This is a genomic window from Streptomyces altiplanensis (assembly GCF_053591575.1).
In genome coordinates this window covers 1-112,598 of sequence record NZ_JBSFUB010000016.1, presented here as the reverse complement: position 1 = coordinate 112,598, position 112,598 = coordinate 1, and the positions used below count along the sequence as shown (strand labels likewise).

The 112,598-nt window shown below is 70.7% G+C and carries 76 protein-coding genes and 4 pseudogenes; 46 read left to right on the top strand and 34 right to left on the bottom strand.

The features are described 5' to 3' along the window. Positions 1–338 precede the first annotated feature (338 nt). The 4 genes and pseudogenes from ACWD0Y_RS11035 to ACWD0Y_RS11020 all read left to right on the top strand — a co-directional run. Positions 339–1,232, top strand: a complete 894-nt coding sequence (locus ACWD0Y_RS11035; RefSeq protein ID WP_450260071.1) for a serine/threonine protein kinase — start codon at positions 339–341, stop codon at positions 1,230–1,232. A 3-nt stretch (positions 1,233–1,235) separates the two neighbouring features. Further along, the gene (locus tag ACWD0Y_RS11030) at positions 1,236–3,476 is read left to right on the top strand and encodes a protein kinase domain-containing protein (protein ID WP_450260070.1); all 2,241 of its coding nucleotides are present in this window, start codon (positions 1,236–1,238) and stop codon (positions 3,474–3,476) included. Positions 3,477–3,596: 120 nt separating this feature from the next. After that, a complete protein-coding gene (locus tag ACWD0Y_RS11025; RefSeq protein ID WP_450260069.1) occupies positions 3,597–5,696 on the top strand; it encodes a protein kinase domain-containing protein in 2,100 nt (699 codons plus the stop codon). A gap of 171 nt (positions 5,697–5,867) precedes the next feature. Beyond that, positions 5,868–5,972 (top strand): annotated as a pseudogene (locus ACWD0Y_RS11020) (IS481 family transposase); the annotation flags it as partial. A gap of 111 nt (positions 5,973–6,083) precedes the next feature. Here the strand turns inward: ACWD0Y_RS11020 and drmC are convergent. Genes drmC through drmA form a run of 3 tightly spaced genes read right to left on the bottom strand, consistent with a single transcriptional unit; the run spans position 6,084 to position 12,582 of the window. Beyond that, positions 6,084–6,863, bottom strand: coding sequence for a DISARM system phospholipase D-like protein DrmC (drmC, locus tag ACWD0Y_RS11015; RefSeq protein WP_450260068.1), 780 nt, complete (start codon positions 6,861–6,863; stop codon positions 6,084–6,086). Further along, entirely contained in the window at positions 6,860–8,755 is a 1,896-nt protein-coding gene (gene drmB, locus ACWD0Y_RS11010) for a DrmB family protein (protein ID WP_450260067.1), read from the bottom strand. The genes drmC and drmB overlap by 4 nt, the downstream gene beginning before the upstream one ends. Continuing rightward, entirely contained in the window at positions 8,752–12,582 is a 3,831-nt protein-coding gene (drmA, locus tag ACWD0Y_RS11005) for a DISARM system helicase DrmA (protein ID WP_450260066.1), read from the bottom strand. The genes drmB and drmA overlap by 4 nt, the downstream gene beginning before the upstream one ends. 192 nt (positions 12,583–12,774) lie before the next feature. Here drmA and ACWD0Y_RS11000 point away from each other — a divergent pair, with 192 nt between their 5' ends. Then, positions 12,775–14,946: a UvrD-helicase domain-containing protein gene (locus ACWD0Y_RS11000; protein ID WP_450260065.1), complete on the top strand. Its 2,172-nt coding sequence runs from the start codon at positions 12,775–12,777 to the stop codon at positions 14,944–14,946. 80 nt (positions 14,947–15,026) lie between these two features. Here the strand turns inward: ACWD0Y_RS11000 and ACWD0Y_RS10995 are convergent, their stop codons facing one another. After that, positions 15,027–21,104 carry an AAA domain-containing protein gene (locus ACWD0Y_RS10995; protein WP_450260064.1) on the bottom strand — a complete coding sequence of 2,026 codons (6,078 nt, stop codon included), beginning with the start codon at positions 21,102–21,104 and terminating at the stop codon, positions 15,027–15,029. Between the two features lie 327 nt (positions 21,105–21,431). Between ACWD0Y_RS10995 and ACWD0Y_RS10990 the strand changes: the two genes are divergently transcribed. The 5 genes from ACWD0Y_RS10990 to ACWD0Y_RS10970 all read left to right on the top strand — a co-directional run bounded on the left by ACWD0Y_RS10990 (position 21,432) and on the right by ACWD0Y_RS10970 (position 27,694). After that, the gene (locus tag ACWD0Y_RS10990; RefSeq protein WP_450260063.1) at positions 21,432–22,271 is read left to right on the top strand and encodes a hypothetical protein; all 840 of its coding nucleotides are present in this window, start codon (positions 21,432–21,434) and stop codon (positions 22,269–22,271) included. A 103-nt stretch (positions 22,272–22,374) separates the two neighbouring features. After that, positions 22,375–24,921 carry a GmrSD restriction endonuclease domain-containing protein gene (locus ACWD0Y_RS10985; RefSeq protein ID WP_450260062.1) on the top strand — a complete coding sequence of 849 codons (2,547 nt, stop codon included), beginning with the start codon at positions 22,375–22,377 and terminating at the stop codon, positions 24,919–24,921. Between the two features lie 116 nt (positions 24,922–25,037). Further along, complete coding sequence (locus ACWD0Y_RS10980) at positions 25,038–25,565, top strand: hypothetical protein (protein WP_450260061.1); 528 nt, start codon at positions 25,038–25,040, stop codon at positions 25,563–25,565. A 13-nt stretch (positions 25,566–25,578) separates the two neighbouring features. After that, positions 25,579–26,418 carry a hypothetical protein gene (locus tag ACWD0Y_RS10975; protein ID WP_450260060.1) on the top strand — a complete coding sequence of 280 codons (840 nt, stop codon included), beginning with the start codon at positions 25,579–25,581 and terminating at the stop codon, positions 26,416–26,418. Between the two features lie 184 nt (positions 26,419–26,602). Next, positions 26,603–27,694 carry a DNA polymerase III subunit beta family protein gene (locus ACWD0Y_RS10970; RefSeq protein ID WP_450260059.1) on the top strand — a complete coding sequence of 364 codons (1,092 nt, stop codon included), beginning with the start codon at positions 26,603–26,605 and terminating at the stop codon, positions 27,692–27,694. A gap of 123 nt (positions 27,695–27,817) precedes the next feature. On the opposite strand, the gene ACWD0Y_RS10965 is transcribed toward ACWD0Y_RS10970, so the two are convergent. Next, complete coding sequence (locus ACWD0Y_RS10965; protein WP_450260075.1) at positions 27,818–29,314, bottom strand: CCA tRNA nucleotidyltransferase; 1,497 nt, start codon at positions 29,312–29,314, stop codon at positions 27,818–27,820. Positions 29,315–30,385: 1,071 nt separating this feature from the next. Beyond that, the gene (locus ACWD0Y_RS10960) at positions 30,386–31,642 is read right to left on the bottom strand and encodes a hypothetical protein (protein WP_450260074.1); all 1,257 of its coding nucleotides are present in this window, start codon (positions 31,640–31,642) and stop codon (positions 30,386–30,388) included. A 515-nt stretch (positions 31,643–32,157) separates the two neighbouring features. Between ACWD0Y_RS10960 and ACWD0Y_RS10955 the strand changes: the two genes are divergently transcribed. Beyond that, positions 32,158–32,526 carry a hypothetical protein gene (locus tag ACWD0Y_RS10955; RefSeq protein ID WP_450260058.1) on the top strand — a complete coding sequence of 123 codons (369 nt, stop codon included), beginning with the start codon at positions 32,158–32,160 and terminating at the stop codon, positions 32,524–32,526. Between the two features lie 66 nt (positions 32,527–32,592). Here the strand turns inward: ACWD0Y_RS10955 and ACWD0Y_RS10950 are convergent, their stop codons facing one another. Then, positions 32,593–33,054: an ATP-binding protein gene (locus ACWD0Y_RS10950; RefSeq protein ID WP_450260057.1), complete on the bottom strand. Its 462-nt coding sequence runs from the start codon at positions 33,052–33,054 to the stop codon at positions 32,593–32,595. A gap of 231 nt (positions 33,055–33,285) precedes the next feature. On the opposite strand from ACWD0Y_RS10950, the gene ACWD0Y_RS10945 reads away from it, so the two are divergent. After that, positions 33,286–34,152, top strand: coding sequence for a helix-turn-helix domain-containing protein (locus ACWD0Y_RS10945; RefSeq protein WP_450260056.1), 867 nt, complete (start codon positions 33,286–33,288; stop codon positions 34,150–34,152). Then, the gene (locus tag ACWD0Y_RS10940; RefSeq protein ID WP_450260055.1) at positions 34,149–34,355 is read left to right on the top strand and encodes a DUF397 domain-containing protein; all 207 of its coding nucleotides are present in this window, start codon (positions 34,149–34,151) and stop codon (positions 34,353–34,355) included. The genes ACWD0Y_RS10945 and ACWD0Y_RS10940 overlap by 4 nt, the downstream gene beginning before the upstream one ends. Before the next feature lie 85 nt (positions 34,356–34,440). Here ACWD0Y_RS10940 and ACWD0Y_RS10935 read toward each other — a convergent pair whose 3' ends face one another. From ACWD0Y_RS10935 to ACWD0Y_RS10920, 4 genes are all read right to left on the bottom strand, one after another. Then, positions 34,441–38,769: an Eco57I restriction-modification methylase domain-containing protein gene (locus tag ACWD0Y_RS10935; RefSeq protein ID WP_450260054.1), complete on the bottom strand. Its 4,329-nt coding sequence runs from the start codon at positions 38,767–38,769 to the stop codon at positions 34,441–34,443. After that, positions 38,766–42,014 carry a DISARM system SNF2-like helicase DrmD gene (drmD, locus tag ACWD0Y_RS10930; RefSeq protein WP_450260053.1) on the bottom strand — a complete coding sequence of 1,083 codons (3,249 nt, stop codon included), beginning with the start codon at positions 42,012–42,014 and terminating at the stop codon, positions 38,766–38,768. The genes ACWD0Y_RS10935 and drmD overlap by 4 nt, the downstream gene beginning before the upstream one ends. Positions 42,015–42,160: 146 nt before the next feature. Next, the gene (locus tag ACWD0Y_RS10925; protein ID WP_450260052.1) at positions 42,161–43,435 is read right to left on the bottom strand and encodes a serine/threonine-protein kinase; all 1,275 of its coding nucleotides are present in this window, start codon (positions 43,433–43,435) and stop codon (positions 42,161–42,163) included. 181 nt (positions 43,436–43,616) lie between these two features. Continuing rightward, a complete protein-coding gene (locus tag ACWD0Y_RS10920; RefSeq protein WP_450260051.1) occupies positions 43,617–44,537 on the bottom strand; it encodes a serine/threonine-protein kinase in 921 nt (306 codons plus the stop codon). Between the two features lie 165 nt (positions 44,538–44,702). On the opposite strand from ACWD0Y_RS10920, the gene ACWD0Y_RS10915 reads away from it, so the two are divergent. After that, positions 44,703–46,688, top strand: a complete 1,986-nt coding sequence (locus ACWD0Y_RS10915; protein ID WP_450260050.1) for an HsdM family class I SAM-dependent methyltransferase — start codon at positions 44,703–44,705, stop codon at positions 46,686–46,688. A gap of 324 nt (positions 46,689–47,012) precedes the next feature. After that, a complete protein-coding gene (locus tag ACWD0Y_RS10910) occupies positions 47,013–47,249 on the top strand; it encodes a hypothetical protein (protein ID WP_450260049.1) in 237 nt (78 codons plus the stop codon). 235 nt (positions 47,250–47,484) lie between these two features. On the opposite strand, the gene ACWD0Y_RS10905 is transcribed toward ACWD0Y_RS10910, so the two are convergent. After that, positions 47,485–49,728: a protein kinase domain-containing protein gene (locus ACWD0Y_RS10905; RefSeq protein WP_450260048.1), complete on the bottom strand. Its 2,244-nt coding sequence runs from the start codon at positions 49,726–49,728 to the stop codon at positions 47,485–47,487. Between the two features lie 444 nt (positions 49,729–50,172). Between ACWD0Y_RS10905 and ACWD0Y_RS10900 the strand changes: the two are divergent. Continuing rightward, positions 50,173–51,190 (top strand): annotated as a pseudogene (locus ACWD0Y_RS10900) (IS5 family transposase). 154 nt (positions 51,191–51,344) lie between these two features. Here ACWD0Y_RS10900 and ACWD0Y_RS10895 read toward each other — a convergent pair. Then, entirely contained in the window at positions 51,345–51,941 is a 597-nt protein-coding gene (locus tag ACWD0Y_RS10895) for a hypothetical protein (protein ID WP_450260047.1), read from the bottom strand. Between the two features lie 581 nt (positions 51,942–52,522). On the opposite strand from ACWD0Y_RS10895, the gene ACWD0Y_RS10890 reads away from it, so the two are divergent. From ACWD0Y_RS10890 to ACWD0Y_RS10865, 6 genes and pseudogenes are all read left to right on the top strand, one after another. Further along, on the top strand, positions 52,523–52,966 hold the full coding sequence (locus ACWD0Y_RS10890; protein ID WP_450260046.1) for a hypothetical protein: 444 nt from the start codon (positions 52,523–52,525) through the stop codon (positions 52,964–52,966). A 40-nt stretch (positions 52,967–53,006) separates the two neighbouring features. Then, a complete protein-coding gene (locus ACWD0Y_RS10885) occupies positions 53,007–53,666 on the top strand; it encodes a Crp/Fnr family transcriptional regulator (protein ID WP_450260045.1) in 660 nt (219 codons plus the stop codon). A 202-nt stretch (positions 53,667–53,868) separates the two neighbouring features. Beyond that, on the top strand, positions 53,869–54,621 hold the full coding sequence (locus ACWD0Y_RS10880; RefSeq protein WP_450260044.1) for a hypothetical protein: 753 nt from the start codon (positions 53,869–53,871) through the stop codon (positions 54,619–54,621). A gap of 308 nt (positions 54,622–54,929) precedes the next feature. Then, positions 54,930–56,954 carry a hypothetical protein gene (locus ACWD0Y_RS10875; protein WP_450260043.1) on the top strand — a complete coding sequence of 675 codons (2,025 nt, stop codon included), beginning with the start codon at positions 54,930–54,932 and terminating at the stop codon, positions 56,952–56,954. A 74-nt stretch (positions 56,955–57,028) separates the two neighbouring features. Next, the gene (locus ACWD0Y_RS10870) at positions 57,029–57,643 is read left to right on the top strand and encodes a hypothetical protein (protein WP_450260042.1); all 615 of its coding nucleotides are present in this window, start codon (positions 57,029–57,031) and stop codon (positions 57,641–57,643) included. 436 nt (positions 57,644–58,079) lie between these two features. After that, a pseudogene (locus ACWD0Y_RS10865) lies at positions 58,080–58,256 on the top strand (transposase); the annotation flags it as partial. 802 nt (positions 58,257–59,058) lie between these two features. Here ACWD0Y_RS10865 and ACWD0Y_RS10860 read toward each other — a convergent pair. The 8 genes from ACWD0Y_RS10860 to ACWD0Y_RS10825 form a co-directional block, all read right to left on the bottom strand. After that, on the bottom strand, positions 59,059–59,304 hold the full coding sequence (locus ACWD0Y_RS10860; protein WP_450260041.1) for a Trm112 family protein: 246 nt from the start codon (positions 59,302–59,304) through the stop codon (positions 59,059–59,061). Continuing rightward, complete coding sequence (locus tag ACWD0Y_RS10855) at positions 59,301–60,206, bottom strand: DMT family transporter (protein ID WP_450260040.1); 906 nt, start codon at positions 60,204–60,206, stop codon at positions 59,301–59,303. The genes ACWD0Y_RS10860 and ACWD0Y_RS10855 overlap by 4 nt, the downstream gene beginning before the upstream one ends. A gap of 3 nt (positions 60,207–60,209) precedes the next feature. Then, on the bottom strand, positions 60,210–61,004 hold the full coding sequence (locus ACWD0Y_RS10850) for a class I SAM-dependent methyltransferase (protein ID WP_450260039.1): 795 nt from the start codon (positions 61,002–61,004) through the stop codon (positions 60,210–60,212). After that, positions 61,001–62,614: a condensation protein gene (locus ACWD0Y_RS10845; protein WP_450260038.1), complete on the bottom strand. Its 1,614-nt coding sequence runs from the start codon at positions 62,612–62,614 to the stop codon at positions 61,001–61,003. Before ACWD0Y_RS10845 ends, ACWD0Y_RS10850 begins: the two co-directional genes overlap by 4 nt. Next, positions 62,611–66,897, bottom strand: a complete 4,287-nt coding sequence (locus tag ACWD0Y_RS10840) for an alpha-(1->3)-arabinofuranosyltransferase domain-containing protein (RefSeq protein ID WP_450260037.1) — start codon at positions 66,895–66,897, stop codon at positions 62,611–62,613. The genes ACWD0Y_RS10845 and ACWD0Y_RS10840 overlap by 4 nt, the downstream gene beginning before the upstream one ends. Before the next feature lie 22 nt (positions 66,898–66,919). Further along, positions 66,920–67,597, bottom strand: a complete 678-nt coding sequence (locus tag ACWD0Y_RS10835) for a class I SAM-dependent methyltransferase (protein ID WP_450260073.1) — start codon at positions 67,595–67,597, stop codon at positions 66,920–66,922. Between the two features lie 64 nt (positions 67,598–67,661). Further along, on the bottom strand, positions 67,662–68,888 hold the full coding sequence (locus ACWD0Y_RS10830) for a glycosyltransferase family 4 protein (RefSeq protein WP_450260036.1): 1,227 nt from the start codon (positions 68,886–68,888) through the stop codon (positions 67,662–67,664). Between the two features lie 358 nt (positions 68,889–69,246). Beyond that, positions 69,247–70,203, bottom strand: coding sequence for a DUF3068 domain-containing protein (locus tag ACWD0Y_RS10825; protein ID WP_450260035.1), 957 nt, complete (start codon positions 70,201–70,203; stop codon positions 69,247–69,249). A 237-nt stretch (positions 70,204–70,440) separates the two neighbouring features. Here ACWD0Y_RS10825 and ACWD0Y_RS10820 point away from each other — a divergent pair, with 237 nt between their 5' ends. From ACWD0Y_RS10820 to ACWD0Y_RS10810, 3 genes are all read left to right on the top strand, one after another. Further along, positions 70,441–70,623 carry a hypothetical protein gene (locus ACWD0Y_RS10820; RefSeq protein ID WP_450260034.1) on the top strand — a complete coding sequence of 61 codons (183 nt, stop codon included), beginning with the start codon at positions 70,441–70,443 and terminating at the stop codon, positions 70,621–70,623. 88 nt (positions 70,624–70,711) lie between these two features. Beyond that, a complete protein-coding gene (locus ACWD0Y_RS10815; protein WP_450260033.1) occupies positions 70,712–71,899 on the top strand; it encodes a PucR family transcriptional regulator in 1,188 nt (395 codons plus the stop codon). Positions 71,900–72,300: 401 nt separating this feature from the next. Continuing rightward, positions 72,301–73,554, top strand: a complete 1,254-nt coding sequence (locus ACWD0Y_RS10810; protein WP_450260032.1) for an outer membrane protein assembly factor BamB family protein — start codon at positions 72,301–72,303, stop codon at positions 73,552–73,554. 1,159 nt (positions 73,555–74,713) lie between these two features. Here the strand turns inward: ACWD0Y_RS10810 and ACWD0Y_RS10805 are convergent. Together ACWD0Y_RS10805 and ACWD0Y_RS10800 are read right to left on the bottom strand one after the other, a co-directional pair. Continuing rightward, complete coding sequence (locus ACWD0Y_RS10805; protein ID WP_093802261.1) at positions 74,714–75,136, bottom strand: secondary thiamine-phosphate synthase enzyme YjbQ; 423 nt, start codon at positions 75,134–75,136, stop codon at positions 74,714–74,716. A gap of 19 nt (positions 75,137–75,155) precedes the next feature. Continuing rightward, on the bottom strand, positions 75,156–75,446 hold the full coding sequence (locus ACWD0Y_RS10800) for a hypothetical protein (RefSeq protein ID WP_093802260.1): 291 nt from the start codon (positions 75,444–75,446) through the stop codon (positions 75,156–75,158). Between the two features lie 76 nt (positions 75,447–75,522). On the opposite strand from ACWD0Y_RS10800, the gene ACWD0Y_RS10795 reads away from it, so the two are divergent. Further along, positions 75,523–76,710 carry an NAD(P)-binding domain-containing protein gene (locus ACWD0Y_RS10795; RefSeq protein WP_450260031.1) on the top strand — a complete coding sequence of 396 codons (1,188 nt, stop codon included), beginning with the start codon at positions 75,523–75,525 and terminating at the stop codon, positions 76,708–76,710. 31 nt (positions 76,711–76,741) lie between these two features. Here the strand turns inward: ACWD0Y_RS10795 and mltG are convergent, their stop codons facing one another. Together mltG and ACWD0Y_RS10785 are read right to left on the bottom strand one after the other, a co-directional pair. Continuing rightward, positions 76,742–77,563 carry an endolytic transglycosylase MltG gene (mltG, locus tag ACWD0Y_RS10790; RefSeq protein ID WP_450260030.1) on the bottom strand — a complete coding sequence of 274 codons (822 nt, stop codon included), beginning with the start codon at positions 77,561–77,563 and terminating at the stop codon, positions 76,742–76,744. Between the two features lie 390 nt (positions 77,564–77,953). Further along, positions 77,954–79,762: an ABC transporter ATP-binding protein gene (locus tag ACWD0Y_RS10785; RefSeq protein WP_450260029.1), complete on the bottom strand. Its 1,809-nt coding sequence runs from the start codon at positions 79,760–79,762 to the stop codon at positions 77,954–77,956. 95 nt (positions 79,763–79,857) lie between these two features. On the opposite strand from ACWD0Y_RS10785, the gene ACWD0Y_RS10780 reads away from it, so the two are divergent. Then, positions 79,858–80,349: a MarR family winged helix-turn-helix transcriptional regulator gene (locus ACWD0Y_RS10780; RefSeq protein WP_450260028.1), complete on the top strand. Its 492-nt coding sequence runs from the start codon at positions 79,858–79,860 to the stop codon at positions 80,347–80,349. Between the two features lie 85 nt (positions 80,350–80,434). Here the strand turns inward: ACWD0Y_RS10780 and ACWD0Y_RS10775 are convergent, their stop codons facing one another. Then, positions 80,435–82,054 (bottom strand): peptide-N4-asparagine amidase, encoded by a 1,620-nt coding sequence (locus tag ACWD0Y_RS10775; protein ID WP_450260027.1) that lies wholly within the window; start codon positions 82,052–82,054, stop codon positions 80,435–80,437. A gap of 158 nt (positions 82,055–82,212) precedes the next feature. Here ACWD0Y_RS10775 and ACWD0Y_RS10770 point away from each other — a divergent pair, with 158 nt between their 5' ends. Together ACWD0Y_RS10770 and ACWD0Y_RS10765 are read left to right on the top strand one after the other, a co-directional pair. Then, entirely contained in the window at positions 82,213–84,084 is a 1,872-nt protein-coding gene (locus tag ACWD0Y_RS10770; RefSeq protein ID WP_450260026.1) for an ABC transporter transmembrane domain-containing protein, read from the top strand. Further along, a complete protein-coding gene (locus tag ACWD0Y_RS10765) occupies positions 84,081–85,862 on the top strand; it encodes an ABC transporter ATP-binding protein (RefSeq protein WP_450260025.1) in 1,782 nt (593 codons plus the stop codon). Before ACWD0Y_RS10770 ends, ACWD0Y_RS10765 begins: the two co-directional genes overlap by 4 nt. A gap of 555 nt (positions 85,863–86,417) precedes the next feature. Here the strand turns inward: ACWD0Y_RS10765 and ACWD0Y_RS10760 are convergent. Continuing rightward, positions 86,418–87,017 (bottom strand): TetR/AcrR family transcriptional regulator, encoded by a 600-nt coding sequence (locus ACWD0Y_RS10760; RefSeq protein WP_450260024.1) that lies wholly within the window; start codon positions 87,015–87,017, stop codon positions 86,418–86,420. 116 nt (positions 87,018–87,133) lie between these two features. Here ACWD0Y_RS10760 and ACWD0Y_RS10755 point away from each other — a divergent pair, with 116 nt between their 5' ends. Beyond that, positions 87,134–87,955 carry an SDR family NAD(P)-dependent oxidoreductase gene (locus ACWD0Y_RS10755; protein ID WP_450260023.1) on the top strand — a complete coding sequence of 274 codons (822 nt, stop codon included), beginning with the start codon at positions 87,134–87,136 and terminating at the stop codon, positions 87,953–87,955. A 255-nt stretch (positions 87,956–88,210) separates the two neighbouring features. Here the strand turns inward: ACWD0Y_RS10755 and ACWD0Y_RS10750 are convergent, their stop codons facing one another. From ACWD0Y_RS10750 to ACWD0Y_RS10740, 3 genes are all read right to left on the bottom strand, one after another. Then, a complete protein-coding gene (locus ACWD0Y_RS10750) occupies positions 88,211–89,620 on the bottom strand; it encodes a SulP family inorganic anion transporter (protein WP_450260072.1) in 1,410 nt (469 codons plus the stop codon). A gap of 104 nt (positions 89,621–89,724) precedes the next feature. Further along, positions 89,725–90,339 carry a carbonic anhydrase gene (locus tag ACWD0Y_RS10745; protein WP_450260022.1) on the bottom strand — a complete coding sequence of 205 codons (615 nt, stop codon included), beginning with the start codon at positions 90,337–90,339 and terminating at the stop codon, positions 89,725–89,727. Positions 90,340–90,423: 84 nt separating this feature from the next. Next, positions 90,424–90,810 (bottom strand): hypothetical protein, encoded by a 387-nt coding sequence (locus tag ACWD0Y_RS10740; RefSeq protein ID WP_450260021.1) that lies wholly within the window; start codon positions 90,808–90,810, stop codon positions 90,424–90,426. Positions 90,811–91,073: 263 nt separating this feature from the next. Here ACWD0Y_RS10740 and ACWD0Y_RS10735 point away from each other — a divergent pair, with 263 nt between their 5' ends. Genes ACWD0Y_RS10735 through ACWD0Y_RS10715 form a run of 5 tightly spaced genes read left to right on the top strand, consistent with a single transcriptional unit; the run spans position 91,074 to position 97,681 of the window. Beyond that, positions 91,074–92,564 carry an ABC transporter substrate-binding protein gene (locus ACWD0Y_RS10735; RefSeq protein ID WP_450260020.1) on the top strand — a complete coding sequence of 497 codons (1,491 nt, stop codon included), beginning with the start codon at positions 91,074–91,076 and terminating at the stop codon, positions 92,562–92,564. After that, entirely contained in the window at positions 92,561–94,705 is a 2,145-nt protein-coding gene (locus ACWD0Y_RS10730; protein ID WP_450260019.1) for an ABC transporter permease subunit, read from the top strand. The genes ACWD0Y_RS10735 and ACWD0Y_RS10730 overlap by 4 nt, the downstream gene beginning before the upstream one ends. Then, complete coding sequence (locus tag ACWD0Y_RS10725) at positions 94,702–95,664, top strand: ABC transporter ATP-binding protein (RefSeq protein ID WP_450260018.1); 963 nt, start codon at positions 94,702–94,704, stop codon at positions 95,662–95,664. The genes ACWD0Y_RS10730 and ACWD0Y_RS10725 overlap by 4 nt, the downstream gene beginning before the upstream one ends. Continuing rightward, on the top strand, positions 95,661–96,425 hold the full coding sequence (locus ACWD0Y_RS10720) for an ATP-binding cassette domain-containing protein (RefSeq protein WP_450260017.1): 765 nt from the start codon (positions 95,661–95,663) through the stop codon (positions 96,423–96,425). The genes ACWD0Y_RS10725 and ACWD0Y_RS10720 overlap by 4 nt, the downstream gene beginning before the upstream one ends. Next, positions 96,422–97,681 carry an MDR family MFS transporter gene (locus tag ACWD0Y_RS10715; RefSeq protein WP_450260016.1) on the top strand — a complete coding sequence of 420 codons (1,260 nt, stop codon included), beginning with the start codon at positions 96,422–96,424 and terminating at the stop codon, positions 97,679–97,681. Before ACWD0Y_RS10720 ends, ACWD0Y_RS10715 begins: the two co-directional genes overlap by 4 nt. Here the strand turns inward: ACWD0Y_RS10715 and ACWD0Y_RS10710 are convergent. Beyond that, complete coding sequence (locus tag ACWD0Y_RS10710) at positions 97,674–98,465, bottom strand: metal-dependent hydrolase (RefSeq protein ID WP_450260015.1); 792 nt, start codon at positions 98,463–98,465, stop codon at positions 97,674–97,676. The two genes, ACWD0Y_RS10715 and ACWD0Y_RS10710, sit on opposite strands and share 8 nt — an antisense overlap. A gap of 121 nt (positions 98,466–98,586) precedes the next feature. On the opposite strand from ACWD0Y_RS10710, the gene ACWD0Y_RS10705 reads away from it, so the two are divergent. From ACWD0Y_RS10705 to ACWD0Y_RS10695, 3 genes are all read left to right on the top strand, one after another. After that, positions 98,587–101,100, top strand: a complete 2,514-nt coding sequence (locus tag ACWD0Y_RS10705) for a DEAD/DEAH box helicase (protein WP_450260014.1) — start codon at positions 98,587–98,589, stop codon at positions 101,098–101,100. A gap of 46 nt (positions 101,101–101,146) precedes the next feature. After that, positions 101,147–102,025, top strand: coding sequence for an acyl-CoA thioesterase (locus tag ACWD0Y_RS10700; protein ID WP_450260013.1), 879 nt, complete (start codon positions 101,147–101,149; stop codon positions 102,023–102,025). A gap of 308 nt (positions 102,026–102,333) precedes the next feature. Further along, complete coding sequence (locus ACWD0Y_RS10695) at positions 102,334–102,822, top strand: glutathione peroxidase (protein WP_450260012.1); 489 nt, start codon at positions 102,334–102,336, stop codon at positions 102,820–102,822. Between the two features lie 83 nt (positions 102,823–102,905). On the opposite strand, the gene ACWD0Y_RS10690 is transcribed toward ACWD0Y_RS10695, so the two are convergent. Then, on the bottom strand, positions 102,906–104,132 hold the full coding sequence (locus ACWD0Y_RS10690) for an acyl-CoA dehydrogenase family protein (RefSeq protein ID WP_450260011.1): 1,227 nt from the start codon (positions 104,130–104,132) through the stop codon (positions 102,906–102,908). Positions 104,133–104,297: 165 nt separating this feature from the next. Here ACWD0Y_RS10690 and ACWD0Y_RS10685 point away from each other — a divergent pair, with 165 nt between their 5' ends. After that, complete coding sequence (locus ACWD0Y_RS10685) at positions 104,298–104,945, top strand: TetR family transcriptional regulator (protein WP_450260010.1); 648 nt, start codon at positions 104,298–104,300, stop codon at positions 104,943–104,945. 91 nt (positions 104,946–105,036) lie between these two features. Here ACWD0Y_RS10685 and def read toward each other — a convergent pair whose 3' ends face one another. Continuing rightward, the gene (gene def, locus ACWD0Y_RS10680; protein WP_450260009.1) at positions 105,037–105,582 is read right to left on the bottom strand and encodes a peptide deformylase; all 546 of its coding nucleotides are present in this window, start codon (positions 105,580–105,582) and stop codon (positions 105,037–105,039) included. A 149-nt stretch (positions 105,583–105,731) separates the two neighbouring features. Here def and ACWD0Y_RS10675 point away from each other — a divergent pair, with 149 nt between their 5' ends. From ACWD0Y_RS10675 to ACWD0Y_RS10655, 5 genes are all read left to right on the top strand, one after another. Then, complete coding sequence (locus ACWD0Y_RS10675; RefSeq protein WP_450260008.1) at positions 105,732–106,970, top strand: MurT ligase domain-containing protein; 1,239 nt, start codon at positions 105,732–105,734, stop codon at positions 106,968–106,970. Positions 106,971–107,001: 31 nt separating this feature from the next. After that, on the top strand, positions 107,002–107,730 hold the full coding sequence (locus ACWD0Y_RS10670) for a type 1 glutamine amidotransferase (RefSeq protein WP_450260007.1): 729 nt from the start codon (positions 107,002–107,004) through the stop codon (positions 107,728–107,730). 145 nt (positions 107,731–107,875) lie between these two features. Then, entirely contained in the window at positions 107,876–108,901 is a 1,026-nt protein-coding gene (locus tag ACWD0Y_RS10665) for a 6-phosphofructokinase (RefSeq protein ID WP_093802049.1), read from the top strand. 111 nt (positions 108,902–109,012) lie between these two features. Next, positions 109,013–109,972 carry a cytochrome c oxidase assembly protein gene (locus ACWD0Y_RS10660; RefSeq protein WP_450260006.1) on the top strand — a complete coding sequence of 320 codons (960 nt, stop codon included), beginning with the start codon at positions 109,013–109,015 and terminating at the stop codon, positions 109,970–109,972. 79 nt (positions 109,973–110,051) lie between these two features. Continuing rightward, positions 110,052–110,213, top strand: coding sequence for a hypothetical protein (locus ACWD0Y_RS10655; protein WP_450260005.1), 162 nt, complete (start codon positions 110,052–110,054; stop codon positions 110,211–110,213). 82 nt (positions 110,214–110,295) lie between these two features. Here the strand turns inward: ACWD0Y_RS10655 and ACWD0Y_RS10650 are convergent, their stop codons facing one another. Beyond that, entirely contained in the window at positions 110,296–110,700 is a 405-nt protein-coding gene (locus ACWD0Y_RS10650) for an SSI family serine proteinase inhibitor (RefSeq protein WP_450260004.1), read from the bottom strand. A gap of 614 nt (positions 110,701–111,314) precedes the next feature. Here ACWD0Y_RS10650 and ppk2 point away from each other — a divergent pair. Then, the gene (gene ppk2 / locus ACWD0Y_RS10645) at positions 111,315–112,286 is read left to right on the top strand and encodes a polyphosphate kinase 2 (RefSeq protein ID WP_450260003.1); all 972 of its coding nucleotides are present in this window, start codon (positions 111,315–111,317) and stop codon (positions 112,284–112,286) included. Positions 112,287–112,371: 85 nt separating this feature from the next. Then, positions 112,372–112,536, top strand: a pseudogene (locus ACWD0Y_RS10640) (DUF5670 family protein); the annotation flags it as partial. Between the last annotated feature and the right edge of the window lie 62 nt (positions 112,537–112,598).

The window sequence follows — 112,598 nt, the reverse complement described above, 5'->3', positions numbered from 1 at the left end:
CGTGGCTGAATCCGTCGACAGTGCCCTGCATGCCCTGGGTGTCCCTCGGCTTCGGTCGCTCGGGTGGAAAGGCCCTGCCAGTGGCCCGGCTTCCGTACGGTCCACGGAAGCCGGGCCCGTGCAGGTGCGTGCCGTTTCCTGGTCCGTGCCGTTTCCTGGTGCGGCCGTTTCCTGGTGCGGCCGAGGACCCGCCCCGTGGTCCCGCCGGACACACCCTCCCCCGGGGAAGCCGGGCCGACCACCCTCCGGGCGGGACCGGCCGCATGAGTAGGCTCCTGATACTTCAGACCGGCCCGGGGGATCCACAGGTGGAACGAGCACACACAGAACGACCGCGCGTGGACACCCCGCGCCGGATCGGCCCGTACCACCTGATCACCCGCCTCGATCCGACCGGCCCCGGCACACCGCCCGTGCCCCAGCGCCGGTTCGTCGCGCGCAGCGCGGACGGCGACCGTACGGTACTGATCAGCTCCCCCCTCGAAACGGCCGACCCCGGACGCTTCCTCGTCGAAGCCGACGCGGCCCGCCGCCTGCTGGGCCCCTGGGTCTCCCCCGTCTCCGAACTCTCGCCCCCGTCCGCGGCCCCCTGGTACGCCTCGCCGTACCTCCCCGCGCTGCCGCTCCCGGTGGCTCTGGCAGTCCACGGCGGCCGCCTGCCCGAGCGCACCGTACGAGCTCTGGGCGCGGCCCTGGCCGAAACGCTCGCGGGCGCACACGCCACGGGCATCACCCATGCCGGCCTGTCCCCCGCGGCCGTGCTCCTCGCCGGGGACGGCCCGCGCCTGACCTGTTTCGGCGCGGCCCGCGCGGCGGCCCCGGACGGCGACCGGCGCACCGGTCTCCCGGGCCTGGAGCCGGGCAGCCTGGCCCCGGAACAGGCATCGGGCGGCCGCCCGCGCCCGCCGGGCGACCTCTACGCACTGGGCGCGGTCCTGGCGTACGCCGCGACGGGACACACGGTCCCGGACCGTACCGAACTCCCCGAATCCCTGCGCTCCTTGATCGCGCACTGCCTGACGCGCGACCCGGCGGAACGCCCCACCGCCGCCGAGGTCCTGCACTCCCTCTCCCCGCCCTCGTCCGCCCCCGCCCCGACGGTGCCCGGCTCCGCCGCGTCGCTCCTCACACCCGGCTGGCTGCCGGGCCGGGTGGTGGCGGCGGTGGCCCACCAGTCCGCGAAAGTGCTCGCCGCCGAACTCCGCATCCCACTGCCCCCCAGGACGTCCTGACCGATGCTGTCCCCCCTCACCCACGACGACCCCGCCCGGATCGCCGGATACCGCCTGACGGCCCGCCTGGGCAGCGGCGGCATGGGCACGGTCTACCTGGCCCGCTCCGCCGGCGGCCGCACGGTCGCGCTGAAGACGATGCACGCCGGCATCGCGTCGGACCCGGCCTCCCGCACCCGCTTCCGCCTGGAGACAGACGCGGCCCGCATCATCGGCGGCCACCACGGAGCGACGGTCGTCGACGCCGACCCGCTCGCCGAAACCCCGTGGCTGGCCACCGAGTACGTCCTGGGCCCGCCCCTCGACGACGCGGTCACCCTCTGCGGCCCCCTGCCCGAGCCCTCGGTCCGCGCGCTGGGCGCGGCCCTGGCCGGGGCCCTGTCGCAACTCCACGCCTCGGACGTCGTCCACCGCGACCTGAAGCCGTCCAATGTGATGGTCACGGCCTACGGCCCCAAAATCATCGACTTCGGCATCGCCCAGGCGGCCGGCGACGAACGCCTCACGCGTACGGGAGCGGCGACGGGCACCCCCGCCTTCATGTCCCCGGAACAGGCCACGGGCCAGGAACACACCCCGGCGGGCGACGTGTTCGCCCTCGCGGGCGTGCTGGCCTTCGCCGCCACGGGCCGCGGCCCCTTCGGCACCGGCCAGGCCGCGGACCTGCTCTACCGCGTCCGGTACGCGGAGCCGGACCTGGCGGACGTACCGCCCCCGCTCCTCCCCCTGCTCGTCCGCTGCCTCTCCAAGGACCCCGCCCAGCGCCCCACCACGGCCCAGCTCGCCGCCGGACTCCACGACGGCCACGGCGAGTTCGCGGACCACCTGCCGGACCTCCTGCTCGCGGACATCGCGCGCAGGGCGACGGAGGTCTGGCAGTACCAGCCCTACCGGCTCCCCGCACCGGAGGGGACCACCCGGGTCCCGGCCTCCGGCGCCCCGGCCCTCACCCGCCGCAGACTCCTGACGGTGGGCGGGAGTTCGGTCCTCGGCGTCGCGGCGGCGGGGGCGGGCGCGTGGGCGTGGCTCGGCCCGAAGGACCCGGGAGGCAGGACGGGGGGCGGGCCGGGACCGGCCAGGAGCAGTACCTCCGCCTCCCCCACCACCTCGGAGAAGCCGCTGAGCGACTACCTCTGGCAGGTCCAGGTCCCCCCGGTGGACGACCTCACCCTCCGCGTCTACCCGGCGGCCGATCCCTTCCCGGTCGTCCTGGGCGACCACGTCCTGCTGACGATCGGCACGGGGCTGGCCGCCGTCGACCCCAAGACCGGGAAGGGCGCCTGGACGAGCGGCGACGTCGAGGACGCGTGGCGCGTCACCACGGACGGCAAGCAGATCTTCCGCATCCCCGACCACGAGTTCTTCGGCGTCGAGGGACAGGTCAAACCCCTGGTCGTCGACTCGGTCGACGCGGCCACCGGCAAGACGGCCAGGCCCCGGCAGACCTTCCCGGACTTCAACGTCCTGCACAAGGAGGGCCAGTTGGTCTGCTGCGCCGACGGCATGCTGTATCTGGTCGGCGGCACGGGCGGGTACGAGCGCGGTGGCTACCAGGACGGCCAGTCCTGGTACCTGGTGGCCGTCGACATGCGGTCGGGCGCCGAGCGCTGGCGCCGCCCCCTCCCGCCCCGCAAGGAGGAGACCGACAGCCCGCACTTCCTCGCGGGCCGGGTCGTCGGCAGCCGGCTGGTGCTCCTCCAGGAGACGGCCGCCGGGAAGGTGCGGCTCGCGGTGCACGACTCCCGTACCGGAGGGCCCCTGTGGTCCGCCCCCGCGACCGACGCCGAGCCCGACCTGGTCCGGAACCTGCTGACCGTGGACGACCGGCACGTCTATCTGGGCTTCGGCCCGCTGCGCGCCCTGCGTCTGGCCGACGGCAAGGAGGCCTGGACCCTCGCCAGGAGCCGCCCGGACGCCTCCTTCGGGCCGCCGTCCCTCAAGGACGGTGTGGTGTACGCCGTGCAGGACGGGCGGGGACTCGTCGCCGTCGGTGCGGCCGACGGGCGGGTGCGCTGGGAGGAGAAGGGCGGGGAGGGCGCGCGGGCGGACCTCACCGACCCCCCGGTAGCGGGCAGGAAGTACGTGTACAGCAAGGGGCCTTCGGGCCTCCGGCGGATCGACGTCTCCACGCATACGACGACCGCCACCTACAAGACCTCCGGGACCCGCTTCATCGCCCATGAGCGCGCCCGGGTCGTCTTCGCCCTCGGTGGCCCGCTGATCTCGGCGTACCCCCTGGAGTAGCCGGCCCGTGCCCCCGGGAGCGGCCGGCCCGTGGCGGCCCCGGCAGCAGGCCGCCCCTCGTCACATCCGACACCTTCGTCACGTCCGTCACGTCCGACAAGCCCCCTGGAAAGCGCAGCCATGAAGCCCCTCAGTACCGGTGACCCGATCCGCCTCGGCCCGTACCGCCTCCTCGGCGTACTCGGCGAAGGCGGCATGGGCAAGGTCTACCTGGGACAGGACCGCACCGGACGCCCCGCCGCCGTGAAGGTGCTGCGCCCCGAACTCGCCCACGACCAGCACCTCGCGCAGCGGTTCGTACGCGAGGCCGAGATGGCGAAGGCCGTCACCAGCAGAGGCGTGGCGCGGGTGCTGGGCGCGCAGACGGAGGGCGGGCGCCCGTGGATCGCCACCGAGTTCCTGGCCGGTCCGACGCTCGACGAGGCCATCGGCGCGTACGGCCCGATGGACGGCCCGACGGTACGCGCCCTGGCCGACGCGCTCTCCCGTACGCTCTACGACATCCACACCGCCGGTCTGATCCACCGCGACCTCAAGCCCCCGAACATCGTGCTGACGTCGTCGGGCCCGCGCATCATCGACTTCGGCATCGCCCGCCCCCAGCACGGCCTGACCCTCACCACCACCGGCCAGACCCCCGTCACGCCCGGCTACGGCGCCCCGGAACAGGTCCTCGGCCGACGCGTCGGCCCGGCCGCCGACGTCTTCTCGCTCGGCGCCGTCCTCGTGTACGCGGCGAGCGGCCGCCGCGCCTTCGACGCAACCCATGTGGCGGCCGTGCAGTACGAAGTCGTCCACGGAGAACCGGACTTGAGCCAGGTCCCCGCGGAACTCCGGCCCCTGATCGGCCCCTGCCTGGCGAAGGACGCGGACCTGCGCCCGACCCCCGGACAGATAGCGGCGGCTTTCACTCCGCCGAAGGGCGCGGACCGTGTCTGGCGGAGCGGCCCGCTGGCGGCCGGCATCAAGACGCGCGAGACGGATGTCCAGCGCGCGACCACCACGGTCGACGGGCCCCGCCCGGTCTCCCGCCGCCGCGCGCTGACCACTCTCGCGGCGGGCGGCACGGTCCTCGTGGCGGGTGGCGGCGCGGGGGCGTGGTGGTGGCTGCGGGACAGCTCCGAAGCGGGCACCGGCACCGACGGCAAGGAGTCGTCGGACCCCTTCGACATCCCTCCGGCCGTGCGGGTCGAGGAGGCGGAGCCGCTCGACCCGGACAAGGGCGAGTACATCGTCGGCGAAGCCCCGAAGCCCCTGTGGGGCCCCCTGCCGGTCGTCGCGGCGGACACACCCGCGCCCCTGCCCGTGGGCGACGTGGTCGTCATCGGGGCGAAGGCGGGCGGAGTGGCGGCCTTCGACATGGTCACCGGCAAGCAGCGCTGGCGGGCCCCGGCCGCCGTCCCGTCGGGCCGCTGCCTCTCCCTGTCCGACCGCCTCGTCGCCCTGGTCGACGCCAAGGGCACGCTACGGACGTACGTACCCTCCACCGGCGCCCCCAAGTGGACCGCCCCCGCCGAGGCGCGCACGCTCCTGGCGGAGGACGACGAGGCGGTGTACGTCGCCACCCGGGACGGCCGTCTGCGCTGCGTCGGCCGCTCCGACGCGAAGATCCGCTGGACGGTCCCGGTCACCGTGAACCTCCGTACGAAGGTGCACCCGCTGGGCATCGCGGCCGCCGGCCGCCTGGTCCTCTGCACGGCCGAGGGCGATGTCCTCGCCGTCGACACCACCGACGGCAGCAAGGTCTGGGACCGTCCCGAGCAGTCGGACGAGGTCCTGCGCCCCGCGCACCAGGACGGCGTCGTCTACCTGGGCGGCCGGACGCTGGCCGCGCTGGACATCGGCGACGGGAAGGAACGGTGGTCGGTCCCCGCCGGCGAGGACTATCTCGGCACCCCTCAGCCCTGGCGCAGCCCGACGGCCTACCCCGGCATGCTCTTCGCCGCCCATGACAACTGGCCCAAGCGCCTGGACCCGGGGACGGGCAAGGACGTCTGGAGAATGGGCAGCGGCAACGGCCCCCTGCGGACCCAGGGCTCCGGCGTCTGGACCGTCGACACGGACGAGCTCTCGCCGCAGGTGAGCGGCCTCGACCTGGCGACGGGCTACCCCCGCATGGTGTACAAGGAGGGCGAGGGAAGCCGCTGGGGCCTCGCGGTCGGCGGCAACCGCGTCTTCTTCCACGACTCGCACTCCCTGACGGCCCTGCCGGTGTTCTGAGCCGCCCGGCCGGCCGCCGCACCTGACCAGGGAAGCTCAGCCGGACCTGACGGTTCGGGTTGTCCTTGGAGGTTGGTGACAGCGATCACTAGCGTGTGGTCTTGAAATGGGCGAGGGCCTTCTGGCTCGGTGTGGATTGCGAGATCTGCACTGGCGACCAGAAAGGCCCTCATGCCTCGCCGTAACGCACCGCTGACCGAGACCGGCCGTCTGCGCTCGGCCCGTTGCGTGGTGGAGGACAACTGGCCCCTACGGCGGGCAGCCGAACGCTTCAGGTCTCCGCGGGCACACCGCGCTCAAAGACCGACCACCCGCCAGCCGCGCCCCAGCCTCTCAGGGCAATACACCTAGGGGGCCTTCGCGCAGGCCGCGAACACGGTTCCGTGGTCAGCCAGGAGCTCGGCGTGGCGGGAAAGGTCTGAGTATGCCGAGGCGCTGCAATTCGACGATGTGTTCTGCCGTACGACGCGGTGCTTCACCGCCGGTCACCAGCACACCCGCCTCGATGTTGCTCCGAGCAGCAGACTCGGTCAGGTTGGCGCTGCCGAGCAAGAGGGTGCGACGGTCGGCGACCGCCAGCTTGGCGTGCTGGCGCGAACGGCCTTGTTCGGCCGGGCCCCGCGCCCAGACCCACAGCAGCAGGCCGGGCACGGACGCGAACGCTTCGGCCGGTTCCCTTCCCGAAAGCAGGCCACCTGCGCCGGCCAGGGTTTCGACCACGATGTGCGTCTTGACGCCCCTGTCCGCAGCCTCTGTCAGGGCCTTTGTCAGGGCGGGATACGGACGAGCCGCGTACGTCATTGCCAGCAGTTCGTGCTGCGCCTCGTTGATGACCTCGACCAGCACCTGGGCTGTGGCACGCACCGGTACGCCCGGTGTCGAAGGGCCGCTCCATACGGTGCGTACCCGGACCGTATCCCTGGCCTGCCGTAGGGCAGCGACATAACCACGCACATAGGCAGCAGCCTCGGAGACAGGCACCGACTCCGACTCCATGGCGTCGTGCAACGCTGCGACAGCCTCGCTGACTCCAGGTGACGCCAGTTCGGTCAGTATCCTTTCCCTGGTGCGTCCCTGGGCGAGCAGGCCGGCAAGGTCCTTGCTGCGTGAGAGACCGAGGGCCGCGATGACGGCCTCGGCAGCTTCTTCGAACGCGGGTCGGCTCACGGCAGCAGACCGACGGGTGTCAGCACCGGCTCCTTGTCCCCGGTCAGCGGAACGAGGAATCGACGGTCCAGGAACCGGTTTCCGCGTTCGCATGTGGTCTCCGACACGAACAGACAGACATGGCACGCGGCTCCGTGGAGGAAGTCGGCCGGGTCCTGCGGCAGGCGCTCGGCGCAGAGCGGGTCGGCCGAGCAGTGGCGAGCACCGGTCAGGGCCCGGCGCACGATCCGGTCGAACTCCCGCTCCTCGGCCAGGGACACCAGACCACCCAAGGTGCCCTCGGAGTCCGGGACGGCGGTGTAGATGAGGATGCCCGTCCTCGGATTCTGTTCGTTCCCCGCGTAGATCCGCTCGGCAAGCGAGGCGGAGTTGTAGCCGCACTCCAGGGCGATGGTGCGGATCAGCAGGTGGGAGAGGGTGTGCAGGGCGATGTACCGCGCTCCGGGCCAGCCGTAGTAGGGGTCGAAGTCACTGGTCTTGCGGTCCGACTTCCGATTGGCGCGGAACCGTGCGTACGCCTGTCTGTGCGCCTCCATCTGCGGCGACTTCTCCATACGTGCGGTCCACTCGGCCATCAGACCGTCCCGTACGCGCAGGAAGACACCCTCGCCGCGCACCTCACTGGCGGGTACCCAGTTCCGGGTCCCGCGGGACAGGTCGACGCGCGTGGCGATCTCCGGTGATTCGGGGTCGGGCGCGTCGAGCCTGGTGAACCCGATCAGTGCCCGTGCCTCACGCAGCCGCTCGACCTGCCTGATGTCGGCGAAGAACTCGTTCAGACGGGCCGGCACAGGCATCTGCCGGAGTGCGAAATCGTCGCTGGGGATGGGAACGGCACCGGATAGCGCTTCCCATTCGGGTTCGAAGAGGTCGGCCTGGACATCGGGGGCGGAGGGGGCCGGTCCGGTGGCTCCCTGCTTGCGTGCCGTGATCGCCGCGACCACTGCGTCGGCGTCGAAGTCCTTGAGGAAGGCGAACTTGGGCATGCGCGCCATGAAGTCGAACTGCCCCCGGTCCTCGATCAGTTCGAGATCGGGCCAGTGGTCGTCCAGGAGCTTGCCGATGTCTCCGCCCTGTGCCTTGGGTAGTGCGAGGGCGCTGAGGGTGAGCGGGAACCACTGGTTGGACGCACCCGCCACCATCAGGATCGGCTCCTGGGCGCAGCCGTTCGTCTCGTAGATACCGAGATGCGGATGCCGTCCACGGCACCGGGGCAGATTGCGTCGGCCTCGTTCGCCCATGGCTTCCCGGATGTTGCGCTTCACGCCGCAGGCGACGCATTCGATGGTGACGTTGGCGGCCTGGTTCCCGCCATGGTCCTTCATCCGGAGCTTCGGGCGCGGTGTCCTGCCGCAGGCCTGCCCTCGGTGCACGTATGTGGTGTAGGGGAACTCGTCGAGATGGCCGGCGGTGCACACAAGGGTGAAACGGGCCGCAACGGCCAGCGGCTTGCCCCGCTTGCAGTCGTGGACGAACTTCGCCTCGTGCGGTGTCCGTGGATTGGCGTTGACGAAGGCGAACTCGCCCGAGTCGATCGCGGCCAGCACATTGCACGCCGTGCAGCGCAGCCACTGCGGGAACGGCGTGACAGGCACTCCAACCCCTTGTGCCGCCCAGCCCTTCGGGTCCGTGTCGGCGCCCTCCAGCCAGGGCGCGGCACGCAACTGCTCGACCTGGCCGCGTCCATAGCGCTGGAGCGACCGGTTGACGGCGGCGCGCAGCCGAGGTTCGTCGATGTCGTAGTCGGTGACACCGGAGTGGCTCCAGGAGTCGATTCCCCGGATCAGGACGGAGAAGTTGGGCAGGTCGACGAGAGCGCCGACCCCGGCGGTGAACATGAGGTGGCTGGGCCGTACGGCGCCGACCCTGCGGTTGCTGCCCTGGCTGCTCATCGTTGTGCCTTCCTGACCGTGCCGGCCGTGACGGGCCCGTACTCGTCGCTGTCCACGGTGCTCGCGGTGTCCGCGTCGGTGTCGGATTCGGTCCCGGAGGCGCCGAACGTCCAGTCGGGTCCGTCGCCCGAGGGTTCTTCCAGGAAGGCGCCGCCGCCGGGGAGGAGCAGGTTGATCTCGTTCTCCGTCTCTCGCATCGACATGCCGACGGTCAGCTCGGTCCACCGGGATCCGTCCGCCCGCCGCAGCAGGCCGTTCACGACGGTCGTCTTGTGCTTTTCCTTACGGTAGGCGAGGGCCGAACTGCTCTCGTCGCGCTTGCGTCGCCATTCGTCCTTGAGCCGGTCCAGCCGTTCGCCGAGGTATTCGCGGGCCCGGTCGCCTCCCACTCGTTCCGCGCGGTCGAGGAGCCGCCGTTCGACGTCCTGGGCGAGCGGTCCGTCGAGATTGACGTGGTGGGCGTCGAGGTTGCGGGAGGATTCGTAGGTCGCGTGGCGCAGCGCGGCGACATAGGTGGCGGCGACACCGCGATCGAGCGCACGGCGCGTGTACGGGGTGACGGACAGAGCTTCCACCTGGCGGTAGAACGTCGCGTGATAGTGCTCGAAGTCCTCGTAGTGGGCGAGGTCGCGGGGGCGTGACCAGTTGTAGAGGGTCACCACCAGGCCCGGGCGGGCGGCGTCGCGGCCGACCCGCGAAGACGCCTGAATGTATTCGGCGGTGTTCTTGGGCTGGCCCACGACGAGCATCAGGCCGAAGCGGGAGACGTCGACACCGACCTGCAGCATGGAGGTGGCCAGGACGACGTCGACGGCCTGTCGCACGGTCGGTGTCATGGACGCGCGGGGTTCACGCTTGTCTTTCATGGCGGCGGCGTACTCACGCAGGAAGGCCCGCCTGCGCTCCGAGGTGTCCCGCTCGGGGTCGAACTCGATCTCCAGCCGCTTCAGGGCCGCACCGATGTCCGACGAGGAGATGCGTGAGGTCAGTTCCTGGATGCTGAGCATTCCCGCTCTGCTGACAATACGGTCCGACAGCGTGTCCTGGCCTTTGCGGCTGCCGTTGGATCGCACCCGGGTGGTGATGTCGTCGTCCATGTACCGCCGCATGCCGGCGAGTTCGCGGGTCGCATTGAAGTAGCCGACGAGGGTCATGTACGGGTCCGCCGGCCTGCCGTGGTCGTCGAAGAGCTGCTGCGCCGCGAGCAGCAGGATCTCCGCGACACGGATCTCGGCGGCCTTGAGACGGGTGCCGTGCGCACAGACACCGAGGTAGCGGCGGCCGGGATTCTCCCGGCTCAGTTCCACCTGCCGGGAGAAGAAGGTGTCGCCGACGTCCAGCACCTGGGGAGGGAAGACGGCGACCTTGCGGCCGAAGACACCGCGCACCTGGTCGGCGGCCCGCTTGGTGGTCGCGGTGGAGGCGACGATCTTGGGGCCAACTTCGTGACGTCCTCCGTGCACGTCGGTGAAGCTCCACGTGCACAACTGGTCGACAGCCGCCTCGAAGAGGCCCACGGTGGTGCCGAGCGCTCCGGAGATCAGGTGAAGCTCGTCCTGGATGATCAGGTCCGGAGGCCGCAGGCGGGTGACGGGCTGGGCGGTGACACCCGGCAGGTCGCCCCTGGCGTTGTGGCGGCCACCGCAACCGGTCTTGGCGTCCAGGTCGTCATGGCGGTAGCCGTGGCGTGGGCACAGCTCGGTGACCCTGCCGAACAGGAGGCCGGAGTAGCCGTTCCAGGGGAGCTGGGCGAACTTGTCGACCGTCGCGATCAGCAGCGAGGGTGCCAGCCGGTAGATCTCCTCGTCGACGGTGAGCACGGGGATGCCCTCACCGAGCGCTTCACGACGGGAGAAGGGACAGCGGTCCTCCCCCTCGCCGCGAGGACAGTACAGCAGGACTCTGCGGCGGCCTTCGTCGTACTCCATGTTCGAGCGGGCGGTCAGCCCGCTGCCGCACCAGGGGCAGGTGAGGACTTGCAGGACCCGGGCGTGTTTGTCGCTGGCGTTCTCCTTGGCTTCGGCGATCTGTTCCTTGGCCTCGTCGAACCAGTTCGGTGAGACGGAGGTACCCACCCAGAGCCCGATCCGGAAGGGGGTGGGGCCCCAGCGCCGGTCCCGCGCGAACTCCTCGCGGCGCAGGACTTCGCAGGCACTCACCAGGGCGGCGGCGCGCTGGAACTGCTGAGCGGTCAGCAGCCGCAGGGTGTAGCGCATGAGAACGCCCACGCCCGCCTCACCGCTTCGGGCTTCCGTACCCGAGCCCATGGTGCCCTGGAGGCGCCTCAGTGCGAAGGTGTAGGCGGCGAGCCCGAGATATGCCTCGGTCTTGCCACCACCGGTCGGGAAGAACAGCAGATCGACGAGGGCTTCACGGCCGGTACCACGGTGCGGGTGTCCGGGCTGGGTGAGGGAGTCGATGTTCAGCAGGACGAAGGCGAGCTGGAAGGGACGCCAGATGGCTGCTGCCTTGCCCTTGCCATGTACCTCGTCGTAGGCCTCCCGATAGGACCGGGACTCGTTCTCGCGGCCGGCGCGGGCGACCGCGATGGCCGTGTTGCGACGCTGCAGGGCCATGGCCCGGTTGGCGAACCGGAAAGCCTGCAGGGCCATCTCGTCGGCCACGAGCCGGTCTATGCCGAGGGTGATGCGGTCACAGACATCGAGCGCCTGCTCGATCGCGGTCTCGGCTGCTTCTCGCAGGTCCTCGGGGAGTGAGACGGCACTGCGGCGCTGCTGCTCCAGCCACGCACCGTACCCGTCGGCCAACGGGGCGAGAGCGGCGCTGAGTTCGGCCCGGCGGTTGGGCACGGCGAGCGCCGCCAGCTCGTCCATGCCCAGCTCCAGCCCCTGGAGGAGGTCCTGATCCTCGAGTGCCGGCGCGGTGGTCGCCCTGACATCGTACTCGGGAAGCCAGACGGTGGTCAGGCGGTGCGCGTTGCGCTCTCTGTCGCGGACGTGCGCGTGAACGGCGACGTTGCGGCCTTTGGCGTGGCTGAGGCTGTCCCGATAGAGCAGGCGCAGTCGCCGCTCCTCGGCGTCCTCGGGCGCGTTGTCGTGGCTCGCCGGATCGAGGGGGTCGTCGACCGGCAGGAAGACGGCCGCCTGGTCGTCGGGAAAGGCGGTGACGTCGATCTCGGTCTGGAAGAGCCAGTGCGCGTCGCGTGCGTCCGCGCTGTCCGGCTGCCGGTTCACCAGGGCCAGCTCCACTATGCGCAGGTCTTCGGCGCCCGTGCGGCCGGTGTGCCGGCGCACCTGCACGTCGAGGACGACGGTGCCGCCGTCGAGTTGGACCGTACGGTCGGCCCCGTCGGTCACGTCGATGTCCACCAGACGCTCGACCGGCTCACGTGACCAGACCCTGCGCGTCGTCCCCCGCCCGGTGGCCTCGTCCGACTGGCTGTAGCGGCCCCAGCGGACGGTGGCGCTGAGCGTACCGACGGAGGCCGGAGCGGTGAAGGACAGTCCCATGGAGGATGCCCAGATGTGTCCGGCGGCCTGAGGGCTCAGCCGGTCCTGCAGGTCGCTGTCGTCACCTTCCTGCTCGTCACCCGACTCCCCGTCCGCGCCCTGGGCGGCCGCTCGGGCGATCCGGTCCGTGGTGACGGCCTGGGGACGCGGGCCGAGCATGCCGACCAGGTACCGGTCACGGGGACCGGAGGAGGCGCTCGGCAGCGTTTCCGTCTCACCGTCCCAGGGGCCCAGCAGATCCCGGCGGATGTAGTGCACGAGTGCGTCGCGCACCGCGTAGGAGTCCCCGGTGCGGAAAGTCTGGGGAACTTCGTCGAGCGGATGCGGAACAGCGGCCTGGGCAGGCTGGGCCGGCATGCGGTGGGTCCTTTCGGACAGGGCCGTTGGAGCACGGATGTGCACCGGTGGTGTGACAGCACGAGAAATATAGACTCGTTGACTCAGTTCACACAACGAATACGGGGGGTCCGTCGCTCGTCATCCTGTCAGTCTCTAGGCTGGTGCCCGCCCACCATGCGCCCACCACCCGTCCGCGACCCGAGGACTCCCATGCCCCGTCTCGCCCTCTCCGACGACTTCGTCGCGGATCTGATCTCCCTGCAGAGACCTGTCCAAAAGGAAGTCAACGACACGATCCAGATGTTCCGGAGCCTGACCGTGCCTCAGCTCCACGCCAGCAAGGGAATCCATCTGGAGAAGCTCGAGCGGGCGCGCGACCCCCGGATCCGTACGATCCGAGTCACCAGGTTCTACCGGGGCGTTCTCCTCGCCCCGGACGACGGCAGCGAGTTGTTCACTCTCCTCCGGGTGGCACCCCACGACGAGGCGATCAACTGGGCCTGCAAACGTGCCTATTCGGTCAACGGTGCCACCGGAGGCCTGGAGGTTCGCAATGTCGAGGCACTCGAGCAGATGGAGACCTACTTCGAGACGAAGGCGGTCCAGACCCCGGCCCGGCTCTTCGCGCACCACTCCGACACCGTGCTGCGTGACCTCGGCATCGACGAGCAGGTCCTGCGACTGGCGCGCGTGTGCGTCACCGCCGACGATCTGACGGTCATGGCGCCCCCCATGATGCCTGCTGATCAGTACGAGGTATTGGAGTACCTGGCGGCCGACTGCTCGCCCCAGGACGTCTGGGAGCAGCTGATCGCCCCACGCGGGCAGACGGTGCGCACGGCGGAGGACCGGCCGGCCGTCACGCTCAGCGAGGCGATCCTCAACACGCCCAACCGCATCGTGGAGGTCACCGGCCCCGATGAGCTGGAGCGGATCCTCACCGAGGACTTCGTTCGCTGGCGCGTCTTCCTGCACCCCGCCCAGCGCCGGCACGCCTACCACCCGGGCTTCAACGGACCGGCTCAGGTGACGGGCGGCCCTGGCACCGGCAAGACGGTCGTCGCCCTGCACCGGGTACGCCACCTGCTGCGCACCGGAGGCGGAGGCGACCGAATCCTGCTCACCACCTTCACCAACGCCATGGCGGCCGCCCTGCGGGACAGTCTGGCCCTCCTGCTCGGGGATGCCGACGCCCATCTGCTCGACCGTGTCGACGTCACGACGGTGGACTCGCTGGCCGCCAGGGTCATCCGGGAAACCAGGGGCAGCTCGCCGAAACCGCTGTCGGCGGCAGCGGAGAAGAGCGCGTGGACCCGTGCCGCCGCACGCGAGGACCTTCCCTGGTCGGAGCGCTTCCTGTCCCAGGAGTTCCGCAACGTCGTACTGGCTCAGGGGCTGCGGACGCCTGAGGAGTACCTGAGATGTGTGCGCAGGGGGCGTGGTACCCAGGTGGGGCGGGTGCAACGGGCCCGGCTGTGGCGGGTCATGGAGCGGTTCACGGGGGATCTGGCCTCGCGCGACTCCGCGACGTACACCATGGTGTGCGACCAGGCCGCCCGGATTCTGGCCGAGCAGGAGCCGAGCTACCGTCACGTTGTGGTGGACGAGGCACAGGACCTGCACCCGGCCCAGTGGCGGGTGCTACGAGCCTGCGTCGCCGAGCAGGCCGACGACCTGTTCCTCGTCGGCGATCCCCATCAGCGCATCTACGACTCCCGGGTCTCGCTGCGGTCCCTGGGCGTCAACGTGCGCGGACGAACGTCCCGGCTGCGCCTCAACTACCGCAGCACGGAGGAGATTCTGCGCTGGTCCGCCTCCCTCCTGGATGGCCAGCCGGTGGGCCGACTCGGTGAGGACGACGAGGCCGACGGCGGCCAGGACTCGCTGCGGGGCTACCGTTCCGAGCTGCACGGCCGCGTTCCGGTGGCTCGCGGCCATGGCAACCAGGACGACGAACTGCGCGCGCTGGTGGAGCAGATCCGCACGTGGGTCGACCAGGACGGTGTGAAGCCGTCCGAAGTGGCGGTATGCGCCCGGTTCAACACACTGGTCGACGCGGTCATCGCCCGCCTGCGCCGGGAGGGCGTTCCCGCCGTCGCGGTCAAGGACGACCCGGGGCCGACGGTGTCGGGTGTGCGCGTGGCGACGATGCACGCCATGAAGGGGCTGGAGTTCCGTTGTGTGGCCGTCGTCGGCGTGACGTCCAAAGTGCTGCCGTTCGCTCCGCAGGTGACGCCGGCCGACGAGGACGCAGTGCAGCACCGTTCGGATCTTCTGGCCGAGCACTGTCTGCTCTTCGTGGCCTGTACTCGGGCGCGCGACGCGCTGGCGATCTCCTGGAGCGGCGAGCGGAGCCGCATGCTGGACCCGGTCACCGGCTGAGCCGCACCGGGCCCTGTCCCGCGGACTGAAGGGTGGGTCCGCGGGACAGGGCCCATTTTCTCAAGGCGCCGTGGCCGCGGTCAGACGCGGATCTCCCGCACCACGACCGTACGCGTCTTGCCCTGGGACGCGTCGTACGAGATCTCGCGTCCTGTCGGCTGCCACGTCAGCGCGTGGCCGAGAGGAGAAGACGGAGAGACGATGTCCGCCTCCTCGGTGGGCAGTTCGGCAATCGTGTACAGGGTGTCCTCGTCCACCTGACCGTCGAACTCCAGGCGAAGCAGCGCACCCGGGATCACGACGTCGGGGACAGCCCCTTCCCGTCCAACGCTGACGGCGTCGAGGAAGGTTCGCAGGAAGGCGAGGCGCCTGGTGCGCCGGTCGCGCTGCTCGGCCTGGGTCTTCCTGAGGAAGACGAGCTGGGCCGCTTCCGCTCCTTCGGGGGTCTCAGGAGGAGCGTCGACTGCCGCCTGCAACTGCTGCGCCTCGCGCACCAGCCGCTGGAAGGCCGGGGCGGGGATCTCCCGCACCGGCGCAGCACTCGGCGCGGTCGGGGCGGCCTTGGCCGACGGCGTCGAGCCCGCGGGCGGTACGACGCGCCCCACCGATCGGGCCGGGCCCGTCGGCCGTACGGCACGCGCTGCATCAGGCACCATCGCCCCAGCCGTGCGTGTGGGAGCGGCCCCGCTGTCAGCGGTCGAGGCACGCGACCGCGTTGGAGCAGGCGTCGCCCCTCGGGGCTGATCACGAAGGGACTCGCGCGGGTCCGTGGCCCTGGACTCGGGTACCGCTCCGAGAGGGAACGCCGTTCCGGTCGGCGCTTGCGCCCGCGCCGTGTCCCGGCTCCCCGCCTCATGGCCCGATGCGCCCTGCGGCTCGGACACCACGTCGTCACCGGCCGCGTGACCCACGCCGGCAAGGCGACCGGCCTCGGCCACGTGCTCCGCCTCGGCCGCGTCACCGTCAGTCGCCGCGTCACCGCGGGCCGCTGTCTCTCCGCCGGTCGCGGCGCCGGCGGCGGCACCGGAGTGCTCCGGCTCCCGCACGACCGGTTCGATTCCCAGCCGCTTCAGCTCGGACCACAGCGGGGCCAGCGCCTGCTCGCGGTCGAGGTGGAAGCGACTGCCCCGGATCCGGACGAACGTCCAGTCGACGCGTTCCAGGTCGCGCTGTCTGGCGGCCGCGGTGGAGGCGTCCTCCCCCTCGGCGAAGGTGTCACCGTCGCAGGCGACCGCCAGCCGCCGCGTCCCTCCCTCCACGACCAGGTCGATCGTGTGGCGGCCCACCATGTATCCCGGACGGACCCGGTGACCCCGTGCCGTCAGTTCCAGGTACACCTGCTGCTGGAACAGGCTGTCGAACGCCTCGTGCCGGACGTCGGGCAGGACCTCACCCTCGACCGCGACGACGTCCTCCTCCGCGGGACGGGTGAGCTGGTCCAGCCACCGCCGGCGCAGATCGTTCTCGTGGAACTGTTCGACCCGCGCGCTGTGGAACACCCACACCTGATCCTGGGCACGTGAGGCCGCCACGTTGATGCGCTGCTCGTAGGTCTTGCCGTTGAAACCGCCCGGGACCGCTCCGGCAGCCGTGGTCGCGGAGTTGACGAACGAGATGAACATGATGTGCCGCTCGTCGCCCTGGAAGTCCTCGGCGTCCCCGACCCGGATGCGCCTCTCCTCGCGCTGCTCGTAGTCGAGGCGCTCGGCGAGCAGGTTCTCCAGTTCCGCCAGGTGCCCCTTGCTCGCGCGGAGGCTGATGACGCCCATGGTCTTCCCGTCGTAGGCGGGGTCGGCACAACAGCGCACGATCGCGTCGACAAGGGCCTCGGCCTCGGCGACGTTGGTCAGCCGGGTATTGGTACCGACGGCTTCGCCGTTCTCGACGTACACCGTGCGGACCGGGGGCAGCCGGTCCGCGCCGTACTGCCTCAGGGGCAGCAGATCACGGTTGTAGCAGAGGTCGTTGGAGAAGGAGATGATCTCCGGCATGCACCGGAAGTGCTCCTTGAGCATGAGCGTGCCGCGGCCCGCCGAGAGCGCTTCCGTGAGGTCGAAGAAGCTGGACTCGGGGCCGAACAGGCTGCGGACGTCCGGTTCCAGCGCGGTGAGCAGTCGATCCCTGAGGTGGAAGTACTCGTCCTGCTTGAGGCCGACGTTGGACGGACTGACCTGCTTGCTGTCGCCGACGACGACCATCCGGTCGGCGAGCCAGCTCAGCAGCATGGCCTCCAGACCGGACTGGCTGGCCTCGTCGACGATGACGACGTCGAACAGACCCGGCCGGTCCATGGGTACGGTCTCGGCGACCTGGTGCAGAGGCATGATCCAGGCTGGCACCGCCGTCTGCGCCTTGCGCAGGGCGGCCTGTGCGTCGCGCCGATAGCGGTGCTGGTACTTGCCCTTGATGCGGCGTGCGGCCTGCTGGTAGGCGCTGAGTGCCCGGGACTGGTCGCCGGTGAGCAGGCCGAGGCAGCGGTGCCAGGCGCGGGCGGCGGCGAGCCGCGCGAGCATGATGCGGGCCTCGTCGTCAGCCTCCGTCAGCCGTCGGCGCAGGGTTCGCTCGGCCTCTGGGTCGGTCAGCCCCTCCATGCGGTCGCGCCAAGCGGACCAGGCCCAGGCCTCGGCGAGCGAGGGCAGCCGGGCGTCCCAGGCGCTGTCCTCGTGTGTGGCGGTGATCCGCTCGGCGAGGGCCGGGAACGCCTCGCGGACACGAGCGCGGGCCGTGTCCTGTTCGGCCCGCAGCCGGGCCGCCTCGCGCACCTCGGCCATCTCGTCGCTGAACGCGCGGTAGCCGTCGGGGTCACGGTCGCGGACCGTGCCGAGTGCGCGCACGACGGCCGGCGACACACCGGCCCGGTCGCCCCAAGCGCGCAGCAGCTCCTCGGTGTCCGCGATGACCTTGCGCGACTGTTCGGCCGCGCGCAGGGTGGTCGACGCACGCAGCAGGGTGCGTACGGCGTTCTCGACGGACGGGTCGTGCCAGGTGGCGACCGCGAGTGCCGGTGAGGTGGCCGCGGCGGTCAGGACGTCAGTGCGGGCGCCTACGACGGCGAGCAGTGCGTCCAGCACCTCCGCGTCCTGCCGCAGCCGAGCGAGGCGCGGTCCGTGTCCCTGCCAGGCGGCGACGGGCGTGCCCCACTCGGACTCCACCTGGGCCAGGCGCAGTTCGAGCTGGACGCGGGCGAGGACGACGGCCGACGTCGGGACGTCCTCCGGCGCCCGGCCGTCGACCCGTACGTTCTCCACGAACGCGCCGGCCGTCTTCGCCAGCTTGGAGCGCATGCCGAGGGGGCCGCGCAGCTTCTGTCCCTGACCGAGACCGTCGTGCAGTGCGGTGACCTGCGCGAGCGCCGTGGCCGGGCCGTACTGCTCCAGGCCGCTGACCATGGCCGTGCCCAGGATGGCGAGCGAGCTGTCGACGGCCGCCAGGGTCTCGGTGACGGCGGCCCGCCGGCTGCGTGCCTGCCAGTCCTGCCCCTCGGTCACCTGCCTCAGGAGCGCTGCGGCCCAGTCACCGGCCGCGGCGGCGAGAGCCGCGGCGCGGGCACGGGTGGTGGAGAAGGCGTCGAGCGCCGAGGACAGCCTCTGCTGTTCCCCCTCGCCGAGGCTCCTCACGGCCGTGTCGTACTGCGCGCACAACGGGTCCTGGCGCGCGGCCGTGTGTGCTTCCTCGGCCGACCGTACGATGCGCACGGCCTCCTCGAAGTCGCCGGGGCCCGGCAGTTCGGAGGGGCCGGGCACCTCGGCCGCAAGCGCCTGGTGGTGCGGGGTGTACGCACGGGTGGTGTGCAGCAGGCGCAGGACTTCGTCGGCGCTCAGGGCGGGTTGTTCCTGCGGGACCGGGCCCAGCCAGTCGTACCGTTCCGCCTCTGCGGTGAGGCGTTCGGCGATCTCCTGCAGGCTGCCGGAGTAGTCGCCGATCTCCGCCTCGAAGCGGTGGGTCTCCTGTTCGCGCAGTACGGCGAGGTCGCGCAGCATGGCCTGCTGAGCGGCACGGGCCTGGGCGAGGCGCGCCTGGAGGGTACGGATCCCCTTGCTGGATGCCTTCTCGTCGTAGCCCGCGTACTCACCGAGGATCCGCTGCACGGACGCCTCCAGCTCCCGCTGGGCGGCTGCGCCGTCCTCGGTGCGGCTCACGCACAGGTCGCGCACCGACTCCGGCAGCTTGTCCCGCAGCACGCGCAGGGCGCGCGGCGTGTGGCTGGTGATGAGGACTCGCTTGCCCTGGGCGAGCAGGTCGGTGACCAGGTTGGCGATGGTGTGCGTCTTGCCGGTGCCGGGCGGTCCCTGGACCACGACGAGCCGGTTGGCGCGCAGGCGTTCGGCGATCGTGCGCTGCTCCTCGTTGGCGGGCAGCGCGAAGTACATCTCGTCGCCGCCTCGCGGCGTTCCGTCGTCCTCCGCCACCGCGAGGTCCGCCGCGGTCAGCGCGCCGTCCCGGCCCGCGATGTAGCCGAGCAGTGCGGTGGGCGGCGTACCTGCGTCGACCTGCCGCGCGATGGCCTTGAGAGCGTCCATGGTGGAGCGGCGGCTGCGCTCACGCAGGACGAGTGCGGGGGTGAGTCCCACCTGCGGGATGTCGAGGCTGCGCGGCTTGGCTCGCTCGACGGCCGGCGCATAACTTCCGGCGCTGTGGGCGGCGTTGACCCAGCTGCGCAGGGCGGTGTGTACGGCGTCGAGGTGTTCGGGGTCGGTCACGTCGGAGGCGCCTTCCAGCACCTCGACGATCGTCTCGCGTACGGCGCCCGGCACGTGCTGGGCCCCTTCGAGCATGCCTTCTTCGAGTTCCAGGCCCGCGCCGGTGGGGTCGGGTGCGGCGGTGAGCGTGCCGGTGGACGGGTCGAGCTGAATGGTGGCTCGGTGCGTGATGAGGTGCCGTTCCACCCGCTGCCCGGCGGTCGTCTGCCAGGTGAGCCGGCCCAGCCCCAGCACGAGTTCGTACGCCTCACCGAGTCCCGCGGCGTCCTCGTGCATCTTGTGCAGCCGGTCGTACAGCCTGACCACGGGGTCGATCGCGCGGCGCCGTTCCGCCCAGGCGAGCCATTCCTGCTCCCAGGCGGCGTACAGCTTCTCGATCTTCTCGCGCTGGGGGTGTTCGTCCAGCTCGTGGTAGGTCTTGTCGAGCGGGATGCCCCGCGACCAGTCGGGGAACTCGGGTTCGATATGCCGGCGCAGGTGCGGGGCGCGAGGCTCCTTGAAGTCACGGATACGGGTCTCGTCCACCCAGGGCGCGAGCAGAGCCTTGGGGTGTGGCGCGTCCTCGCGTTCGGGGCGGGCGACGGTCAGCCAGGCCGGGTCGTCCCCCGCGAGAGCGCCGTCGATCATCACCTCGACGCCGTCGTCGCCCGGCAACTCGTCGAACCACACGGTGCCGGCCGCCCCGTCGAGCGTGCGCACGGGGCGGGTCTTCGACTCCTCGGCCTCTGCGAGGAACCGGAAGATCTGGCGGACGCGAGCGGCATCCAGATCACCGGCGGAGACCTCCGGGACCAGTGACCGGGCGGCCTGACGCCCGGGGCCGGTCGGCTGTGCCGGGACGACGTCGAGTGCGGCCGGCGCGGTCGCCCGCCGTCCACCCGCGACCGCGTGCCCGGCCCCGGTCACGGGCTCCGGGGCCTCGTCCGGCTCCGCGAACAGCGACTGCTGCCGCTCACCGAACAGTACGGACTGGTCGAACGCCACCGGCATGGGGCGCTCGCCGACCACCGCAGCTGCGGCCGGCGCCGTGCTGAACGTGACGCTCCCCCGGTCGCGCGCCGGGAAACGGACCTCGATGTCCAGGTCACCGGCGGTGCCGGCCGGAATGCTGTAGGCCCACGTGACGGAGACCCTGCGCCCCGTACGCAGGGTGCCCTCGAGCTCGTCGTCGAGCACGTCACTACGGTAGTCCTGCACCTGACGGCCCGTCTTGCCGTACGGCCCTCCCCGCACCAACAGGGTGACACCGCCGACGTCGAACGGCCCCCCGGTACCGTTGCTCAGGTACAGGGTGCAGCGCACCAGGTCGTCACCCTGCCGGTACCCGTGACTGTCGTCGGCGTCTGCCAGCAGGTAAGGCACGACGTCATCCACCCGCACATACAGGCCGTCGTCGTACTGGTAGACAGAACCGACCGGCCGCGGACCTTCACTCAGCCCGCGCTCTTCCTGACTCACACGCCCACCCCACCACTGCTCCTGAGGGCCATCCGGTGGCCCGTCCGGTCATCCAGCCCCGACCACCACGAGCCCGATCACAGAGCGCCCCCCGACGCACGAACTCGCATGTGAACTGAGCACACATGGCGAGCGTACCAGCAACCCGGACACGCATCCCCCCATGACTCCCACCCGCGCAGATCACCCTCAGCGGGTGGCCATGGACGGCACCGACCGACTTGGACAGCGCCTTCGAGTCCGACACTCTTCCGGCATAGCCGTTGACTTAGTTCACAAGTAACGACAGGCTGTCACGGACGACACCTCAGGGAAGGGCAAAGTGCCATGCACATGCAAGTGGTCGACGTGTCACCCCAATTGGCGGCGCAGTGGCTCACCCGCAACACCAGCAACCGGCCGCTCAGCAAGAGCACAGTGCAGCAGTTGGCCGGTCAGATCCAGCGCGGAGAATGGCAGCTGACGCACCAGGGCATCGCCTTCGACGAGGATGACGTTCTCATCGACGGACAGCACCGCCTGGCCGCCATCGTCAAGGCCGGAGTCACCGTGCCGCTGACCGTCACGCACGGTGTGCCGCGCACCGCGTTCACCGTGATGGACACGGGCCGTAAGCGCACCGGCCGGGACGCGCTGGCCCTCGCGGGCGAGACCAACGCGACCCACCTGGCGGCAGCCCTGCGCGGACTGCACCTGTACCGCAATGCCCCCAACTCCGCTTGGAGCGGCGGATCGTCGGTCACGAGCAACGACCAGCTCCTGAACCTGCTCGGTGAACACCCCGGTGTCCGCGACGCCCTGCACCACGGCATCGCGCTGAACCGGGGGTGCCGTATCACCGTCACGGCCGCGACGATCGGCTGGTACGTCACCAGCGAGGCACGGCCCGATATCGACCAGTCATCCTGGGAGGCGGGGGTCGTCACCGGTGCCCGCCTTGAGCCGGGCGACCCGCGTCTGACGCTGCGCAACACCATGCTCAACCTGGCCCTGGGCAACGCGCACCGACGCCGCGACGACTCACGCGAGCATCTGCTCTACTACCTCAAGGCGTGGAACGCGTGGGTCGAGGGCCGCACCATCAAGCTGCTGCGCCGCTCCCCCAACGAGACGATGCCGCGCATCTCCAGCCGTTCGTCCTTGACATCGGCGGACAGCGACGCCTGAGAAGGCATAGATTCATCGGGCAATTGCCCCGACCCGCGAGGCATCGGATGCGTACGGGCTTGGCCTGTGCACCCGTCAGGGACGCCGTAGGGAAAGGAGGCGCATGCGCGCCCAGGAGATCACCTTCCTGAAGCTCGTCCAAGGGGACAAGCAGTTCCAGGTGCCGCTCTATCAGCGCACGTACAGCTGGGGCAGGGAACAGCTTCAGCGGCTGTGGGAGGACGTCGGGGAACTCGTCGACCAGCACCTGACCGGCGAGCCGGCCGCGCCGCACTTCCTCGGCTCCGTGGTGCTCGCACCAGGTCAGATCCAGGCGGGCGGAGTGCAGAGATGGCTGGTGGTGGACGGACAGCAGCGGTTGACCACGCTGATGCTGGCGTTCACCGCGCTGCGCGACCACCTGAAGGAAACGGGTGACGCGCGCGGGGTGGACCGGGTGCACCGCCAGATACTGGTCAACGAGTTTCACGAGGGCGCGGACCACTACCGGTTGCTGCCCACGCAGGCGGACCGGGACGCGTACACCGCCTGTGTCCAGTCCCGGGCGGACGCCGGTGGCGGCGACAACATCGGGGCTGCCTACCGGTTCTTCCGCGGTGCGCTCACCGGAGGTCACGAGGCGGGCGACGCGCAGTGGACCGCCACGGTCGAGACGGCGCTCAAGGACCTGCTCTCGATCGTGGAGATCACCGCCGAGCCGGGCGACAACGTGTACCGGATCTTCGAGTCGATCAACAACACGGGTGTCGGACTCAGTCAGAGTGACCTGTTGCGCAACTACGTGTTCATGCTGCTGCCCAAGCGAGGCGAGCGGATCTACCAGGAACTGTGGCTGCCCATGCAGCAGAGCCTCGGCCCGAAGAACCTCGAACTCCTGGTCTGGCTCGACCTGGTGGTACGCGGCCACTACAAGACCAAGCAGAGTGAGATCTACCGCGAGCAGCAGAAACGGCTCCAGCCGTTGGCCGGCGACGAGGGCGCGCTACAGCACGAGATCGAGCAACTCGCCGAGCGGGCTGGGCGATTCCTGCGGATCATCGAACCCACGCGTGAGCGGTCCCCCGCCCTTCGGGCGGTCCTCGAGCGTCTGGCCGCCTGGGGTGGCCAGACGCACTACCCGCTCACCCTGCACCTGCTGGACCTTCTCGACGCCGGCAGGACGACGCCGGACGACGCCGCCCGGGCGCTGCACTACGTCGAGTCCTATCTGGTACGACGCCTGATCTGCCAGACGCCGACCACCAACCTCAACCGTATCTTCATGGAAGCGCCGAAGGAGCTCGAGACCGACCGACCGGCCGCCGAGGCGGTGAGGCGGTTCCTGTCCGGCCGACGGCGGCGTTGGCCGAGCGACGAAGAACTGCGCGAGGCGGTCCGCACCAAGCCGTTCTACTGGTCCGGGCGCCCTCCCCAGCGCAGCTATATCCTGCGCCGCCTGGAGGAGAGCTACGCCGCCTCCGAGCCCGTGGACTTCGCCAAGGCGTCCCTCAGTGTGGAGCACGTCCTGCCACAACGCCCCGCTCCAGCGTGGTTCGAGCTGCTCGCCGAGGAAACGGAGCCGAACCAGACTCCGCAGGAACTGCACGACCTGCTGGTGCACACGCTCGGGAACCTGACGCTGACCGGTGACAACTCCAAACTTTCCAATCACCCCTTCGAACGCAAGCAACAGATCCTCGACTCCAGTGCCCTGCGTATGAACCTCGAGATCTCCTCGGCACAGCGCTGGGGCAAAGCACAGATCCTGGAACGTGCCGACCGTCTGGCCGACCGCGCCGTGGAACTGTGGCCCGGTCCGATCGGAGGCGTCAAGCCGACCGGTGAGGAATCGCCGGGCTGGGTCGAGCTGCGGGCCGCTCTGGTGGCGATGCCGAGCGGCACCTGGACGACGTACGGCGACGTCGCGGAGCTGATCGGCAGCCACCCGGTGCCCGTCGGGGCCTACCTGGGTGCCAATACGAGCGTCCTCGGTGCCTACCGGGTGCTCACCGTGGAGGGCAGGGTCTCCCCCTCGTTCCGCTGGGCGGACGGCAGTGACCGGCCGCCGCCGCAGGAGCTGCTGGCGAGCGAAGGAGTGCGCTTCGACTCTCTCGGGCGGGCCCATCCTTCCCAGCGCCTGTCCGCCGCCGAGCTTGCCACCCTGCTGGGCAGGGACGTGACGCAGCCCGCCGCGCACGACCCGCTCCCCGAGGGGGAGGACGCGGCGGCGGCCGAGCGGTTCCGTGCGCAGTTGCGGGAGAACTGGCCTGCCGCGTACGCCGGAGTCGTGGCGGCCCTCGACTTCTGGCGCCGCCAGGGCGGCCACGTGACGTACGGCCGGTACGAGGAGACGAGCTGCTTCCCTACGCTGGACCTCGGGACCAGCCGTCGGCCGCACCTGATGTGGCCGGTCGGCATCTACCCCGTCAGCGGAACGGTCGAGGTGGTCTTCCAGTACCTGAAGACCCGCAGCCCCTTCGACGACACGGAGCAGCGCCGGGAGCTCCTGAACCGCCTGAACAAGATCGACGGCATCGACCTGCCCGAGGCGAAGCTGGAGCTGCGTCCGTCCTTCCCGGTCAGGGTCTTCGCGGAGCACGGTGACGAGATCTGCGAGGTGCTGGACTGGTTCGTGGGGGTGGCGGCGCTGGATCTGGCGCGGCGGGGCTGAATGCGTGTCGGGATTTCTCGAAGGAGGCATCACCCGTGCGGTTACTGAACGACCTCACGCTGGCCCGGAACACCGGAAGGGGCCTCACCAAGAACGGAACAACCTGTTCCGGAGAAATGTCCACAGCGCGCGCCGTCGAGTGGGAGTTGCATCTCCCCCGGCAGCCCTCCCTGACGGTGCACGACAACCACTGGGTGAACGGCGAACGCGATCTGGTGCTCCACAAGCCCACGGTCGTCCCCGAGATGCCGGCGGCCCTCTCCAATCTGCACAACCGATTGCGCTCCGGAATATGCCCCTCTGCAAGGTCTGGGGAACTGCGCATCATGGTGTTCCCCACGTACGTCGACGCGCATGGCAGGCCACGGATCAAGAAGTCCCTCACCACACTGGCCCTCGCGAACGCCGTGGGACTGCACCGTCTCGGAGAGCTGACCGCTCGGGAGGGGGTCAGGTTGGAGGCCGCGTTCGACCGACCGGATCTGCCGACTGTGGACCTGGCCGATCCACAGCACGAAAAGCTCCTCCAGCACGCTTTGTTCTTTCCAGGCGGGGATGACGAGACACCGGTGGTCGCCTTCGTCCGCTTCCGGATTGTGCCCGTACTGCGTCACATCGGCTGGCTGTCGCCGGACGACGACTGAGGGAGGGGCAGCTGTGTCGGGCCGACCGTGCCGAGGAACTGTTCGCAGGCTCAATGGGCAGACGATCTGCTTCACGGGTCGTGTTCTCGTCGACGGCGAGTGGACGGTCAGAACCCGCTGCGCCGAGAGAGCCAGGCAACAGGACGCGACCCCCAAGACCGACTTCTCGAGGAAGGTCACCCTCGTCGTCTACGGCGATCTGGCCAGCAAGGTCGTGACCGACGACCGTCGCACCTACAGCAGCACGCTCGTGGAAGCCGAGGCCGAGCGCAGACGGGGGCGGCACGTCTGCGTCGTGGACGGGGACGGCTTCTCGAAACTGCTACGGAGGCGTCCCGCACCGTGCCTGGAGCTGAGAAGGGCACGCACGGGACGCGTTCGTCCCGTCGCAGCCGCTCCGATCGAAGCACCCATTCTCGGCGGCCCCCTCCGGGTGCGGAGGACCGGCCGACGCGCCTTGGGTGATCTCACCCTGGACCTCAGCCGTCTCGACGAGGCGACCGCGGTGCACGAGGCGACGGTCGGAGCACTCATCGCGCATCTGTCCCACCAGGGCATCGAGGCGTGTACGTACGCTTCGGGCGCTCCGGAATTCGACGCCGGGTGGTCACGCGGTGAAGACATCTTCGTCGCCGAGGTCAAAAGCCTCACCGGGGCGCGCGAGGACCAGCAGATCCGTTTGGGCGTCGGGCAGATCCTCGACTACGCCCACCAGCTCCGGAGCGCGTGCCCGAGCACCGTCATCCATCCGGTCCTGGTGCTGGAGAAACGCCCGTCAGCGGCCCGTTGGACCGCACTGACCGACAGCGTGGGCCTACGCCTCACCTGGGCCCCGGACTTCTCCGGGATCTGACCGGCTTGCCGGCTGACACGACACCGGCTGCGAGTCACCGCATCCTGCGCGGAGGGGACACTGTGCCCGTACTTTCCTGTCAGGCCGGTCGAGGCCGGGGGCGGTCATGGGACGGAACCGGGCCGTGGCCGAGGTTGACCCTCGACCTTGTCGAGGGCTCAGAGTTCCAGGTGTGGAGAACGAGATGCGCAGTATCGGGGAGATGGCCCGGGACGGCGGACTGAGCGTGAGTGCGCTGCGGTTCTACGACCGTGCCGGTGTGCTGGTCCCCGCCTGGGTGGACCCGGTAAGCGGCTACCGCTGGTACGAGCCCGAGCAGTTGGAAGAGGCCCGACTGCTGGCCCGGCTGCGCCGGGCGGGCATGCCGCTGGCCGACATCCGGCTCGTGCTGGCCGGCTGGGCCGGCGCGGACGCGGACCTGGTGCGCGGTCTCCTTCAGGCGCACCTGCGCCGCCTGGAGCTGGGGCTGTCCGATGCCCGCAGCGAGTTCTCCACGCTCCGAGCCCTACTCGACCACAGGGAGACAGACCCCATGACCTCGCTCCACACCGCCACCGCCACCGCCCGGTTGTCCGTTCCCGCGCCGAAGCTGGCCGCCGCGCTGGACGCGGTCCGTTTCGCCGCCGGTACCGATGTGGAATTGCCGATGCTCGGCGGAATCCTGTTCGACGTCGAGGGAGAGCAACTCCACGTGGTGGCCACCGATCGCTACCGGATGGCTGTCGCGCAAACACCCACGACCGGGCACGGCGGGCCTCGTACGCAGGTGGTCGTGCCCCTTCCGCTCGCTGATGCGATGCGGGCGTTGCTGACCGGCGAGGAGCCCGCCCGGTTCGTGGTGGACGGTGACCGCGTCACGCTGGAGACCGGTGACCGGCAGACATCCGGCCAGAGCCTCGGCCACGAGTTCCCCGACTACCGTCGCCTCGTCCACCTCCCGGCCGGTCGCCGGGCCCACGTCGATACAGCGACCTTCAGGCAGGCCCTGGAGACCGGTCCGGCCCGCGCGAGCGAGACACGTGAACAGGACGGCGAGCCGTACGACCTCAGTGTGCTCAGGATGACGGAGGCCGGGTCCGTGATCGTCTGCGACGACGGTGACGACGACCAGAACAACGTGGCTGTCAACCGCGAGTTCCTGCTGCACGCACTCACCGCCGGAGCCCGGGACGAGCTGGTCCTGGAGCTGGGCGCGCCCACGGCACCGCTCGCGGTCCGCCGGCCCGACGACGAGAGCGCCTTCTCGCTCCTGATGCCGGTCCGGTTGGAGAACTAGCCTCTGTGCGGGCCGGATTGATCCCCGTCCGCGACCGCTCGCCTCAACCGCGCGGCGGGTATGCGGGCACCTCGTGCCGTACGAGTGCCCTGGCTCAGCCTGCCGGCCCGCTGGCCGGCGGAGTCAGCGGTCACGCCGGGCTCGCCATTCCAGCAGCGCGTCCCTGGCCTTCTCGAAATCCATAGGGCCTTTCTCGATGCGGAGGTCCCTCATGTATTCATAGGCTCTTCCGAGTTCGGCCCCGGGACGGATGCCGAGAATCTCCATGATCTGGTGGCCGTTGAGGTCCGGGCGAGCGGACTGCCGTTCGTCCTCGACCGCCAGGTGCTCGATGCGCTCCACCAGGGAGTCGTAGGCACGCGCGAGCACATTCGCCTTTCGTTGGTCGCGCGTGGTGCAGTCGGCACGGGTCAGCTGGTGCAGCCGGTCGAGCAGCGGGCCGGCGTCGCGAACGTAGCGACGCACAGCCGGGTCGGTCCACCGCCCGTCGACATAGCCGTGGAACCGGACATGCAGCTCCACCAATCGGACGACGTCCTCGATCAGTTGCTCCGGATACGCCAGGGCACGTAGGCGCTTGCGGGCCATCTTGCCGCCCACCACTTCGTGGTGGTGAAAGGAGACGTGACCGTTCCGTCCGGTCTGGCGCGTGCGTGGCATACCGATGTCGTGGAGCAACGCCGCCCACCGCAGTGTCAGGTCGGACCCTTCTGTTTCGAGGGCGAGGGCCTGGTCGAGGACCTTCAGTGTGTGCTCGTAGATGTCCTTGTGACGGTGATGTCCGGCGCTTTCGAACCGCAGGGCCGGCAGCTCCGGCAGGACGTGTTCGGCGAGTCGCGTGTCGACCAACAGGCGCAGACCGGTGCTCGGCCGGGCCGCGAGCATGGTGGCGGTGAGCTCCTCCCGCACGTGTTCGGCGGGGACCTCGGTGACCCGTCGCGCCATGGTGCGCATCGCGTCCCTCAGCTCCGATACCGGCTCGAAGCCGAGTCGGGCCGCACCGCGAACCACTCGAAGCATCAGCGGCGGGTCATGGGCGATCGACGCCGTAGGTGCGCGCGGCGTGCGCAGCACGCGCCGCTCCAGGTCCCGAAGGCCACCGAAGGGATCCGTCAGGATCACGTGCGACAGGCCGAGGGCCATGGCGTCGATGGTGAAATCACTGCGCCGCAGGTATGCCTCCAACGCCTTCTCGTGTTCCGCACGTCGCGATCCGGAGGGCCGGTTGCGCGACGGTGCCGGACATGCGGTGATCCGTATGGTGTAGCTGTCGGCGCCCAGCCGCTTGCGCAGGCTCACGGCACCGGGTGTGCCGGCTCGGTGTACCCGGACCTCGTCTCCCCAGCCGTGAATGATCTGCCGTACCTGTTGCGTGTGGGAGTCCGTGACGAAGTCGAGTTCGTGCCCGACGCTCCCCGTCAACGCGTGGCGCACTGCGGCGCCGACCAGCACAAGGCCGAACCCTGCGGTGGTGAAGCGGTGGAGGAGATCGTCGACGACTGGCGGGAGCCCTGCCCGCGCGGCCTCCACCCGAGGATCGAGAAGTTCGTCGAGTGCGGCCTCGGCTGTCTCCTGTGGTGGGGAAGCGGTGGCCGGCGGCTTCTGTTCCCGCCCGCGCACCTTGCCCCGGTCAGTTGCCTGTCGCCGCGGGCGAGGCGCCGACGTCTCCGTCCCCTCCGCTCTCTTGAGACGCAGAATGTCACCCGCGGGAGCCGCTTCGAGGGACGGCGTCACGAGTCCCAGGGCGCTGAGGCGGCACCGTTCGAGAATCGTCCACTGAACCTGGTGATCAGGCGACTGCGTACCGATCGACACCTCACGCGTGGCCTCACGCGTCTCGCACCGGAAGCGCAGTGCGTATCCGGCAGCCTGTACCTCGTACGGGGAGAGTTCGCTCTCCGGCCCGTACGTTCGAATCGTCGGGCACCCGCCGGACGCGGCTTCGAGTTTCCTTCTGTCGTCCTTCCACTCGGTGAAGGAGCGGCGGACCATCTGTACGTGCAGCAGGCGGCGCCGCCCTTTCGGGCCGAACCGGATCTCGATCGAGTCACTGCGGGCATGAGCCTGCTGGACGTACGCGACCATGACGTTCGGCTGGCCCTGCCCGCGCAGCCAGTGGGCGAGCGCCTCTCCGATGTACAGGTGGTCCGCGCTGCTCTCCCCCACGGCGGTACGACGGCACCGTACGGGCGGGCGGTGAGCGAAGTGGGATTTCCGGTCACCGCAGGCGCGCAGAGTCAGCACCTGGCCGCAGCCTCCCAGGAGGGCACCACAGCTGAACGCGTCGGGACCGTGGAGCTGCCGGAGACGGTCGGCGTCATCCCTTTCGAAGGGAAGGAAAACGGGCCGATGCCCCTGGGATCCGCCCAGGACGGCAGTTTGTACCTTGCGGTTGTCCTCTTCGGTCACGGCCCAAGCCATCTCTGCGCCCCTCATGTCCCACGCGAAAGTCACCGGAGGGCCACCCGCTGTCCGGTCTGCCCCAAGTGGACGCCTACGAGTCCCCCGTCGCCCTCGGAATCGCCCACGAAGGCACCTTCCGGTATCCATTGCCTCCCCGGAGCGAGGACGCCTCCTGACGCGGGCGCGCCCTTCTTCTTCCCCGCCGGTGTGTCCGGTCGGCTCACCAGCCGGCGGCGAGTGGCCGCCATCTCGACGGCTGACTGGGTGCATTGCGATTCCGGCGGCTACTCAGCCTTCCTCGTCGCCTCCCTCCCCGTCCCCGCGCCGACGACGCACTCGCTCGGCGATCCCGCTGGAGAGCTTGCCCTTGACCGAACCGGCCCGGTCGAGGGTCACCTTGCCGCGACTTCTGGCGGCATCGACGCCCCTCGATCCTGTCTCAAGCGCCTTGTCCCTCGCCTCGGCAGCCGCGTCCACCCATCGTCTCGCCTCCGACGACCGGCGTCCGGACTCGATCCCGAGCCGCCCGTGGAAGTCATGGACGCCGATCGCCATCTGGTTGCTCGACTGGACCACAGCCGGGGACTTGGCCGGGTGCAGCAGCACTTTGGCGTTGGCCGTGCCGGCAACCGCATCCATCCGCGCCATCAGACGCTCGGTGCTCCGCGAGATGAGTTCCTGCCGGTCCTGCCGGGCGGCCTTCAGTCCGAGGCGGTGACCGTCCAGTTCCTCCGGGGACGCGTCCAGCACCCGGTCGAGTTCGAGCACGGCGATCGCGTCCTGCAGTTGGAAGCAGCGAGCCAGAACGGCGAGCCACTCCTGAACCGGGGACTCGGCTTCCCTGACCGTCACGGCGAGATCACCGATCTTGGACTGCCGCTCCATCTTCTCCGCGATCGCGTCGAGTTGACGCAAGGCGTACACCTGGGTCTCCGCGACCGCCGTCGGTGCGTCCTGCACCTTCGACCACATGGTCTCGTCGACCCTGCCCCTCTTCTCGCGGATGGTCATGGTTTCGTCGACGACGATGCCCACACCGATCATGCGGGACAGCACAGTGTCCTTCTGGGCGCGCAACACGTCGTCGACCTTCGCGTCGATCGTGGCGAGGTAGTCCGTGATCTCGTCCATGCTCTGCTGCATCGCAACCTGCGACATGAGCTTCGCGGCATTGGCGAGAGCCGCCGGGTTGGTCAGAAAGGACCGGGGTCCTTTCACGAACTCAACGAATCCCCTGATCTGGCCCTTCTGTCCCTTCACCACACCTGTGCTGAAACCGGTCTTGGAGCTTTCCCGCAGCCCGTACTTCTTGACGAGTTGTGCCGACTTCGGAGTCAGCTTCACCCAGCGACCGGACTCCGCGGCGAACTCCGAACCTGCCTGCGCGACTGCGGCCCCGGCACCGAAGACGGACTTGAGCCATTTCGGTCCGAGATCCTTCGGCGACGACAGTCCCTCCGAGATGAGGAAGCGGTCGACATCCGCCGCGTTCCCGATGACCATCAGTCCGTCATCGTCACTGATCAGCTGAATCTCGTTGTCCATCGCCCGCTCCTGAAGTCGTTTCTCGCAGTTGTGGGTGGTCGGGGCGCGCGGCGATCGCTGGGCGGGGCCGAGCTCCTCCGATGACAGGAGAGCGAGGTGCCGGCCCCGGACAGGGCCGGGGCCCGCTTCCCTTGCGCCGACGTGGAGATGACGTCCGGGCAGACACCAGTTCCTCATGGTTCGGGGCGGATTCGAGCCGACGCGTTGTTGGGCCGGCAGCAACTCGGGGCCGACCGTTCCTTCCTGGCCTGCCGCGTCGCTGCGCCCGGCAACCGGTGCCCTCGCTGCGGAACTGGAAGCGCACGTGCTGCCTGGCCGCGCCCACCCGTTCACGCATTCCCCCCGGCCACGCGCGCCTACCCGCCGAGAGGGCGGACGGCGGTCGATCGCCACCAGCATGAGACCCATGCACTCAGTTCACAAGGGGCGCATGTTCACTTCGCGCATTCGAGCAACGCTCGCACCGGCGGTGGCCTAGGTTCGACAGTCGTCGGAGTCCGAGGCCGGGAGGGCACATGCAGAAGGGCACGCTGGAGTACGAGCAGGCTCTCGACGCCGTGATCGAGATCCTGCGTTCGCGGGCACGCCGGGGCGCGGCGCCCATTCCGTACGGCGACCTGAGCAGCGAACTGGCACGGCTCGGTCACCACGTCCCCACCCACGAGGGCCCCATGCCCTACCTCTTGGAGGACGCCTCGGTCCGGGAAAGCCCGGACGGATCACTGCCCCTGCTGTCGGCGCTCGTGGTGCTGAAGGACAGCCGCTGGCCGTCCGGCGGGTTCTTCAAGCTGGCCCGGCGCGTACCGTACAAGCGGCCGGGCGACGACATGCTGCTGTGGACCCGGGAGATCCAGAAGCTGGCGGAGCACTACGCCGGTCACTGACGGTCTCGTTCGTCGGCGGTGCGGCGGCTTGTGCCGGGCCTGGTCCGGACGAGGGGTGGGGTGGCCTCACGAGACGGTGGTGCGGAGCCGCACCTCCGCCCAGACGGTCTTCGTGTACGCGTCGTGGACCGTGCGTCCCCAACGGTCCGCGTAGGACTGGACGATGAGTAGTCCGCGGCCCGAGGTCTCGTCGGTGGGCTGCGGGGTCACGAGCGGCGGGAGGCGCTCGGGGCGGGTGTCCGTCACCTCGATGCGGAAGCGGTCGGGCAGGAGGATCAGCATCAGGCGGAAGTCCCGGCCGGGGAGGCTGCCGTGACGGACCGCGTTCGACGCCAGCTCGGCGGTGACGAGGGCGACGGCATCGGCGGGGTCGGAGTCGTACGGGAGGCCGGTCCACTCGGTGAACTGCTGGACGGCGAGCCGGCGGGCGAGGCGGGCGCCGCGTCTGGTGCTGCTGAAGCGCAGGGGCAGTTGGCGGGCGGGAGCGTGAGGCGGCTTCGCCTCGTCGGTGAGCTGATGGTGAGTCACGGCGTCAGCGTGGTGGTGTGCAGGGCCTGTTGACCAGGTACGACGGCCGTACGTCGTCCTTGTCGTACGGGGTGGGCGGCGTGCTGCGGGGTTGGTTGTACGGGTCCTGTACGGGCGTTGTACGGGTCCGGCACGTGTCCCGGTCGCCGCGCGTCGCGTTGGACAGGGGCCGGTGGCGAACGCGGCCATGGCGGGGCGCGGAACGGGACGGTACGGGAAGGGCGTGGGACTGTGAAGGCGGTACGGGACGCACGAGAGACGCGGACGGGGCGGGGCGCGAAGACGAAGGACGAGGGGCCCGATGTGCCGGGCGAGTGGTCGGCGTACGGGGTGCTGTTGCAGTACCTGCGAAAGCGGGCCGGGTTGAGCCAACAGCAACTCGGGGACGCGATCGGCTACTCGCTGGAGCAGGTCGCCTCGGTCGAGCAGGGACGGCGGCCGGCGAAGGCAGCGTTCACGGTAGCGGCGGAGCGGGCGCTGGAGGCGGGCGGGGTTCTGGAGGCACTCCAGGGGGAGGTGGATCGGGCGAAGTTGCCTCGGTTCTTCCGGAACTTCGCGCTCTTCGAGGCGGAGGCAGTGAGCCGGTTCGAGTATGAGCCACTACTGGTGTCGGGGCTGTTGCAGACGGAGGCGTACGCACGGGCTCTGTTCGCCGGACACTGCCCACCCCTGAGTGAGGAGATCATCGACCAGCACACGGAAGCGCGACTGAGTCGGCAGAGGCTACTGACGCGAGCGCCGCTCGCAGAGCTGTCGTTCATCATCGGCGAGGAGGCGCTGCGGAATCCTGTTGGCGACAGGGACGTCATGCGCGAACAATGGCAACACCTTTTGAAGGTCGGGGCGTTGCGGAACGTGGAGGTCCAGGTCATGCCTGCCGCATGCGGGTTCCACTCCGGTCTGAACGGCCCGTTTGTGGTGCTGGAGACCAAGGAGCACAAGCACCTTGGTTACATCGAGTCTCAGGACGTCGGGTGCGTCGTCCATGATCCCGCAGAGGTCAGTGCCTTCGGGTTGCGGTATGGCAAGCTGCGGTCGCAGGCTTTGAACGGCGTCGAGTCTGCGCGGCTCATCGAACGGCTGGTGGGAGAGACATGAGCGTGGAGCAGGTATCCGAGAGCGTGGACGGACTGCACTGGTTCAAGAGCAGCTACAGCGGCTCGGGGGGCGGCAACTGCGTGGAGGTGGCTGCCGGCCTGGACGCCGTGTACGTGCGCGACTCAAAGGCCATGGGTGGCGGGCCGATGCTGCGGGTCGGCCGGGGCGAGTGGGCGGCGTTCGTGGCACTCGCGGTGGAGTAGGACCGAGTACGGCTTCTGAGTGGAACAACGGGCTCGCTCACGGCACTTGGGGTGACGTGAGCGAGCCCGTTGTCATGCTGTCGGCTCAGAACAGGGCGCCCTCTGCGCCCTCACCGAAATCCGACCCACCTCGCGCGGCAAGCTGCTCCTTGCGCTTCCGGATGGCCTCGGGAGACGGCGGGGGCAGGTCAGGGTGCTTCTCTCGCGCCTTCTTCTCCGTCACGCCCTTATGCAGGCCGAGGTGAACCTCGTCGGCGTATGCCTGGTGGTTGAGCTGCCGCAGGCGATCGATGATCTCGGTTCGGGCGAGGAGACCGATGGTGTAGCGAATGCCCTGGTCGGTCTCGTGGAAGTCGTGGTCAAGCGGGAAGGTCTCGTGGGTCGGGTCGGCGGGCGGGGCCTGCCCTGAGTCGCCCAAGAGGTCGAACCAGCCGTATGCCTCGACGGTGCCCCTGTCGATCTCCTCGTGAATACGGCGGAGTTCGACGATGTCGTCGTCGTGGCAGTCGGGGTTGTGGACCAGGTTGTAGGTAGCGGTGAGGCCCATGTTGCGGGCGAGCATCAAGTCCCGACGGTAGGTGTCGAGACGAGTCCCGGCGACGCGGAGGCGCGCGGTCAGTGGCGGGCGAACGAGGGGTTCGAAGACGTCGGTCGGGGTGTAGCGGAGATCACCCTTCATGGTGGAGGCTCGGTCGATCGCCCACCAGTAGTGGGGGGAACTACTCACAATGGCCAAGAAGCCAAAGTCATCGGAAGCGAAAACACCCAACCCATGGGAGAATACCTGCTTGGCCGGGACCACGACCGGCAGGACAGTATGCGTATGGAGAGTGATGACCAGGCATCGGTCAAGCGGCTCGATGGCTTTACGCATCTCCGGGGCAGGACGAGTAAATCGCCACCAAACCTCGCGCCGACTCTTATCTTTACTCTTTTCCCTCTCCGGCTTTACCTCACGAACAACCTTATCCATCGCCTTCTCGTAGTGCTTTGCTTCGGCCAACGAACGGGCTTGAAAGTCAATGATCCACCGCCCAGTACCGTGCCGGGGATGCTGGTTAACATCCTGGCCGTTGAGGTAGGGGAAGAGAATCTCTGCGTATCGCTTGTCCTGCGCAATCCAGGTGCGAGCCTCCGCCTCATCCATGGTGAAGCCCATTCCCAGGACATAGGAACCGATGAAGGATACTCCTCTGTTTCCTTCCAGAGGCTCTCCCCACGACGCCTCCCGGGTTGCCGGGTTCAGCGACGTGGAAATACCGTTTGGTACCACCGAATCCCCCAGAACATAAGCAACTTCGTCCGCCACCGGCGCCCTACTAGTCCACACTGCGCAGTACTCAAGAACCGCCGAATTAGACGGCCACGGCTTACTCTTGATTGCACGGCGAATACTGATTCCAGCCGACTCTAGCTGGTCGAGACCAACCTCACGGGAGTCGCCCTGAGCCAGGGTATTTGTGGCGATCAGGCCGGTCTGCCCATCGCCGTTCAAGAGCTGATGAACCCGCAGCTCGAAGTACGCAACCAAGTCGGCGCTGCCGCGCTTGCCGCTCGCGAGGTACTCGACCATGTACTCGCGATACGCCTCGCCCATGGCACCGGTGAGCTTCTGTCCCCCCAAGAATGGCGGATTTCCAACAATCGCGTCGAACCCACTCCTGACTGAAAAGACCTCTGGAAACACCAGCGGCCAATGCACCGGCCGCCGCTCCAACGCCCCCTCCGGCAGCTCAGCCCCCAGCCACTCCTCCGCCGTAACCCGAGCCTGGCGCACCACCTCGGAGTCGTCCTCGACCCCGTCCTCCATGATCCGCTGCACGATCCACGCAGCCCGAGGGAACAGGTCCCGGACCCGCTCCCCGCCCTCCTCCTCGTACCAAGGCACCCGCCCCGAAGCGCAAGTAGCCAGCGCAGCCCCCGCGATCAGGTCCCCCACCAGCCGCAGCCTCCGCGAGTGCCGGTTGACCTCCTCCAGCCGCACCCGCTTCTCCTGGAGCGCCGGCAGGTCCACGCCCTTGATGCCCGTGATGGCCAACCGCTTCTGCGTCAGCTGGTCCACCAGCTGACGTGCCTGCTCGGCCAGAACGTCCGTCTGCCCGCTCGGCTTCATGTGCACCGACTGGATCTGCTCCATGGTGTGCACGCCCAGCAGCGAGTCGCCCGCCACCAGTCGGTCGTCCAGGAACGTGAACGGCCGTCCCGGGTCCATCGACACCAGCCACAGCGACAGCTTGGCCATCTCCACGGCCATCGGGTTGATGTCCACCCCGTACAGGCAGTGCTCGATGATCTGGCGACGCGCCTCGACGACCACCGGGTCCTGCTCCGCGTCCACTGCCGTCACCGCGTCCACGGCGCGGCCCGCCCGGTACGCCATCGCGTCCGCGCGGCCCTCGGACTCCCACGCCTCGATCAACCGATCCGCCAGGTAACGGCAGGCCGCGACCAGGAACGCCGCCGAGCCCATCGCGATGTCCGCGACCTTGAGGTCGAGGATCTGGTCCGCCGGCTTCAGGCGCCACTCCCCCGTGTCCGCCGTCTGGAGCGGGCCGGGCTCGTACACCAGCGGTTCCAGCGCGTGCAGCACGACCTCCTCCGCCAGGAACCGAGGCGTGTAGTGCGTGCCCGTGTTCTTCCGCAGGGACGACTCCGTGACGTACAGCGCGCCGTTCGGGATGACCGTCGGCAGGCCGCGCAGGTCGTCGCGGAGGATGCCGACGAACGGCAGCAGGCGCTCCGTCAGCGTCGGGTCCCCGGTCGCTTTGGTCACGGCGTTCAGCCGGCGCCGCGCCTCCGCCGCGTCCTCCGCCCCGAGCGGAGCCAGCTTCTTCTCCAACTGGCCCACCGTCGCGGGGGGCTTGGGGTCCTTCCACTTCTCGTGGACGGACTTCGCAAGGGTCTTCACGGAACCGTCGGCCTTCGCCGCCAGCGCCTCCAGCTCCCGCAGTCCGACCTCGTGTTCCAAGCCCTCGGGACCGATCAGCCCCACCATGTGCTCCGTGGCCCTGCGCCCGTCGAACGACAGCAGGCCCTCGTACACGTAGCCGATCTGCTCCACGTCCAGCGCGCGGAAGCTGAGCGTGCGGACCTCGCGGTCCTTGCCCTTGCCGACACGGACCTCCTGGACCGCCTGGAGCATGTGCAGGACCGTGCGGTCGTCGATGGGGAGGAGCGGGGTCGTGCGCTCCAGCCAGGGGTACTTGTCCGGGTCGAAGATCGAGCCGTCGTAGGCCGGGAGGTGGAAGCCCGAGCCCGGGTGGTCCACTCCCCCGTGCACGGCGTGGAAGAGGGCGATCAACCGATGCCAAGCCGACGTCGTGTGCTCCAGGGACGTCTCGCCCTCCTCGTCCGCCCGCGCCTTCAGCTCGTCGCGCAGGAAGCGGGCCGAGTAGGAGCGGGCGTACACCTCGTTGTCCGCCGGGAGCAGGCCCCGCTCCTCCGCGAACAGGAGGAAGACGACGCGCATCATGACCGCCACCGCGCCGCGGTAGACCTCGCCCGCGCTGACGCCGGACGCGTGCAGGCCCGGCGCGCCGTGCTCGACCGCCCGCACGTCCGCGCGCCCTATGGCGTCCACGAGGAGTTCGACCGCCTGGCGGACCTGGACGCCCAGCGCCTCGGTGACGTCCTCGCCCGCCGCGACGCTCGCCTTGAGCAGGCCGACCAGCGTCTCGGCGTCGTCGTACTCGAAGAAGCGGCGGCGGCGCAGCAGGGACACGAACGCGCGGACGACGTTGCGCTCGGCCCGCTCGTTCCACCCGATGGAGTCGAAGACGGCCGTGGTCGTGACGCCGCCGAGCGGGGCCCAGACCAGGCACCACCAGCGGCCGTCGGTGACCAGGCCGAGCGGTACGCCGTGGTGGCGCAGGAGGCGGGCCAGGCGGTCGGCGGGGGCCGCGGACCAGTCGCCGCCCCCGCCGACGCGGGCCGTGGGCGCCGTACCGGACGGGACCGTCATGCCGAGCAGGCGTACGCGCTTGGCGGCGGCCTCCACGTCCGGTTCGACCGCGAGGTCCGTGCCCGGTTCGACCAGCGCGAAGTCGGGGCGCACTTCGGTGTTGTGCTCCGCGACGCGCAGGGTGAGGCGGTCGAGGCCGTGGTGCTCGGAGTCGCCCTGGCGGAACGTCAGGGCGTCGTCCCAGCCCAGCAGGCGGCCGAGTACGTAGGCCACCCACTCGTCGCGGCCGGCCGTCGTGTCCGTCTGCCAGTCGGCGTGGCGGGCGCGCAGGCGGGCGCGCTCGTCCTTCTCCAGGGCGTCGAGCTGGGGCCAGGCGCGCAGCAGGACGGGCATGGTCAGGAAGGGGCCGGAGACCTCGGTGAGGTCGAGCCACTCCTGGTGCTGCCTGCGGCCGTCGGCGGCCTGGGCCTTGGCGGCGGCTACTCCGGCGCTCATGGGGCGGCGGGGGCTCATCGGCGGGCTTCCTTTGCGGGGATCACGAAGACGACGGCGGCGGGGAAGAGGTGGGAGCGGGGCTCGCGGTAGCGGGCGGCGATGGCGGCGAGTTCGCGCATCCGTTCGGCGGGGAGGCCTTCGAGGCGTTCCTGCCAGCGGCGGCGGTCGTCCTCGAACTGGCGGCGCTCGTGGCCGGTCAGCTCGTGGGTGGACAGCAGCGCGAGCTGTTCGCCCTCCCCCTCGCCCTCCTCCTTGAGCTTGGCGCGCAGGGTGGCCTCGAAGCGGTCGAGGGTCGCGGTGATACGGCGTTCCTCCTCCGCCCGGCGGTCGGCGAGCCTGCTCTCCAGCTGGCGGCCGAGTTCGCCGGCGCGGGCCTCCAGGGACCGGTAGAGGGGGTCGCGGAGCCTCGGCCAGGCCTCGGTGAGCTCCTTGCGGAGGTGCGAGGCCGCCTCGACGCCCTCGGTGAGCGCCCGGGAGAGGGCCTTGCCCTGTTCGTTCACCGACTCCCAGCGGCGGAAGCGGCCGGTGTCGCCGAACCAGCCGCCCGCGTACAGCACTTCCTCGTGCAGGCGGGTGCCGTCGGTGCCGACCAGGACGTACCGCGCGTACGCGGAGACCAGGGTCGTGGTCACGGCGGGGTCGTCGGAGACGACGGCGGTGACGCGGTTGAGGTCGATCAGGTCCGCGTTCCAGACGGCGGCGGTCAGCAGCCGCGTGGAGAGGGCCACGAGCGGGTGCTTGAGGTGGGCGAGGACCACGTCGTCCCGGCCCTGGGCGGCCACCGCCGGGGAGAAGGTGAGCGGGCGCTGCTCGCCCTCGCGGAGCTTGTGGGCGAGGCCGCGGGTGGCCCGCTCCCAGCTGCCGGAAAGGGGCTGTACGTCGAAGAGGTCGCCCGGCTCGAAGTCCTCCGCCCGGAGCGTGGACGGCAGCAGCGGCGGCTGGTTGTCCAGCGCCAGCGCGGTGTCCACGACACGCTTGACGTTGCCGGGGGTGAGGCCGAGCGCGTTCACCGTCTCGTCGTACTGGTCGGCGAGCCGCTTCGTCTGCGCGGTGACGTTCTGCTCGGGGGCGACCTCGCCGCCGGTGCGGCGGCCCTTGATCGGCTTGGGCTTGGCGTTCTCGATGTCCACCGGTGCGGTGTCGCCGGTCATCCGGCGCTGGACGGCGTCGGCGAGGACGGCATTGACGGAGCCGAGGTCGTGCTCCATGCGCGCGACCTTCTTGGCGACCCGGGAGAGGAACTCCAGGTCGGCCTCGTACGAGCCGGCCTGCGCCTGCTGCCAGCCGGAGCCGATGAAGTGGGTGATCTCCGGATCGTGCTTCTGGCCCCAGCGGTCGATACGGCCGATGCGCTGTTCGAGCTTGTTGGGGTTGAAGGGGATGTCGTAGTTGATCAGGCGGTGGCAGTGGTTCTGGAGGTCAATGCCCTCGCCGGCGGCGTCGGTGGCCAGGAGGATGCGGACCCTGCCCTCCGCGCGGGACGGCTCGGTCTGGAAGCCGAGGCGGATGCGCTCGCGCTCCTCGGCGGACAGGCCGCCGTGCAGGCGCTCGACGCGGCCCCCGTCGGTGAGTTCCTCCTGCTGGAGGAGGTCGTGGAGCCACTTCTGGGTGTCGCGGTACTCGGTGAAGACCACGACCCGTTCGTTGGTCCAGTGCTTGCCGTCGGGCCGGCAGACGGCCTTGAGTTCGGCGATCAGCGCCGCGGCCTTGGAGTCGGGCGCGGCCTCGTGGGTGAGGGCCCAGCGCTCCATCTCCTGGAGCAGGTCCAGTTCCTGGCCGTCCTCCGCCGGGGTGAGCGAGGTGGAGCGGGTCAGGGCGTCGTCCTCGGCTTCGACCAGTCCCGTGTCGTCGAGGTCGGCGACGAGGTCGGCGAACTCCTCCAGCCACTCGGGGACCTCGGCGGCTGCCGTACGGCCGCGGGTGGGGCCGGTGTCCTCCAGGTGGGAGAGGTAGACCTGGACGGTGTGGAGGAAGGCCGCCGGGGAGGAGAACAGCCGCTTCTTCAGCAGCAGGGTCACCAGGTCGGCGGCGCGGCGGCCGCCCCGGGCCTTCGGAGTCAGCTTCGTGCGGCGCAACTCGGCGAACGAACCGAGCAGGTGGTGGATCTCGCGTTCCTGCTCGGTGTAGTCGACGGAGAGTTCGAGCGTCTTACGGGTGCGGAAGCGGGGAGTGCCGTCCGCGTTGGTGATCGTCGACTTCAGACGTCGTACGACGGCGTCCTTGAGCGCTTCCTTGTCAGGGCCCTGCGGGCCGCGGATGAAACGCTGAGGGTCGAGGAGTTCCAGGAGCGCCGTGTACGACTCGGGATAGCCGTTGTGCGGGGTGGCGGAGAGGAAGAGACGGTGCTCGAAGTGCGGGACGAGGCGCCGGATCAGCTTGGTCTGCTGGGAGTCGACCGCGTACACCTGCTTGGGCGCGGCGGGAGCCACGTGGTGCGCCTCGTCGAGGACGAGCAGGTCGAAGAAGCGCTTGTGCTCGCCGTCGGAGCTCTCCTCGGGGGCGCCTATGACCTCGTCGAGGAGGCGCTGGGCCTTCTGACCGCGCAGCCAGGGCAGGGAGACGATGGTCAGCGGGTGCACGCGGAAGGGGTTGGCGGCGGTGCCGTGGGTGCGGCGCAGGCGGGCGCAGTGCTCGGAGTCGACGATCGTGAACTCCAGGCCGAACTTCTCTGCCATCTCGTCGCGCCACTTGAGGGTGAGGCCGGCCGGACAGACGACCATGGTGCGGCGGGCCCGGCCGCGCAGCATGAGTTCCTGCACGACGAGGCCGGCCTCGATGGTCTTGCCGAGGCCGACGTCATCGGCCAGGAGGAGGTTGACGCGGGGCGCGCCGACCGCCCGGGAGACCGGCTCCAGCTGGTACGGCTCGACGGCGACGCCGGAGCGGAACGGGGCCTGGAGGGTCCTGCCGTCGGCGGAGGCGACGGCGGACCAGCGGACGGCGTCGAGGAACGCGGCGAGGCGGTTCGGGGAATCGTAGGAGCCCGTGGAGGCGTCGGGGAGGGAGCCGGCGGGCAGGACACGGCGGCCGGGCTCGACCTCCCAGATCACGGAGAGGGTGTCGCCGAAGCGGCCGTCGGCGACGGACTGGAGATGGACCAGGGTCGCGGGGCGCCGGTTCTCCTCGCCGTCGGGGACGGCCGGGCTCGGCTCGACGCGGGCCACCACCCAGGACTGGCCGCGCACCTCGACCAGATTCCCTTCTTCAGGGAGCGTCGCCTGCGCCCCTGTCTGCTCGGTCTCGCGCTGAGCTGCTGGCGTCATGGGCGCTGTTCCCCTCGGTGTTCACCTGCCGTCGTCCGTAGACAGTGTCCCGTGTCCTGTCTCCCCTCCGGAACGACGTGACGGCAGGCTAGCACGAGCTATTATCTGTGAACAGAGATTACAAAGCAGCGGATCTCCGATTGAGATCACCGGTGGCCCTCAGCCATGCGGCGCAGCCGTTCCAGCAGCTTCCGGCTCCGTCCGTGCCCGGCGTCGGACTCGGGCAGGGCCGCCTCCTCCCCGTCGGCCAGAAGGCGAAGCAGTTCCTCGGCGGCGTACCGTTCTCCGGTGCGGACCAGCAGGACGGCGATCTCGTAGCGGGTGTCCAGCACGGCGGGGTGGTCCGGCCCGAGCAGGCTGCACTGTTCGGCGAGGACGGACTTCAGCTCGTCCAGGGCCTCACGGGTCCGGCCGAGCGCCCCCGCGCACAGGGCGGCTCCGGCCCGGGCGGCGAGCGTGCCCGCGCGGTCGAGGCCGGGGGCGGCCATCAGCTGGCGGTACTCCTCCAGAGCGCGGACCGGCCGCCCCGCCCGGCGCAGGGCGGCCAGCTCGGCCAGCCGTGGGTGAGCCGGAGCGGCCCCGGAGACGGGAGCCGGTCGGGGCGCCCAGGCGGCGAGCAGGGCGGTCACCTCCTCGGCGGAGGCGGGCCGGTCCTCGGGCTTCTTCTCCAGGAGCCGCTCCACCAGCATCCGCAGGCCGTCGGGTACATCGGGGCGACGGTCGGTGAGCGGCGGAACCGGGTCGTTGGCGTGCCGGTGGTACAGCATGAAAGGGCTGGCGTCCATGAAAGGGGGCGCGCCGGTGAGCAGTTCGTACAGGACGCACCCCAGCGAGTACAGGTCGCTCGCGGGCACGGTCCGGCCGACAGCCTGCTCGGGGGCCATGTAGACGACCGTGCCGGGAGTGGCATTGGCAGCAGTGAAACGGGTCTCGCCGGGCTGGGGCTCCAGAGCCGCGGCGACCCCGAAGTCCAGGACCTTGATCTTCCCGTCGGGGGTCAGCATCAGGTTCGACGGCTTCAGGTCGCGATGCACGACCCCCTGACCGTGGGCGTAGGACAACACCTCGGACACACGGCGGGCCACGTCCGCCGCCTGCTCGGCGCGCAGGGGGCCGTCGTTCTTGAGGACGGCGTCCAGGGCCCGGCCGGGAACGAGATCCATGACCAGATACAGCTCGCCCTCATGGTTGCCGTGGTCGTGGACGGCGGGGACGCCCGGGTGCCGCAGCCGACCGGTAAGGCGGATCTCGCGCAGGAACCGGCGCTCGAGCGTGCTCAGTTCGGCAGCACGGCCGCGCGTCGCGAGGAACTTGACGGCGACCTCGCGGTCATGGTCGCGGTCGTGGGCCGCCCAGACGACGCCCATCCCGCCCCGGCCCAGCTCGTGCGTCAGCTCGTACCGTCCAAGGCTCCGCCGCATCGCGCCCCGCCCTCAGTTCCGGCGCTTGCCGCGCCCGCCGCCTCCCGCGGCCGGAAGCCTCAACGGCACCCCGGCCGACCGGGCCATTCTGTCACCGGTCACGAGACTCCTGTGTCTTACGTCCAAAAAGTGCGGGCTGCCACGATCGAGTCCCCTCTCCGGACCCCGGTGACACTGTCGTTCATACGGGCATCGGGCCCTGGGGGACCAGAAAGGGGCGGCGCGGGTCCTCGTGCGGAGTCCGCCCGACGGCCAGCCCGGGATCCGGCTCCGGCAGGTGGGGCGCCAGGCCGGCGTAGACCTCAGCCGCCGATGCGGGACGGTCGTCCGGCCGCTTGGCCAGCAGGGCCGTGATCAGGTCCTGGAGATCCCCGGGAACACGCACCCCCGCGTCGGCGACGAGGGGCGGAGGCGAGGCGAGGTGGTGGGAGGCCAGGAGCGCCGGCTGGTCCGTGGGAAAAGGGGTCTCCCCGGTGAGCATGTGGTGCAGCAGGCAGCCCACGGCGTAGAGGTCACTGCGGCCGTCGAGCCGGTCCCGTCCGGCCAGCAGTTCGGGAGAGGCGCAGAAGAGGTTGCCGACGCCCTCGCCGGTCATCGTCAGTCGCGGGTCGGTGTCACTGAGCAGCTTCACCAGGCCGAAGTCGAGGATCTTCACGACGCCGTCACGGCGGACCATGACGTTCTGCGTCTTGAGATCGCGATGCACCAGGTCGGCCGCGTGGACCGCGGACAGCCCCGAGCACAGCTGAGCCGCGACGGCGGCTGCGGTGGGGACGTCGAACCGGCCGTCCTCCTGCTGGTCGAAGAGGTACTCGAGCGTGGTGCCGTCGATCAGTTCCATCACCAGACAGCACATATCGTCCGTGACCGACGCGTCGAAGACCGTGGCGACGTTCGCGTGGACGAGGCGCGCGGCCGCCCGCGTCTCCCTGCCGAACCGCGCAAGCGCGGCGTCTCGGCTGCTCGCCACGGCCAGCAGCTCCCTGGCGACGGTCTTCACCGCGACAGGCCGGTCAAGAGGCAGGTCGCGCCCCTGCCACACGTGCCCCATCACTCCGCGGCCCAGCACGGACTCCAGCCGATAACGGTCACGTACAACCATTCCCGGCGCAAGGCTCCACATATTCGCCGTCCTCCACACTTCCTGCACAACAAGATGGAACGTACGCGCTGTGAACAAAGTCAATGATGGTAGTAGCCTTCCATGTATGAACGGCCGCTGGGAACGCCGACCAGCCCAGCCGCCAAGTACCCCGGAGACTGAACCATGAGTGCCCATGACACCGTCCCCGTCAGCCTGGCCGAGATCGCCCGGATCGCCGGTGTCGGGCGTGCCGCCGTGAGCAACTGGCGCCGCCGCCACGACTCCTTCCCGGCCCGGATCGGGGGCACCGACGTCAGTCCGCAGTTCTCGCTCGCCGGGGTCGAGCAGTGGCTGCGGGACAACGGCAAGCTCAGGGACGTCGACGGCCGAGAACTCCTCTGGCCGCGCTTCGAGGCACTCGGCAGCCGGACCGAATCGGGGCTGGCCATCGCCGAGGCCGCTCGCCAGATGCGCTCCTCCAAGCCAGGGGTCGCCCATCCCCGACTCTCCGCGCAAGCCAGTGACCTGGTGACCGAAGCCGCGAAGGTGGGACGGGAGGAGGGAGCGCGTGAGACCTTCGAGTTCCTGCTGCAGCGGTGGCTGGAAACCCATGTCCGGCAGCTCAGCACCACGCCACCGCAACTCGCCGCGCTGATGGCCCGGATAGCTCTCGCAGTCCGCCTCGGCCCGGCACAGGGGCGACTGACCCTCCTCGATCCGGCGTGCGGTACCGGGCACTTGGCCGCTGCGGCCATGCGAGAGTACGGCAGTCCTGGGCTGGAGGTACTCGCGTGCGAACAGGACCCGGCGCTGGCCGCGTTGGCGACCGGCCGACTCGAGTTCCTCGCGGAGGAATGCGACACCAGGACCCGGATCGCCACCGCCGACACTCTGCGAGACGACCCCTTCAGCGAAGAGAAGGCCGACATCGCACTGTGCAACCCCCCTTTCAACGAACGCGACTGGGGGTACGAGGAGCTCGCCACCGATCAGCGCTGGACGCACGGCCTGCCCCCTCGCACCGAGCCCGAACTGGCCTGGGTGCAACACCTGCTCGCGCACCTCAAGCCCGGCGGGGCCGCCGTGGTCGTCCTCCCGCCGGCCGTCGCGTCACGTAAGGCGGGCCGCCGTATCCGCGGCTCGCTGCTGCGCACCGGAGTGCTCCGCGCGGTCGTTTCCCTGCCCCCTGGCAGTGCGCAGCCGCACAGCGTGTCACTGCAGTTGTGGGTTCTCCGTGCGGTGTCGGACGACCCCGCAGCCGCTCCCCCAAGCCAAGACGTCCTCTTGGTGGACGCCACACGTTTCGCCAGGTCAGGAACGCGTGAGCCGAGCCCCGACTGGGACGACCTCGGTACGTTCGTCCTCACGTCGATGGCGGCCCTCGACCAAGTGCACCAGGATCCACCGAAGGGCGCGGCACGCGTCCCTCTGCTCAACCTCCTCGACGACGAGGTGGACATCACCCCGGGGCGCTACACCGCGGCGACGGCCGAGCCGTCCCGTGAGGAACTCGCCGCCAAGTGGAACGGGTTCGGGTCGCTGCTGACCGACCTGGCCGATCATGCACGGCGTCTGTCCGCACTCGACTTCGAGGCCGGGGCTTCACAGACCACAACGACGTTGGGGGATCTCGTCAAAGCCGGAGCACTGACCCTGCGCGCGGGCCAGCAGCCGCTGGAGCCGACCGCAACGGCTCGCGAGGCCACCGTTCCGCTCCTCACCATCGCCGACCTTCTGCACGACGGCACTCCCAGCGGCGTGGCCCCCACCGGTTCGACCCCGGCCATCGCCGAGGAGGGCGACGTCGTGGTCGCCGGAGTAGCTCGAGCCTTCAGGGCGTGGGTCCACGAAGGACCGCCGGTGGCCCTGGGCCCTCAGCTCTACCTCCTGCGGGTGGACGCGGAGAAGCTGGAAGCCCACTTCCTCGCCGGCTGTCTGTGCGCGCCGACCAACGGCCGCCAGGCAGGCACCCACGCCTCCAGCTCGTCCAGGGTCGACATCCGGCGTCTCCAGGTGCTTCAGCTGCCCCTGGAGAAGCAGATGGCGTATGCAGAGACGTTCCGTCATCTCCGGGCCTTCGAAGAGCTGCTCACCTCAGCTGACAGTTCGGGCAAGGGGCTGGTGAGTGACATGAGTGATCGGCTTGCGGCAGGCGGGCTGACCACCTGACCTCCTCCAGTCGGACCGGAGACCGGGCCCGCCTGGTGAGTCGTCGTAGTCATGAACCGATCGACGAGCATGCCGCGAGGTCCGGAGCACCCACGGGCCGATGGACCTCGAAGCAGGCACCTACCAGCCATCCGTACAGCTCAGAGAGCTGTTGCGCTCTTGTACCACCAACAGACGAAAAACCTGTTGGGGCGCCTTCACACACCATGCAGCAGCTACGCGCACCGCCCATGTGCAGCCGGACTTCCCCTCTGCAGTCCTGGCGAAGCAACAAACCAGCCGAGGAAGCTCAACCGCACCTGGCGGTGGGGATTGCCTTTGTCGTTGTCCGCCACCCTCCGTCAAGACAACCCGACCATAGCGATCGCGATCGCGGCCTTCATGAAGCAAGGCGTCCTGCCTCCGCCTTCCGGTGGAGGCGAACGGCTGCAGAAGTACCAGCGTTTCGGCCTGCCCGTCCGGACCGCCGTCGGTGACGGCGGCTTCAGCGAGTCGCCGGGCGCAGAACCAGCCGCCGTGTGGTGCGGCCTGGCGCAGGATGCCGTGATGCCCACGCCTTGAAGGGCGACGGCCACCGCGGGCGGTATCCAGCCGCTAGGGGTGCGATGCTCCCGGCGGTGGGCCTTCGGTCGCGGATCCCGGTGCCGCCGATGGTCCCGGCCCGGTCGTCGGCACCAGAAAACGCCGCAGGCCCGGCGTACTCGCACAAGACACGGTCTCGCCGCGTGGACGACCGAGTGAGCCGCTGAGGTGTCCGCACGGCAAGGAGGGCGGCCGGCGGCGGGTGCCGCCGGGGTCAGCCCGACGTCGGCGGCTTCTGCGCGTCGAAGGCGAAGAGAGTGTTCGTGGCCGCGGCCACGATCACCGCACGCCCCGCAACGGTCACGCGCGGGCTCGCGCCCTGCTCGCCCGTCAAGCCGTCGGCCTGCGGATCTGTTGTCCACAGAGGTTCGCCGTCGTCCGGCGACAGCGCGACCACCCGGCCGGTGGCCGAGCTGAAATACACCGCGCCGGCTCCCGCCACGGGACCCGACGCGCCCTCCACCGCCGTCTGCCGCGACCACTTCTTCCGGCCGGTCGCGGCGTCGAACGCCGTGACGAGACCGGTCTGCCCGCTCACGTAGACGGTGCCGTCCGCCATGCCGGGCGTCCCCGCGAATGTCCTGGCCAGCCGGGAGTACGTGACCTTCCGCGAGGCCGGGTCGACCCGCGCCACCCCGTCGTAGCCGACCAGCGCCGTTCCCTCCACGTGTCCCCGAAGGAGTACGAGCCTGCCGTCGGCGACGCCCATCGGCACGACGGGGCCGTCAACCTCGATGGGCCCGCCCAGTGTCCCCGAGGCGCGGTCGACCGGGTACAGGACGGGGTGGCGCACTCCTGAGGCATCCACTTCCACGTCCGTCGCGCACATCGCCAGGAGCCGTGGGCCCGCCGGAACGGGAGCGCACTGCGTGCCCTCCGGGAACGACGCCGTCCAGATGACCTCACCGCTGCGCGCGTCCCGGGCCTCGAAGCGGGAGTTGGAAGCGTCGACCGTCACGACGGCGGAGCCGACCACAACGGCGTCCCGGGTCCGGCCCGTGACGGCCTGCGACTGGGCGCCGGACGGTACGGACCACAGCTCCCGGCCGTTGTCCGCGTCGATGGCCACCACCTCGCTGGAAGGGTCCTGCGGGGCGTCCTGGGCGGCGAAGCGGTAACCCAGCACCGTGTCGTCGGTGGCGCCCACCAGGTGCATGCCCTGGACGGGGACGCCCGGGCTCTTCACCGTCCACACCCGCGAACCGTCCAGGGCCCTGATACGGGCCGCGACGACACCGCCGCCCCCGCAGAACAACGCGTCGCCGCGCGCGACGCAACGCAGCTCGTCGGGGATGTCCTCGCGACCGCCCCGCACGGTCGTGCGCCACGGCTCGAAGCCGTGCGGAAGTGCCGCACCCGGCGCCGCGACGCTGTTTCCCTTGTCGCCGCCGCTGCTCTCCCCGAAGCCGTCCGCCTTCAGCGCGGCGACTCCCCCGCCGATCGCCGCCATCGCGACCGCGGCCGCGAGCACAGGCCGCCATCGGCTGCGCAGGCGGCGGCCGACGGGAGTGCCGGTGCTCCCTGTACCGGGACCGGCCGGGGCGGTGGCCGGGGCAGCCGGCGCCGGGGTGGCCGGCGTCGCGAGGTGATGCTGGGTGATCATGTCGCGGGTGCGGCCCGCTCCGGCCCCGTTCGCGTCGGTCCCGCCGAGGTCGGCCGGCAGGTCCCGCAGCAGCACGAGGAGTTCGTCCGCCGAAGGACGCTCCTTGGGCTCCTTGTCCAGGCACGACTCGACAACCGTGCGCAAAGCCACCGGCACGGCACCCAGCGACGGCTCCTCGTGCACCACCTGATACGCCGTCATGTACGGGCTGTCCGCGTCGAACGGCCCGTGGCCCGTCGCCGCGTACACCAGCAGCGTCCCCAGCGAGAAGACATCGGACCGCGGCCCCACACCACGCGGCGCCTGCAACTGCTCCGGCGACATGAAGGGCGGCGTACCGATGACCCGCCCTGTCATCGTCAGCGTCTGCTGGTCCACGGCGCGCGAAATGCCGAAGTCGATGACGCGCGGCCCCTCGGGCGAGAGCACGACGTTCGAGGGCTTCAGGTCACGGTGGACGACCCCCACCCGGTGGATGTCGCGCAGCGCCTCCGCCAGACCGATGGCGAGCCTCCTCAGCTCCGCTCCGTCCAGCGGGCCCTTCGTGGCGATGTGCTGGGCGAGCGTGTGCCCCTCGATATAGGTCGTCGCCATCCACGGCTGCTCGGCCTCGGGGGCGGCGTCGACCACGGCGGCGGTGAACGCGCCGCTCACCCGTCTCGCGGCCGCCACCTCCTGCCGGAAACGGATGCGGAACTCGTCGTCCCCCGCGAACTGCTGGTGGATCAGCTTGATCGCGACAGGTCGCCCCGAACTCGTACGGGCCAGGAACACCGTGCCCATGCCCCCCGAGCCGAGCCGCGCCTCAAGCGGATAGCCGCCGATCTCGGCTGGATCACCTACGCGCAGCGACACTCTTCCCGACCTTCCCTCCCCCGTGCACCTCTGCCACCACGGGCCTGCGTACCTGTCCTGCACACAAACTAGCCACAGGGCAGTGCGGCAGAGCAAAGCGGGTGACGAACAGGGAGCCCGGGGCTGCTTCCGCGCCGCCCACGGTGAAGCCCGCCAGAAGGAGCACGGCGGGCTTCACCGTGTCGTGGAAACACCGCACTCCGCGGCCCGTCGCCCCCCGCAGAACCCCGTCGGCACGGGCCGGAGCAGAAGGGCCGGCGACCTCTTCGCCGGCGGACCAGGCCCAGGGCCGTTCCCTGACCATCACTCACAACGGCTCAGCAGCCGCCGTTTTGGCCGGCCGGCGGGGCGGCGCCCCATGTACCACTAGGGCCTGTTTGGAGTCGCGATCTCTGTCCCGGTGATCGCTTCCGGCAACCACGCTCGAACTGGTAGATCCTTCGTGTGCTTCGATGTGAATTGAGCGATTCTGACTGGGAGTTGATCAGTCCTCACTGCCGATCGGGCAGTACGGCCCCTATCCGGAGCACCTGCGCGATCAGTTGGAGGGGATCATCTGGCGGTTCCGTACTGGCAGCCCGTGGCGGGACGTGCCGGAGGCGTTCGGCTCGTGGTCCACGGTCTACGACCGGTTCGCCCAGTGGCGCGATGCCGGGGTGTTCGCCGCCGTGATGGAGGCCGTGATCGCCGAGGCAGCCCGCCGCGGGCAGGCGGACTTGTCCCTGGTCAGCGTGGACTCCACCACCGCCCGCGCCCACCATGACGCGGCCGGAATGGTCGTAGACGAGGAGGTCCTTGTCGCCTTGGAGAAGGCCGCCGAGGCCGAAAAAGGGGCACGCGAAAGGCGCGAAAGCGGCGCAAGGAGCAGGCTGCAGCCGAAGCCGAGGAGGTGACCCCAGCCGAGGAGGCCGAGCCCGATCCGGAGCGCGAGGAGCGCCGCCGACGCCGGGCGCGGTTTAAGGCGGCAGCCCTGGGCCGCTCCCGCGGCGGCCTGACCACCAAGGTTCACCTGTCGGCCGACCGGCGCTGCCGTCCGCTGTCGTTCGTGCTCACCTCTGGGCAGGCCGCCGACAGCCCGCAGTTTTCCGCCGTGCTGGCCAGGGTGCGGGTCCGCGGGCCGGGCGGACGCCCGCGCACCCGGCCCGGCGCCGTGGCCGGCGACAAGGCGTACTCCTCCCGAGCCAACCGCGCCCACCTGCGAAAACGGAAGATCAAGGCGGTGATCCCAGAGAAGGCGGACCAGGCGGCCAACCGGAAGAAGAAGGGCGCGAGGGGCGGGCGCCCGGTCTCGCACGACGCCGAGTTGTCCAAGGAGCGCAACACCGTGGAGCGGTGCATCAACAAGATCAAGGACTGGAGAGGGCTGGCCACGCGTTTCGACAAGAGGCCCGACAGCTACATGGCGGGGCTTGAGCTGCGCGGCGCGGTCATCTGGTTGCGCAGCCTCCACCCCGCCACGTGATTACTCCTCTGAGCAGGCCCAGTAGTCGATGGCTGTAGCAGGTCACGTCTTCGCATCGCCGACTCGACCGACGAACGAGATGCCTCATGACCGGCGGCGGCCAATATGGCAACCACCTCCCGTTGCCACACCCGGGGCGCCGGAGTCTTTCCGCTCAGCGAAGACCGAGCTTCTCGCGTTCAGCTTCGATCAACTCCTCCATGAGTTCCTCCGGGTCCACCGCGTACTCGGCGTCATCGCGGGCGTCATAGTCCTGGGTGCTTAGCGGTAGGCCAAGCTCGGCGAGTTCGGCGGCCAGTTGTGTGAACGCGATTCGCTTGTCGGGCTCGTCCTGGTACCTTGCCTGCTCGGCGGCGGCCCCCTCGGTCAGGGTGAGGCCGGCCAGGCCCCAAAAGGTGAACTCGGTGTCCAGCTCTATGAGGTGCCAGGCACGGTCTGCGGGTTCGTCGGGGTGCAGCCAGTAGCCGATCCACCCCTTTCCGCCCTTCGCCACGAGCTTGACGTACTTGGCCATCTCCGCGGCTCCGGCGTTGACGGCCTGCATCTCCGGGTCCGCGAGTTCCTTTTCGCTCAGATAGCTGGTGTCCAGGAGCGGGTGGACCTCTCCCGCCTCGAAGAAGTCGAGGTCGAGAAGGCGGGTGAAGTCGGTGCGGCCTTCCCACTGCGCCACCAGCAGCACGCGCAGATCGTCGGGTATTGGACGGCCGTCCAGCCGCTCGCGGGAGAACTCGGCGAGCCGTTCGTCGTACATGCGCCCTCTCCAGAAGTCGAAGCAAGATCCTCGCGTCAACGTAACAGCGGTGTCTGACAAGAGGTTGGGCATGCCGGCGACTGCCGACCACCCCCGTGATCCAGACTCAGAACAGGTCCTAGCAGACGGAGACCCGCCGACCGCCTTCGCCCACCCTGCGGCATCAACGCGCGCCGGTCTTTCGGTGCGGCCTGACTCCCCGACTGCCGTCCCAGCGCCGCGCCTGGCCGAGGAAGCCCAGCCGGATCTGGCGGTTCGGGGTGCCCTTGTTGGTGTCCACCAACCTCCGCAAGGACAACCCCGATCCTACTCCCGCATACATACGTTCCAGTGGCGGGTGAGACGAGGGCTTCGCCGCGTTCGAGCCAGGTCTTGAGTCTTCTTCCCTGATGGGTTGATTCCCATGTGGCCCTCTACGCATGCGCTTGGCCATGTGCTGTGCACCATGGGCCCCGTGTCGGCAGGACAGTGGCTGCATCAAGGCGACTTCCGCTACTGGAGGCACTGTGCATTCAGACCAGAGCGTCACCATGCAGTTGCCGGCAGGGGCTTTGGATACTCTCAGGCTCCGCTCGGCAGAGATGTTCGTCGAGGTGCAGCGAGCGGACACCAAAGCGGCCGCGCTCTTCGGGGTCGCTGGTGGTCTCCTCGCGGTTGTGGTGGCCTGCGCACTGTCGGAGAGCACCCACCGGATGGGGTGGCCGTTGCTCGTTCCACTGGGGGCACTGTCCTTGCCGCTGCTGGCTGCGGTCATTGCGGCATTGACGGCGTTACGCCCGGCACTCGACTGGCGGTGCGACTTGCCACTTCAAGAAGAGGGGTGCTTTGACGGCAGCACAATTCACCCCCAGTGGCTCCAGTCTCTAGGGGAGCAGAGGCAACTTCCGGCCGAGGCGGAACGTCTAGCCATGCTCCGGGCCTTGGCGCGACGCAAGTACTGGCTGATCAGACTGGCCGTGGACCTCATCATGACAGCCCATGGTGTGGCTGGATCGACGCTATTGATCGCGCCATTCACGCTCTGACACCGTGGTGTGACTTTTAGTCACGTCGTCATGGGGGGACATGTACCAGCCGCACCGCGCACTTATCGGAGAACAGCTCTGGACCCAGATGCGCGAGCTCGCTCCGGGGTATCTCCGCCCCGCCCGCAGTGTGCTCCTGCGTCAAGGAGATCCAGCAACCCACGTGATCCTGTTGGACTCCGGGTCAACCCTCGTGACCTTGTCGGGCTCAGATGGGGAGCGTACGTTGCTCGCGGTCCGGGGGTCGGGAGAACTCCTCGGCGAACTCGCCATACTGGACGAGAAGCCCCGATCAGCCACAGTGATCGCCGCCGAGAGCTGCCGCATTCACCTCATCCCTGCCTCCGACTTTCTCCTCTTCGTCGAAGAGCACGGCCTGCTCGCCACTCTCCTGCGCCATGCGATCACTCGTGTGAGGGAGTCCGAGGCAGTACGGCTAGAGTTCGCCACCGCCGACGTCCCGCTCCGTCTCGCCGGGGCCCTCGGCCGACTGGTGAGGGCAGGGTCACAGGTTTCTGGCGAGCTGAGTGTCCGGCTCACCCAGGCAGAGCTTTCTCAAATGATCGGGGCGTCCCGGAACGCCGTGGGCTCAGCCATCAGACCATGGCGAGAGCGTGGATGGCTGGAAACGGAAGCCAGCGGCGGACTGGTCATCCACGACATTCAGGCCATCGAGCAGGACGCACGCCATATGACGTGATCGACCTTACGGCGCCGGTGCCCACTGCTGGGCACCGGCGAAGCCGCTGCCGCTTCAACATGGGGCCTTCCTGATCGTCACCTACGCCCGAAAGGCAGGCCCCACCATGGCCTCCCCCGTCCTTCCACCATCCGTTGTCCCGCCGGAACAGGCCCTGCTGGCAGTGGACATGCAGGGTTACAGCAGGATCCCGGAAGCTCGGATGGCGTCGGTGCGCTCCGACCTGGACCTTGTGCTCGCTACCGTCCTCGTCCAGAGCGGGCTCAAGCCGCCTCGTGCCGACGACCCCACCTTCAAGGACATGGGAGACGGCGCCATCTTCGTACTGCCTGCGGGGGACGTGGCCCGGCTGGTCGACCCACTGCTCGGGCATCTGCACTCCGCCCTCACCCGCTACGACCGCGAACGTCTCGCAGCTTCTCCGCCGCTGAGGCTGCGAGTCGCCGTCCACGTCGGCCCGCTGTCCCAGTCCGATCACCGCGGGGACGCCATCAACGACGTATGCCGTCTGCTGAATAGCACAGCCCTGCGCACCGCCTTGTCCGCCGCCGGTGAGCACGACGGCTTCCTCGCGGCCGCCGTGTCGGACCCTGTCTTCCGGCGGACAGTACGCGCCGGCCGAACCACCGAGCTGTCGGAGAGCCAGTTCCTGGCGACCATGGCCTACGTCCAGGACAAGCCGGACTTCGCCGAGCCCTGCCACCTCTACGTACCGCGTCTGGTCCCGCAACTACTTGCGCCCTACCTCTCGACCATCGCTTCTTCGCTGGCAGCACAGGCCGCAGATCCGGTCACGGCTTCGGAACTTGGCTCCACCCAGCCGTCCGGCCCGGTCGCCGCGCCGGTTCAACCGGCTCACGGGCCCGCTCCGACGTTCCAGTTCAACGGGGAGATGCGTGACACGACGGTGGCGCAGGACATCCAGTACCTGCGCATCGACCGCCGCGGCCACTGACCTCACCCATCATCGCCTCCATCAGTCCTGAAGAGATAAGGACCTTCACTCACATGTCAGACGATCCCGCGCGCCCTACCTCCGATGCGGACAAGCTCCAGACACCAAATACGGCTCCGCTCCCACCTCTCGCCGAGAACCGCTATTGGTTCCCCCGACGGGAAGGAACGCCGACGCCTACTTCTACCGGTGGTCCCGGTGCGACCGACCCCGCACCTCCACCCCCGCCCCTGCCTTCGGTCGAGACAGCTGCGCGGCAGCCCGCATCGGTGCCGCCGGAAGTGGTTCTGCCCTCCGCCACCGTGCCGGTGGCAATCCAGCAGGCCGATGTCGTGGCCAACATCGTCAAAAACCTCCACATCGAGAAACGCACGCGTGACGTCCTGGACGGTGTCGGTCTCGAGCGGGACGACATCCGTCAGCAGCCATTCGTGCGTGACAACGAATGGAGCAACGCCTGGAACAAGGTGGTCAACCTGGCGACATCACGCCTGGAGCAGCGCCTTCTCGTGGTTGTAGCACCGGGCTCTTATGGCTCCACCACCTTCGCCCTCCAACTCCTGGCACGCCACACCGGTACCCACATCGATCTGGTCAAACTGGATGCGGACTGGACCACCCCCAAGGTCGGAAGACTGCCGCTGGTGGAACGACGCGCCTTTCAGCTCGACCTCAAGGACCCTGACCGAGATCGCCCATCGGCCGACTTCGTCTCCGCCTTGGACCGGCATGCCCAAGACCTCGAAGCCTGCGACTCCTACCTCGTCATCACCGTGTCGGAGGCACTTTACGACCACAAACTGCTCCTACCCGGATCAAATGTGCAGGTCGTACGCCTGCATACCCCTCCGCCCGCGCGTCAGGTCGTCGAAGCTCATCTACGCGCACGCAACTGTGTGGGGCTGATCCCCTACCTCGACGCCCTGGATCCGGCGAGGGTGTCACTCGACGGACTCGACGCGGTTGAGGCGGTACGCGCCGCCGGCACTGTCATCACTGCATGGCAGGAGTACGAGCGTGCCACCCGCACCACCATCGCCGTCACGGACCCGCACGCTGTGGCATCTGACAGCGAGCTCGCGGGACGGATGACGGATGCTCTGTCCGACTGGCGCGACAAGCTCGACAATCTCTTCGGCGAGACGGTGACCGTTCACGGCGGGAAGGACGCGTCTCTCACCTTCGACGACCGCTGTCTGCTGCTGTCCCTGGCAGCCCGTCAGTCCTCGCCTCTTCCGGACATCGCGCAGTCAGTACGCATGCTGCAGGAGACCGTCACCTCGACTGACCCCGGGCGCACTGCTCTCGGTTCCGGCACTCAGGCCGTCTTCGCCGGCCGCGGGCTACGCCGCCGTGTCATCGACGTGGGCGGTTCCGTCGACTCCTACGACGCGGTCACCTTCGACCGGCTCGGCTACGGGAAGGCGGTGCTCACCTACGTCTGGGACAACTACGAAGTCATGCGTCGGCCTCTCCTGCAATGGCTGGTCAAGGACGGGGGGGCTTCTGCCCCGGAACGCTCCGTCGACGCTGTCTCCACTCTCATCCTCCGTCACGGGAGTACCGAGCACTTCAGTCTGCTCGGCAGCGTCACGCGCGGAGCGAAGAGCGAGCTACTACCAGCCGTAATGCTCCGAGCCGTACACGACGAGCACATCGGCCGGCGAGCATGGGGCGCCCTGTACCGATGGGCGGGCACTCAGGAATTCGCCGATTCAGTCGTCTCCATCTGCCAGCGCGTCCTGAACGACCAGGACGCAAACACCTCCATGATCAAGATGGCTATGGTTCGGCTGCGCCGAGTTGTTCACGCTTCGCCTGCGGACGACACCAGGAACGCTGTCCTGAACGTGTTCACCGAGCTGTCCGGACAACCTGGCGGTATCGAACGACTGGCTGAGGAGGTACAGGCCTGGCAGGACGCAAAGGCAAGCAGCCGAGCAGGCGGCCTTGCCTTCCTGGCCCTAATGACGATCCAGCAGGAACCGCTCCCCCACCTGCTGACGCACGGCGAAAGCCTCGGCATCGACGTTGACCGTGCTCTCAGGGAACTTCTCGGCGACATGAACACCGCACCGGATGTCATTCCTCAGCTCTCTTCGTGGATCGCAACGTCTGCCACCGATGAGAGCGCCTACGACGAGGTGGTCGCCCGGCTCGTTCCCGTGCTGCGCGGGCATCGGATGTTCCATGCCTCCATGGACCTCATGCAGGCGCTCATGGACGTTCGCACAGCCGCCGGAGAGAACGCCGGGGCGGACTTCTACCAGCATCTCGTGGACAAGCGTCTCCGTCCCTTGATCAGCATCGGGGAAACGGAGGATCTGGCGTGAGATGGTTCTGGCGCCCGGCCACGCGGACCACTCACTGTCCTGTACCAAGGCAGCTACCAAGTGCCACCGAAGGGGTGCCCTTCGAGGCCACGTTCACCATCATCTGGAGGCCGACTTGGCGCACTCGGCCGAACCTCGAGGAATTGGTACGGGAACGCACCGTCACCGACGCTGCGAACGCCCTGGTACGCCTGCCGGCCACCGACGTGCAGACCGCGCAGGACACGGTGAACGCCATGTTGGGCGAGCCACACCGCTTCCGCACAGTCCACTACCGGCTCGCGGACGTCCGCGCCGACCTGCGCTTGACGGCGGCTTCCCACCAGATCCTGGTGCAACGCAGGGAAGACGAGGAAAGAGTGCGTCGGCTGCGCTTCCTCAGGGAGGAACTATACGAGCACCCGTCCCTGCTGCTCCTAGACCGCATTGAGCGAAGCACCGACCCGCTAGACCCTCAGCAGGTAGCAGACTGGCAGCGTGTGGCTCGATCAGTTGCCGCGTCTGAAAAATGGTGGTGCCCACTCCTGGAGCAATGGGAACACGTAGGCCGCGGCTTCACCGACGCCGAGATGCGGAACCGAGCACTCCTAGTGCTGCATGACGCTCTCGCCGCCCTCACCCAAGAGGAAACAGAGTCAGCAGAAGCAAATCCGTCAGCCGGCCAGACCCACTTGCGCAGCGCGGGGTGAGCGAGGTGAGACTGACATTGTGGCGCCTGCTTCTCGACCCCATCACCAGCTGGCGGGCACGCCGTCTGCAACGAGCGCGCCCTGGTACTCCGTTCGACGCGGCTTGGCGCAGTTCACGCATGCTGTCGGCGCCAGACGAGATGGTCTATCGATTACACGGCCACATCGTGACCCCACTCACGCCCAGTGATAGGCCGACGAAGGGAAGGTGACAGACTCACAGCTCCTTGGGAGGGACCTGGTGGATCGGTGCGTGGCCCAGCGACACCAGGCGACCGCAGCTGGTCAACAGGTTGTCATTGACGAAGCAGGGGCCGCGCCGGGCGCGAGCTCGGCACAACCGTCGGTTACGACAGGCTCTCCGGATCTTCCAGCGGGGGGAGCGGTCGTAGGCAGTGGAACCCGTCGTTCGATCGACGGGGATGGCCCTGCGGCCATAACCCACAGCTCCGGCCTGGGCAGGACCCGCTGGGTCGTCGAGCGGACCTTGGCATGGCTTCACCAGTTCAAGCGGCTACGGACCCGCTACGAGATATGCGCCGACCTCCACCTGGGTTTGCTCCAACTCGTCTGCAACGTCATCTGCTTGAGACGACTCCGAACCTCACTCTGAAACGATCAGTAAAAGCGGTGCTTCTATCTTCGATCACGCGAAGCACAGCACCTTCCGGTACGAAGCGACGGAGCCCTCCCTCGGCAGCAGAGGGCAATACTGCCAGAACTGCCACAAAGCAGCTGGGCGCCCTGCCAGCGCCCCAGCCTCCCGCCACGTAGCCGCGGCGGGACGCGCCTACGGAGCAGACCACACGTATACAAAAGATCCGTCCACGCTGCGGCCTCCTGTACACACGGCAGGGTGCGGGTGTGTTGAGCCGCAGGCGCTACTCGGCTGCGCTCCTGCCCTCAAGCTGCGCCGCTCCGCCCTTCCCGCGTCGGCGGCTATCCGGCCGCAGGCACTGAACCGGATCGAACCAGTCGAACCACCTCTCGGATGCTTCACCTTCTTGTCACGCATCCGCCATGGGGTGAGCTGGAGAGGCCTCGGCGAGTCGCACGGAACTCGTCGGTCACCAATGTTTGGCACGGCCGGATTTACTACCTAAAGTCAGCAACCGTGTCACGCAAGGAACGACAGCCGAACCTGCCATTGCAGGTTGTCCTTGCTGGTGTCCACCAACCTCCGCAAGGACGACCCCGACCGTACTCCCACCCCTCTTCCACCTGCGATCGCCGGCCCATTCGTGCCGGAACCGACCTGGTGGTCACGGTGGATTGCGCGGCGCTCGACCGGTCACTCGCACGCCGGCGCCGCAGAGGCGGCAGGGATCGCCGTGGCCTGTCCGGCCATCGGCGGCGAGACGCCGGCACGGCTCGTCCCGCAGCGTCCGGGAGCGGCTAGCAGCGTCCGGGAGCGGCTAGGCGCGGTCCCCACCGGCGGAATCGGATGGTCCGGCGGACAGGCCATGCCTGTTCTCGACGGCAGGTTCCTCTTCGACGGCGGGCACACCGGAGGAGGGAAGCAGTTGCGGAATGCCGTCGACGATCGGATAGCGGCGGCGCAGGCGCGGATTGTAGAGGGCGCCCCCGGTCTCCTCGAGGATCAGCGGGCCCTTGTCGAGCGGGCAGGCGAGAATCTTCAGCAGCGGGCTGTCAGGCTTCATGAACGGGTTCCTTCGGAGGTGGGGGTGTCCGCGTCGTGTCGCGGCAGGATGAGCAGGACCGTCAGCGCGAGCAAGGTGCCGCCGAGACGCAGTAACAGCCGCAACGAGTCGTCGGGCAGCGGTTCGTCGAACGCGATCGTGCCGCTCACGATCGTGAACACGCAGGTCACCGTCGAGCACACCGGGACGATCAGTGACGCCCGGCAGCGCTGCAGCGCGGTCTGCGACAGCACCAGTCCGCTGCCCCCTGTCAGCAGGAGGAGGTACGGGTACGGGGTGGCGAGCAGGGCGGGCACGGAGCCCGGGAGGTCCGAGGTGTCCAGGTGCCCGGAGACGCCCTTGATGGCGAGCGAGCTGACGCCGTAGATCAGACCGACCGCGACCGCGTAGGCCAGCCCGGTCGTCGGCTGCCGATGACGTCGGCGGGCGCGCCGCTCCGCGGCCGTGTAGAGCACCAGCCCAGCCATGAGGGTCGGCACGCACAGTGCCAGCAGGATGCCTGTGGGCGCGCTGCGGCTGATCTCCTCGCTGGTCCCGTGCAGCGAGGCCACCACCATCACCAGCGCCAGACCGATGACAGCCACCACGCGCCGCTCACGGCCGGAGGGGCGCTCACCGAGCACCACCGAAGAGAGCACCAGCAGGAGGACCAGACCGGACAGGAACAAGCCCTGGGCGGCGGCGATCGGCAGTGTGCGGTAGACGGCCAGCTGCGCGGCGAACCCCAGGGCCAGCGCCATGGCCCCGCAGATCCACAAGGGCCTGCGGGCCAGCAGGACGAGGGCCCGGCCCGGCTGTGCGGCGCTCAGCGGCGGCATGCCGGCCAGCGCCCGCTTCTCCAGGACGAAGCCGGTGCTGTACAGGACGTTCGCCACCAGCGCGGCGACCACACCCCACACCACGGGCTACACCTTTCTCGCATGCACGAGGAGGATGGAGGCGAGGGACGGCAGCCCGCAGGCCAGGCGGTCCAGCGGGCGGAGCGGGCGCGGCACTCCGTGGAACGGCGCACCGGCGACCGCCACCACCTCGAACCCGGACGCCGCCACGAACTCGCGCAGCGCACGCGCCGTGTACAGCCTCAGATGACCCACCACCTCCCTGCCCGGCCTGCCGTGGATGCGGCGCAGACTCACCTCGGAGAACACCGGCTGGACTCCGGCGAGCAGCAGGGCGCGGTTGTACCAGGCGCCGAGGTTCGGCGTCGAGAGCATCAGATGCCCACCGCGTCGCAGTACCCTGCGCAGTTCGTCGAGGGCGCTGTCGGGGTCGACAAGGTGCTCGACGACCTCGCTGAACAGCACGGCGTCGGCACTGCCGGAGGCGAACGGCAGCCCACTGCCGGTCAGTTCGCCGCGGACGACCTGGCTCAGGCGCGGCGCCGCCCGGCGCAGCGCGTCCTGCGACCAGTCGATCCCCACGACGCGGTGCCCGTCCAGGACGCGGGCCGCGGTCGCGCCGGCCGAGCCGTCCCCGCAGCCCACGTCGAGCACGGTGGCGGCCGGGCGGCCGGGCCCCACGGGGCCGAGCGCATCGGCCAGCATTCGGGCCTGGCGCAGGGTACGGGCTTCCCCGGAGGCGACGGGAACGGTGGGGTTCTCGTAGAAGTCCCGCAGCCCGGGGACCGGCCGGCCCGGCGAAGTCACCGCCGGCTCGGGCGGCTTCCCGTGTGCTGCGGAGCCGCCGGCGGAGAGGGTCATGATGGCCTCTTCTGGCTGTCCTGGGTGGAGCGGGCTCCACGTGGTGTCGGGTCCGGATGCGGTGTGTCGCGGTGGTACGGCCCGCCCGGGGGCCATGCGTGATCCCGGTCCGTGGACGCCTCGGCGTCCGCGGCGGTGGCGTCCGCCTCCCGGATTCCGGCTCCCCGCCCCGCTCCCGGAGCATCCGCCCCGGCCGGGGTGAGAGACGTCCTCGACAGCGACTCCTGGAACAGGCCCACCAGGTCCGCGCCGGCCGCGTCACCGAGCAGCGCCCGCGACCAGCGCAGCGTCACATGCAGTCGCCCGCCGGTGGAAGCCGCCGCCACGCTCAGCCCGCGCGGCATCCGCGCCGGTGCGGAGAACCACACGGCTGTCGCCCGGCCGGCGTCGCCGAAGTCCAGCGCGTACGGCACGCGTCCGAGGTTGGTGACCAGCGCCGTCGACGTCCAGGACGCCGCCGCCCGCCGTGCGCCACGGGTGAGCACGCCCCGGATGCCAACCGGTAGCAGCGGTGCGGTGAGCAGAGTCGCCCCGGCACCCAGGGGGGCACCATGGGCCGACTTCAGCGCGTGGGTGCGCCGAGCCGTGGTGCGCAGCAGGCGGTCCACGGCTGCCGGGTCCGGCCGCTCACCGAGCAGCAGGTCCGTGTCGCGCGGGTCCTCGGAGGTCATGGCCACCTCGACAAGCCGGGTTCCGTTGCCCATCGGCATCTCCGGGCCACGCGGCCGGTCGTCCACGGGCATCGTGATCCGTACCGGACCGGCCGGCCGGCCCTGCGAGACGTTCCAGCGGCCCACCATCAGTGATGCGGCGACCAGCAGTTGGTCGTTGACGGTCCAGGGCTGGAGTCCTCCGTTCCGCGCCGCGCGCCGCGGAACGGGCAGGTCCGCCTGCAGCATGCCGTTGCCCACGGCGCGGGCACGTACCTGCCCGGGGCGGGAGTCCGGCGCGACGCGCACGGGGCGCGCACGTACGGCGCGGCCGGTGCGGCCGGTCCCGCCCGGAGCCGGGCCCGAGCGCCCCGGCCGGACCCGCCCGGTGATTGGGGGGCCGGCCACGCCGCCGTATTGTTCGGCGGTCGTGGCGAGCACCCGCAGCCCCGACGGCGCGTCGAGGGCCGTGTGATGCATCGTCAGCAGCAGCACGGTCCCGGTCTCGGAAGTCACGCCCGTCGCCGACGGCTCCGGGACGGCCGTTCCGTCGTCCGCCTCGACGACTTCCAGGCGCATCGGCGGCGACAGGGTGAGCGGCGGGCATTCGCTCAGGGCGCGGGCCCGGGCCCTGGCCAACGCGTCGGGGCCCCGCCCCGCGAGCCTCACCGGATCACTGTCCGGCCGACCGGTCAGCTCCCACGCGAAGGACCGCCGGTGCCGACGGCCGGGCACTTCCCGCATCAGCACCCTGGGGTGCGCCAGCAGCGCCCGCCGGAAGGCGGCCCGCAGCCGTGCCGGGTCCAGCCGTCCGGGCAGGTGGACCTCGATGTGTACGCTCTCGGGTTCGTCGTCACTGAGGCAGTGCCGCGACACCTCATCGGTGGTCGGAAAGGGAATCCGGACCCTGCCGGGAGGGGGCGCGGCCCCCCTCCCGGCGGCGGTCCACGGCGCGATCACGAGGGGCCACCGCCTTCCGGCTGCCGAAGGGGCGGTTCGGGCCGGTGCCCGTCGCCGGTGCTTCGCAGCCTGGCCGTGACCACCGGTCCGGCTTCCGGCGCTTCGGAAACATCGTGGTCCTCATGCCCGTCGTCATGTTCGCGCCCGGCGTCCACGGACACCGGCCTCGCCGCCGTCACCAGCGCGGCGGACAGGGCCACCAGCGCGAGCACCTGGGCGGAGCCGCTGAACGCGCCCTCCCCCGCGGCGACCGGCTCCCCGGCGCCGAGGGCCGCGACGAGGCCGGCTGCGGCCATCGCCGCCGCCGCGGCCGGCACCAGAACGGCCGGACGGATCCGCGCCGCCACAGCGAGTACGGGCACGACCAGGGCCAGCGGCCCGGCCGCCACCGCGACGACCGCGGTCAGCGCCAGTACCCCGAGCAGCATCCCCGGAGCCGCTGGTTCGGGCAGCTTCTCGACGGCTCCACCGGCGTCGCGCCGGCGGCCCACGAAGGCCAGGGCGGCCAGCCCGACGAGCGCGATCGCACCGCCGATCAGGGCTGCCCGGTACGCCGTGGAGGGTTCGAACTCCATGGTCACCGTGCCGGACGCCCCGGCCGGGATCACCCAGGCCTGCTGCCAGCCGTCGAGACGCACCGGCTGCAGCTCCGTGCCGTCCAGGGTGGCCTTCCAGCCGTCGTTGGCGTTCTCGTAGGTCCGCAGGTACGTGGCCTCGCCGGCGCCGGCCGACACCGAGACGGTCCGGCTGTCGTCGGTCCACCTGGTGACGGTGGCCTCGCGACCCGCCGCTCCCGCCATCTCCTGTGGGGTGCCCCGGGTCAGCGTGACGTCGGTGATCGCCAGCGGCCCCGCGTCCCCCGCCTCCACCTCGTGGTCGCCGGGCGGAAGCTCCAGGGTGCCGCCCTTCTCCTCCCCCGCGCAGAGGGCGACGGTGACGGGACGCCTCTCGGTGAGGTCCCGGACGAGTCCGGAGGCCTTCGTCTTGTGCAGGACACCGCCCACAGCGAGGTCCGGGCCCTCACCGCACGGCAGCGAGAAGCGCGCGGACGGCTTGGGCCGCGGCACCCGCAGATCGGCGAGTGCGGGAACATGCACCTCGCTCAGCCCGACCGGCAGCTGCAACTGCGCGTTCGCCACCGGATTGTGGATGGTGAGCGGGGCGACCCTGCTGATGGTGATGTCAAGCCGGTTCGTCTTGACCGCCGGGAAGCGGACCCGTCCGTTCTCGTCCACGTCAGCCACGGCGGCGCCGTGCGGGGAACTGATCGTCACCTGCTCGGGCCGGGTGGACACCCCGCCCGCGGGTACGAGGATGATCTCGTCGATCTTCTTCTTCCCGGGCCAGCTCAGGTGGACGACCGGCCGGTCGCCCGCTGTCCAGGCGGTCGTCAGATCACCGTCGACCAGGTTGCGGGCGCTGAGAGACATGCCGTTGCGGCTGGTGGAGTCCACGGAGGCCGTCACCCGGTTCTTCGATCCGGGAGCCGAACGGTCCAGAAGTTCGTCCAACGGGCCGCCGGCTACGGCGACGGCCCGCGCCGACACCTTGTACTCGCCCGCTTCCTGGGTGCTGAACCGCCGGTGCAGTCCCACCTCGGCCGATACGGGCGACAAGCCGCCCGCGTCGGTGCCCCTGTGCAGGGAGTACACGCTCGCCGCCGCGTCGGTGCGCTCCGCGTCGGCAGGCAACACCAGCATGCGTGTCACCTGTACGTCCGGGATCGACACTTCGGAGAATCCGGCTCCGGACAGGCCCGGCCGCGCCTGTTGCGCGGCAACGACGGTGATCTTCATCCAGGACGCCTCGCCGGACGGAGCCTTGACGGTCTGCGGCAGGCCGTTCGTCTGCAGCGGGCTTTCGGCCGAACCGCGGTCGGTCTCGATCCGCACGTGCGTGGGCGCCGCGCGCATGGCGTCGCCCGGCAGGGGCGTCAGCTGGATGGAGGCCGGGATGTCGGTCGGCCGGGAGAAGTCCACTTTGAGCCACTGGCCGGCCGGCCTGCCCGGGCTGCCCTCGGCCCACGCGGTGTCCGGGTTGCCGTCGAAGGCGTTCACAGGGTCGTACTGCGGCAGGTGGAACAGCCAGTTGCCACTGCTGGACGCCGTCACGGACTCGGCGCCGCGCAGCACCGCCGTCGTCTGATGACCGGTGCCCTCCCGCGGCAGGATCTGCTTGGGCTTCTCCCCCGGGTTCTGCAGGCTGCCGGAGTGATTGCGCTCGTCCACCGTGTAGGTGTACGAGGTGTTGTTGTTGACCAGGCCGAACCGGGTGTCGGCTCGGCGCAGCCCGTCCGCGACCGCCTTCACCGGTGCGACGGCTCCCCGGGGAAGCCTGTCCCCGGCCAGTACGGCCGGCCGCTCGGCCATCGAGGGGTCGGCGGACAGCTGGAGCAGCGCCTCCGGTCCGCCGCTGACGACGGCCGTGTCGGCCACGGCCGAGACACCGACCCTGCCGGGCCGCGCATCGCGGTCCTGCGGCTGGTAGATCTCCACGGCCTGGAGCCGCGGGTAGAGCCCCTGCACCTGGAGCGGGGTGTCGGCGGCGATGCGTCCGCCGGTCACCAGCGGGCCGAACCCGGTGACCTTGCGGTAGCCGGACGACTCCAGGGTCCGCTTCACCGTCTGCGGCGGGACGTAGCCGATCTGGTCGGGGTCGAGGTCGTTGCGGACGACCACCTCGTGCATGCCGGCCCGCGCCAGGTACGCCCGAAGGCCCGGAACCTCGCTGCCGGACAGCAGCGCCTGCTCGACGGCGTCGGTCATACGGCGTGCTCCGGGAGTGCCGAAGGGGACGAAGTCACGCTGCGCCCAGGGGGTCTCGGCCAGCACGTCGAACGGCTGGTCGATGGGGGAACCCCAGGTGTAGATGCCGTGCGCCGTCGCCGGAACGACCAGGGCCCGGCTGTCGGGGGCGTTGGCCTTGAGCCAGCCGGCGGCCCGCTCCCAGTGGGTCGGCAGCTTGGTGAACGCCCCCGGCTGCAGGATCGAGCCGTTGACGTACGGGAGCGCCAGACCGGGCAGTACCAGCAACGCCGCGGTCGCGGGCACCCAGCGCCGGCCGCGGAGTGCGCGGGGACCTCTGCTCACGGAGAGCACGGCCGTCAGATGGGCCAGTCCGAGGGCGAGCGCGAGGGCCAGTCCCGGCTGGAACTTGTAGATGTTGCGGAACGGCTTGAGCGGCCCGTTCAGCCAGTCCTGGACGACACCGTGGAACGGACCGCCGAAGGCTCCGCCGTATCCCGCGAGCGTGATCAGAACGGCGGCCAGGACGGTCAGCAGCAGCCAGCGGCGCTCCGGCAGGTCCCGCCGGGCCAGGCCCGCCAGCCCCAGCGCCGCGGCGAACGCCGAACCGAGGACGGTGACGACGGAGGTCGCGACGGTCCAGCCGGCCGGCAGCCATGCCTCGCCGAAGTTCAGGTAGGCCACCCAGTTACCGGCGCCGCGCAGCAGTTCGGTCGCGGACATGGTGGCGGTGGTCGTGTCGGCCTGCTCGACGTACGGCATGAAGTCCTCGCCGTAGATGCCGAGCAGGAGCAGCGGCACCACCCACCAGACGGTGGCCAGCACAACGCCCGGTATCCACCAGCCCAGCAGCGCGCGCCGGCGCCGGCCGGGCGGGCGGCTGAGCAGGTACAGCCCCACGGGCAGCAGCGCGGCCACTGTGGAGGCGGCGTTCACGCCCCCCATGAAGGGGATCAGCAGGGCCGAACGCGCGGCGGCCATCCGGTGGCTCAGCGTCGCGGAGGTCAGCGGCAGCAGCACCCAGGGCAGGAGGGCGCCGGGCAGCGCGGCGGCGGAAGTCGATCCGATGACGATCGTGAAGGTGGGCCACAGCGCGTAGACCGCGGCACCGACGACCCGGGTCGCGGGCGCACCCACGCGCAGCCGCTCTGCGAGCCTGAGCGCACCCCAGAAGGCGACGGTCACGATGATCGACAGCCAGAGCCGCTCGGCCAGCCACACCGGAACCCGCAGCAGGTCCATGAACGCGTAGTAAGGGAGTGCGGGAAAGGCGTAGCCGATGTACTGGTTCGCTATGCCGCCGAGGCCCACGTTGCCGTTCCACAGCGAACCGAGGTCGCCGATGAAGCGCCAGGGGTCGAGGGCGACGCCGAGTTTGGTCTCGAACGTCGTCCTCCCCGGCGACACCGCGAGGAACGACGCCAGCACGACGGCCCAGAAGCCGAACAGCAGGCGTCGTCCGTGCGGCTCGCCGAACGCCTCCGACGGCGTCGGGCCGGGCTGCGGCGCCCGGGCGGGCGCCTGGACCGTAGTGGTCATGACCGTTCCTCACTTCGCATGCTCATGGGCTTCGCCTGAGAATCAGCAGCAGATTCCAGGTGGCGATCTCGCGGAGTCCCGGCACCCGGGTGATCGTGCTCGCGAGGAATGGCCAGTAACGGGAGCGCGCCGTGACGATCTGCACGTCGTCGCGACTGCGGACGTACCGGAGGATGGGACCGATGTGGACGGGGAAGAGGTTCTCGCCGAGCGTGTGCTTGGCCTCGCGGCCGGTGCGTCGTGCGTAGCGTTCGCGGGCCCGGTCGGCCCCGAGGTAGTGCCACGGCGCGGTCTCGTGACCTCCCCAGGGGGAGAGCCAGTTGGTGAACGACAGGTAGATCAGTCCGCCGGGACGGGTGACCCGCGCCATCTCGCTGATGAACGTCTGCGGGTCCGACACGTGCTCCAGCACATTGGACGAGAAACACACGTCCGCCGCCCCGTCGGCGAGCGGCAGCAGATATCCGTCGGCGAGCACCGCGTCCTCGGTGACCGGGCCGCGGGCGCTCAGCTCCCGCAGTTCGGGCTCGAAGAGGTAGCTCTGCGCGCCACGGCGGCGGAACTCCTCGGTGAAGTGGCCGCTGCCGCCGCCGACGTCGACGACGATCTTGCCGGCCAGGTCGATATGACGTGCCACTTGTGCGACCGAGTCGCGGGCCAGCAGGGTGTAGCACCGCTCGGGATCGCTCTGTTCGCGCATGAACGCCCGGAAGAGGGCGGCCGATCGCTTCAGCGACGGATCCTTGAATCCGCATTCGGTGGTCTCAGACACGGTCGCTCCCGGCGCCTCTCGGGGCGGCGGCGAGCGCTGCGGCCTCGGCGGCGACCGCCTGGAACTGGCGGACCGTCGCGCTCCAGCGGAAGCGCGTGGCGCGAAGCGCGGCGGCACGTCCCATGGCCGCGCGCCGGTCGGTGCTGAGGGAGAGGGCGCACCACGCCGCGGCGAACGAACTCTCGCCCCGGGCGAGCACCCCGGTCTTCCCGTCCTCGATGGAGTCGCACAGGCCGGGTATGTCGAAACCGATCGCGGGGGTGGCCCGGGCGGCCGCCTCGGTGACCACCAGCCCCCAGCCCTCGACGAGGGAGGGGTGCAGCAGCAGCCACGCCTCGCACATCAGCCGGTGCTTCTCGGCCTCCGACACCCGGCCTGCGAAGGTCACGGCGGGGCCTGCCACGGCTTCCAGCCGCTCCCGTTCGGGACCGTCGCCCACGATGACAAGCCGGCCACCGGTGACAGGGCGGACCCGCTCCCACAGCCTGAGGAGCAGGTCGATGCGCTTGTACTCCACCAGTCGGCCGACGGCCAGGAACAGCGGTTCCTTCGCCTCGGGAATCAGCGAGCCGGGGTCTTCGACTCCGTTGTTGACGATCCGGATGCGGTCCGCGGCCACGCCGATGCCGCGCAGCTCGGAGGCGGTCGACTCGGAGACGGCCACCATCAGGTTGTCGCGGTGGGTGCCTGCCAGTGCCCAGTGCTCCAGCCTGCGTCCGAGCCGCGCTGCCGGGCCCGGGTAACGCATCTGCCAGAGATCAGTGTGCACGTGGTTGACCAGGCACAACGTTGGTCCGCGATGCCACAGCGGCGCCAGGTACGGCATGCCGTTGCACACTTCGACCAACAGGTCGCAGGCGCCGACCTCGCGGGCGAAGGTCGCCCTGGCGCGCAGGAAGTGACCTGCGTCATTTCCTGCGGAGACCACCCGGTAGGCGCGTTCGGCGGCCGGGCCGCCGCACACGAGCGTGACCTCATGACCGTCGGCGGTCAGGCCCTCGGCTATGCGGTCGATGAGCAGTTCCGAGCCGCCGGCGGCCTGGTTGGCCAGGTCACGGCGGGCGAGGAAGGTGATCCGACGCGGCAGTGGTGCCCCGGGGGATGCGAGGTGCGGGTCGGCGGCGAGCGAGTCGGAGACATGGCTGCCGGTGCGGGTGTGAGGGGGGACGGAAAGGGAGTCCTTCTGACCGAGGGGCAGAGCGGACGCGCGCTGGGGCATAGGGGTGCTCCAACTCGGCGGCTGCGGGAGGCAGGCGGGTGAGGGATTGCCGGGCTTCCGGGGATGAAGCGCTGGGCTGGCTGGCTCGGTGTGCGGGCACTACGGGCACTGTGGGTACTGCGGGCACTGTGAGTACTAGGGGCACTGCGGGCACTAGGGGCACTGCGGGTACTGCGGCGCCGGACGGTGGATGTGCGGTCGTCTCAGCACCTGGCCGACGGCGGACTCCTGAGGGCAGGAGCCCGCTCACACCGACACCTTGCTCTTACTGGGGGGTAACCTCAGTCTTCTTTCAGGCGAGTCGTTCCGGCTACTCAACCGGGTGACAAGTTCGGGGCACTGGTCAGCCGCCGCTTTATCACTCTCCTGAGTGTTCCGGCCGTCGGCTGCCGCGCATCAGCAGCACAACGCCGACGGCGGCGAGCAGGCCGCCCACGACCCCGCCCCCCAGGGGCGCGGTCTCGCCGAGCAGCTTCAGCCGGCCGCCGTCTTCGGAAGCCAGCTTCACCTGCTCGCGCCGGGTCTTGTCGGTGAACTCCAGCCGCTTGCTGGACAGCAGGGTGACCGCGTCCTTCTTCGACCCCGGGGCCCGCAGCGTTTTCTTCGGCGCGATCAGCGCGTTCATGATCCGACCCGTTCGCCGGTCCACGGTCAGCTCGATCCTCGCGTTGGAGTACCACTCCTCGGCCAGTACCTGACCCGGCTTGGCACTGCCCACCAGCACGCCGGGCACCAGACGGGTACCGGTCGCGGTGGCCTTGACAGTGCCGGCGAAGCGGTAGCCCTCGTGCCCATTGATCTTGGTGGTCTCCTCGAACTTCAGCGGCACGGCGGCACCCAGGGTGCTGTCCCACCAGGTGTAGGTGCGCTTCTCGACATCGAACGGGAACTTCAGGTAGGCCTCGCCCTCGAATCCGGGCTTCTCCTCGCAGCAGTGCACCGGGAGGTTCGTCCGGCGGTCGGTCACCCAGCGTTCCGTGGTCCATTGCAGGGATTTCCGCGGGTCGGCGAGCGGCAGCGTCTTCGGCGTATCGATCTGGGTCGACACGTCCCAGATCGCGTTTCCGCTGCGCTCACTGCCGGCGACGTCCCCCAGCACCCGGCGGGTGATCGTTATCGTCTGGTCGTCCATCCTGGAAACGGACCCGGTGTCGAAGTAGCTGCCCTGCCCCTCGAAGACCGTCGTGGAGGTCACATCGGTCGGTGTGCGCTTGGCACGCGGCTCCACGTACCAGGCGAGGAGTTGGGTGAGCACCAGCAGAAAAACACCGACACCCAGCAGCAACAGGGAAAAAGGTGATGTTGAACGACGCATGCGGGTACTCCGATACGGACGCGAGATGCGGGAGTTCAGGGCTGTGCGGGAAGGGCCGCGCGCACGAATCACAGCCTGTCCGGGGCGATGAGCTGCTTACCCGGGAGTAACACTGCTGTGAACGGCGAAATTAGGTGGCGCTTGACCACCTGTCAATGCGCCTCGCATACTGACCGCGCCGGACCGGGCCGGCGCGCTGGGTGACAGACCTCATCGACCGAGAGGCAGATCATCCTCATGTCCAGACTGCTCGCCGCCTTCCTGACCTGCGCCGCCGCTGCCGTTCTGGCCACAGGCGCGGCCTTCGGAATCGTCGCCGCACTCGACGCCGCACCCGAGCAGCAGAACGTGCCGCTCGTCACATTCCCCGACCCGCCCGCCCACGGGCCTTCCAGCACGCCGGGCCCCGGCGCGGGCTAGTTTGGGCCTATACAGGCCGGCTGACCGAACTCATGCAGACCGGACATCCTGGAGCGGTGGTTTGGAAGCCTCGTCAGCGTGGCGCAACGTGCCACGAGAACGGATTCAGCAGTTCGCCGACCGAGCCCTGGAGCAGGTCCCCGAGCTGGCACAGGACATCCTCGCCGAGATCCGACGGGAACACCCGGCTCTGGTGTTCATCGTCGACGAGTCCGGGGAGCCGAAGGCCCTGGTGGCGATCCGGCACGCCCTGGAGCTCTTCGTGGAGCAGATGACCACGGGGTCGGACCGGCCGCGCGCCCTTCCCGAGATGTTCCGGGACTTCGGACGCGGCGAGGTCGCGCAGGGCCGGAGTCTGGACTCCCTGCAGGGGATCTACCGGCTGGGCGTGCGCCTTTCCTGGCGGCGCATGGCGGAAGTCGGCCACCAGGTCGACATTCCGTCCTCGGCCATGTACGAGCTGGCCGAGTCCGCGTTCGAGTACCTCGACGTGATCGTGGCCCAGTCGGTACGCGGCTACGCCGAGGCCGTCGCCCGCCAGGCCGGTGAGCGGCTGCGCCTCCAGCGTCTTCTCATCGATCTCCTGCTCGCCGAGCACCGCTCGGATCCGTCCCCCTTCCTTGCCGACCGCGCGGCCGACGTGGGCTGGCAACTGCCCGAGAAGGTGGCGGTGGCCGTGCTGCTCCGCCCTGCCGTGGAGGCTGTCGCCCCTGCCGTGGGCGACGAGGTCCTGCTGGACATGGAGGGCGAGCGTCCGCGTCTGGTCGTACCGGACCCGGATGCCCCCGGACGCGCGGAGTTGCTGCACCGGGCGGTCGCCGGCTGGTCCGGCGCGATCGGCCCGTCGGTTCCCGTGGCGAAGGCCGCCATGTCGCTGCGCTGGGCCGAGGCCGCCGTCGGGATGATCGAGCAGGGCCTGCTGCCGCGAGGGCGGCTCCTGCACTGCGGCGAGCACGTCGAAGCCCTGGTCCTGCTGCCCGCAAGCGAGTTGATCGACGACCTGGCGCGACGGCGGCTGGCGCAGCTGGACGAGTCGGGCGGCCCGGCGCACGCCCACCGTCTCGCCGAGACACTGCTGGCCTGGCTGGAAACGCGGGGCGGTGCCCCGGAGGTGGCAGCCCGGCTCGGTGTCCACCCGCAGACCGTGCGCTACCGGCTGAGACAGCTCCGTGAGCTGTGGGGCGACGACCTCGACGACCCGGACCGCCGCTTCGAACTGGAGCTGGTGCTCCGTACCCGGCGGCTGCGCGGAGATCTCGTCCCGCCACCTGAATGACCGTGGGGCGACGCATACGGCACCAGCCTCCGCAAGGACAGCCCGACCGTACTTCGACCCCTGCCGTGCGTACGCCGATCACCGGAGCGAAGTCACAGCCACCGACCACGTGCTGCCCCGAGAGGCAGCAGCATGCGGTGGGCAACACGGCGGTGGCATGCGTCGGATCAGCGAACGTGCACGGGAACGGACGCCGGGGTGACACCAAGGCGCGCTGACGACGACCGGGGCCGCAGCCCCCGTGTGGTGTCCCGATTGGTTCACGAAGCTGTCGCGGTTGAGACCCGGCCGTCCCCTGTGGCGTGCAGTGACGGATAGCGTTCCTGACCTCGGGGTCGCACGTCCGTGCGGCGCCGACCCTGCACCTTTCTGCTCTGACGACTCCACGGGGGTACGGCGACATGACCATGCGACGAGACGGCATGCCGGGGGACAGGTTCTCCCGGCGGCGTGCGCTACGGCTGGCCGGCGGCGGTCTCACGCTGGCCGTGCTGACCGCGGGTGTGGCCGGTTGTCGTGAGGACGGCTCCGATGCCGGCGGCTCCGGGGGGTCCGGGGGGTCCGAGCCGGTCGGCGGAGACAAGCCGGCCGGGGGCGGCGCCGGTAAGGAGGGCCAGGCTCCTGAGCCGCTGTGGACGAAGACGACATCCGCCCAGACCTACGGCGACAACGACGAGCTCGTGGCCGCGGGCGGTGTGGTGATCGCCAGCGGTGCTCCACTGGTCGCGCTGGACGCGGCGTCGGGCAAGGAGCAGTGGTCGCTGGAGGACGGCGCGACCCCCGGGGCTCCGATGCTGCTCGGCAGCGGCACGCTGTACCTGGCCAGCGCTGCATACGACGGCACCGTCGCCGGCTACGACCCGGCCTCGGGCAAGCAGACCTGGCGAAGCCACCTGGGCAAGGACTACCGGCAACCCAGACCGATCGCGGTGGACGACGACCAGGTGTACGTCATCGCCGAGATCCAGGAGGCCGACGGCTCGTCCAGGACCAACGTGATCGCCGCGCTGAACAGCAGTACGGGCAGAGTGGCGTGGAAGGAACAGCGCGACTTCGGCACCGAGCAGAACGGTATCCACGCCCATGCCGACGGTCGCCACCTCGTGTACACCGACTTCAAGAAGAACCTGACGGTGCGCGACACCGCCACCGGCAAGCAGGTGTGGACGCACAAGACCACCAAGACCAACTACGGCTTCTTCGCCGTGTACAAGGATCTGGTGATCGTTCCGCAGGGTCCGGATCTTCTGGCTTTCGGCCTGGTCGACGGCTCGGCGAAGTGGTCGGTGAAGACCGCCGAGAGCTACGTCGCTTTCAAGGAGCCGGCCGTCCTGGACGACGTGCTCTACATCGCCGACAGCGACCGCACGATGCGTGCCCTCGACCCCCGTACGGGCAAGGAGATCTGGCAGTCGACGGCGCTCGCCGACGCGAACCTCACGGTACCGCGGCAGTACGTGAAGGTGGGCGATGTCCTGTACGCGGCCACAGACCTGGACGAGCGGGGTGGCGTGATAGCCATCGACGCGAAGACCGGTGCCGTGCGCTGGACGTTCAACGACAAGACCGGTGACTATCACACGTGGCTGGTGGCCACGGACGGGAAGCACGTGTTCGCCCTGCACGGCAAGAAACTGCACGCGCTGCCCGTCTGACACCCGCGCAGACCGTTCCAGCCCGGAACCGGCGCGGGCCCTGGGCCTGCGCCGGCCGTTCCTGGAGGTCCGGCACGGACCTTCGGAGCGGTCACCGACCGGGCACCGGCTGCCTGTGGGCGTCTGTGGGCAGCAGTCGAGCTGTACCGCCCGCGGTACCACTGAGCGTCGTCGGACGCGTTGTTCCGGGCGGCGCGGGACAACGAGGCGGGGCTTCGGCGGACGTCCGGGTGAAGAGCCGGCTGTGGCACTGGCCGCACACGGCCACTTCCGTCAGAAGGTACGGCCGGTTGGACACGCGGCCCCGGAACGGGGCATCGCGGGCGCGGAGAACCTGCTTCAGCGCATGGAACGTGGTGCGGTTCCACAGCCCCTCGCACAGACGCGCCGGTTTCCCTGACCGATGGATGACAGGCTTGCCCTGGTGGACGAGTAGCCGTGGCCGCCTCGGACAGCAGCGTGCTGCGCAGACTCGTGGGGTACCAGGGTCGGCCGGCCGCCGGCTTGCCGTACATGACCGCGAGGTGGTCGACCGGCGCCGGCTCCCCGAGCCGGTCGAGGCGAGCGGCCTCGTTGCTGGGCGACACGTTTTCAGGATCGGCCGGGACACGGCCGGCCGCTGAATGGCTCACAGTTCCGTCTGCGCGCCCCACGCCCCCATCGTGAAGCGGTCCTCGTCGTCCGAGTCGTCCGGGTCGTCCGGGTTCCGGAAGCCTTCGTGGCGTAGCCGGCAAGGAGCTTTCCCTCGCCTCGCATCCTGTAGCCGGTGTTCAGGCAGTCGACCACGCTGCGGCAGAGTCGGCCGACGGCCACGGCGACGAGCCCTTCGTACTCGCCCCGCTCGTCCCGGAGCCGCGAAGCCACGGACCGGGCTCCGGTCGGTCATCGGGTCGGTGGCACCCGACACTTCCCAGCCGTCCGCCCAGTCGACGAGGTGCCCGCCGACGGCCGCGGCAGCCGTCGGCACGTCCTTCCGCTGCCGCTCCGGCGAGGTCGTGGCGGCCTTGACCCGTGAGAGCCGGCGGACTCCGAGCAGGCGCTTTCCGTGGCCATCGCACGGCCGTTCGGCATCGCCCATGGTCGTACCGCGTCCTTCTCCCGTTCGTGGGAGCGGGAGGAGATCCCGCTCCCACACCGAGGGCGATCTTGACCGGCCCGGTCAGCCCAGGAAGCTCAGCCGCACCTGGCGCTCCGGGTTGTCCTTGTTGGTGTCGACCAGGCAGACGGACTGCCAGGTGCCCAGTTCCAGCCGGCCGCCGACCACCGGCAGCGTCGCGTGCGGGGGCACGAGGGCGGGGAGCACGTGGTCGCGGCCGTGGCCCGGGCTGCCGTGGCGGTGTTGCCAGCGGTCGTCGGCGGGGAGCAGGGTGTGCAGCGCGGCGAGGAGGTCGGTGTCGCTGCCGGCGCCCGTTTCGAGGATCGCGACACCGGCCGTCGCGTGCGGGACGAAGATGTTGAGCAAGCCGTCCCTGCCCCGCGCCGCCTGCCGGAGGAACTGTTCGCACTCCTGCGTCAGGTCGGCCACGGTCTCGTCCGAGCCGGTGGCGATGTTCAGGATGCGGGTGGTGAAGACGTCGGACATGCCTCCATCATGCACGGGACTACGCGCCCGGCAGGGTGTCCAGGTCCGGCTGGACCTCCACCGTGCATTCGGCGTCCTCCGGGCCCACGCCCTCCGCGTCGCGCCATACGCAGATCCGTACGTGGTGGACCCCCGACCCCTCGTGGTCCCACTCCGCCGCAAGGTCACGCACCACCACCGCGGCGACGAATTCGGCGTCCTCGGGCTGGGTGGCGGTGGTGACGGTTCCCCGGTAGCGCTCACCCAGCGGGTGCCAGCCGGCGCTTCCCGCGGGCGCGTCCACCCGGTACACGTACGTGGCGGTGGTCATTCCGGCACCGTACCCGCATCGGCGGGAATTACGTGGGGTGGGGAAGATCCGCACCACCGGCCTCGTTAGTAGAAACATGAACAACATTGGGGTGCGGGACGGAGGAGCGGTCACGGACGTCGACGTGGTCGTGATCGGCGCCGGGCAGGCCGGCCTGTCCAGCGCCTACCACCTGCGGCGCGCGGGCCTCGAACCCGGCCGCGACTTCGTCGTGCTCGACCACTCCCCGCACCCGGGCGGCGCGTGGCAGTTCCGGTGGCCCACCCTGACGTACGGCAAGGTCCACGGCATGCACGCGCTGCCGGGCATGGAGCTGACGGGCGCCGACGACAGCCGGCCCTCCTCCGAGGTCGTCGGAGAGTACTTCGCGAGGTACGAGCGGACCTTCGGACTGCGTGTGCGCCGGCCGGTCGGCGTGTCGGCGGTGCGCGAGGGCGCGGGCGGGCGGCTGCGCGTCGAGACGTCGGAGGGTGTGTGGTCCGCGCGCGCCCTGATCAATGCGACGGGCACGTGGGACCGGCCCTTCTGGCCCCGCTACCCCGGCCAGGAGACCTTCCGCGGGCGGCAGCTGCACACGGCGGACTACCCGGGACCGCAGGAGTTCGCCGGACAGCGGGTGGTGGTCGTGGGCGGCGGGACGTCCGGCGTGCAGCACCTGATGGAGATCGCCGGGGTCGCCGCGCAGACCACATGGGTGACGCGACGGCCGCCGGTCTTCCGCGAGGGTCCCTTCGGCGAGGAACAGGGACGGGCCGCCGTCGCGCTCGTCGACGAGCGGGTACGGCGCGGACTGCCGCCGCAGAGCGTCGTGTCGGTGACCGGGCTGCCGGTGACCGAGGCCGTCGCACGGGCCCGCGCGGAGGGCGTGCTGGACCGGCTGCCGATGTTCGACAGGATGACGCCGAACGGGGTGGCCTGGGCCGACGGGCGGACGGTCGACGCCGACGTCGTCCTGTGGGCGACCGGGTTCCGTGCCGCGGTCGACCACCTGGCGCCGCTCAAGCTGCGCGAGCCGGGCGGCGGCATCCGCGTGGAGGGCACGCGGGCGACGCACGACGAGCGGATCCACCTGGTGGGCTACGGGCCCTCGGCCAGCACCATCGGGGCCAACCGGGCGGGCCGGGCCGCCGTGCGCGGGATCGTGCGGCTGCTGGAACGGCGGGCGGCCCCGGTGGGGACGGACCCGGTGGGAGCCGGCCCGGTGGGAGCCGACCCGGTGGGGGCCGACCCGGTGGGAGCCGGCCCGGTCATGGCCGGCGGGTGAGGGGGATGAGGCGGGTGAGGCGGGTGAGGCGTCAGCCGACGGGCTTGCCCGCTTCCTTGCGGTGCGCGTTGAACTCCTCGACGTTCTTCCGCTGCTCCGCGTAGTCGCCGGTGAAGCGTGTGTCCCCCGGCGCGACCGTGACGAAGTAGAGCCAGTCCCCCGGCGGCGGGTCGAGCACCGCGTCCATCGCCTGCCGGCCCGGGTTGCCGATCGGTGTGGGCGGCAGGCCGGTGTGCTCGTACGTGTTGTACGGGGTGTCGATCTTCGTGTCCGCGTGAGTGGTGTCGAGGGTCGAGCGGTTCAGCGCGTAGTTGAGCGTCGAGTCCATCTGGAGCGGCATGCCCTGCGCCAGCCGGTTGTCGATGACGCGTGCGGCCTTCCCCATGTCCTCCACCGTGTCGGCCTCGGCCTGCACGATGCTGGCGACGACGACGTTCCGGTACGTCGCGGGTGCCGACCCGAAGTTCCTGTTCGCCGTGTTCACCATGTACGAGAGCAGACTCGCCGGCGTCGTCTCCTCGTCGATCGGGTACGTGGCCGGGAAGAGGTAGCCCTCCGGGTTCCCCCCGGCCTCGGCCGGCAGCTTCAGGTCTGCCGTGCCCGCCGCCTTCGCGGTGGTCCCCGGGGCGACACCGAGGGCCTTGTCGACCGCCGCGTACACCTGGGAGGACCGCAGTCCCTCCGGGATCAGGAGGGTGCGCGGCTCGCGCTCCTCCTCCGTGAGCAGCATCAGCGGCACCAGGACCGCGGCCGCCACCACCGCGGCGGCCGCACCCACGATCAGGAGCAGTCGCCCGCGGCGCGTCAGAGGGGGGCTGCTCGCGGACCGTTTCCGTGTGGACTCGTTCTCCATGCGGGCACGCTAACCCGGCCGACGCGGTGTTCCGGGGAACCCGGAGGCGGCGAACAGCCCGCCATGGGCGGCACGAACACACGAACAGGGGATCGGGTGTTCGTCCGAACGCGTCGTCGTACCGCATTCCATCGCCCAACTCCCCTGCGTCGCATGATGCTTACGGTGCGCAAGCGACGGGCTGCAGACCTCGACCGCGCATGTCCCGCCGATACAGAGAACAGAGCACCAAGGAAAACCCGAGATCATGAACCTCATCACCGGCCTTCTCGCCGGCGTCTTCCACTTCCTGGGCCGGCTGGGCTGACCGGGGTCTCGCCCGGCGCCGCTTCTCCCCCGTCCCAGGGGAGGGGCGGCGCTGCCGCGTTCCCGCGCTGCCGCCGCAGGGGGTCAGGTGGCGGGCGACAGCTGGGCGTCTCTGCGCACCAGGGCCGCGTACCGGCCGTTCTGGGCGAGCAGCTCCTCGTGGGTGCCGCGCTCGACGGTTCTCCCGCCGTCGAGAACGACGATCTGGTCGGCGTCCCTGACCGTGGAGAGCCGGTGCGCGATGGTGATGGTCGTACGGCCCGCCGAGAGCGCGTCGATGGCCTGCTGCACGGCGTGCTCGGTACGGGTGTCGAGCGCGCTCGTCGCCTCGTCGAGGATGAGCACCGGCGGGTCGCGCAGGATGGTCCGGGCGATCGCCAGGCGCTGCTTCTCGCCGCCGGAGAAGCGGTACCCCCGCTCGCCGACCAGGGTGTCGTACCCGTCGGGCAGTGAGGCGATGTGATCGTGGATCTGCGCCGCCTCGGCGGCCGCGCGCAGCTCTTCGTCGGTCGCGTCGGGCTTGGCGAAGCGCAGGTTCTCGGCGACGGAGGCGTGGAAGAGGTACGTCTCCTGGGAGACCACGCCGACGGCGCGGGCCAGCGTGTCGAAGTCCAGGTCGCGCACGTCGACGCCGTCGAGGGTGACGCCGCCGTCCGTCACGTCGTACAGCCGGGGCACCAGATAGCTGAGGGTGCTCTTGCCCGATCCCGTGGGTCCGACGACGGCCAGGCTGCCGCCGGCCGGGACCGTGACGTCGATACCGGTGAGCGTGGGGCCGTTCTTCTCGTCGTAGGCGAAGGCGACGTCCTCGAAGCGCACTTCACCTCGGATCTCCTCCAGGTGGACCGGCTTCTCGGGCTCCGTGATGTCCACCGGCAGGTCGAGGTACTCGAAGATCCGCTGGAAGAGCGCGAGCGAGGTCTGCATCTGCACGCCGGTCGACAGGAGGCTCACGGCCGGCCGGAAGAGGCCCTGCTGGAGCGAGACGAAGGCGACGAGCGTACCGAGGGAGACGGCCGCCCCGCCGGCCTGCATGGCCAGGCCGGCGACCCAGTAGATGACGGCGGGCATGGCGGCCATGACGATGCCGATGGTGGACATCCGCCAGCGCCCCGCCATGTTGGAGCGCACTTCGAGGTCGACGAGCCGCTCGGACTCGTCGGCGAAGGCCCGGGTGAGCGAGTCGGCGCGGCCCATGGTGCGGCCGAGCAGGATGCCGCTGACCGACAGCGACTCGGTGACGGTGGCGGCCATGGAGGCCATCTGTTTCTGCCGCTGCGTGGTGATCTTCTTGCGCTCGCGGCCGACCCGGCGGCTGATCCACACGAAGACCGGCAGCAGGAGCAGCGAGACGACGGTCAGCCGCCAGTCGAGCGCCAGCATGGCGACGACCGTGGCCACGACCGAGGTGAGGTTGGAGACCAGCGAGGTGGCGGTGGAGGTCACCGTCGCCTGCATGCCGCCGATGTCGTTGGCGATACGGGACTGCACCTCGCCGGTGCGGGTCCTGGTGAAGAAGGCGAGCGGCATGCGCTGCAACTGGGCGTAGACGGCGGTGCGCAGGTCGTGCATGACGCGCTGGCCGACCGTCGTGGAGATCAGGGTCTGCAGCACGCCGAAGACGCTCGTCACCACGGCGGTCAGGATCATGCCGGCGGCGAGCAGGCTCAGCAGCCCGGTGCGCCCCTGCGGGATGGCGGTGTCGAGGATCTCCCTGAGCAGGAACGGAGAGGCGACGGAGACGAGGGAGGAGGCCGCCACGAGCAGGCCGACGAGGGCCAGCCGGCCCCGGTACGGGCGGAACAGCCGGAGGATGCGGCGTACCTGCGCGGGCTCCTCCGGTTCGGCGGGATCGCGGGCCGGGGGTGTCCACGTGGGCTGATCGGGATGCATGGGCCCCTTCGCGCGGATGAGAGAACGGAGATTTCAGAGCCTAGCTCATTGTTACCTCTACTCACAATGCACAAGGTCCTGATATTGTTCCCGGCATGAGCCCCTCCGACGCCGACTCCGGCATCACCCCCGACGTCGCCTCGGACGCCGACGGCCTGCTGGCCGAGCAGCTGCTCCGGCTGACGCGCAGGCTGCACCGGATCCAGCGTCAGCAGATGGAGCCGATCGGCATCACTCCCGCCCAGTCACGTCTGCTCCGCACGGTCTCGCACTACGACCTCCACCACGAGCCGCCGCCGCGGATGGCCGACCTGGCCAAGCGCCTGGACGTGGTCCCCCGCGCGGTGACCACCCTCGTCGACGGCCTGGAGGCGAGCGGCCGGGTGCGCCGCGTGCCCGACCCCACCAACCGCCGGGTGATAAGGATCGAGCTCACCGACACCGGCCGCGCCACCCTCAGATCGCTGCGCAGCGCGCGCCGCGACGCCGCGGAGGACATCCTGGCCCCCTTGACCACCGAGCAGCGCGAGGTGCTGGGCGGCCTGCTGTCCGCGCTGGTCGACGGAATGCCGGAGCGCCTCTGCTGACCCGCCTCCGCCGGGTGCCGGACGAGCGGGGCCCGGGCCCGTCGGGCGAGCGGGGCCCGGGCCGCGCGGGGCCGGGCCCCGCTCCTCAGCAGCGCAGCCGGTCCTCCGTCACCGCCCCCTGGACCGTCTTCAGGCTCCGGTCGTAGCAGCCGTCCGTCCCGTACAGCCGGTAGCGCTCGCTCGACGTGCCGACCGCGTGCCGGTCCTCGCGGGGGACGTTCGCGGTGTACGTCGCGTCGCCCTCGTACGCGTCGTCCAGCCGCGACCAGGACACCCGCTCGCCGCCCCGCTCGGCGGAAGTGTCGGCGCGGTCGCCGAGCGCGAGCACGGTGCGCAGCCGGTCGCCGGCGCCGAGCGTCGTCGTACCGTCCATCGTGTACGTGCGGTGGGCGCGCACGGTGGTGGCCGGGCCGCGGCCGTCGGTGGTGACGGTCTCGCGGTCCGTCCACTCGCCCTTGAGCGCGTCCAAGTCCTCGCCGTCGGTCCAGCGGTGGACGGAGGTGTGGGCGAGGGTGCGGTCGACGGTGGTGACGACGCGGCCGTGCGAGGTGTTCACATGACCGGAGACGGTGAGCCGGTGGCCGGCCCCGGCGGTGAGCCGGTGCTCCGGACCCGCCGTGTACGCCGTGGAGCCGGCCGGCGCGCCGCTGCGGTGCCGGGTCAGCTCCCCCGTGACGACGTCGCTCCCCTCGTCCTGCCAGACCAGCACGTTGACGGGGGTGCTCCAGCCGCTCTGCCCCTCGGGGACGCCGACGACGGACACCTCGACGCGGTGCGGGCGGCCGTCGTTGAGCCGGCCGGCGAAGGGGGTCAGGTCGTACTGGACCGGCTTGACGTCGAAAGCGCGCGGGCCGGGAACCACGTACCAGAGGAAGGGGTTGGACCAGCCGCCCGTCCAGACCGTCGGGAACGGGGCGGCGATTCCCGCGAGCCGTCCGTCGACCTTGATCTGCACCTCGCGGTAGGGGCCGTCCGGCGCCTTGCAGGAGTACGGCGCCCCCTCGGGGACGGACAGGTACCAGTACTCCTCGCAGCCGCCGCCCGAGCCGGTCGCGTACACCTCGGCGAGGATCCGCTCGGAGTTGCGCGGGGTGGTGAGGGAGTCCCCGTCGAGGGTGAGGACGCGGTCGGGGACGGTGTCGGCCCGCTTCGCGCGTCCCTCGGCGGCGTAGAAGGTCAGGGTCACGCTGACGTCGATGACGCCGGTGTACGTCTCATTGACGACATTGCCGATGAGCATCTCGACGGGCTGCTCGCGGCGGAACGTGTCGCTGTAGCGCGTGACGTCCTTCTCCACGGACCAGGTGATGCCTTCGGGCGAGGGCTGCGGGGTGGAGGTGCGGAGCACTTCGACCCCGCCGATGCGGAGGTACCCGAGGCGGTCGTACTGCCGCCCCGCCACCTTGCCTTCGAGCCGGAGCACCACCTTGCTCCAGCGGTCGCCGCAGCCCCTGGGGGGCGCGTACCCGCCTGTGTACGGCGTGAAGTCGCGGAACTGGGCCCGCGCGACCGTCACTTCGCAGGACCGGCCGCCGGGGGCCTCGACGGGCGGCGCCGCGGTGACGGGATCGTGCCAGTCCCGGCCGAACTCGGCGGGCGGCCCGTCCCCGGCGGTGGCCGCTCCGGCCTGGCCCGCCCCGAACACCGTTCCCGCGGCCAGGACCAGACCGGCGAGCACGCGCATGACTCCAGGTCGTCTTCTCATGCGTCAGGAGTGAAGCGTGGGACGGCCCGGAGCACCAGAGCCCGGTGTTCGATCTTGGCGTGTTCTGTGCCTCGGCGCCCATAAATCGATTGCGTTTTCCGGTGGAAAAAAGCGAGCCTTGCACGGTTTCATCCAGCCGCACCGAGCCGTGGGACATCATGCAGATTCGCGATCTTCCATATCCCGATCCGGGCGTCCCCGACGTCCGGTCCGGGCCCCGATTCCTCTACTGGCTCGGGCGGAACCAGCTCGGCGGGCAGCTGAAGTCCCTCTCCTGGGGCCTGCTGCACCAGTGCGGCGTCGCCGGTCTGCCGCTGGGCGTGGGCCTCGCCGTGCAGGCCGTGGTCGACAGATCCGGCGGCCGGCTGGCGCTCGCCGCCGGGCTGATCGCGCTGCTCGGCGTGGCGGTGGCCCTCGGCGACACCATGCTGCACAGGACCGCCGTCACCAACTGGATCACCGCCGCCGCGCGGGTGCAGCAGCTGCTGGCCCGCAAGACCGCGGAGCTGGGCTCGGCGCTGACCCGCCGGGTCGCGGCGGGCGAGGTCGTCGCGGTCTCCACGGGCGACGTCGAGAAGATCGGCTGGTTCGTCGAGGCGCTCTCGCGCTTCGCGGCCGCCGCCCTCGCGCTCGTCGCCGTCTGCGTGGGCCTGCTCGTCTACCAGCCCGCGCTCGGCATCGTCGTGGCGATCGGGGTGCCCGTACTGGCCCTGGCCGTCCTGCCGTTGCTGCCGAAGGCGACCCGGCGGGCCGACGTCCAGCGCGAGAAGGCCGGCAAGGCCACCGAGCTGGCGTCCGACACCGTCGCGGGCCTGCGCGTACTGCGCGGCATCGGCGGCGAGGACCTGTTCCTCGACCGCTACCGCAGCGCCTCGCAGGAGGTCCGCAAGGCCGCCGTGCTCAGCGCCCGCATGTGGTCGCTGATCTCCGCGATCCAGGTGCTGCTGCCGGGCCTGCTGCTGATCACGGTCGTGCTGTACGGCGCGAGGCTCTCCCTCGACGGGCGGATCGCGGTCGGCGAACTGGTCACCGTCTACAGCGCGGTGACGCTGCTGCTCTACCCTCTGCGGCACGTGGAGGAGATCGCCATGGCGTACTCCTTCTCACGGCCTTCCGCCAAGCGGGCCGTGCGGGTGCTCTCACTGGAGCGCACGGCCTGCGTTCCGGACGACACGGCTGCTTCCGGCGGTCAGGAGGCCCCGGGCGGTGACCTGGCCCCGGGCGGTGACCTGTACGACCCGGCCACCGGGCTCCTCGCACCCGCCGGCCGGTTCACCGCCGTGGTGTGCGGCGATCCCGACCTGGCGGGCCTGCTCGCGGAGCGCCTCGGCGGTCACGCCACCTCGGACACCGACGAGGAGAAGCCCCCGTCGGCGCTGCTGGGCGGGGTGGCGCTCGACGACCTGCCGCTGATCACCGCGCGGGGCGCCGTCCTGGTCCAGGACAAGGACCCGGTGCTGCTCTCCGGCACGCTGGGCGAGCTGCTCGACGTACCGGCTTCGGGGAAGGTGACCGCGGCGGACGCGCTGGACGCGGCGCAGTGCGGCGACGTACTGGCCGCGCTCGCCCAGGCGTCGGCGGACAGCACGGGCGACCCGATGCGCACCCGGATCACGGAGCGCGGGCGTTCGCTCTCCGGGGGCCAGCGCCAGCGCCTGGCGCTGGCCCGCTCGCTGGTGACCGACCCCGAGGTGCTCGTCCTGGACGAGCCGACCTCGGCGGTCGACTCGCACACCGAGGCGCGGGTGGCGGCGGGCGTGAAGGAGCTGCGTACGGGACGTACGACCGTCGTCTTCGCGTCGTCGCCGCTGCTGCTCGACCGGGCCGACCGGGTGGTGCTCGTCCATGAGGGCGAGGTCGCCGCGGTGGGCGCGCACCGCGAGCTGCTGCGCACCGACCCGCGCTACCGCGCGGTCGTCACCCGCGAACCCGACGACGAACACCACGAACACGACGAGCGCGACGGGAACACCGCGGGCACCGCGGCCACCCGGACACGGGAACTCCAAGAGATTGAGGAATCGGCATGATCGGCGTGGCGCCACCGGCGTACGACCCGGCGGCACCGGAGTCGGCGACGACCCTGCCCGTCGGCGGTCCCGCGACCGTACGGACCTATGTGCGCGAGCTGATGAGACGGCACCGCGGGGCGTTCGCCGTGCTCGTGTCGTTCAACGCGGTCGCGGTCGTCGCCTCGATGGTGGGCCCCTACCTGCTGGGTTCGCTCGTCGAGGACCTGGCGAACGGGGCGCGCGAGCTCCGTCTGGAGCGCACGGCAGCGGTGTTCGCGATCGCGCTCGTCGTCCAGACCCTCTTCACCCGGCAGATGCGGCTGCGGGCCGCGATGCTCGGCGAGGAGATGCTGGCCGACCTGCGCGAGGACTTCCTCGTGCGGTCGGTCGGCCTGCCGCCGGGCGTGCTGGAGCGGGCGGGCACCGGCGATCTGCTGTCGCGCATCACCACCGACATCGACCGGCTGGCGAACGCGATGCGCGAGGCCGTGCCGCAGCTCGCCATCGGTGTGGTGTGGGCGGGGCTGCTGATCGGCGGCCTGACCGTCACCGCGCCGCCCCTGGCGCTGGCCGTGCTGGTGGCCGTTCCGGTCCTGGTCGTCGGCTGCCGCTGGTACTTCAGGCGGGCGCCCTCGGCGTACCGCTCGGAGGCGGCGGGCTACGCGGCGGTCGCGGCGATGCTCGCCGAGACGGTGGACGCCGGGCGGACCATCGAGGCCCACCGCCTCGGCGACCGCCGGGTGGCGCTCTCCGAGCAGCGGATCAGTCAGTGGACGGCGTGGGAACGGTACACGTTGTGGCTGCGGTCGGTGCTCTTCCCCGTCATCAGCGTCACGCACATGACGATCCTGTGCTCGGTGCTGGTGATCGGTGGCGTCTTCGTCCTGGAGGGCTGGATCAGTGTCGGCCAGCTGACCACGGGCGCCCTGCTCGCGCAGATGCTCGTCGACCCGGTCAACCTGATCCTGCGCTGGTACGACGAACTCCAGGTCGCCCAGGTGTCGCTGGCCCGGCTCGTCGGCGTACGGGAGATCGAGCCGGACGCGGGTGACCCGGAGGTCGTGCCCGACGGGCGTGCGGTGCGGGCCGACGCGGTGCGTTTCGGGTACCGGGCGGACGTCGACGTGCTGCACGAGGTGACGCTGGACGTGGCGCCCGGCACGCGGATGGCCCTGGTCGGTCCTTCGGGCGCCGGCAAGTCCACGCTGGGGCGGCTGCTCGCCGGGATCTACGCGCCGCGTACGGGCGAAGTGACGCTCGGCGGGGCCGAGTTGTCACGGATGCCGGCCGAGCGGGTGCGTACGCACGTGGCACTGGTCAACCAGGAGCACCACGTCTTCGTGGGCTCCCTGCGCGACAACCTGCTGCTGGCCCGCACGGGCGCGGACGACGCGGAGCTGTGGGCGGCGCTCGGCGCGGTCGACGCGGACGGCTGGGCGCGGGCGCTGGACGACGCCCTGGACACCGAGGTCGGCTCGGGCGGCCACGCGCTCACCCCGGCGCAGGCGCAGCAGATCGCGCTGGCCCGGCTGGTGCTCGCCGACCCGCACACCCTGGTGCTCGACGAGGCGACGTCCCTGCTCGACCCGCGGGCCGCGCGGCATCTGGAGCGGTCGCTGGCGCGGGTGCTGGACGGGCGTACGGTCGTGGCGATCGCGCACCGGCTGCACACCGCGCACGACGCGGACGTGATCGCGGTGGTGGAGAACGGCCGGATCAGCGAACTGGGCAGCCACGACGAACTGGTGGCGGCCGGCGGGGCGTACGCGGCGCTGTGGCGGTCCTGGCACGGCTGACCGTTCTCCGCGGTGCGTGACGGCGGCCGCCCCGGCGGCCACTGCGGCCGGCAGCGATCCGCCGAGGCGCACTTCCGGGCTCCGCACCGCCCTGGCGTTGGCGGTACGGAGCCCGGCGTGGACGCACACCGGGGGGCCGGCGGCGCTGTCCAGCCAGGCGGTGGACTGACCACACCGTCACCGGGTGCCGCTGCCCGGGGTGCCGGCGCCGGCCGGCAGGTGCCCGAAGCCCGCATGGTGGCGGAGAAGCGGCTGCGCGCCACGGTCGTGAGAGCCCGCCCGCCGGGCGGACCCGGCGCCGCCCGGCGGGCCGGTGGCCACGTTCCCGCCGCGCCCTCGCATCGCCGGCCCGACTCCCGGGGCGCGGCTGCTGAGCGGTAAGCAGTGGGGGGCCGTACGCGAGGACGTCCTGGCGGGCTCGAGCCCGGGCATGCCCGCCGAGGAGCACCTGGCGGAGCTGGTGCGAGCGCTCGGTGCGGGCCGGCGGCCGATGAGCGAGCGCCTCGTCGGGGCGGGGCCGGCCGCCAGGGCCGGCGCGGGGGTGGCCTTTCCTGTTCAGGGGCCGAAAGCCCTGAGGGTCGCGTCGACAAGCGAGTCGGCGTATGCGGCGGTCAGCGGACCGCTGCGGTGCAGCCACCGCTGGAAGAGGGGGGCGTAGAGCACTTCGAGGGCCAGGTCGAGATCGGCGTCGGCGTCGAGCTGGCCGGCCTCCTGGGCGCTGCGCAAGCGCGCCTTCTTCGCCTCTTCCAGCGGCTGGGCCAGCTTCTGCCGGTACTCGGCCGCCAGCGCGGCATCGTTGGCGATCTCGGTGTTGAGGGCCCGGATCAGCCTGTCGAAGGCCGGGTCGGCGAACTCCTCCGCCGTGGCACGCATGACGAGCTTGAGGTCGGCTTCGAGGTCGCCCGTGTCCGGCAGGGCGACCGACTGCCCGTCCGCATCCTCGCTCAGCGCCAGAAGGGCAGCGAAGACGACTGCGCTCTTCGACGGCCACCGCCGGTAGATCGTCTGCTTGCCGACGCCGGCACGGGCGGCGATGGCTTCGACGGTGACCTTCTCGTACGCCTCCTCTGCGACCAGGGCGCGGGTGGCCGCGAGGATTGCCTGCCGGGACCGTTCCTTGCGCCGGGAGTGGTCCGGCCCCTTCTCGTTGGACATGCGCTCAGTCTAGCCCCGAAAGAAAACGAGACGATCCGTATTGCGAAAACCAGAAGCGATGCCCTAGGTTTGCAACGAATCGATACGAGCCGTTTCGTTTACTGAGGTGGGACATCATGGCGAACGCACGAGTCTGGCTCATCACCGGCGCATCCCGCGGCCTGGGCAGGGCTTTCGCCGAGGCCGCCTTGGCGGGCGGCGACCGCGTGGTGGCCGCTGCCCGCAACGTCGAACCCCTGGAGGAACTGACCGGGAAGTACCCCGGCCACCTGGTCCCGCTTCCGCTGGATGTCACCGACCGCCGGGCCGTGTTCGACGGGGTAAAGCGGGCGGCTGCCGCGTTCGGCAGGCTGGACGTCGTCGTCAACAACGCCGGGGGGATGCTCTACGGCATGGTGGAGGAAGCCACGGAGGAGCAGATCCGGGCGCATATGGATGTGAACTTCTTCGGCGCCGTGTGGGTGGCTCAGGCGGTCCTTCCCCACCTGCGCGCCCAGGGCGGGGGACGGCTCCTCCAGGTCACCTCGATGGGCAGCGGCGGCGGCATGGCCACCGTCGGCTTCTACGGCGCGGGCAAGGCCGCGCTGGACTCGGTCAGCGAGGCACTGGCGATGGAGGTCGAGGGGTTCGGCGTCAAGGTCACCATCGTGCAGATGGGCGGCTACAACACCGGCCTGTTCACCACCGGCACCACGACCACCGAACCTCTGGCGCAGTACCAGCCCCTGCGCACCGAGATGGAGGCGATGTGGGGCGACGCCGTCGCCCCGGAGCCGGACACCGCCGCTCCGGTCATCATGGAGCTGGCCGCACTGCCGGACCCGCCCCGGCGGCTGATCGTCGGCAGCCAGTCCTTCGACCACGTCATGGAGATGGGCCGGGCCCAAACGGATCTGTACCGGTCCTGGGAGCACCTCAGCCGTATCGCCCCGGGCTAGCCGGACCCGCGCCACGACGTTCATGCGGCCGGTCCCGCGGCGGGCCGAGGCGCCGAAGGCATACGTCCGTACGCCCGAGGGCGTGGAGGCCGGGCCGGCGGCCGAGAAGGGCACGGGCTGCGCTCGAGACCGCGACGGCGGTGAGGGGGTGAGGGTACGGGCGGCCCCGCCCCGCACGGACCGTTCCGTGCGGGGCGGGGCGGGTGAGCGCGGTTCCGGCGGTGCCGGCCGGGGCCGGTCCGCGCCTCGCGGCGGTCAGGCCGCGACCTTCACCGCTTTCACCCCCTCCTCGTTGTGCCGGTCCGTCCACGCCGTCAGTGCCGCACCGCACGCGTGGTCCACGTGGCGCAGGCCCGTGAGGTCCAGCTCGATCGCCCGGTCGCGGGGCAGCGCCTCCAGCTCGTCGAGGAGTTTCGGCAGCCGCAGGAAGGTCGCGTTGCCCAGTACCCGGACCCGCAGCGGCCCCGGGTCGTCCCCGGTCCCGTCGGCGCCGGAGACCTCCACGTGGACGTGGGACGTCTCCCACGCGGTCTTCGCGACCGCCAGCAGCAGGCCGATCAGTACCCCTTCGAACATGTTGGTCACCACGATCGACAGGGCCGTGGCGCCCAGCACCACCGCCTCACCGCGGTGTTCGCGCCACAGCGGGGCGAACTCCTTCACCGGGATCAGTTTCCAGCCCGCGTGCACCAGCACACCGGCCAGCGCCGCCACCGGGATCACGCCGAGGGCCGCCGGGAACACCGCGGCGAAGACGAGCAGCCACACCCCGTGCAGCACCCGGGACGCCTTGGTGCGCGCCCCCGCCTGGAGGTTGGCCGAGCTGCGGACGATCACCGCCGTCATCGGCAGCGCGCCGAGCATCCCGCACACCGTGTTGCCCGCGCCCTGGGCGACGAGCTCCTTGTCGTAGTCGGTCCTGGGACCGTCGTGCAGCCGGTCCACCGCGGCCGCGCTGAACAGGCTCTCGGCCGACGCGATCAGGGTGAAGGCGATCACCGTGCCCAGCACGCCCACCTCGGCGAGGCGTGCGAAGTCGCCCGTGCCGGGCGGCTGTACGGCGTCGAGCAGCCCCTGCACCTCCACCCGCGCGACCGGCGCGTCGAAGGCGAACGCCGCCGCGGTGGCGAGTGCGACCGCGGCGAGCGGGGCGGGCAGCACGCGCGCCGCGGCCGGGATCCTCGGCCACAGCAGCAGCACCGCCACCGTGCCGGCCCCGATGGCGAACGCCGCCAGGGCCGGGCCCGACCCCAGGGTGTCGAAGGCCAGCCCCGGCAGGCCGCCGATCTTCGCGAGCCCGCCGGCGGGCGCCTCGGCGTCGACCAGCGCGTACAGCTGGCCGGCGATGAGCACCAGGCCGATACCGGCGAGCATGCCCTGCACCACCGCGATCGAGATCGCCCGGAACCACCGGCCCAGCCGGAGGGCGCCCATCGCGAGCTGGAGCACTCCGGCGCCCAGCACGACGACGCCGAGTGCGCTGATCCCGTACTCCTGCACGGCCTCGTACACGAGCACCGTCATCCCGGCCGCGGGTCCGCTGACCTGGAGGCTGCTGCCGGGCAGCAGTCCGGTGACGAGGCCGCCCACGATGCCGGTGACGAGGCCGAGTTCGGCGGGCACCCCTGAGGCGACGGCCACGCCCACGCACAGCGGCACCGCCACCAGGAAGACGACGAGCGAGGCGGTGAAATCGGCACGGAGGTCGCCCGTGCCCCGCCGCGCGAGGCCGTTCCTGACGGCCTCGACGAGGGTGTTCGCGCCGGCGCTCACAGCGGAAGGAAGGCGTCGGCGGCGGGCTGGTGGGCCAGGACGAGCCCGGTGTCCACGGCGTAGAACCAGCCGTGGAGCCTCAGTTGTCCGGCGTCGACGCGCTCGGCCACACAGGGGTAGGCGCGCAGCCGGTCCATCTGCTCCCGGACGTTGCGCTGGACGGCCGCCGCCACCCCGGTGTCCGCGTCCGCGTCCGAGCGGAGTGCGCCCAGGTCGTCCGGCAGCTGGCTGTTCAGCCACCCGGCGACCGCCGGTACGGCGCGGAGGTCCTCACCGCGCACCCGCGCGCCGATCGCCCCGCAGTGGGAGTGCCCGCAGACCACGATGTCGGGGACTTGCAGCACGCTCACCGCGTACTCGATGGTCGCGGCCTCGCCGCTGGGCCGGTCCACGCGGTAGGGGGGCACCGCGTTGCCCGCCGTGCGCAGCTCGAAGAGGTCACCGGGGCGTGCGCCGGTGATCAGGGAAGGGACGACGCGGGAGTCGGAGCAGGTGATGAAGAGCGCCTGCGGCGACTGGCCGGCCGCCAGCCGCCCGAACCACTCGCGCTGCTCGTCGCCGGCCGCTATCCGCTCCCCCAGGGAGCGGGCATGGTCGATGAAGGTCTGCATGGGGGGATCGCCTCCAAGAGCGATGACAGTGCCGAGATGACGGATCGGTGTGCACGGGGTCCGGAATCGGCCCGTACGGCCGTGTCAGCAGCGGAAGACTTGGAGGGCGACGGGGAAGTCCCCGGATCTGAAGGGTGCGTGGCAGTACGGCACGGCGACGGCCGCAGCGGAGCGCAGCGGGAGTTCCGCGGGCGGGGACGACAGGGTGCAGACGGTACGGACGGTCGTCTGTGGGGCAACCGTCTCGGGCCGGTGGGCCCGGCGTACGTGGCCCGGGTGCGTTTCGCCCTCGGGGAGCGGGGCCGAGCAGGAACCTCCCGCGACCACCGGCGGCGCCGTCTCCGGGTCGGCGGCGGTCACGGAGTTGCCGGACACGGACACCGCGACGGCGTCGCCGGTCGCGGCCGTGAGGGAGAGCAGCGCGAACACCGCCAACAGCAGCGCCTTGGCGGCTGCGGTGATCCGCAGCACGGTTCCCCCTCCCTGTGACGTCGTGCCGGAAGCCGACACCATTCTGTTCAGGAACAGACACCGGACAGCAACTCGGCAATTTACAACCGTGTTAACTCTCCGCGAACAGGTCGCCTCACCCTTCGCATATGCCATCGCCCCCGTGGTGGCGACGGCCGGACTGCTGAGCGTATGAGCAGGGACGACTATTTGTTGAATATGATTTTCATGAGCTATGTTCTGGTCGCAAACCGTTTGCTCCATGCCCCCCGGAAGAGTCCCCCGTGCCTGTGCCCAAGGTCCTGCCCGTCGCGGCCATAGCCGTCGCGTCCTCCCTGTTGCTCACCGGATGTTTCGCCTCCGGTGCCACCGGTGCCGCCGCCTCCGGGGACAAGCGCATCAGGGTGGCGATGATGCAGCCGCCCCGGTCCGGCCTCTCACCGTTGAGCGACGACGCCTTCAAGCTGTCCCGCTGGAGCACCGCCGAAACGCTGGTGACGCTCGACGCGGAGGGCAACGCGCGTCCCGCACTCGCCGAGAAGTGGCGGCGTACGTCCGATCTGACCTGGGAATTCACCGTCAGGGACGGCGTGCGCTTCCACGACGGCACACCGCTGACCGCCGCCGCCGTGGCCCGCTCGCTCACCGCGGCCGCCACCGCTTCGCCCAAGCCGCGCATCCTGGACGGGGTCGGCCTCACGGTCGAGGCGCGGGGCGACACCGTCACCGTCTCCACCGCCGAGGCGGACCCGCTGGTGCCCGAGCGGATGTCGTCGCCGCAGTTGTCGGTCCTCGCCGCGAAGGCGTACCGGGGCAAGGCGGTGAACCCGGTGGGCGCCGGCACGGGCGCGTTCGTCCTGACCAAGGTGAACGGCACCAGCTCCGCCACGCTGGACCGCAACGAGCACTACTGGGGCGGCGCCGCCAAGGCCCCCGGCATCGACGTGACGTTCGTGCCCGACAGCACCGCCCGCGCCGCCGCGCTGCGCAGCGGCGAGGCCGACATCGTCGAGGCCGTACCGGTGTCGCAGGCGTCGCTGCTGGACGAGAAGCAGATCACCGAGGTGCCGATGCCGCGCACCAACACCCTCTACCTCAACACGTCCAAGGGCGCCTTCAAGGACGCTTCCCTGCGGGCCGCCGCACGCCGGGCCATCGACGCGCGGGCGCTCGTGGACGGGGTCTACGAAGGCCGCGCCGATGTCGCCGAGGGGCTGCTCGGACCCGCCCTGCCGTGGTCGAAGGAGCGGAAGGGACGGACCTCGGCCACCGCTCCCGGAAAGCCGGACGGCGCTTCGGTCACCATCGGCACGTTCACGGACCGGGCCGAGCTGCCCGAGGTCGCCGCGACGCTCCAGCAGCAGCTCCAGAAGGCCGGGTTCAAGGTGAAGCTGGAGGTGCGGGAGTACGCGAACATCGAATCCGACGCGCTGGCGGGCAAGTTCGACGCGTTCGTCCTCTCCCGGGCGACCGTCCTCGACTCCGGCGACCCGGCCGCGTACCTCTACAGCGACTTCGCGAGCGACGGGTCCTTCAACATCGCGCAGCTGAGCGACCCGACCGTGGACAAGGCGTTGCGCAAGGCGGCCGGTACGGCGTCGGGCGACGCGCGGCGCGCGGCCGTCCTCGCGGCCGAGACCGCCGTGCTGAACACGGACGCCGCGATCCCGATGCTGCACGAGCGGGTCGTCCAGGGTGACGCCGCGCACGTCGTCGGCTCGGCGAAGGACCCGCGCGAGCGGGAACTCGTCACCGTCGACACCCACATCAAGTGAAGGCGGCGCTGACGCGGGCCGCCGGCCTGCTCGCCGTCACGGCGGGGGTCGGGCTGCTGCCCTGGCTGTCCGGCAAGGACCCGGCGCTCACCGTGCTGCGGGCCAGGTCCGCCGAACAGGAGCCCACCGCCGAGGCGTTGGACTCGATCCGTGACGACCTCGGTCTCGGCGGCGGGCCGTTCGCGCTGCTCGGCGACTGGGCGGGCGGGCTGGTGCGCGGCGACCTCGGCACCTCGTGGGTCTCGGGGGCGGAGGTCCTGCCGTCCGTACTGTCCGGGCTCGGGGTGTCGCTGCTGCTGATGGGCGCGTCGCTGGTGGTGGCCGTACTGGTCGCCGTCGCGCTGTGCGCCCGGACGGTGGTGCGCGGGGCGCGGGGCACGCTGCGGGGGCATGCGGCCGGTGCGCCGGGCGCGATGCTCGCCTCCGTACCGGAGTTCCTGCTGGCGACGGTGGGGCTGATCGTGCTGGGCGTGTGGTGCGGCTGGCTGCCGACGTCCGGCTGGGCCGGCCCCGCGCACCTGGTGCTGCCCGCGCTGGCCATGGGCGTACCGGCGGGCGGTCTCGTCGGGCGGCTCGTCGACGACGCGCTGCCCGCGGCCTTCGGTGAGCGGTGGGCGGTGCTGTGGCGGGCGTCCGGCGTCACGCCGTGGCGGATCGCGGGCGCGGCGACGCGTCGTGCGATGCCCGCGCTGGTGCCGCAGTTCGGGCTGGTCGCGGTGGGGCTCACGGGTGGCGCGGTCGCGGTGGAGACGGTGTTCGCGGTGCCGGGCATCGGACGTACGGCGCTGGGCGCGGCCAAGTCCCAGGACCTGCCGCTGCTCCAGGGCGCGGTACTGGCCCTGCTGGCGCTGGGGCTGGTGGCGGGAGCGGTGGCGCACGTCGTACGCCGCCGGCTGCTCGGACCGGCGCTGCGAAACGTTTCTGCGGCGCGGTCGGGGCCGACGGGGGTGAAGGGCGCGGCACGGCTGGCGATCTTTGCCGTACGCCGTCGGCTGTTCGGCCCGAGGCCGGGGCCGCTGAGGGGTTCGGCGGTGGCGGCCGGCGCGTCGGGGCCTTCCCCCGTCCCGCCCCTTCCCGAAGCCCTCCCTCGCCGGACGGGCTCGCTTTCCCGGCCCGGGGCGGAAGAACCGGGAGAGCCGGCCCGCCCGGCGAGGGAGACACCGAGCCGCGGACAAGCCCGTCCGACGCCCGGGACACCGGGGCACCAACAAGCCCGTCCGGCGATTGCGGACCGGGGCCCGGGGCAGAGCCCCGTGCCCGGTGCGGCCGGGTCCGCCGCGGCACGCGGGGGTGGCGCGGGGCGGAGCCCTGCGCGCGGCCGGACGGCGGGGGCGAGCGGCGCCTCGCTGGCGTTGCCCGCTCCGCTGCCCGCGCCCGCGGGACCGCTCCGGCGGGCCGTGCCCGTCGTACTGGGCGGGGTGCTGCTGGGAGTCGTCGCCTGGGGGCTGCTGCGGGATCCGTACGCCGTGGACACCGCCGCCCGGCTCGCCGCGCCCTCGGGGGCGCATCCGCTGGGCACCGACGGGCTCGGGCGGGACGTGCTGGCGCGGCTCGGGCACGGGGCGGCCTCCACGGTGGGGGTGGCGCTGGCCGTGTGCGCGATCAGCTACGCCGTCGCCCTGGTCCTGGGGTTCCTGCCGGACTTCACGGCCGGTGCCAGCGATGTCGCCAACGCCCTGCCGCCCGTCGTCGTCGGCATCCTCGTCGCCGCCGTGCTCGGCCCCGGCACGGCGGGCGCCTCGCTGGCCGTCGCACTGGTCTCCTGGCCACCGCTCGCCGCGCACGCCGCCGCCCTGGTGCAGGAGGTGCGCGCGTCCGGCTTCCTCACCGCGCAGCGCGCCATCGGTTCCACCCCGTACCGGATCCTGACCCGGCACGTCCTGCCCGCCGTCGCCGGACCGGTCGCCCGCCACGCGGTGCTCCGGCTGCCCGGGATCGCCCTGGCGCTCGCCTCGCTCGGTTTCCTCGGACTCGGCGTACAGCCGCCCGCGCCGGAGTGGGGGCTGCTCCTCGACGAGTCGCGGATGTACGTCGAGCGCGCCCCGTGGGCCGCGCTCGCGCCTGCGACGGCGCTCGCCCTGCTGGCGGGGCTCGCCGTGTCCCTGTCGTCACTCACCTCCCCGAAGGCCCAACGCCCATGACCCTTCTGTCCGTCCGAGATCTGCGCGTCCGCGTCCGGGACGGGGCGCGGACCGTCACCCCCGTCCGCTCCCTCTCCTTCGACATCCGGCGCGGCGAAGTGCTGGGCCTGGTCGGCGAGTCGGGGGCCGGCAAGTCGCTGACCGCGCGGGCCGTGCTCGGCATGGCGCCGTACGGGGCGGAGATCACCGGCAGCGTGCGGTTCGACGGCCGCGAGCTGGCCGGCGCGGACCGCCGCGCGTACGCGGGGCTGTGGGGGCGGCGCATGGCGTACGTACCGCAGGACGCGCTGGCCGTGCTGTCGCCCGTGCACACCGTCGGGGACCAGATCGCCGCCGCCGTACGGTCGTCGGGGTGCGGGCGCGCGCAGGCGCGGGCCAGGGCCGTCGCCGCGCTCGACAGGGTGGGGATCGCGGACGCGGCGCGGCGGGCGAAGGCGTACCCGCACGAGTTCTCCGGCGGGATGCGCCAGCGCGCGGTGATCGCGATGGCGACCGTCAACGACCCCGACCTGGTCGTCGCGGACGAGCCGACCACCGCGCTCGACCCGACCGTGCAGGCGCAGGTGCTCGACGTGCTCGCCGAGCGGCGCGCGGAGACGGGCGCGGCGCTGATGCTGGTCACGCACGACCTGGGGGTGGTGGCCCGGTACGCCGACCGCGTGCTGGTGATGTACGCCGGGCGGCACACCGAATCCGGGCCCGTGGGCCGGGTGTTCGGGCAGCCGCGCGCCCCGTACACCGCCGCGCTGCTCGCCTCGCTGCCGCCCGGCGAACCGGTGGCCGACCGCAGACTTCCGGCGCTCGGCGGCGCCCCGCCGACGCCCGCCGACGTGCCTGCGGGGTGCGCCTTCGCGCCCCGCTGTCCGCTGGCGGACGACCGCTGCGGCGCCGAGGCCCCCGAAGCCGTGGGCGACGCGCATCTGGTGTCCTGCCACCACGCCCTGGAGGCCGCCGCATGAGCGCGCTGCTGGAGGTACGGGACCTGGTGGTCCGCTACCCGGGCCGCACGGCCGTCGACGGCGTCTCCTTCGAGCTGGCCGCGGGCGAGACCCTCGCCCTGATCGGCGCATCGGGTTCCGGCAAGTCGAGTACGGCGGCGGCCGTGCTCGGGCTGCGCCGCCCCGACAGCGGCGAGGTGTGGTTCGACGGACGTGAGCTGACCGCGCTGGACGAGCGGGCGCTGCGGCCGCTGCGGCCCGCCCTGCAACCGGTGTTCCAGGATCCGTACGGTTCGCTGAGCCCCCGGCAGCGGGTGCGCGACGCGGTGGCCGAGCCCTTGCGCGTACAGGGCCGGTGGGACCGGGACGGCGGTCCGCGGCGGGTGGCCGAACTCCTGGAGATGGTCGGTCTGGACGCCGCGGCCGGCGGGCGCCGGCCGCACGAACTGTCCGGCGGGCAGTGCCAGCGCGTCGGCATCGCGCGGGCGCTGGCGAGCGAGCCGCGGCTGCTGGTGCTCGACGAGCCGGTGTCGGCGCTGGACCCGTCGGTACGGGCCGGGGTGCTCAACCTCCTCACGGACCTCCAGGAACGGTTCGGCCTCGCGTACCTCTTCATCTGCCACGATCTGGCCCTGGTGCGTCATGTGGCGCACCGGGTCGCGGTGATGCGTCACGGCCGGGTGGTGGAGACGGGGCCCGCCCGCCTGCTGTACGGGACGGCCGGGCACCCGTACACGCGCGAACTGCTCGCCGCGGTCCCGTCCGTCGGGGGTGCGCGATGAGCGCCGCCGGTCCGTCCCGGCCGCCCCGGCTGCCCCCGCTGCCCCGGTTGCTGATCTCCAGCCAGTTCGCCTTCAACGTCGGGTTCTTCGCCGTCCTGCCCTATCTCGCCGAGCACCTGAGCGGGACGCTCGGGCTCGCGGGGTGGCTGGTGGGCCTCGTACTGGGGCTGCGCACCTTCAGCCAGCAGGGGCTGTTCGTGGTCGGCGGGGCGCTCACCGACCGGTACGGCGCCCGGCCGGTGGTCCTGGCGGGGTGTGCCCTGCGCGTGGCCGGGTTCGGGTGGCTCGGGTTCGCGGGCGCGACGTGGTCGGTGATCGGGGCGGTCCTGCTGGTGGGGTTCGCCGCGGCGCTGTTCTCGCCCGCGGTGGAGACGGAGATCGCCCGGCAGGCGGTGCGGCACGAGGAGGAGACGGGACTGCCCCGCACCCGGATGCTGGCGCGGTTCTCGGCGGGCGGACAGGCGGGTGCGCTGATCGGTCCCGTACTGGGGGCGCTGCTGCTGTACGGCGGGTTCCGGGCCGCGTGCCTGACGGGCGCCGCGGTCTTCGCCGTCGTCACGGCGGCGCACTGGCGCCTGCTGCCGGGCCGCCCGCCGGCCGGGCCCGGGGAGCACGGCCAGGACGGCCGGGAGCACGTGCCGGTGCGGGACGGGGTGCGGCTGCTGCTGCGCAACCGCGCTTTCCTCGGCCTGTGCCTCGCCTACAGCACCTACCTGCTCGCCTACAACCAGCTCTACCTCGCGCTGCCCGGCGAGCTGCAACGCGCCACGGGGTCGCAGGCCGCGCTCGGCTGGCTCTTCGCGCTGTCGTCGGTGCTGGTGGTCGCCGGGCAGGTGCCGCTGTCGCGGTGGGCGGCGGAGCGGCTGTCGTGGCGGGGCTCCGTGCTCGGCGGGCTGCTGCTGATCGCCGCGTCCTTCGCGGTGGCCGGGGCGCTGCTGGAGGCGGGCGGACTGTGGCCGTCGCTGGCCTTCGTGGTGCTGTTGACGCTGGGGCAGATGCTGGTCGTCCCCGCGACCCGGGCATGGCTGCCGGATCTCGTCGGCGACCGCAGCCTCGGCCTGTTCACCGGTGCGCTGTCGTCCGTGTCGGGCCTGGTGGTGCTGGCGGGCAGCGCCCCGGCCGGGGCGCTGCTGGAGGCGGGCGGGGCGCTGCCGTGGCTGGTGCTGGCGGCGGTGCCGCTGGCGGGGCTGGCGCTGGTGCCGCGTACGGCCCGTACGGCGGCACCGGCGGCCGCGCCCGGCGCACCCGTCAGATGAAGTTGAGCGCCGCCGCGCCGCCCACTCCCCCGAGCAGCATGAACGCCGGCATCAGCACCTTCAGCTCCACCCAGCTGCCCGCGCGGAACCGCAGCGCCTTGGGCGGGCCGATCGGGTACCAGCGCTTGCGGCCGACCGGGATCGGCCACAGGATCGGGCAGCCGGAGACGGTGAGCGCGTCGCCGATGTCGTGCACCAGCGCGCCCAGGACGATCGGCAGGCCGAGCCACAGGTACTCCTGGCCGGAACCGGTGAACAGCCAGTCGGCACCGTTGCCCGGTTTGTCGAGTATGTCCGCCAGCATCCACGCGCTCGTCGCGCCGAGCAGCCACACCAGGACGTCGCTGGACATCCGGGCGGCCCGCCACAGCAGGCCCTCCACGGCCAGCACCAGGTGGACGAAGAGAATCACGAGGACCGCCCAGCGGCCGCCGGTGAACGCCAGGAGCGACGCGCCGCCGCCGGTCATGACCGCCCACAGCCAGGTGTGGGTGAGGGTGCGGTGGCCGCCGGTCCTGCGCGGGTCACCGGGCTTCTTGGTCGCCTTGTAGACGGCGTACGACAGTTTGTCGACGATCTCGCACAGGCCCTTCGACACCGGCCCGAAGGCGCGCGAGATGGTCGCGGACTTGTGGTCGAGGTCGGGGGCGAGGGCCGCGCCCGCGCAGATCAGCGCTCCGACGGCGAGTACGGGCCAGGGCATCGGATGTCCGGCCGCGGCCGCAGCCGCCCCCACCCCCAGCCAGGCCGCTGCTCCTGACAGGGAGTGCGCCGGTCCCATCATGGTCGTTCCCGCCCCATTTGCTCTTGTGGTGTGCCCCGTTGACACGGCAGCGTATCGCTCGCGATCTTCGTAGGGCCGTCCGGTTCCCTCTCGAGGGGGGAAGCCAGGCAAGATGGGGGGCGTGACCCTTATCGATCAGCTGCCCCCGACCGACGACCCCGATGCCCTCTTCGAGGCTTTCTCCTCATGGGCCGAGGGCCGGGGCATCAGCCTCTACCCCGCCCAGGAGGAGGCGCTGATCGAGGTGGTCTCCGGTGCGAATGTGATCTTGTCCACACCCACCGGGTCCGGAAAGAGCCTGGTCGCGGCGGGTGCCCACTTCGCCGCCCTGGCCCAGGACAAGGTCACCTTCTACACCGCGCCGATCAAGGCGCTGGTCTCGGAGAAGTTCTTCGACCTGTGCAAGCTCTTCGGCACCGAGAACGTCGGCATGCTGACGGGCGACGCGTCCGTCAACGCCGACGCCCCGGTCATCGCCTGCACGGCGGAGGTGCTGGCCTCCATCGCGCTGCGCGACGGCAAGCACGCCGACATCGGCCAGGTCGTGATGGACGAGTTCCACTTCTACGCCGAGCCGGACCGCGGCTGGGCCTGGCAGATCCCGCTCCTGGAACTGCCGCAGGCCCAGTTCGTCCTCATGTCGGCGACGCTCGGCGACGTCTCGATGTTCGAGAAGGACCTGACCCGCCGCACCGGCCGCCCGACCTCCGTGGTGCGCTCCGCGACCCGTCCGGTCCCTCTCTCCTACGAGTACCGTCTGACCCCCATCACCGAGACGCTGACCGAGCTGCTGGAGACCAAGCAGGCTCCCGTCTACATCGTGCACTTCACGCAGGCGGCGGCCGTCGAGCGGGCGCAGTCGCTGATGAGCATCAACATGTGCTCGCGCGAGGAGAAGGACCAGATCGCCGAGCTGATCGGCAACTTCCGCTTCACCACCAAGTTCGGCAAGAACCTCTCCCGGTACGTGCGGCACGGGATCGGCGTGCACCACGCGGGCATGCTGCCCAAGTACCGCAGGCTCGTCGAGAAGCTCGCGCAGGCGGGCCTGCTGAAGGTCATCTGCGGTACGGACACCCTGGGCGTCGGCGTCAACGTCCCCATCCGCACGGTGCTGTTCACCGCGCTCACGAAGTACGACGGCACGCGCGTCCGCACGCTCCGCGCCCGCGAGTTCCACCAGATCGCGGGCCGCGCCGGCCGGGCCGGTTTCGACACGGCGGGCCTGGTCGTCGCGCAGGCGCCCGAGCACGTCGTCGAGAACGAGAAGGCGCTCGCCAAGGCGGGCGACGACCCGAAGAAGCGCCGCAAGGTGGTCCGCAAGAAGGCCCCCGAGGGCTTCGTCGCCTGGTCCGAGTCGACCTTCGACAAGCTCATCACGTCCGACCCCGAGCCGCTGACCAGCCGCTTCCGCGTCACGCACACCATGCTGCTCTCGGTCATCGCCCGCCCCGGCAACCCCTTCGCGGCCATGCGCCACCTCCTGGAGGACAACCACGAGCCGCGCAAGGCGCAGCTGCGGCACATCCGCCGGGCCATCGCCATCTTCCGCTCGCTGCTCGACGGCGGCGTGGTGGAGATGCTGGACACCCCGGAGCCCGACGGCCGTACCGTACGGCTGACCGTCGATCTCCAGCAGGACTTCGCGCTCAACCAGCCGCTGTCCACGTTCGCGCTGGCCGCGTACGAGCTGCTGGACCCGGAGTCCCCCTCGTACGCCCTGGACATGGTCTCCGTGGTCGAGTCGACGCTGGACGACCCGCGCCAGATCCTCGCCGCCCAGCAGAACAAGGCGCGCGGCGAGGCGGTCGGCCAGATGAAGGCGGACCGCGTCGAGTACGAGGAGCGCATGGAGCGGCTCCAGGAGATCACGTACCCGAAGCCGCTGGAGGAGCTGCTCTGGCACGGGTACAACGTCTACCGCAAGAGCCACCCGTGGGTCGGCGACCACCCGGTGTCCCCGAAGTCCGTGGTCCGCGACATGTACGAGCGGGCCATGACCTTCTCGGAGTTCACCTCGCACTACGAGCTGGCCCGCACCGAGGGCATCGTGCTGCGCTACCTGGCGGGCGCGTACAAGGCGCTGGAGCACACCATCCCGGACGACATCAAGTCCGAGGACCTGGAGGACCTGATCGCCTGGCTCGGCGAGCTGGTGCGCCAGGTCGACTCCAGCCTCCTCGACGAGTGGGAGCAGCTCGCCAACCCCGAGGTGGAGACGGCCGAGCAGGCCCAGGAGCGCGCCGACCAGGTCAAGCCGGTCACGGCGAACGCGCGCGCCTTCCGGGTCCTCGTGCGCAACGCCATGTTCCGCCGCGTCGAGCTCGCCGCCCTGGACAACGTCCGGGAGCTGGGCGAGATGGACGGCGAGTCCGGCTGGGACGAGGACAAGTGGGGCGAGGCCATGGACGCGTACTGGGACGAGTACGAGGACCTGGGCACCGGGCCCGACGCCCGCGGACCCAAGCTGCTGATGATCGAGGAGGACGCCGAGCACGGCCTGTGGCGCGTCCGCCAGACCTTCGCCGACCCGAACGGCGACCACGACTGGGGCATCAGCGCGGAGGTCGATCTCGCCGCCTCCGACGAGGAGGGGCGGGCCGTGGTCCGCGTCACCTCGGTCGGCCAGCTGTAGAAGCCGGCTGCCCAGCCCGGCCGCACAACCAAGGAGAAGAACCCCCGTGACGACCAACCCCGCCGAACGCCTCGTCGACCTGCTCGACCTGGAGCGGATCGAGGTCAACATCTTCCGGGGCCGCAGCCCCCAGGAGTCCCTGCAACGGGTCTTCGGGGGGCAGGTCGCCGGTCAGGCCCTGGTCGCGGCCGGCCGTACGACCGAGGGCGACCGGCCCGTGCACTCCCTGCACGCGTACTTCCTGCGGCCCGGCCGCCCCGGTGTGCCGATCGTCTACCAGGTGGAGCGGGTGAGGGACGGGCGTTCCTTCACCACCCGGCGGGTCACGGCCGTCCAGGAGGGCCGGACGATCTTCAACCTGACCGCCTCCTTCCACCGGCCGGAGGAGGCCGCGTTCGAGCACCAGCTGCCGCCGCGCCTGGACTTCCCGGACCCGGACTCGCTGCCGCCGGTGGCGGACGAGATCCGCGAGCACCTGGGGGAACTGCCCGAGGCGCTGGACCGGATGGCCCGCCGGATGCCCTTCGACATCCGTTACGTCGACCGGCTGCGCTGGACCGCCGAGGAGACCAAGGAGGCGGACCCGCGCAGCGCGGTGTGGATGCGCGCGGTCGGGCCGCTGGGCGACGACCAGCTCGTGCACACGTGCGCGCTGGCGTACGCGTCCGACATGACGCTGCTCGACGCGGTCCGCATCCCGGTGGAGCCGCTGTGGGGGCCGCGCAACTTCGACATCGCGTCGCTGGACCACGCGATGTGGTTCCACCGGCCGTTCCGGGCCGACGAGTGGTTCCTGTACGACCAGGAGTCCCCCGTCGCGACGGGAGCGCGGGGGCTGGCGCGCGGCCGGATCTACGACCGGGACGGCAACCTGCTGGTGTCGGTGGTGCAGGAGGGACTGTTCCGCCTGCTGCCGGCCGCCTGACCGCCCTGCTGCTCCTCGTGAGGCCGGCGCTTGGGGGAGCAGCATGCGGCCCGGGACGGGCGGGATGCCGTACAGCCGGTGACGGTGCGGCCGGCGTAATGGTTCCCTTCCTCGTCCCGACCGGCTGCCGTCCCCGGCGGAACGCGCGTTCACGGGGCTGTTCCGGGAGGCCGGCGGCGTGCCGCGGGAGCTCGCGGATCCATGGGTCCGCGTGCCCGCGCGGCACGCCGCCTCCGGTCTCTGGAACAGTACGGACCAGTGACCGACGGCCGGCAGCGCCCGGCCACCCGTAGCCCTAGGAGACACCGATGAGCCTGTACGACATCCCTCTGCGCACCCTGACCGGCGAGCCGACCACGCTGGAGGCCCACAAGGGCAAGGTGGTGCTGGTGGTGAACGTGGCGTCCAAGTGCGGGCTGACGCCGCAGTACGCCGGTCTGGAGCGGCTCCAGCAGACGTACGCGGACCGGGGCTTCACGGTGATCGGTGTGCCGTGCAACCAGTTCGCGGGACAGGAGCCGGGCAGCGCGGAGGAGATCGGGACGTTCTGCTCGGCGAGCTACGGCGTGACGTTCCCGCTGCTGGAGAAGATCGAGGTCAACGGTGATCACCGGCACCCGCTGTACGACGAGCTGACCCAGGTGAAGGACGCGGACGGCGAGGCCGGGGACGTCCAGTGGAACTTCGAGAAGTTCCTGGTCAGCGGCAAGGGCGAGGTCGTCGGGCGGTTCCGTCCGCGTACCGAGCCGGAGGCCACCGAGGTCGTCGCGGCCATCGAGGCGCAGCTCTCGGCCTGACGCGGCACGCACGAAGGCGCCGGCCCCGCCCCCCGGCGGTTCCGGCGCCTTCGCGTACGCACCCCCGCGGGCTCCGCCGGGCGTCAGCGGATCGGCATGCCCGACAGGGTGCGGGCGATCACGAGGCGCTGGATCTCGCTCGTGCCCTCGAAGATCGTGTAGATCGCGCTGTCGCGGTGCATGCGCTCCACCGGGTACTCCCGCGTGAAGCCGTTGCCGCCGAGGATCTGCACGGCCTGCGCCGTGACCTTCTTGGCCGTCTCACTGGCGTACAGCTTCGACATCGAGCCCTCGGCGGCGGTGAACGGCTTGCCCGTGGCCGCCATCCAGGAAGCGCGCCACACCAGCAGCCGCGCCGCGTCGATCTGGGTGCGCATGTCGGCGAGCTGGAAGGCGACGCCCTGGTTGTCGATGATCGGGCGGCCGAACTGCTCCCGCGTCTTCGCGTAGTCGAGCGCGACCTCGTACGCGGCGCGGGCGGTGCCCACCGCCATGGCGCCGACGGCCGGGCGCGACGCCTCGAAGGTGGCCATCGCCGCGTTCTTCCCCCGCTCGCCGCCCTTCCTGGCGCGCTCGCGGGCCCGGGCGAGGCGCTCGTCGAGCTTCTCCTTGCCGCCGAGCAGGCAGTGGCCGGGCACCCGCACGTTCTCCAGTACGACCTCGGCGGTGTGCGAGGCGCGGATGCCGTGCTTCTTGAACTTCTGCCCCTGGGAGAGGCCTTCGGTGGCGGGCGGCACGATGAAGGAGGCGTGGCCCTTGGAGCCGAGTTCCGGGTCCACGAGCGCCACGACGACATGGACGTTGGCGATGCCGCCGTTGGTCGCCCACGTCTTGGTGCCGTTCAGCACCCACTCGTCCTTGGCCTCGTCGTACACGGCGCGCGTGCGCATCGCGGAGACGTCGGAGCCCGCGTCCGGCTCGGAGGAGCAGAAGGCGGCGACCTTGACGTCGGAGGCGTCGCCGTACATCTGCGGGATCCAGGTGCCGATCTGCTCCTCGGTGCCGTTCGCGAGGACGCCGACGGCGGCCAGGCCCGTGCCGGCTATGGACAGGCCGATGCCCGCGTCGCCCCAGAAGAGCTCCTCCATCGCCATCGGGATTCCCAGGCCCGTCGGGTCGAAGAACTGCTGTGCGTAGAAATCGAGGGAGTAGATGCCGAGTTTGGCCGCTTCCTGGATGACGGGCCAGGGCGTCTCCTCGCGCTCGTCCCATTCGGCGGCGGCCGGGCGCATCACATCGGCGGCGAACCCGTGGATCCAGTCGCGGACCTGCTTCTGGTCATCGTTGAGTTCGAGCGTGAACTCGGCCATGTCCCCTCCAGCACTGCGTTCATTTCTTGCGTTACTTGCGGTAACGCGAGTCTGTTATCGCCCGGTGGGCAGTGTCAACTGCCGTCGTACGGACCGGCGCGGGCCACGGCCATGGTGTTACGTTGCGCAGGCGTCACGGAATCGTTTTGGGCGGGGAGACACACCATGGAAACCACACAGCAGGACGGGCAGCAGCGCTCCGCTGCCGCACAGCGACGGCGGGAGCTGCTGGAGGCGGCGGACCGCGTGGTACTGCGGGACGGTCCGCAGGCTTCCATGAACGCCATAGCCGCCGAGGCCGGGATCACGAAACCGATCCTCTACCGGCACTTCGGCGACAAGGGCGGGCTCTACCGCGCCCTGGCCAAACGCCACACCGACGCGCTGCTCGCGGCCCTGCGGGCGGCGCTCGACGCGCCCGCCGAGCGGCGTGAGCGGGTCGAGGCGACACTCGACACCTACCTCGCCGCGATAGAGGCCCGCCCGCAGGTCTACCGGTTCCTGATGCACCCCTCCGAGGACGCGCACCAGCCGGAGCAGGGCTTCGACGTCGGCCGCCACTCGGCGCCGCTGCTGCGCAGGCTCGGCGAGGAACTGGCCACGGTGATCGCCGAACGCGTGGACCTCGGGCCCGACAACGCGCAGCTGGCCCGGGTGTGGGGGCACGGCATCGTCGGCATGATGCACGCGGCGGGCGACTGGTGGCTGGGCGAACGCCCCTGCTCGCGCGAGCGGTTGGTGTCCAGCCTCGCGGACCTGCTGTGGGGCCGCCTGGCCGCCGCGAGCGACCGCGCGGGCGGCCCCGGCTTCTAGCGGCCCCGGCTTCCAGTCGCCGCGCGGAGCCTTTCCCCGCCCCGCTCCTCCGGCGCCCGAGGAGCGGGGCCCGGGCCGTCCCGGCCCCGTCCTACGCCTCGCGCCCCCACGGCGTCCGCCGCGCCGCCCGCAGCGCCCTGCCCCGGCGCCAGCCGGTGAGGCGGTCCGTATAGACCAGTCCGTCCAGGTGGTCGCACTCGTGCTGGAGGCAGCGGGCGAAGAAGCCGGTGCCTTCGACACGCACCGGCGAGCCCGTCACCGAAACGCCCTCCACCACCGCCCGGTCGAAGCGTTCGGTGCCCGCCTCGATGCCCGGCAGGGACAGACACCCCTCCGGACCGCGTACGGTGATGCCGTCGGCCTCGACCAGTCGGGGGTTGACGATGTGCCCCACGTGCCGGACGTCCTCGTCGTCCGGGCAGTCGTAGACGAAGACGCGCAGCGGTACGCCGACCTGGTTGGCCGCGAGGCCGACTCCCTCGGCGGCGTACATCGTCGCGTACATGTCCTCGACGAGCCGGACCAGCGAGGGACCGAAATCGGTCACCGCCTCGCAGGGCGCGTGCAGCGCCGGGTCACCGAGCAGTGTCATGGGTCGTACGAACCCGGAACTGCCGGGAATCGGGCGGTGTCGCATGGCGGCAAGCGTACGTTCCACCGGGTGCTCCAGCGCCCCCGGTGGTGCCGGGGTGCGGGGGCGCGACTGGATCTCGATAGGCTGAGCCCCGACGTTGACCGGTGGACCTGGGGCAGATGCGGCGCCGGATGCAAGGAGGATCAGTGACGATGGCAGGCAACACGGAGCCGTTGTCGCCGCGGGCCAAGCTGGCCGTGACGGCAGGCAAGGCCGCGGCGGCGGTGTCCCGCGCCGCGGGACGCGGCAGCGGATCCGTGATCGGCGGCAAGGTGGCGCTCAAGCTCGACCCCGACCTGCTCGGGCGGCTCGCCCAGCATCTCGACGTCGTGCTCGTCTCCGCGACGAACGGCAAGACGACGACGACCCGGCTCATCGCCGAGGCGCTGCGGGCCAGCGGCCCGGTCGTCTCCAACGCGCTCGGCGCCAACATGCCGGCGGGCATCACCTCCGCCCTGGCGGGCGGCTCGGACGCGAAGTACGGCGTGATCGAGGTCGACGAGAAGTACCTCGCCGGAGTCGCACGGGACGTGACGCCGAAGGCGATCGCCCTGCTCAACCTCTCCCGCGACCAGCTCGACCGGGCCGCGGAGACGCGGATGCTCGCCGAGAAGTGGCGCGAGGGCCTGTCCGGCACGAAGGCCGTCGTCATCGCGAACGCCGACGACCCGCTGATCGTCTGGGCCGCTTCCTCCTCCCCCAGCGTGGTGTGGGTGGCGGCGGGCCAGGAGTGGAAGGACGACGCCTGGTCCTGCCCGTCCTGCGGCGGTGTGATGCAGCGCCCCGGCGACGACTGGTTCTGCGGCGAGTGCGGCTTCCGCCGCCCGTCCCCGAGCTGGGTGCTGAGCGGCGACCACGTCCTGGACCCGCACGGCTCGGCCTGGCCGATCCACCTCCAGCTGCCCGGCCGCGCCAACAAGGCGAACGCCGCCACCTCCGCCGCGGTCGCGGCCGTGTTCGGCGTGCCGCCGCAGGTGGCGCTGGAGCGGATGTACGAGGTCCAGGCGGTCGCCGGCCGGTACGACGTGGTGCGGTTCCAGGAGCGCGAGCTGCGGCTGCTGCTCGCGAAGAACCCGGCGGGCTGGCTCGAAACGTTCTCCCTCATCAACCCGCCGCCCACGCCGGTGATCCTGGCCGTCAACGCGCGCGGCGCGGACGGCACGGACACCTCCTGGCTGTGGGACGTCGACTACACCCGGCTCGCCGGCCACCCGATCTTCGTGCTCGGTGACCGCAAGCTGGACCTCGCCGTGCGCCTGGAGGTCGCGAACCTGGAGTTCCGGGTCTGCGAGACGCTCGACGAGGCCGTGCAGCTCGCGCCGCCCGGGCTGATCGAGACGATCGCCAACTACACCGCGTTCCAGGACCTGCGCCGCCGCGTCGGCAACTAGGCCCGCGTACACCAAAAAAGGACGAGCAAGCATGAGCGACAACAGCCTGCGCCTGGTGTGGATCTACCCGGACCTGCTGAGCACGTACGGCGACCAGGGCAACGCCCTCGTCGTGGAGCGCCGGGCCCGCCAGCGCGGCCTCGACGTCCACCGCGTGGACGTACGCAGCGACCAGCAGATCCCCACGTCGGGCGACATCTACCTGATCGGCGGCGGTGAGGACCGTCCGCAGCGCCTCGCGGCCGAGCGGCTGCGCCGCGACGGCGGCCTGGAGCGCGCCGTGTCCAACGGCGCGATCGTCTTCTCCGTCTGCGCCGGGTACCAGATCCTCGGCCACGAGTTCATCAACGACCTCGGCGAGCGCGAGCAGGGCCTCGGGCTGCTCGACGTGGTCAGCACGCGCGGCGAGGGCGAGCGGTGCGTCGGCGACGTCCTCGGGGACATCGACGAGCGTCTCGGCCTGCCGCCGCTGACGGGGTTCGAGAACCACCAGGGCATCACGCACCTGGGCCCGACGGCGCGGCCGTTCGCCCGGACGCGGATCGGCAAGGGCAACGGAACCGGCGACGGCACGGAGGGCGCGTACAACGGAACCGTCTTCGGTACGTACATGCACGGCCCCGTGCTCGCCCGCAACCCGCTCATCGCGGACCTGCTGCTGAAGCTGGCCCTCGACGTCAACGCGCTGCCGCCCACCGACGACCGGTGGTACGAGGCGCTGCGCGCCGAGCGCATCGCGTCGGTGACCCAGCCCGCCTGACGGACTGTCGCGGTTCGTACGCTTTTGGGGTGTCCAGCTGGCGGACGCCGGGTTCGGCCCCGTCACTCTGCGCGAGTAGGGTGACGGGGATCCAGCCGGACGACGTGGTCCGGTCCTCGGCCCACGTTGCAAAGGTATTCCGGGCATGCGCATTGGTGTACTCACTTCCGGCGGCGACTGCCCCGGCCTGAACGCTGTCATCCGTTCCGTCGTGCACCGCGCCGTTGTCGACCACGGCGACGAGGTCATCGGCTTCCACGACGGCTGGAAGGGTCTCCTGGAAGGCGACTACCGCAAGCTCGACCTCGACGCGGTAGGCGGCATCCTGGCTCGCGGCGGCACGATTCTCGGCTCTTCCAGGGTCCAGCCCGCGCATCTGCGCGGCGGCGTCGAGACGGCCCGCGGCCATGTCGCGGACCTCGGGCTCGACGCGATCATCCCGATCGGCGGCGAAGGCACGCTGAAGGCGGCGAACCTGCTGTCCGAGGCGGGGCTGCCGATCGTCGGCGTACCGAAGACCATCGACAACGACATCGCGTCGACCGACGTCACCTTCGGCTTCGACACGGCCGTCGGGGTCGCGACCGAGGCGCTCGACCGGCTCAAGACCACCGCCGAGTCGCACCAGCGGGTGCTGATCGTCGAGGTCATGGGGCGGCACACCGGCTGGATCGCGCTCCACTCCGGCATGGCGGCCGGCGCGCACGCCATCGTCGTGCCCGAGCGCCCCTTCGACATCGGTGAGCTGACCGAGCTGGTCGGCAAGCGCTTCTCGGCCGGCAAGCGCTTCGCGATCGTCGTGGTCGCCGAGGGCGCCAAGCCGCGCGAGGGCTCCATGGAGTTCGACATCGGGGGCAAGGACATGTACGGCCACGAGCGCTTCGCGGGCGTCGCCCGGCAGCTGTCCGTCGAGCTGGAGGAGCGCCTCGGCAAGGAGGCGCGTCCGGTCATCCTCGGCCACGTCCAGCGCGGCGGCACCCCGACGGCGTACGACCGTGTCCTCGCGACCCGCTTCGGCTGGCACGCGGTGGAGGCGGCGCACCGCGGCGAATTCGGCATGATGACGGCGCTGCGCGGCACGGACATCGTGATGGTTCCGCTGGCCGAGGCCGTGGAGACCCTCAAGACGGTGCCCAGCGAGCGGTACGCCGAGGCCGAGTGCGTGCTGTGACGTTCCTGACGGTTGTCTGAGTGACTGCCCCCGGCCGCGGACGCGGCCGGGGGCAGTTCTAGTCTGTAGCGGACAACCGGCACGAATGGGCATCCCCACGGGAGTACGCAGATGGATCACAGCGGGCACGGCAGCGGCATGGACATGGATCTGCCGCCGTTCACGCTGGGACGGGGGCTGGAGTTCTCCCCCGACCTCTTCTTCCTGGTGGGGTGCGTGCTGGCGCTCGCCCTGTACGGGTGGGGCGTGGTGCGGCTGCGCCGGCGCGGCGACGGCTGGCCGGCCGGCCGGACGGTCTTCTTCGTCATCGGCGTGCTGAGCGTGGCGCTGGTGATGTGCACCAAGCTCAACGACTACGGCATGGTCATGTTCAGCGTGCACATGGTCCAGCACATGGTGATCAGCATGCTCTCGCCGATCCTGCTGCTGCTCGGCGCGCCGGTGACGCTGGCGCTGCGGGCGCTGCCGGTGGCGGGGCGCGGGAACCGCAAGGGGCCGCGCGAGGTGCTGCTGATGCTGCTGCACAGCCGCTACATGAAGATCGTCACCCATCCGGCGTTCACGATCCCGCTGTTCATCGCGTCCCTGTACGCGCTCTACTTCACACCCGTCTTCGACTTCCTGATGGGGAGCAAGCCGGGCCACCTGGGCATGATGGTCCACTTCCTCGCCGTCGGCCTGGTCTTCTTCTGGCCGATCATGGGCATCGACCCGGGGCCGCACCGCCCGGGTTATGTGATGCGGATGCTGGAGCTCTTCGCCGGGATGCCGTTCCACGCGTTCTTCGGCATCGCGCTGATGATGGCGTCCCAGCCGATGGTCGGTACGTACGCGAACCCGCCCGCGTCGCTCGGCATCGACGCGCTGAGCGACCAGAACTGGGCGGGCGGCATCGCCTGGGCGTTCTCGGAGATCCCGTCGGTACTGGTGCTGATCGCGCTGGTGTTCCAGTGGTACCGGTCCGAGCAGCGGGTCGCGCGGCGCGCGGACCGGGCGGCGGACCGCGACGGGGACAAGGAGCTGGAGGCGTACAACGCCTACCTCGCCTCGCTCCAGGCGCGCGGCCGCTAGGTCGCCGGTAACGTCGGCACGGTAGCGCGGGAGCCCTTCAGGGGCGACGATGGCCCTCCATCAGAAGAAGGGGGTGCGCATGCCCGGTTCTGTGAAGTCGATGGGGGTGCTCACCGTAGGGACGCTGGTCGTGATCTCGGCGTACACGGTGGCACTCGGGAGCAACGGCTGGCTGTGGTTCGGCTGGATCGTGCTCGGTCTGGTCACGGCCGGACTGGCCGCCACGTCGCGCAGCCGGTGAGCAGCCCGCGAGCAGCTGCGGAAACGTCACTGCGCGAAGCGCCCTGGAGTGGCCCCGAGCGCGGAGCGCGGGTCCGGAGCGCTCAGAAGCGGAAGACCGGCCCGGTCGCGGCATCGAGCACGCACGCGTTCGGATAGGTCTTCTGCCACGCCGCCGAACGCCCGCGCCAGCTGCCCTTGGCGCTCACGGTCACCGGCTCGTACTGCTTGGTGCACGCACGCGGGTTCCCGGGCAGCCGGTCGAGATCGCCGTCCGCCTTGTCGAGCGCCGCGCACGCGCCGGCGGCGTCCGGGTGCGGCCCCGGGAAGCCGGGAGGACACTTCAGCAGTACGCCCCGGATCCAGGTGTTCTCCGCGCCCGAAACGGTGAGGAACAGGCCGTGGGACGGTTTCGGCTCGTCGGGGACGTCCACGGCGGCCCTGGCGGGCACGGCCGCACTCGCGAGGGTGAGCAGAGCGACTGCGGTGAGGGTGGCTGAGGAGCGCATCCGGACCTCCTGGGGCTGGGCAGCTCGGCGACTGAGTGCCGGGAGAGGCCAGGCCACCTCCTACCACAGCCTCCGGCAAGCGACCACGCGACGGCGTCGCACACACGGGTACGTACGCTGCTCCGTACGGCGGGACGCCGTACGGCCCGGTCCCCGGCCCCCTCGTGCCGCCCGGCTACGGCCGTGCCCCCGCGGTGAGGCGCGCCGAGGTCTCCGTGAGGGAGACGGTGCCGGGCGCCGCGGCCTGGTCAGCGCCTCGGGCGCCGGGCCCCGCTCGACGGGCTCGCCCGCGTCCGGGGAGGTGCTCGTCGCCCGTACGACGGGTGAGCACGGCCCTGGTGCCGACACCGTGCGCTTCGGGATTCCCCTCGGAACAGCACCGGACTTCAAAGCCCCGTTTCTCCGGTGCGTAGACGGACGAGGCGTGGGCACATGGCTTCCAGAAAAACATCCCGAAGGAACACACCTACGGCTCGACAGGAGAACGTGGTGACGAATTACGGGAGCTCATCCGCCGCGGCCCCCCGTCCCGGTCTTGTCCGCTCCGACGCGGCTCTCGGACCGGTGGCCGTGGCCGGCGGCCTCACCTGGTACGCCGGCGGCCGAGCGACAGCATGACCGACGCCGACGACGAGGCCCTTCTCGAAGGGCTGACGGTCGACAACCGCCACCCCGAGCGGCCCGTCCTGCTCGATGACGACGGCCGGCCGCTGCAGACGTGGCGGGAGAACCACCCGTACGACCACAAGGTCCGACGCCAGGAGTACGAGCAGAGCAAGCGGTTGCTCCAGATCGAACTGCTCAAACTGCAGCGGTGGGTGAAGGACACGGGGCAGCGGATCGTGGTGATCTGCGAGGGGCGTGACGCGGCGGGAAAGGGCGGCACCATCCAGCGCTTCACCGAGCGGCTCAATCCCCGGGGCGCCCGCGTGGTGGCTCTGGACAAGCCCACCGAACACGAGGCGGGCCAGTGGTATTTCCAGCGGTACGTCGCCCATCTCCCGTCCGCGGGGGAAATCGTCTTCTTTGACCGCTCCTGGTACAACCGGGCGGGGGTCGAGCGCGTCATGGGCTTCTGCACTCCGGCCGAGTGCCGGCACTTCCTCCAGCAGGCCCCGATGTTCGAGCGGATGCTCACCGAGGACGGAATCCTGCTGGTGAAATTCTGGTTCTCCGTCTCCCGCAACGAGCAGCGCACCCGGTTCGCCATCCGGCAGGTGGACCCGGTGAGGCAGTGGAAACTCTCGCCGACCGATCTGGCTTCGCTGGATCTGTGGGACGCCTACACGGCGGCGAAGGTCGACATGTTCCGGGCCACCGACACGGTTCACGCGCCGTGGACCGTCGTGAAGAACAACGACAAGAAGCGCGGACGGCTGGAGGCGATGCGCAGCCTGCTGTCGCGATTCGACTACACGAACAAGGACGACAAGGCGGTCGGTGAGCCCGACCCGCTGATCGTCGGCCCGGCGGACACCCTCCTGGAACCCGGCGAGGAGAGCACCGTCCTCTCCCCGACCCCTCTCGCCGGCCGCCCCCAGGGGCCGGGTGACCACCCCGGTTCCGCGGAGGGCACCTCGCGGTGAGCCGACTGCTCAGCCGCGGCCTGCGGATCGCCGTCTGCATAGCCGGGTGCCGGCAGGGCATACGAGTGCTCGGAGGTTGATAATCATGGTTCCCCTGCTACTCGTCCTGCTTCTCGCGCTGATTCTCTTCGGCGCCGGATTCGCCCTGAAGGCCCTGTGGTGGATTGCCGTCATCGTTCTGGTGATCTGGTTGCTCGGCTTCGTCATGCGGTCCGCCGGCAGCGGCGGCCGCAAGGGACGTTGGTACCGCTCGGGCGACCGCCCGCAAGCTGCGCGACCTCGACGACAACGACGTCGACGGTCTGCTGCGGC

Bases quoted from the DNA above. Each gene is read 5' to 3' on its own strand.
- ACWD0Y_RS10690 (WP_450260011.1), bottom strand. From the start codon at position 104,132: ATGGCCGAGTTCACGCTCGAACTCAACGATGACCAGAAGCAGGTCCGC.
- ACWD0Y_RS10925 (WP_450260052.1), bottom strand. From the start codon at position 43,435: ATGCGGCGGAGCCTTGGACGGTACGAGCTGACGCACGAGCTGGGCCGG.
- ACWD0Y_RS10970 (WP_450260059.1), top strand. From the start codon at position 26,603: ATGCGCAGTATCGGGGAGATGGCCCGGGACGGCGGACTGAGCGTGAGT.
- ACWD0Y_RS10755 (WP_450260023.1), top strand. From the start codon at position 87,134: ATGGCGAACGCACGAGTCTGGCTCATCACCGGCGCATCCCGCGGCCTG.
- ACWD0Y_RS10675 (WP_450260008.1), top strand. From the start codon at position 105,732: ATGGCAGGCAACACGGAGCCGTTGTCGCCGCGGGCCAAGCTGGCCGTG.
- ACWD0Y_RS10695 (WP_450260012.1), top strand. From the start codon at position 102,334: ATGAGCCTGTACGACATCCCTCTGCGCACCCTGACCGGCGAGCCGACC.
- ACWD0Y_RS10880 (WP_450260044.1), top strand. From the start codon at position 53,869: ATGGCGTCGGTGCGCTCCGACCTGGACCTTGTGCTCGCTACCGTCCTC.
- ACWD0Y_RS10850 (WP_450260039.1), bottom strand. From the start codon at position 61,004: ATGACCCTCTCCGCCGGCGGCTCCGCAGCACACGGGAAGCCGCCCGAG.
- ACWD0Y_RS10720 (WP_450260017.1), top strand. From the start codon at position 95,661: ATGAGCGCGCTGCTGGAGGTACGGGACCTGGTGGTCCGCTACCCGGGC.
- ACWD0Y_RS10895 (WP_450260047.1), bottom strand. From the start codon at position 51,941: ATGTACGACGAACGGCTCGCCGAGTTCTCCCGCGAGCGGCTGGACGGC.
- ACWD0Y_RS10955 (WP_450260058.1), top strand. From the start codon at position 32,158: ATGCAGAAGGGCACGCTGGAGTACGAGCAGGCTCTCGACGCCGTGATC.
- ACWD0Y_RS10805 (WP_093802261.1), bottom strand. From the start codon at position 75,136: ATGTCCGACGTCTTCACCACCCGCATCCTGAACATCGCCACCGGCTCG.
- ACWD0Y_RS10760 (WP_450260024.1), bottom strand. From the start codon at position 87,017: ATGTCCAACGAGAAGGGGCCGGACCACTCCCGGCGCAAGGAACGGTCC.
- def (WP_450260009.1), bottom strand. From the start codon at position 105,582: ATGCGACACCGCCCGATTCCCGGCAGTTCCGGGTTCGTACGACCCATG.
- ACWD0Y_RS10990 (WP_450260063.1), top strand. From the start codon at position 21,432: ATGCACATGCAAGTGGTCGACGTGTCACCCCAATTGGCGGCGCAGTGG.
- ACWD0Y_RS10745 (WP_450260022.1), bottom strand. From the start codon at position 90,339: ATGCAGACCTTCATCGACCATGCCCGCTCCCTGGGGGAGCGGATAGCG.
- ACWD0Y_RS10670 (WP_450260007.1), top strand. From the start codon at position 107,002: ATGAGCGACAACAGCCTGCGCCTGGTGTGGATCTACCCGGACCTGCTG.
- ppk2 (WP_450260003.1), top strand. From the start codon at position 111,315: ATGACCGACGCCGACGACGAGGCCCTTCTCGAAGGGCTGACGGTCGAC.
- ACWD0Y_RS10915 (WP_450260050.1), top strand. From the start codon at position 44,703: ATGAGTGCCCATGACACCGTCCCCGTCAGCCTGGCCGAGATCGCCCGG.
- ACWD0Y_RS10820 (WP_450260034.1), top strand. From the start codon at position 70,441: ATGTCCAGACTGCTCGCCGCCTTCCTGACCTGCGCCGCCGCTGCCGTT.
- ACWD0Y_RS10860 (WP_450260041.1), bottom strand. From the start codon at position 59,304: ATGAAGCCTGACAGCCCGCTGCTGAAGATTCTCGCCTGCCCGCTCGAC.
- ACWD0Y_RS10665 (WP_093802049.1), top strand. From the start codon at position 107,876: ATGCGCATTGGTGTACTCACTTCCGGCGGCGACTGCCCCGGCCTGAAC.
- ACWD0Y_RS10725 (WP_450260018.1), top strand. From the start codon at position 94,702: ATGACCCTTCTGTCCGTCCGAGATCTGCGCGTCCGCGTCCGGGACGGG.
- ACWD0Y_RS10960 (WP_450260074.1), bottom strand. From the start codon at position 31,642: ATGGACAACGAGATTCAGCTGATCAGTGACGATGACGGACTGATGGTC.
- ACWD0Y_RS10660 (WP_450260006.1), top strand. From the start codon at position 109,013: ATGGATCACAGCGGGCACGGCAGCGGCATGGACATGGATCTGCCGCCG.
- ACWD0Y_RS11030 (WP_450260070.1), top strand. From the start codon at position 1,236: ATGCTGTCCCCCCTCACCCACGACGACCCCGCCCGGATCGCCGGATAC.
- ACWD0Y_RS10935 (WP_450260054.1), bottom strand. From the start codon at position 38,769: ATGAGCCCCCGCCGCCCCATGAGCGCCGGAGTAGCCGCCGCCAAGGCC.
- ACWD0Y_RS10885 (WP_450260045.1), top strand. From the start codon at position 53,007: ATGTACCAGCCGCACCGCGCACTTATCGGAGAACAGCTCTGGACCCAG.
- drmA (WP_450260066.1), bottom strand. From the start codon at position 12,582: ATGCCGGCCCAGCCTGCCCAGGCCGCTGTTCCGCATCCGCTCGACGAA.
- ACWD0Y_RS10655 (WP_450260005.1), top strand. From the start codon at position 110,052: ATGCCCGGTTCTGTGAAGTCGATGGGGGTGCTCACCGTAGGGACGCTG.
- ACWD0Y_RS10940 (WP_450260055.1), top strand. From the start codon at position 34,149: ATGAGCGTGGAGCAGGTATCCGAGAGCGTGGACGGACTGCACTGGTTC.
- ACWD0Y_RS10715 (WP_450260016.1), top strand. From the start codon at position 96,422: ATGAGCGCCGCCGGTCCGTCCCGGCCGCCCCGGCTGCCCCCGCTGCCC.
- ACWD0Y_RS10765 (WP_450260025.1), top strand. From the start codon at position 84,081: ATGATCGGCGTGGCGCCACCGGCGTACGACCCGGCGGCACCGGAGTCG.
- ACWD0Y_RS10685 (WP_450260010.1), top strand. From the start codon at position 104,298: ATGGAAACCACACAGCAGGACGGGCAGCAGCGCTCCGCTGCCGCACAG.
- ACWD0Y_RS10785 (WP_450260029.1), bottom strand. From the start codon at position 79,762: ATGCATCCCGATCAGCCCACGTGGACACCCCCGGCCCGCGATCCCGCC.
- ACWD0Y_RS10890 (WP_450260046.1), top strand. From the start codon at position 52,523: ATGTTCGTCGAGGTGCAGCGAGCGGACACCAAAGCGGCCGCGCTCTTC.
- ACWD0Y_RS10985 (WP_450260062.1), top strand. From the start codon at position 22,375: ATGCGCGCCCAGGAGATCACCTTCCTGAAGCTCGTCCAAGGGGACAAG.
- ACWD0Y_RS10920 (WP_450260051.1), bottom strand. From the start codon at position 44,537: ATGGTTGTACGTGACCGTTATCGGCTGGAGTCCGTGCTGGGCCGCGGA.
- ACWD0Y_RS10650 (WP_450260004.1), bottom strand. From the start codon at position 110,700: ATGCGCTCCTCAGCCACCCTCACCGCAGTCGCTCTGCTCACCCTCGCG.
- ACWD0Y_RS10835 (WP_450260073.1), bottom strand. From the start codon at position 67,597: ATGCGCGAACAGAGCGATCCCGAGCGGTGCTACACCCTGCTGGCCCGC.
- ACWD0Y_RS10830 (WP_450260036.1), bottom strand. From the start codon at position 68,888: ATGCCCCAGCGCGCGTCCGCTCTGCCCCTCGGTCAGAAGGACTCCCTT.
- ACWD0Y_RS10980 (WP_450260061.1), top strand. From the start codon at position 25,038: ATGTCCACAGCGCGCGCCGTCGAGTGGGAGTTGCATCTCCCCCGGCAG.
- ACWD0Y_RS10770 (WP_450260026.1), top strand. From the start codon at position 82,213: ATGCAGATTCGCGATCTTCCATATCCCGATCCGGGCGTCCCCGACGTC.
- ACWD0Y_RS10800 (WP_093802260.1), bottom strand. From the start codon at position 75,446: ATGACCACCGCCACGTACGTGTACCGGGTGGACGCGCCCGCGGGAAGC.
- ACWD0Y_RS10780 (WP_450260028.1), top strand. From the start codon at position 79,858: ATGAGCCCCTCCGACGCCGACTCCGGCATCACCCCCGACGTCGCCTCG.
- ACWD0Y_RS10775 (WP_450260027.1), bottom strand. From the start codon at position 82,054: ATGAGAAGACGACCTGGAGTCATGCGCGTGCTCGCCGGTCTGGTCCTG.
- drmB (WP_450260067.1), bottom strand. From the start codon at position 8,755: ATGAGCAGCCAGGGCAGCAACCGCAGGGTCGGCGCCGTACGGCCCAGC.
- drmD (WP_450260053.1), bottom strand. From the start codon at position 42,014: ATGACGCCAGCAGCTCAGCGCGAGACCGAGCAGACAGGGGCGCAGGCG.
- ACWD0Y_RS10825 (WP_450260035.1), bottom strand. From the start codon at position 70,203: ATGCGTCGTTCAACATCACCTTTTTCCCTGTTGCTGCTGGGTGTCGGT.
- ACWD0Y_RS10710 (WP_450260015.1), bottom strand. From the start codon at position 98,465: ATGATGGGACCGGCGCACTCCCTGTCAGGAGCAGCGGCCTGGCTGGGG.
- ACWD0Y_RS11025 (WP_450260069.1), top strand. From the start codon at position 3,597: ATGAAGCCCCTCAGTACCGGTGACCCGATCCGCCTCGGCCCGTACCGC.
- ACWD0Y_RS10795 (WP_450260031.1), top strand. From the start codon at position 75,523: ATGAACAACATTGGGGTGCGGGACGGAGGAGCGGTCACGGACGTCGAC.
- mltG (WP_450260030.1), bottom strand. From the start codon at position 77,563: ATGGAGAACGAGTCCACACGGAAACGGTCCGCGAGCAGCCCCCCTCTG.
- ACWD0Y_RS10810 (WP_450260032.1), top strand. From the start codon at position 72,301: ATGACCATGCGACGAGACGGCATGCCGGGGGACAGGTTCTCCCGGCGG.
- ACWD0Y_RS11000 (WP_450260065.1), top strand. From the start codon at position 12,775: ATGCCCCGTCTCGCCCTCTCCGACGACTTCGTCGCGGATCTGATCTCC.
- ACWD0Y_RS10840 (WP_450260037.1), bottom strand. From the start codon at position 66,897: ATGACCACTACGGTCCAGGCGCCCGCCCGGGCGCCGCAGCCCGGCCCG.